Genomic DNA, 112,743 nt, shown 5'->3' with positions numbered 1-112,743 from the left:
AGCTATGCGCTGTTCGGCATGATGTTCGGCGCCCTGGCGTTCGGCAGCCTGGCCGACCGCATCGGGCGCAAGAAGGGCATCGCCATCTGTTTTGCCTTGTTCTCCGGGGCAACCATCCTCAACGGGTTTGCCAGCAGCCCGAGCGAGTTCGGCATCTACCGCTTCATTGCCGGCCTGGGCTGTGGCGGCCTGATGCCCAACGCCGTGGCACTGATGAACGAGTACGCGCCCAAGCGCCTGCGCAGCACGCTGGTAGCGATCATGTTCAGCGGCTACTCGCTGGGCGGCATGCTCTCGGCGGGTGTCGGCATCTTCATGCTGCCGCGTTTCGGCTGGGAGTCGATGTTCTTCGCCGCAGCGGTGCCACTACTGTTGTTGCCGGTAATCCTGTACTACCTTCCTGAATCGATCGGTTTCCTGGTACGCCAGGGCCGTACCGACGAGGCCCGCAAGCTGCTCAAGCGGCTGGACCCGGATTGCGACGTGCAGGCGGACGATGTGCTGCAGGCGGCCGACCGCAAAGGCAGCGGGGCTTCGGTGCTGGAACTGTTTCGCAACGGCCTGGCCATTCGCACCCTGGCGCTGTGGCTGGCGTTCTTCTGCTGCCTGCTGATGGTCTACGCGCTCAGCTCCTGGCTGCCGAAGCTGATGGCCAACGCCGGCTACAGCCTGGGCTCGAGCCTGTCGTTCCTGCTGGCGCTGAACTTCGGTGGCATGGCCGGGGCGATTCTCGGTGGCTGGCTGGGCGACCGTTACAGCCTGGTCAAAGTCAAAGTGGCGTTCTTCATCGCCGCCGCGCTGTCGATCAGCCTGCTGGGCGTCAACAGCTCGATGCCGGTGCTGTACCTGCTGATCTTCATTGCCGGCGCCACCACCATCGGCACGCAGATCCTGCTGTATGCCGGCGCCGCCCAGCTGTACGGGCTATCGGTGCGTTCCACCGGGCTGGGCTGGGCCTCGGGCATCGGCCGCAACGGCGCCATCGTCGGCCCGCTGCTGGGTGGTGCGCTGATGGGCATCAACCTGCCCCTGCAGCTCAATTTCATTGCTTTCGCCATCCCTGGCGCAATTGCCGCGCTGGCCATGGCCGTGCACCTGGCCAGCGGCCGTCGGCACGCCCAGGCGGTTGCGGCACAGGCGTAACTTCAGAAAAACAACATGAGGTAAACCACCATGACCGTGAAAATTTCCCACACTGCCGAGGTACAGCAGTTCTTCGAAGAGGCCGCAGGCTTTGGCAACGATGCCGGCAGCCCGCGCCTTAAGCGCATCGTGCAACGCGTGCTGCAAGACACCGCGCGGCTGATCGAAGACCTGGAAATCAGCGAAGACGAGTTCTGGCATGCCGTCGACTACCTCAACCGCCTGGGTGGCCGCGGCGAGGCCGGGTTGCTGGTGGCTGGGTTGGGCATCGAGCACTTCCTCGACCTGCTGCAGGATGCCAAGGACCAGCAGGCAGGCCTTGTCGGCGGCACTCCACGCACCATCGAAGGCCCGCTGTACGTGGCCGGCGCGCCGATCGCCGAAGGTGAAGTACGCATGGATGACGGTAGCGAGGAGGGCGCGGCCACGCCGATGTACCTCGAGGGCCAGGTGCTCGACCCACAAGGACGGCCGTTGCCTGGGGCCACGGTTGACCTGTGGCATGCCAATACCCGTGGCACCTATTCGTTCTTCGACCAGAGCCAGTCCGAGTACAACCTGCGTCGGCGCATCATCACCGATGGCGAAGGCCGTTACCGCGCGCGCTCCATCGTGCCGTCCGGGTATGGCTGCGATCCACAGGGGCCGACCCAGGAGTGCCTGGACCTGCTCGGCCGTCACGGCCAGCGTCCGGCGCATGTGCACTTCTTCATCTCGGCACCGGGGTACCGACACCTGACCACGCAGATCAACCTGGCCGGAGACAAATACCTGTGGGATGACTTTGCCTATGCCACGCGGGATGGGCTGGTGGGCGAGGTGGTGTTCGTCGAGGGCGAGGCGGGGCGACATGCCGAGTTGAAATTCGACTTCCAGTTGCAGCAGGCCCGGGGCGGTGCCGATGAGCAGCGCAGTGGGCGGCCGCGGGCTTTGCAAGAGGCCTGATCCACCCAGTTGGCTTCTTCGCGGGTGAACCCGCTCCCACAGGTACGGCGCAAATGCTGGAACCTGTGTAGTCCCTGTGGGAGCGGGTTTACCCGCGAAGAAGGCAACACAAGAACAAGAGCCGGTCACCTAGCCCGGCCAGATGCCTTGCGAGAGGTGCCATGAAAACCCTGATCAAGGACAGTTCGCTGTCCGCCATCGTCGCCGGCTGCATCGCCACGATGATCTCCTACGCAGGCCCCTTGGTGATCATCTTCCACGCCGCAGAAGCCGCCGGCCTGTCCCATCGGCAACTGTCCTCCTGGGTCTGGGCAGTGTCCATGGGCAGTGCCGTACTCGGCGCGCTGCTCAGCCTGCGCTACCGGGTGCCGGTGGTGATCGCCTGGTCGATCCCTGGCTCGGCGCTGCTGGTCACCGCCTTGCCGCAACTGGGCCTGGAACAGGCCGTTGGCGCCTACCTGGTAGCCAACCTGGTCCTGCTGCTGATCGGCATCAGCGGGGCCTTCGACCGCATCATCGCGCGGCTGCCGGGCTCCATCGCCGCCGGCATGCAGGCCGGCATCCTGTTCAGCTTCGGCATCGAGGTGTTCCGCGCCTTGCCGGTGCAACCGCTGCTGGTACTGGCGATGTTCGTCACCTACGTGCTGATGCGCCGGGTGCAGCCGCGCTACGCCGTGGCGGCGGTGCTGTGCGTGGGCACGCTGGTGACCGTGGCCAGCGGGGCGTTTCGCAGCGAGGCATTGGTGCTGGAACTGGCGTCGCCGCAGTGGGTCACCCCGCAGTTCAGCCTGGCAGCGGTATTCAGCTTGGCACTGCCGCTGGTGCTGGTGGCCCTTACCGGGCAGTTCATGCCGGGCATGGCAGTACTGCGCAACGCCGGCTACCCCACGCCGGCCAGCCCGATCATCAGCGCTAGCGCCCTGGCCGGTGCCGCGCTGGCGCCGTTCGGTTGCCACGGGCTGAACCTGGCGGCGGTCACCGCCAGCCTGTGCACCGGTCATGAGGCCCATGAAAACCCACGGCGGCGCTATGTCGCGGCGGTTGCTGGCAGTGCGCTGTACCTGCTGCTGGGGATCGCCGGGGCCACGCTGATGTCGCTGTTTGCAGCATTCCCCGCCGCCCTGATCGCCGCCCTGGCCGGGCTGGCCCTGTATGGCGCCATCAGCGAAGCCCTGGCCCGCAGCCTGGCGGAACCAAACGAGCGCGATGCCGGGCTGTTCACTTTTCTGGTCACCGCTTCGGGGGTGGCCTTCCTGGGCCTGTCGGCAGCGTTCTGGGGCCTGCTGTTCGGCCTGCTGAGCCATGGGTTGCTGAGGCTGCGCCAGCCACGTGCCCGCGAGGTGCTGCGCCGTACCCCATGAACCGCCGTGCTTCCAACGCTTTACCCATAAAAACAAGATCAAGAGAGCTTCGGAATGAACCACACCCCTTGCGTCGCCCTGGGCCTGACTTTGCTCAGCCAACCGTTGCTGGCCGCCGAAGGCGGCTTCTTCGAAGATTCGAAGGCCACCCTGAGTGCCCGTAACTACTACTTCAGCCGCGACTTCTCCGACATCGTCGGGGCAAACCGGCAATCCAAGGCCGAGGAGTGGGCCCAGGGCTTCATCCTCGACTTCAAGTCGGGCTACACCCCGGGCACGGTCGGCTTTGGCATTGATGCCCTGGGCCTGCTGGGCATCAAGCTCGACAGCAGCCCAGACCGCACCAACACCGGGTTGCTGCCGGTGCACGGCGATGGCCGCGCCGCCGACGAATACAGCCGCCTGGCGCCCACCTTCAAGGCCCGGCTGTCCAAAACCGAATTGCGCGTCGGCGAACTGCAACCCAACCTGCCGGTGCTGACCTTCAGCGACATCCGCCTGTTGCCACCGACCTACCAGGGCGCCAGCCTGAGCTCGGCGGAAATCGACGGCCTGACCGTGCAGGCCGGGCACCTGAAAAGCACCCACCTGCGCAACGAAGGCGGCGACGGCAAGATGAACGCCATGCTCGGCCATGTGCCGATCCGCCAGGTAGAAAGCGACGCCTTCAACTACCTGGGCGGGGACTATGTGTTCAATGCCAACCAGAGCAGCGTCAGCCTGTGGTATGGGCAGCTTGAGGACATTTACGAACAGGGCTTTGTCGGCCTCAAGCACAGCAAGCCCCTGGGCAACTGGGTGCTCAGTGCCAACCTGGGGTATTTCACCGCGCGCGAGGACGGCGATGCGTTGCTCGGCAATATCGACAACCAGGCGTTCTTTTCGATGTTCACTGCCCGGCATGGCGGGCACAGCTTCCATGCCGGCTACCAGGGCATTTATGGCGACAGCCCTTTCCCACGGGTGTTCGCCAACATCTCGCCGCTGGGTAACGAAGTACCGACCTATGAGTTCGCCTACACCGACGAACGCTCGTACCAGGTGCGCTACGACTACAACTTCGCGGCCATGGGCGTGCCGGGGCTGACCGCGACCGTGCGCTACATAACCGGTAACAATGTCGATACCGGGCTGGGTTACGAAGGGCGCGACCGCGAGCGCGACCTGGACATCGGTTATGCGGTGCAGGGCGGTGTGCTGAAGGGGCTGGGGATCCGGGTGCGCAATGCCATGGCCCGGTCCAACTACCGCAGCGACATCGACGAGAACCGTCTGACGCTGGTGTACACCTGGCAGTTGTTCTGACGCATCCACAGGTTGCCAGCGGGACCTTTGTGGGAGCGGCTTTAGCCGCGAACACCGGCGCAGCCGGTGCCATGCACCGCGTTGGATTCTTCGCGGCTAAAGCCGCTCCCATAGGGTATGCGGAGTGCTTGCAATGTCAGTTATCTACGCGACAGCGCAGCCCAAAGGGCTGGGCCATCTCCCATAATGAAAGCCCATAACCAAGGGAATTGCGCATCAGGGCGGGATGAAGGTAGCTTCTGGAAACCACCTTTTCAGGAATGCCACCCTTGGACTCCATCACCCAGGCCGTACTCGGCGCGGCCTTGCAAGGTACCGTGCTCGGCCGCATCCAGGGCCGCCGCTCGCTGTTGTATGGTGCGGCGCTGGGCACGCTTCCCGACCTGGACGTGATCATCCGCTACGCCGACCCGGTGTCGCAGATGACCTACCACCGCGGCTTTTCTCATTCCTTGTTCGTGCTCACCGGCCTGGCCTTGCTGCTGGCCTGGCTGGTCAACAAATGCTGGCCAGGCAAAGGCTATACCTTGCCCAGGCTGTTCCTGGCGTTCTGGCTGGTGCTGGTCACCCACCCGTTGCTCGACGCCTTCACGGTCTACGGCACGCAGTTGTTCTGGCCCTTGCAGGCCACCCCGGAAAGCTGGGCGGCGGTGTTCATCATCGACCCGGTCTACACCGTGCCACTGCTGGCCGCGGTGATCTACGCAAGCATAAAGGGGCTGACAAGCAAGGCGGTGCAGCTAATGACCTTGGCCTTGCTCTTCAGCGCAGCCTACCTGGGGTTCGGCCTGGCCGGACGCATGGCGGCCGAGCAGCGGTTCCAGGCTGCCCTCGACCGCCAAGGCATCGCCGTCAGCCAGGTGCGTGCCGTGCCGATAGCGTTCAACAGCCTGGTCTGGCGGGTGCTGGCCAAGACCCCGGATGGCGATTACTACGAAGGCATCAGCAGCGGGTTCGACCAGCACCCGCCAGAAATGCAACGTTTGCCGCGTAATCTTCAACTGGCGCAAGCGCTGGCCGGGCACCCGTTGCACCAGCGCTTGCGCTGGTTCACCGATGACTGGCTGCGCTACGACCAGGTCGGCGATGCGCTGGTGGTCAGCGACCTGCGCATGGGCATCCCGGGTAACTACACGTTCCGCTTCAACATGGCCCACCGAGACAGCCAGGGGCACTGGATTACCGATGTGCCGTCGCTGTGGGAGGGTGCCGGGCCAAGGGCGGCGTTCAATGGCGACGACCTGGTGCTGATCTGGCGACGGATCGTCGAGCAGCAGCCACCTTTGCCGCTGGCCGCCTGGACCGATCGCTACCTGGGGCCTGCCACAGGCGAGCGCGGGCGCTGAGGCGTGCGTTCAGCCGGGCTGGACCTGGTCAAGTGGACGGCGATGCTGACCATGGTCGCCGACCACCTGCGTTTTCTGTGGCCTGATGCCGATGGCTTGTTCGTGGTTGGCCGGTTGGCGTTTCCACTGTTTTGCCTGGCGATTGCGGTGAATGTGGCGCGCACCAGGTGCGGGACGCTCTATACCCGCGGCAACCTGCGTTATCTGGGGCTGATGCTGGTGTTCGCGGTGCTGTCGGAACCTGCGTACCGTTGGCTGGACAGTGGTTCTTCAACATTCAGCGTGATGCCGACCCTGGTGTTGGGGTTGCTGGTTGCCTGGGGTGTGCATCATCCGTTGATTTCGGCGCGCGTGCTTGGCTTTGCCGGTCTGCTTGCAGGGTGGCTGTTCAGCGAACAGCTGATGTACGGGCTGCCGGGGGTGATGCTGCCGGGCGCCTGGTTGATGGCCCGGCGCAAGGAAGGGGCGGCCTGGTTGTTGCCCTGCCTGTTGGCCATGGGGGGGAACCTGACCAACAGCTGGTTGCAGGAGCATCTGTTGGCGCCGTTTACCGTGCTGACGCTGATGGCCGCGGCCTTGGCGATTCCGCTCGGGTGGTCGTTGCTGCGTCAGGAGGGTTGGCGGGTGCCTGCGGTGGGGCGTTGGGGTTACCTGTTCTATCCGGTGCATTTACTGGTGATCAAGGTCTTCGCTTGATCGCTCTCGACAGCCCTGCTTGCATTTCACAAATCCATACCTATCTAAACCAGCCGCACCAGACTCAGGAACCACCCATGGAACCCAACCGCTTCGGCGACATCGCCGCCTTCGTCAGCGCCGCGAGGGCCGGTAGTTTTACCGCCGCCGCCGCCACCTTGGGCCTGACGCGCTCGGCGGTGGGCAAGAGCATCGCTCGCCTGGAGGCGCGCATGGCCGTGCGCTTGCTCAACCGCACCACGCGCAAGCTGAGCCTGACCGACGAGGGCCTGGTGGCCTACGAGCGCTGGCGGCAGATTCTGGATGACCTGGACGAGGTGGAAAGCACCATGGCCCAGCGCCGTGGCAAGCCCACCGGCACCCTGCGCCTGACAGCACCCCTGTCGTTCGGCCAGCGCCATGTGCTGCCGATTCTCGACCGTTACCTGAAGCAGTGGCCCGAGCTGCGCGCGGATATACGCTTCACCGACCGTTTCGTCGACCTGGTCGAGGAGGGTATCGACGTTGCGGTGCGTATCGGTGTACCGAAGGAAGACTCGCAACTCTTGACCCGTACGGTGGCCTGGCAGCAGTTCGTCACCTGCGCCTCGCCCGCATACCTGGACGAACGCGGCGTACCACAGGTGCCCGGCGACCTCTACGGCCATGACAAGATCGCCTTCCTGGCCGGCGAAAAGGTCATGCCGTGGCGCTTTCATACCGAAGCGGGACTGCACCTGTGCGAAGACCCCGGGCGGCTGAACATCGACAGCTCCGAGGCGATGCTCGCCGGCGCCCGGGCGGGTTTCGGGCTGGTTCACCTGCCCACCTACATCACCGGCGACGACCTGCGCGACGGCACCCTGGTGGAGGTGCTGCAAGCCTATCGGCCACCGGCGGACCCGATTCGCATCGTCTACCCAAGCAAGCGCCACCTGTCGCCACGGGTACGCGGCTTCATTGACCTGCTGGTAGCCAGCTGGGAACCGGGCGTGCCCTGGGAAGACTGATTGGGGAATGGCAGGCCCCTATGCCGGGCCTGAAGCCGGGTTTATCACTGGCTGCGCAGCAGGGAAACTGGCAGTCACTGATAATCCCTGTGGAGACCCCATGACTGCACTGTCCGTACTGGACCTGGTCATGATCGGCGAAGGCAAGACCTTCGCCGACGCGATCGAAGAGTCCCGCCAACTGGCGCGCCATGTCGAGCAACAGCACTACAGCCGCTACTGGATCGCCGAGCACCACGACATGCCGGGCATCGGCTCGGCCGCCACGTCACTGGTCATCAACGAAATCGCCAACGCCACCCGGCATATCCGCGTTGGCGCCGGTGGCATCATGCTGCCCAACCACGCGCCGCTTGTTGTGGCCGAGCAGTTCGGTACGCTCGACACCCTGCACCCTGGCCGCATCGACCTGGGCCTCGGCCGTGCGCCGGGCAGCTCCGGGCCTACCGTGCGCGCCTTGCGTGGTGCTGCGCCAGAGCGCGACTTCAGCCAGGACATCGCCGAACTGCGCGACTACCTGGCTGACAATGGCAAACGGCGGGTACGCGGCGTGCCTGGCAAGCATGACATACCGGTGTGGATTCTCGGCTCCAGCCTGTTCGGTGCCGACCTGGCAGCGAAACTGGGCCTGCCCTATGCCTTCGCCTCGCACTTTGCCCCGCGCTACCTGCTGCAGGCCATTGCCCATTACCGGGCCAACTTCCAGCCTTCGGCACAACTGGCCAAGCCGTATGTGATGGTGGGCATGAACCTGTTCGCCGCCGACAGCGATGCCGAGGCGGATTATCTGGCCAGCTCCCATCGCAAGTGGATGCTGGACTTGCATGTCGGGCGCTTCGGCCTGTTGCCCAAGCCGCAGGAGGGGTATGTCGAGAGCCTGCCGGGCCATGAGCGCGAGGTACTCGAGCAGGTGATGGCCTGCACCGTGGCCGGCGGGCCGGAGCGGGTAAGGGAAGGGTTGCGCACCCTGATCGAGCAGACCGGTGCGGATGAACTGATGATCGACTGCCGCATCCACGACCCGCTGGCACGGCAGCGTTCGCATGCCTATGCCGCGCAGGCCCTGGCTGAACTGAGCTAAGCCTACAGGCCTCTTCGCGGGCACCGGCAACAAAAAGGGAGCCCATGAGCTCCCTTTTTCAGCATCAAGGCTGCTTGAGGAACGGATAATCCGTATACCCCTCAGCCCCATTGGCATAATCGAACTGCGCCCGGTGCGCATTCAACGGCGCCTGCACCCGCAGCCGCTCTACAAGGTCCGGGTTGGCAATGAAGCAGGGCCCGAACGCTACGGCATCGATCAAGCCACGCCCGATCAGGTCTTCACCTTTCTCGGCGGTGTAGGCACCGGCAGCAATGATCACCCCCGGGTAGACCGCACGAATCGCTTGGCGGAATTCGTCACGCAGCGGCTTGCCACCGGCCCAGTCCGGTTCGGACAGGTGCAGGTAGGCAAGGTTGCGCTTGGCCAGTTCGCGGATAGAAAACCAATGGTGCGCACGATACCGGGGTGACTGGGGAAAGGGGGACCGGGAGCCCGGCATTGGGCTCCCCATGGTGATAGAGACTGGCAGCCAATCTTCAGTCAGTTCTTCCTTGTAAGAAGTACTGCAGCTGTTATACCTCCGACAATACCGATAACTGCAAGAATGGATATCGCTGGATACCTTCTGGCGATGCTGTAGGGAAGATAGATCGCGATCTGGAGATTTTGCATGATAGTGCCTGGTCGATTCCACGCCTGACTGAGGTTAAAACTCTCCCTCTCATTGAGGTTTGCAGGACTTTCCCCTCCTGAACCTATTCGTCTCAATTCAGTTTCTTGCGGACGCGCTCCTGCAGCTTGGTGGCCTCTGTGGGCTGACTGATGGCTGGACTGGTTGGAGATGTTCAACGACGAACTTGGTGGCGGATTACTGCCACCTCGCGCAGAGTTTCGGTTTGGAGAAATTCTTGAAACCAGTCTTGAAAAAAGTGTTGAAGGACGTCCTGAAGGAAGTCTTGGCGGAGAAGAAACATAAAACCTGCGCAACCCTGTCGGATCGGCGAAATTCACAGGGTCACCTTCGCAGTAGGTATAGCAATTGGTTCCCCCTTCCCCGAACGGGCTCAATGGGTCGGGACTGTTGAATCTTGCCCTGGCGAGATAAAACCGTTTGGCTTGCCCAAGCGGATAGCCGAGCGTCACGACATCCAGATACTCGCCATTGAAGCCTGCGAGTACCTTCCCCGAATCATCAGGAGAAAAACCGTAAGGCGTGTAAGCACGAATACGCTGTTGCCCCCGCACATTCAGCACCGATCCGTTCGAATCGGTCTGCAGCAGCATTGAATGTTCATCCGTTCTGGCGTCCAGCTGCGCAAGCAGCTTCTCGGCGTATAGCAACCTTGCGTGTTTGTCGCGATACCTGGACACCAAACGGTCCTGTTGATAGAAAAAACGGTCAGTGACGGCGGTGGATGACATGGCTACGCCCCGTTCAAGTGAGTGACCTCACCCTATGCAGAGCAGCACTGGTGGACAACTGGCAGAAATACCAGGCCGCGCCTTGTGACTGCTGCTCGATGCCACGCGTGTGTTGACAAGTGTTAATGCACGGTAATTCTGCCGCTAACAAAATGCGCCACATCATTGAACCCCGGCGTCGACGCATGCCCTGGTGTGACCAGCGAATCAATGAACGCTTCATCCTCCGCCGTGATCTTCACTGCCAGCGCCCCGCCATAGGTATCCCACTGTTCTTCCGTCCGCGGCCCGACAATCGCCGAACTGACCAGCCGATTGTTCAGTACCCAGGCAATCGCGAACTCGACGATACCCACGCCCTTGGCTTCCACATAGGCCTGGATCTGCCGGGCAATGGCCAGCGACTCCTGGCGCCATTCCACCTCCATGATGCGCTTGTCCTGGCGCCCGGCACGGCTACCGGCATCCGGCACCGCCCCCGGCGCATATTTGCCGCTGAGCACGCCCCGCGCGAGCGGGCTGAATGGCACCACGCCCAGGCCATGGGCGGCCGCAGCGGTAAGCTGCTCCGGTTCGGCCTGGCGATTGACGATGTTGTACAGCGGCTGGCTCACCACCGGCCTGGGCACGCCCAGGCGCTCGGCAATGTGGCACGCCTCGGCGATGCGCCAGCCGCGGAAGTTGGACACGCCCCAGTAGCGGATCTTGCCTTGGCGCAGCAGGTCGCCGATGGCCTGCACGGTTTCTTCCAGCGGCACCTTGTGGTCTTCGCGGTGCAGGTAGTAGATATCCAGGTAGTCCATGTCCATGCGCGTCAGCGTGGCATCGAGGGCATTGAAGATGTGCTTGCGCGACAGGCCGCTGCGGTTGGGAAGGCCATCAGCCGGGCCAAAGCCGACCTTGCTGGCCACGATCCAGTCATGGCGATGGCGGGCCACCGCTTCGCCGACGATTTCCTCCGCGCGTCCGGCGTTGTACACGTCTGCAGTGTCGATGAAGTTGATGCCCTGGTCCCAGGCCTTGTCGATGATGCGCAGGGCGTCCTCGGTGCTGGTCTGCTCGCCGAACATCATGCTGCCCAGGGTAAGGGCGGAAACCTGCAGGCCACTGTGGCCGAGGGGGCGGTAGATCATGCGCTTGGGTCCTTGTGCGGTCGGCTGATCTACCCGTTTTACACACAACCGGGGCGCAATGAAAGGCAGCCTCAACCGATCAGCGCCAAGGCCTCCTGCAAGGTCAACGGGCGCTTCAGGCGTTGCGACAGCGTCGCCATGGCATCGGAATAGCCCTTGGCGACAACTGCCTCGACCCGCTCATCCACGCATTGCAAGGCAATGAAGTCGCCTTTTTCCGGCTCGCCGACGAACTCGATACGGTTCCAGTCCCGCGCGTGGCCCAGTACGTCGTAGGTGCGGCCGTGCTGATAGGTCCAGAAGAACGGTACGTCGGCGTAGCGGCGCTGCTCGCCGAGCATGTTGGCGGCGGCGATCACTCCATGTTGCTGGGCCAGCCGCCAGTGCTCGATACGCACCGGGCGCCCGCTGAGGGGGAAGGTGGCGATATCCCCCGCGGCCCACAGGCCATCTGCGGCGCGCATTTCGGCGTCCACTTGCACTGACTTGTCCTCGGTCAGCAGCACGCCCTGAATGAACGCGGTCGCAGGTCTTACCCCGGTGCCCAGCAGCACCAATGGCGTCTGTAGCCGCTCACCGTTGGCCAGCAGCACGGCCTCGACCTTGTCCTGGCCCTCGATCCGTTCGACCTCGGTAGGGCCGTGGAAGGTGACCCCCTTGCGTTCGTGCAACTCGCGGATGCTACGGCCAATGCGCTCGCCCAGTTGCCGGGCCAGGGGGACCTCATGGCGGGTGATCAGGTGCACCTGCACGCCGTACTTGCGCAAGGCCGACGCGGCTTCCAGGCCGATGAAGCCATCGCCGACGATCACTGCCGGCTGGCCGGGCTCGGCAGCATCCAGCAGGTGCGCGGCATCCTCCCGTGAACGCAGGGTAAATACCCCAGGCAGGTCGACGCCCGGGATATCGGGCCGCAGCGCCTTGCCGCCGGTGGCCAGCAGGCAGGCGTCATAGTCGATCTGCTGGCCGTCGGCCAGGGTGATCTGGCGCTTCTGCGTGTTCAGGGTGCGCACCTTGCCATGCTTGCGCTCCAGCTGGCCCTTGCGCAGAGCATCGGGCTCGAGCAGGGCCGGTACTTCATCGGGCGGCATCTGCCCGGCGATCACGAATTTGCTCAGGGAAGTACGATCGTAGGCTGGTTGGCGCTCCTGATCGATCCAGACCAGGCGGCCGGCAAAGCCATGGGCCAGCAGGGTGGAAACTGCGGCACTGCCCGCGGCACCAGCGCCGACCACCACGAAACAGCGGGCGTCGCTGTGGCGGGGCGGCTCGGTTCTGGGCAGGGGTTGGTCGTCGACCCAGACCTCGTCGCCCTTGACCCAGGTTTTGTAGCGGCGCAGGTCGGCCAGGGCCGGCGGCTCGCAGACCGCGCCCTCGTCCACGGCGAACGCGGCCTTGTGCCAGGGGCACACCAGCAGGCCGCCGCACACCACGCCTTCATTGAGTGGCGCGCCTTCGTGGGGGCAGTTGCCCTGGTAGGCGTGCACCTGGTCGCCCTGGCGGATGAGGATGATCTCCTCGCTGCCGGCCTGGACGCGCAGGGGGCGGTGTTCGTCGAGTTGAGCCAGTCGGGCCACGGCGTGCTGGGTCATGGGGGTTCTCCAAAGGGACCTTTGGAACCATTTGACGCCTGGGCTGGAGAGGGGATGCGTTGAGCTGACGATCGGTGGAGGGTGTGGATTGTGTGTGGCCTGGGCGGGCCTCTTCGCGGGTGAACCCGCTCCCACATGGATCCCACAATCTTCAAGTTGGTGGTGATCCTGTGGGAGCGGGTTTACCCGCGAATGCCTCAACTGGCCCTTGCAGTACTCAGCGCACCAGCCCGGGTAACCCGCAAGGCCACCAGGCTACCCAGCACGATCAACGCCGCCAGCGAATACAGCGCAGCATCGGTCGAGCCGGTCTGGTCCTTGATGAAACCGACCAGGTACGGGCTGAGGAAACCGGCCATCTGGCCCACCGAGTTGATGATCGCAAGGCCCGCGACAGCCGCGCCGGCGCTGAGCAGCGCGGTGGGCATCGGCCAGAACATCGGCAGGCCGGTGAGCGCGCCCATGGTGGCGATCGACAGGCCGAGGATGGCAATGGTCGGGTTGCCGGCGAAGTTCACCGCGATCAGCAGGCCGATGGCGCCCATCAGCATCGGCACCACAAGATGCCAGCGGCGCTCATTGCGCAGGTCGGCAGAACGCCCGCAGAGGATCATGAACACGCCGGCCAGCAGGTACGGGATGGCGCTGAGCCAGCCGATCAGCAGCGGGTTGTCGAAGCCCATGTTCTTGATGATCGACGGCAGCCAGAAGTTGATCGCATACACACCGCTCTGGATGCAGAAGTAGACAAAGCCGAAGGTCCAGATCAGCGGGTTGGTCAGCACGGCGAGCACGCCGTCGCCGGTGGTACTCGGCTTGCTGGCGGCATCGGCGTCCAGGTCGGCGGCGATCAGCTGACGTTCGGACGGGCTCAGCCAGGCGGCTTTCTGGTAGCCGTCACTGAGCAGGAACACCGCCAGTACACCCAAGGCAACGGTCGGCAGGCCCTGGATCAGAAACATCCATTGCCAGCCGGCCAGGCCGTGCTGGCCGGCGGCGAAGTGTTGGAGGATCCAGCCGGAGAACGGCCCGCCGAGCAGGCCCGATACCGGGATCGCCGACATGAACAGCGCCATGATACGGCCGCGGCGGGCCGCCGGGAACCAGCGCGAAAGGTACAGCACCACGCCCGGGAAGAAGCCGGCTTCGGCGGCGCCGGTCAACAGGCGCAAGGCATAGAACTCGGTGGGCGTGGTGACGAACAGCAGGCAGGTGGAGAGGCTGCCCCAGGCGATCATCATCAGCGCGATCCAGCGCCGCGGGCCGAAGCGGTTGAGCGCCAGGTTGCTCGGCAGGCCGCATAGCACATAGCCGATGAAGAAGATGCCGGCGCCAAGGCCGTACACCGTTTCGCTGAACTTCAGGGCGTCGAGCATCTGCAGCTTGGCAAAGCCGACGTTGACGCGGTCCAGGTAGTTGAACAGGTAGCAGATGAAAATGAACGGAATCAGCCGCAGGGTGATGCGCCGGTACAGCGCGTTGCGGGTGGTGTCCGTGCCTTGGTCAGGGGCGGGGCTGTATGCCATGATCGGGTTCTCTGTTGTTATGGTTGTCGCCGCGTCGCCTGTTCCGGCGCTCGCCCTGACGAGTCTCGGGGACTGCGGCGTGCCTGTCTTTGTGCTTTTGCACAGCACTTGCACCGGGCTGCTGTGCCCGAGCCCAAATCCCTGACACCCAAAGGACCGCTCAATGTTCGAACTCGACCATGACCTGGCGCAGGATATCGTTGACCGCGCGATGGCCATTCTGCCATGCAACGTCAATGTCATGGACAGCCAAGGGTTGATCCTCGGCAGTGGCGAACCTGAGCGTATCAACACCCGCCACGAGGGTGCGCAACTGGTGCTGGCCAACGGCCGCATCGTCGAACTGGATACGGACGCTGCCAAGTGCCTCAAGGGCGTGCAGCCCGGGGTGAACCTGCCGCTGATGCTGGATGGCCGATTGATGGGCGTACTCGGCCTGACCGGTGACCCGCAGCAAGTGCGCACCTATGGCGAGCTGGTGCGCATGACCGCCGAAATGCTGCTGGCCCAGCGCCATTTGCAGGCCGACCAGCAATGGCGACGCCAGCGCTGTGACGATTTGCTGGCCCTGTTGCTGGGCGGCAGCGGCGATTCTCCCCGGTTGCTCGACGAGGCCCGGCAACTGGGCCTCAAGCCCCAGCTGCCGCGGGTACCGTGCCTGTTCGAGCTGGCCTCGGGGCCAGCCGCCGAAACCCTGGCGGCATGGTTGATGAGCCGCTACCCGGACAGTTGGTGCGTAAGCCCGGCCCGTCAGTCGTTGTTGTGGTGTCGCCCGGCAGGTGTGGCGTTGGACGAAACTCGCCTGCTGGAACGCCTGCAGCGCCATGGCTGGGACGTGGAGCGGCTGGCCCTGGGCAGTGTCGCGCAAAGCCTGGAGCAACTGCGCCGGGGTTATCGCCGGGTGCGCGACCTGTTGGCCTATGGGCGCGAGGTACTGCCCGGCGAGCGCTTGCTCAGCCTGCAGCGCTACCGGTTGCCGGCATTGCTGTGGCGGCACCGCAACGACGATGCGCTGGATGAATTGCTGGAGCCGTTGCAACGTATTCGCAGCAAGGACAGCAGCGGGCAATTGCTCACCACCCTGCGCGCCTGGTGTGCCCATGACGGCCAGAGCCAGGCCTGTGCCGATGCCCTGGGCATCCACCGCAACAGCTTGCGCTACCGCCTGGATCGGATTGCCGAGCTGGGCGAGGTCGACCCGCTGCGCATGGAAGGGATGCTTAGCCTGTACCTGGGGTTGCAGCTGCTGCCTGCCGACTGAAGGGCAGCCTGCACCGGCCCTATCGCCGGCAAGCCAGCTCCCACAGGATGCATGCTGCTCTCAGGCCTGTGTCGAACCTGTGGGAGCTGGCTTGCCGGCGATAGGGCCAGTGCAGGTGAAAGGCATCTGCCCAAACAACCCGCCCGGCGTTTTGTGCATTTGACCGAGGCCACCTTGGCAGCCACCTGTCAGCATGCCGCTCATCAGGACAGGAGAAACCCCATGAAGATCGTCATTGCCCCCGACTCGTTCAAGGACAGCCTCGACGCCGCCGGTGTCGCCCGCGCCATCGCGGCGGGCCTGGCCGAGGCCTGGCCGGAGGCCGAGTTGGTCGAGTGCCCGATGGCCGACGGTGGCGAAGGCACCATGGATGCGATTCTTGCCGCCAGCCACGGCGAGCTGCGTCGTCAGACGGTACGCGGGCCGTTGGGGCAAAGCGTGGAGGCGGGCTGGGGCTGGCTGCCGCAAAGCCGCACGGCGATCATCGAAATGGCCCAGGCCAGTGGCCTGCAACTGGTGCCCACTGGCCAGCGCGATGCCTGCCGCAGCAGCACCTGGGGTACCGGCGAGCTGATTGCCGCCGCCCTGGCCGCCGGCGCGCAAAGGGTAGTGCTGGCCATTGGCGGCAGCGCCACCAACGACGCGGGCAGCGGCATGTTGCGGGCGCTGGGCCTGCGCCTGCTGGACGCCCACGGGCAAGCGCTGGAAGAGGGCGGCCTGGCCTTGGCCAAGCTGGCCCGCATCGATGCCAGCGACCTTGACCCGCGCCTGGCCGAGGTGCAGTTCGAAGTCGCGGCAGACGTCGACAACCCGCTGTGTGGCGCCAACGGCGCATCGGCGATCTTCGGCCCGCAGAAGGGCGCCAACCCACAGCAGGTGCAGGCGCTGGACCAGGCCCTGGGGCATTTTGCCGACCATTGTGCGCAACTGCTGGGTGAGGATGTGCGGGACTACCCAGGCTGTGGCGCTGCTGGCGGCATGGGGTTCGCAGCCCGGGCCTTCATGGGCGCGCAATTCCGCCCTGGGGTGGAAGTGGTGGCCGAACTGGCCGGCCTGGATGCCTTGGTGCAAGGTGCAGACCTGGTAGTGACCGGCGAAGGGCGCTTCGACGCCCAGACCTTGCGTGGCAAGACGCCGATGGGGGTGGCTCGGGTTGCCAAGCGCCATGGGGTGCCGGTGGTGGTGCTGGCCGGGACCTTGGGTGAAGGCTACCAGCAGCTGTATGCCCATGGCGTCGACGCTGCCTTTGCCTTGGCCAGCGGGCCGATGAGCCTGGAGCAGGCTTGTGCCAATGCTGCTGAGCTGCTGCGGGCGCGGGCTTGTGATATCGGGCGGCTGTGGCGCTGCGCAACGCGAACTTGATCGACCGCTGCAGTCTGCCGCACCCCGCGCTTGGTCATTGATTTTTTTGTTGTTATCGTAGAAAGGAGAATCGAAGGTAGCCAGCAAATGCCCGTCACAGAGCCTTTCCACGATAACGTTGCGGTGTTTACCGATGCCGCACAGGGCCTGGGACTGGCCTGTTCCATGACGCTGGCGGAGGTGGGCGAGTTGCGCAACCGCCTCAAGGCCTGCCGCTACGTGCCAGTCAACGTCGCCAGCACCCGCGCCGACCTGGGCGAAAGCCTGGTCTGGGATGAAGGCAGCGGCGCGTTGTACTTCGTCGATATCTCTGGCGGGCGGATCAACCGCCTGATGCCTGATGGCCAGGCCGAGTGCCTGTACGAATCCGCGGCACGCATTGGTGCGCTGGCGCTGACCGACCAGGGCAACCTGATTTTCACCGAAGACGCCAGCGTGGCCATCTTCGACGTATCGCTGCGCAAGGTGCGCCGGCATTCGGTGTCGGTTCACCCGCGGTCGACCTACCGTTTCAACGACGGCGCCTGCGACCCGCAGGGCCGATTCGTGACCGGGCTGATGGACGATGCCCTGAGCGGCAACACCGGGGCACTGTTCCGCTTTGACGGGCAGTTGAATGATCAGGTGATCCACGACGACATGGCGTTGCCCACCGGCCTGGCCTGGTCGCAGGACGGCCATACGGTGTACTTCGTGGACTCGGCGGCGCGCTCGATCTACCGCGCCAGTTACCTGGCCGAAGGCCGGCTTGGCGCGGTCACTCTGTTTGCCGAAACCCCTGCCGAACTGGGGCGGCCGGACGGCCTTGCGCTGGACCGTGACGGCGGCCTGTGGGTGTGTCAGTACCATGGCAGTTGCCTGTTACGCTATGACCGCCATGGCCACCTCACCGACCAGGTACTGATGCCAGTGCCGTGCCCCACCAGTTGCTGCTTCGGTGGGGAGGGGATGAATACCTTGTTCATCAGCACCGCGCGCTTGGGCATGAGTGCCGAAGACTTGCAGCATTACCCCGACGCTGGCGACCTGTATGCCATCAACCCGGAAATTGGCGGCATCGCCCGTCACACCTTCAAGGAATAAGCTTTTGCGCCTGGCTGGCCGGTAGCACGGCCAGTTCGCCAAAGCGCTGCGCCGCGTCGATGTAGCGCAACGCCGACTTCGCGTCTTTCCAGCCCACATAGCTCATCAGCGCCTTCAGCTCCCAACCGTTGGCCGTGGCCCAGGTGGCAAAACCTCGGCGCAGCGAGTGCCCGGTATACAGCGCCGCCGGTACCCCGGCGCGCTCCAGCATGCGCCGCAGCAGGCCGACCAGGCTGTTGCTGTTGAGCGCGGTGTCGCCGAGGTTGCCCCAGCGGTCGAGCTTGCGGAACACCGGCCCATGGGCGATGCCGGCGACTTCCAGCCATTGCAGGTAGGCCGTGACCGGGCACAAGGCCTTGAGGGCCGGGGTGCGATGCTGTACGCCCAGGGCTTCGCGGTCGCCCTTGCTGCGCGGCAGGAACAGGGTGATGCCGACGCCGGCCTCGGCCTGGATGTGCTCCACGCGCAGGCGTGCCAGTTCATCACCCCGAAAACCGCGCCAGAAGCCCAGCAACAGCAGCGCAGCGTCGCGACGCGCCCGGCGCAGGGTGGCCAGGTCATGCTGTTCGCGGGCCTGGCGGGCTTCTTCTTCGAAGCATTGCACTGCGCTTTGCAGGTGCTGCAGCAACAGCGGCGCCGCCTGCCTGGGCGGTGTCGGGTGCAAGGTGCGGATGCCGCGCAGCACCTGGCGCACCAGCGGCGCCTTGGTCGGGTCGGGGAAACCTTGGGCGACGTGCCATTGGCTGAGCGCCGCCAGGCGCTGGCGCAGGGTACTGACGGCATGCTGGTCGGCGTGGTCGGCCAGGTAGCGGGCGATGCTCTCGGCCGTGGCCGGGAGAAAACCGCCCCAGTGGGTTTCGAAATGCTCGATGGCGGCCTGGTAGCTGCGCCGGGTGTTGTCACGGGTGGCGGCGCGGAGGTAGCGCTCGATGTCGGTCATGGTGCGGGGGCGAGTGGATGATGGGCACACGATAAACCGAAATGGATTGCCTGTCCTGGCTGCAAAGCAGCCCCAATCTGGCTTGCGTTACACGCAGGCCTTGTCCTCGACACCGTTGAAGAGCGGGTAGTCACGCAGCTGCGCCGGCGACAGCGGCCGGCTGAAGTGGTAGCCCTGGGCGATATCGCAGCCGGCAAGCTTCAGGCACACCACTTGTTCGCGGGTTTCCACGCCTTCGGCCACCACTTCCAGGCCCAGGCGTTTGGCAAGGATGATGGTGGACGATACGATCGGGCTGTCGTCGTGGCTGTTGGACAGCGGCGCAATCAGTGAGCGGTCGATCTTCAGCTTGCTCAGCGGCAGCGAATGCAGGTGGGCAAAACCGGCGTAGCCGCGGCCGAAATCGTCCAGGCTGATGCCCAGCCCGGCGTCGCGAAGAGTGTGCAGGTGCGCCACCGCCGTGCCTTCGGGGTCGAGGATGGTGGTTTCGGTGATTTCCAGCTCCAGCCGCTGCGGGGCGATGGCGTACTGCTGCAGTTCGCTCAGTAGCCGTGCAGCGAAGTCTGCCTGGCGTAGCTGCAGCGCAGATACATTGACCGCCAGCCGCGTCTTCCGGCCTTGGGCGTCCCAACCCGACAGGGCCTCGCAGGCCAGGCGCAACACCTCCCAGCCCAGCTCGACAATGAAGCCGCTGCGTTCGGCCAGGTCAATGAACCGGTCAGGGTACAGCAGGCCGAACTCCGGGTGGTCCCAACGCACCAGCGCTTCGTAGCCCAGCACCTGCTGGGTGTCGAGGCGGATCTGTGGCTGGTAGTGCAGCACGAACTGGCGCTCGGCCAGGGCGCTGCCGAAGGCCTGTTCGAGGGTGAAGGCGTGGATGTCGGCCAGGTTCAGCGATGGGTCGAAGAAACGGTACTGCGCACGCCCGGCCTGCTTGGCCGAGTACATCGCGGCATCGGCACTGCGGATCAGGCTGTCGATGTCCTGGCCGTCGCGCGGGCAGATACTCACGCCCACGCTGGGGCTGGTGTTGACCTCCTGGCCGTCCAGCGCATAGGTGGCCGACAGCTTCTGCACCAGTACGCGGACCCAGGCATTGATCTGCTCCTCGCTGCGCTCGCCGGCCAGCAGCACCACGAACTCGTCGCCACCAAAGCGCGAAGCCTCGTCGCCGGGCTCCAGCAGGCGCTGGATACGCCCGGCAACGGCCTGCAGCAGCAGGTCGCCGATCTTGTGCCCGAGCGAGTCGTTGATCGACTTGAAGCGGTCCATGTCGATGAACAGGATCGCCATCAGCCGGCGCTTGCCGCGTTGCCGGGTCAGCACCTGGCCGGCCACCTCGACGAACTGGCGGCGGTTGTGCAGGCCGCTGAGGTGGTCGGTGGCCGCGGCATGGCTGCTGCGCCGGTGTTCGTCCTCGAGGCGGTCGATCAACTGCTGGTTGACCTGCTGCGCCTGTTCCAGCGCGCTGAAGGCCTCCTGGCGCTTGCGCAACAGGCGCAAGGTCCACAGCAGGCTGGCGAGGATCATCAGGGTCATGCTCAGGTTCAACCAGAACTGCCGGGAATAGGCCAGCGTCGAGGGCGCGAGGATTTCGTCCTGGCGCTGGCTGACCACCACGCTGAAACCCCGCTCGGGCAGGCGTCGGTACAGGCTCTGGTAGGGGGCGCCGGCCGCGTACTGGGTCAGCATGCCTGCTTCACTGCCGCTGTCCGGCAGCCCGGGCAGCAGTGCGTCACCGGCCACCACGCCGCTGCTATCGATGCGCACCCGCTCCAGGCCGTCATCCTGCAGCAGGCGCACCAGCCCGCTGCCGCCCAGGTCGATGTGCTGCAGCAGCACCGCCAGGTAGCCGATGTCCAGCTGCACCACCAGGATATTGTCGATTTCGCGACCCGGCGGGTTGGTCAGCGGCAGCAGGAAGGGCAGGTGCCAGTTGGGCACGGTGGTCGCTTGCCCGGGGGGCTGCACGCTGGGCAGGAACGGTTTGAAACCGTAGCGGGCAACGTGCCGCTGCAGCTGGCGCAGCCAGTCTTCGGGCAGCTCGGCGGCCTCGTCGGCATGGCTGGCCGACAACAGCCGGCCTTGCCGGTCGTACAGGCTCATGCGCTTGAATACCGGGTCTTCGGCAAGCATGCGCGCCAGGCTGACGCTGCCCTGGCTCAGCATCTTCATGTCGTCCTGGGCGACCCGGCCCACGGCCTGGGCGCGATCCACCAACTGGCGCAGGCTTTCGCCAACGATACTGGCCAGGTTCAGGTGCTCGGCGGCCTTGGCCGACAGCGTGTCCTGGCGGGCGGCAACCTTCTGCGAAACATGCAGCCCCCAGACAAAGGCCAGGGTGGCTGCACAGAGCATCAGGATCAGCAGCCGCAGAAGGCTGGCGGATGAAAGCGAACGGCGAATCACTGCTGATAGTTCCCAACCCTGGGTGATGGTCGAAAAATACGACAGTAAGATGACAGCCTAATGACTGGTGGCCAATTGCCTTTAAGGATTTCCCTTATCGGCCAGCGGCGTCTGCAGGCGCGCAGTTTCTTCCTCCATGTAACTCATCAGCGCGCTGACTTCGGTATCGCCCAGGCGCATGTTGGGCATGGCCACGCGGTTGTATTGTTCGTACAGCAGCATGGCCAGGGGGTCTTTCTGGGCCAGCATCTGGTCGGGCTCCTTCAGCCAGCGGGTCAGCCAGTTGGCATCACGCTGGCGGGTCACGCCGAGCAGGTCGGGGCCGATGCCGGGTTGTCCGGGCTCGGCATTGCCCAGGGTGTGGCAGGACGAGCAGCGGGTACGGAAGAGTTGCTCGCCACTGCTGGGTGCGCGCACCTCGGGAGCCTGGGCGTAGTCATTGGCCATGGCACTGGCCTGTTTCCAGTTGTGCAGGCTGTTGCCCAGGCGGTCGGCGAGAATGTACGGGTTTTCGAAGGGCGAGGCCTTCATCCAGCGGCCGGTGGCCTGGTTGCCGATGATCAGGCTCAGGTTGTGGTCCTTGGAGCGGCCGTTTTCCAGGCCATCGATGTACAGGCCCAGGCTGCGGCGCAATTGTTCGATATCGGCCGGCTCGCCGGTGAGCAGCGTCCAGCCGGGGCCGATACCAAACTTTTCGGCGTAGCGCTTGAGGGTGGCGGGGGTGTCGTTGTAGGGGTCGATGCTGATGGAGTAGAGGAAGATGTCCTTGCCGACCCGGTCACCGAGGATTTTCTGCACCTGACGCAGGCGCGCGGTTTCCACCGGGCAGGAGTCGGAGCAGCCGGTGAAGATGAAGTTGATGGCGACCACCCTGTCCTTGATCAGGTCGTCGAAGAAATGCACCTTTTCACCGTCCTGGGTGAGCAGCGAGATGTTGGGGAAATAGTTTGCGCCCCAGGGAGTTGCAGCTTCCTCGGCCACGGGTTGCTGTGGTTGCAACGGCCAGAACGGGATACTGGCGGCGAACAGCGAGAGCACCAGCAGGAAACGCCATGAGCCGGACATGATGCGGTCCTCGTCGATAACGGTAGCGGGGCTGCCATGCAGCCCATCGCCGGCAAGCCGGCTCCCACAGGGGGCGAGATGGAAGCCAGCATCCACAAGGACTGCACATGCTTGAAGCCGATGCGGTCGAGGTGGGAGCTGGCTTGCCAGCGATGGGCCGCACAGCGGCCCCCGCTTTTCGGTTACCTGATGCTGACCGGCGCCGTCACGCTCTGCCCCAGCGCCGATTTCACGGTCACGGTCGCCGGTGTGGCCGGGCCGCTGCCGGTGGTTGTGGTCGACAAGCGCCAACGGGCGCCGCTGGTAGTGGTACTCAGCGTGGCCGTACCCAGCAGCAGAGGGCCACTGGTGGTTGCCGCAGTCACGGTGATGCTGTTGCCGGTGGCCACCGTGGTGGTGCCCGAAATGTCCCAGGTAAAGCGGTTGCCGCTGCGCACCTGCACCGTGGCACTGGTGACCTGGATCTGGTCGACCGCCGCTGCCGGGCTCACCGCAATGCTGACCGTGGCCGGGGCCACCGATTCGGCGCCCTTGGCGTCACGAGCCGTGTAGTTGAAGCTGGCGGTGAACGCTGTGGTTACCGTGGCCGGTGGGACGTAGGTGACCGTGCTGCCGTCGGTACTGGTAGTGCCCTGGCCGGAGTCCGGCTGGCTGAGGCCGACTACGGTCAACGGCAGGTTGTTTTCCGGGTCGGTGTCGTTGGCCAGCACGTTCAAGGTGATCTGCTTGCCGGCCGTGGTAGCCGCGCTGTCGTTGGCCGCAACCGGCGGTTTGTTGGTCGGCTCGTCGTTATCATGGCCTTCGGTGCGGAAGGTCGGCAGCCCAACCGAAGCCACGTACTCCACGCCATCCCAACCCGGTAGTGGGGTCGGCATCACCTGGAACTGGCCTGGGTGTTCCAGGTCCCAGCGCAGCAGCATCGACGAGTCTTCATGCTGGGTGTTGTGGCAATGTTCCATGTAGGTACCGGCGAATTCGCGGAAGCGGATGGCCATTTCCACCTCTTTGGACGAGTCGGTATCCGGACCTATGCGATACACGTCCTTGCGTGCCCATTTTTCCCATTCTGGCGGGGCCTTGCCGTCGCGACTGAGGATCACCCCTTCCTCGAAGTGCACATGCACCGGGTGACTCCAGCCATTGCCACCATTGATGATCTTCCATACTTCCAGGGTACCGTCGCCGCTGAAACCGCCGTCGGTAGACTGCTGGGTCAACTGTGGCGCCGCGTTGATGCGACGTGGGTCCATGGAGTAGCCAAAGCTGCCATCTGTCTTGATGGTCCAGGGCTGGGTGTCGGTACCGTCCGAGCGGCCGAAGATGAACTCGCGATGGCGGGCATCCTTGAGCTTGGCCTGGTCGGTGGCCGAATTACGGTCTATCGGCAGCGGCAGCATTTTCAGGCCTTCGGCCTTGCCCGGCTTGGCCGGTTCATAGGCAACCGGGTCCATGCTCAGGTCCTGGCCGCTGTAGGGCTGAACCACGAACTGCATGAACTTGCCGATCGCCGGGTCGCCGTTGTCCCACTCAGGCCCGTTGCTGGTCTGCTTGATCACCGCCTTGTATTTTTCCGACAGCACATCGGCCAGGGCAATGGCACCCTCCGGGCCCTTGCCGCTCTGATGTTCCTCCAGGTTGACAAGGTACAGCTTGTCGCCGACCTTGATGCCGTGTTTGGCGAAGTTGATGATGATGTCGTAGCGTTCGGCGATACCCTGCAGCGGCAGGACGCCGTTGTTGTCCTGCAGGTTGCCGTCACCGTTGAGGTCCATGGTGCCGTCGAACGGCACGGTGTGTTCCATGATGTTGCCGTCGTTGGCGATCATGTGGAACGGTACCCGCGCGTATGAAAGGTTGGAGCCGGTAGGGCCTTTGAACTCGCCGCTGTTGCCGGCGATCTCCCGCACGACGGCAAGCTTCAGGTAGCGCGACACCGAGCCATTGAGGATACGGAAGCGGTAGCTGCGCGCGCGTACCTTGAGCGTTGGCCGGTACTGCCAGTTGACCAGGATCTGGTCGCCGAGGAAGCCATCGGTGTTGAACGGGTTGAACCACAGCTGGCCGTTGGCATCCCAGGCCTTGTCGGCGATCACCAGGTTGACGTCGTAGTCGCGGTTACCCCACGGCATGCCCGAGCCACTGGGGAAACGCAGGTTGACGCCATCCTGCAGGGCCTCGTTGCCGCGGTCCAGGGCGCTGTAGTAGTTCATCATCACGGCGTTGCCTTTGTAGACGTTCTGCGCCGTGAAATCCAGCATGTGGTCGTGGAACCAGTGGGTGCTCATGGTTTCGCGCCAGTCACCACGAATCTTGATGCTGCCGTTCTGGCAGGTTTTCAGGCCTGGCGAGGCGTCATTGACGAACAGGGTTTCACCCGGTGAGCAGGGGAACGCCGCACGCGGGTCCTGGGCGCGGGTGTTGATGGTGTCGTAGCCGGCCAGCTGCAACGGCCAACGGTAGTCGTAATACTGGCCGGGGAAGAAGTAGGCATTGGCATAGCCGTCGCTCTCGGCCGGCGAATGGCCGTTGTGCTCGTGGGTGGAGAGGGTGTGCAGACCAAAGCCGTTGTTAGCTGCAGGGTCGATCGGCAGGGCGTTGTAATGGCGCATCAGGATCGGCTGGCCATAGCGCACCATCAGCAGCTTGGGCGGGAAGGTGCCGTCGAAGGTCCATAGCGACTTGTGGTTTTGCAGCGGCATCTTCGGGTGGAAGCGGGTGTCGATGCCCTTGGTGGTGCCCAGTGTGTTCGGGATATCGGAAGTCTGGTAGTACAGGCCGCCCGGGGCGAACTCGCCAACTGCATAGTTGTGCAGTTGCTTGCGGTCACGCAGGCCGAGGTTGATGCGCGCACCGGCCTGGGCGGTCTTGAACCCCGCCTGCGGGTAGAACTCGTTCCAGCGCTGGTGCGACCAGCCTTTTCCTGGTGGCCGGCCTTCCGCAGGCGAACCGACCGGTTGGCGGTTGAGGAACATCTCGATCTGCGCCTTCCATGGGTTGCGGTCGAGCACGTTGGAATACTGGGTCGGGAAGGGGTACAGGCCCGGCTGTTTGAGGAAGGCTTCCAGGGCTGTACCGCTGGGGCCGCTGCGGGCCACCACGTTGGGGTCCTGCGCTGGTGCCGCGCCCAGGGTCGGCACCGGGAAGGTCAGAGTGGGCGGCGGCAGCGTGGGGTCGAGCCTTTCCGTGCCGAATTCCTCGAATAGCAGTAACTGCTGGGTAAACGGCAACGCGCCGAACAGCGGGCTTGGCTTGCCATTGGTGGGGTATTTTTCCCCGGTTTGCAGGGCCGGTGGCAACACGTTGTTTGCGCTTACCGTGTTGCGGTCACCGTACACGCCATCGGTCAGTTCGAGTGAGCCTTGATTCGCCTCTGGCATGCTATAGAGGTCCAGCAAGGGCTGGGTCGGGTCAGCCGGCTGATCAGTGTAGGCCGACGGGTCGGTCGGCGGGGGCATGCTGTTGTCGTCCATGGGCGCCGCTGTCGCCGTGACCAGCCCAAGGCCGAGCATCAGCGTAGCGACGGTGGACAGCTGGAATGCATGCCTTGCAGGGTGGATCATGGCAGGTGTTTTCATTGCCTTGCGCCTCGTTTGCGCCGTCATGGCTATTTGCCCGTTTCCGGGGCTGGAGCAACGGGTGTGCCAACCCAAATACGAGGAATATGTTTCTAAATAAATCCTTGTGGCGCCTGATGCGCGCTAAATGCCACGGCGTCAAAAATGGGTGAGGGCCCCCACTAGTGGGTCACCCATTGCCCACAGATTGGGTGGTGACAGCTTCGGCGCCCTGGGGTATACCTGAGCGCCACCAAGGGGAGCCCGGGAACGGGCTGAGAAACCGCTGGATGCTGCAGCGCGGTGACCCTTCGAACCTGATCCGGATCATGCCGGCGAAGGGATGGGACTTTGAAACCTGCCTTTTTGCCGGCCTCACTGCGAGGCCCGTCCATGCCAATCACCGCGGTCTCGCTGTCACCCCCCATCAAGGACAGCAACATGACCGAACGCTTCAGCCAGTCCCTGCGCCGCCGCAGCGAGCCGACCTGGTCGGCGGCCGTTGGCCACCGCTTCGTCACCCAATTGTGCGACGGCAGCCTGCCGGACCCGATCATGGTCGACTACCTGGTGCAGGACCACCGCTTCCTCGACAGCTTCCTGACCCTGCTGGGCGCGGCCATCGCCACCGCCGACACCTTCGAGGCGCGCCTGCGCTTCGGGCGCTTTGCCGGGATGATCTCCAGTGACGAGAACACCTACTTCCTGCGCGCCTTCGAGGCCTTGGGGGTAAGCCCCGCACAACGCAGCGAACCAGCCGACACCGTCCCAACCGCAGGCTTCAAGGCGATCATGCGCGAAGCGGCGGCCACCCGGTCCTATGCGGCCGCGCTGGCGGTGCTCAACGTCGCCGAAGGCCTGTACCTGGACTGGGCGTTGAAGGCGCCAAAGCCGATGCCGGACAACTTCGTCCACGCTGAATGGATCACCCTGCATGACAACCCGGCATTCCAGGACTTCGTTGCCTTCCTGCAAGCCGAACTCGACCGCGTCGGCCCGCAGGACGCCGTGCTGGCGGGTGACTTCTACCAGCGCACCGTGGCGCTGGAGCTGGCCTTCTTCGATGCCGTCTACCCGGAGGACAAATGAGCATGGATATCTTCGACCGCCTCAAGGCTGCCGCCACGCCGCAGTGGAACAGCTACGTCGACCACGAATTCGTGCGCCAGATGGGCGAGGGTACGTTGAGCGAAGCCGCCTTCCGCACCTACCTGGTACAGGATTACCTGTTCCTCATCCAGTTCGCCCGCGCCTGGGCACTGGCTGCCTACAAGAGCCGTCGACCGGCCGACATCCGCGCCGCGCAGGCCGGGCTGGCGGCGATTCTGGATGAAACCGAGCTGCACTTGCGCCTGTGCGCGCGCTGGGGCCTGACCCAGGCTGATATCGAGGCCGCGCCCGAACACCAGGCCACGGTTGCCTATACCCGCTATGTGCTGGACTGCGGTGCCGCGGGTGACCTGCTGGAGTTGCATGTGGCGCTGGCGCCTTGCGTGATCGGTTATGCCGAGATTGGCCGGGCGTTGTCCGAGCGCATTGGCGATCTGAGCAATCACCCGTACCGCGAGTGGATCGCCGAGTATGCCGGCGAGGGCTACCAGGGTGTCGCCACAGCGGCGCGCAAGCATCTGGACGAGCTGGCAGCGCGGAGCATGACCGAGCAACGGTTTGCCGAGCTGGTGGAGATCTTCGGCCAGGCGTCCAGCCTGGAGGCGGACTTCTGGCAGATGGGGTTGGCTAGCCAATAGCGCACTGCATGGCCCTGCGCGGACTCTTGTAGGAGCGGCCTTGTGTCGCGAAAGGGCTGCGAAGCAGCCCCAGCAATTTGTGCTTCTGCGCTGAAATCCTGGGGCTGCTTCGCAGCCCTTTCGCGACACAAGGCCGCTCCTACAAAGGTCCGCGCTAACCGGGCAGATGAGATTTAGGCCAATATGCTGGTAGGGCCACCCGCAAAGCCCAGGGAGAAGCATCATGAACATCATCAACGCACGCCTGCGTGGCAAGCCTGGCCTGTTCCGCATCGAGCTCAGCGGCGAACGCATCGCCGCCATCTTGCCCCAGGCCGAAAGGGGGGCGGCGCGCGCTGCCGATGACCTGGATGCCGGGCAGAACCTGGTGGTGGCGCCCTTTATCGAACCGCACATCCACCTGGATGCCACGCTGACCGCCGGCGAGCCGCAGTGGAACATGAGCGGGACCCTGTTCGAAGGCATCGAGCGCTGGGCCGAGCGCAAGGCAATCACCACCCACGACGACATCAAGAGCCGCGCTAAGAAGGCCATCGGCATGCTGGTGGATCATGGCATCCAGCATGTGCGTACCCATGTCGATGTCACCGACCCCACCCTGACTGCGCTAAAGGCCATGGTCGAAGTGCGTGACGAAGTGCGCCACCTGCTCGACCTGCAGATCGTCGCCTTCCCCCAGGAGGGTATCGAGTCGTACGCCAACGGCCGGGCGCTGATGACCGAAGCGGTGGCCATCGGTGCCGACGTGGTCGGCGGCATTCCACACTTCGAGAACACCCGCGACCAGGGCGTGTCGTCGGTCAAGTTCCTGATGGACCTGGCCGAACGTACCGGCTGCCTGGTGGATGTGCATTGCGACGAGACCGACGACCCGCAGTCGCGCTTTCTCGAAGTGCTGGCCGAAGAGGCGCGGGTGCGCGACATGGGCGCCCGGGTGACAGCCAGCCATACCGTAGCCATGGGCTCGTACGACAATGCCTACTGCTACAAGCTGTTCCGCCTGCTCAAGCAGTCGGGTATCAATTTCGTATCTTGCCCGACCGAGAGCATTCACCTGCAAGGGCGTTTCGACAACTACCCGAAACGCCGCGGCGTCACCCGCGTGGCCGAACTCGACCGGGCCGGGATGAACGTGTGCTTTGGCCAGGATTCCATCGTCGACCCTTGGTACCCGCTGGGCAATGGCAACATCCTGCGTATTCTGGAGGCCGGCCTGCACATCTGCCACATGCTTGGCTACGAAGACCTGCAGCGCTGCCTGGACCTGATCACCGACAACAGCGCCCGCACCCTGAACCTGGGCGAGCGTTACGGCATCGAAGTGGGGCGGCCGGCCAACCTGTTGCTGCTGTCTGCGCCGGACGATTACGAAATGGTGCGCAGTCAGGGGCATGCGCTGGTGTCGGTACGCAACGGCAAGGTGCTCATGCGTAGAACACCTGCCAGGGTTGAACACTACAGCTGACGCTCCCTGCTTCAGCATTCTGCAGCGCCCCGCCGGCTTGAAGCCGAGCGGGGCGCTTTGCTGTCTGGCGTACTGGTTTATCCCCGCGCACAGCTCCCAGGAACCATTCACATGCGATAAGCCGTGATTATTCCACCATAGGAAATGTTTGCTCGGGCAATGGCTTGCCTTCATAATCGGTATGTAATTACATGGTACATAACACGGTACAAAATCGTAGGAGCAAGCATGGCCCGGGGCGGTATAAACAAGGTTGTAGTGCAGCAGGCACGTCAGGCGCTGATTGCCCGGGGCGAGAACCCCAGCATCGATGCGATACGTATCGAGCTGGGCAACACCGGCTCCAAGACCACGATTCACCGCTACCTGAAAGAGTTGAACGGCCAGCAACCCGTGGCTTCCGAGGGTGGCATTGCGCTGAGTGACGTGCTGAGCCGAATGGTCGGGCAACTGGCAACCCAGTTGCAGGACGAGGCCGACCTGAAGATCGAGCAGGCGGAAAGCGCCTTCACACGACAGCGCGAACAGCTGGAGGCACAACTGGCCATTGCCCAGCAGGCACTGGCTGCGGCGCACCAACAGCATCAGATCGATGTGGCCGCACTGGCCGCCGAATCGGAAAAACTGCTTTCCACCCAAAGCACCCTGCAGGCCGAACAGCTGCGCAGTGCCAGCCTCAACCAGTCGCTGGGCGAGTTGCAGGTGCGCCTGGCCGACAAGGAGGAGCAGGTAAAATCACTGGAAGACAAGCACCGTCATGCCCGCGACGCGCTGGAGCACTACCGCAACGCCAGCCGCGAACAGCGTGAACAGGAGCAGCGCCGCCACGAAGCGCAGCTGCAACAGTTGCAGGTGGAGGTGCGTCAACTGCAGCAAGGCATGATCGTCAAGCAGGACGAGCTGACCCGCCTGCACCGCGACAACGAGCGCTTGCTGGGTGAGCATCGCCAGGCCGCCAGCGCCTGCAGGGCGCAGGACGAGTTGCTGGAGCAGCGTGATGCACAGATCCAGGGCTTGCGCACGATCCTGGCCCAGGCGCAGGGTGCAAGCGAGGAAATGCGTCGGCAGCTGGATGTGCAGGCACAGAGCCTCGAGGCCAGGCGCGACTTGTGCACGGAGCAGGCTCGTCAACTGCAGCAGCTCGAGGAGCAGCTGAAGCAACGTGATGAAGCGTTGGTTCAATGCCGAGCCCGGCTAGCTGTAGATTAATCAAACTTTTCCCGGCCGGTGGTTTCTTCCCTAGACACTCACCGGAGAAAGCCTCATGCCTGAACCACAACAGCCAGAAAAACATCCCCAAGGGCCCCATTCGTCCGAGAAGGCGAACAAACGCCAGGACTTGGGTTTCGACCCCGATTCGCCAGATGTGGAGGATCCGCAAGTCGACCCTCAAGGACCTGCCAAGCCACCGCGGGACGTCGAAAAATCCCCGTGAAGGTGGCATTTGTCGCTAAGGGCCGCTCAGCGGCCCCCGCGATCAACACGGTACTGCTTGGGGCACGCTGTCTCGAGGCCTTTGCCAGGCAAGCTACGCTCGCTTGACTCAGGACTCTGCCTGCCTGGCTGCCTCCACGCCCGCAGCCGAGAGTTTGATGGGGTAGTTCACACTGATCTGGTGGTCGCTGCTCACCGCAACGCTGCCATCCTGGATCAAACCGGCCTCCTGCAGCGTCTTGAGCATGCCGGCCACGGCTTTCTCGCCCCGGTAGTTGTCCAGCACTTCCTTGCCGAGCCCCTGGGGGTGAGCGTGCAACAGGCGAGTCAGCACTTCGGCTTTCAATGCATCGTTACTCATGGCGGGCCTCACTTGCCGTGTTTGGCCTGAAGCGCCTTGGCATGCTCCAGATGCTGTTCGAGCTTGGGCAGGGTTTCGCTGGCAAAGGCCTTCAATTCAGCCTTGTCGGAAGATGCGGCTTCCTTCTTGAACAACTCCACCGCCTTTTCGTGAGCGTCGACCTGGTTGTTGACGTAAGACTTGTCAAACGACTCCTCTCGCCATTCCAGGATCATTTTCTTGACCTTGTCGGTTATTGCCGCCTCATCGGGTACGGAGATGTCGAGCTTGCGAGCTATGTCGCCGAGTTTCTGATTGGCCTTGGTGTGGTCGCTGACCATCTGCTGGGCAAAGGTCTTGATTTCGGCATTCTGAGTTTTTTCCAGAGCCAGCTTGCCGGTGACCACTTCGGCAATACCGGCCTCGGTGGCCGCTTCGACGAAGTCATCGGAACTCGCCGCCATTGCCTGCACCGATGCCAAGCCCAACACCATGGAAAAACCGACACGCTTGATGAAGAGACTGCTCATGCTTCACTCCTTAAACCGTGGCGCGACCTCAGTGTCGCGTACGGTTGAGGGTGAATGGGGAGCAAAGGTTTAATCTTTTTCCTGGTCGGCTGCGCCCAGATGATGCTGAACTATAGTGAAACGCGGCGAACGCGGTAAGGCTAGGGATTTCAATGTGCGCAGCCAGGAAACAGGATGAGGACGGGCTCTTCGCGATAACCGGCGAGGGCCGGGCCGTGGCGCTGTTCCGCCTGGTACTCGCGTTCATGCTGGTGGTGATGCTCGCCTTCGTCGTGGTGGAAGGTTGGCGCATCTGGCGCGACTACCGGCACGCCTTCACCAATGCCGAGAACATGGTCTCCAATCTGGCCCGGGCCACGGCGCAGCATGCCGAAGATGCCATCCGCCAGGTCGACGCAATTACCGCGGCGCTGGCCGAGCGCCTGGAAGGCGACGGCTTCGAGCACATCGACCGGCCGCGCCTGCATACCTTGCTGGTCCAGCAGAAAAGCATCATGCCGCAGTTGCACGGGTTGTTCGTGTATGGCCCGGATGGCAGCTGGATCGTTACCGACCAGGCGGTAGTCCCGCCCAATGCCAACAATGCCGACCGCGACTACTTCATCTACCACCGCGAGCATACCGACCGCAGGGTTCACATCGGCTCGGTGGTGCGCAGCCGTTCTACTGGCGACCTGATCATCCCCATTTCGCGGCGCCTGCAATACGCCGATGGCAGCTTCGCCGGGGTGTTGCTGGGCACCATCAAGGTGGACTGGTTCGTACGCTACTACGGCGACTTCAAGATCGACGAACGCGGCGCGCTGGTACTGGCCAAGCGCGACGGCACTATCCTGGTACGGCGGCCGTTCGTCGAACAGGTGATTGGCCGCAGCCTTAGCAGCAGCGAGATCTTCCGCAAGCACCTGCCGCATGCAAGCGAAGGGGTGGCCGAGGCGGTCGCCGTGGTGGACGGTACGCCACGGCTGTATGGCTATCGCGCGCTGGCCAGCTACCCGTTGGTGGTGGAGGCCGGCTTGTCGCGGGAATCGATCGTCGCGCCCTGGCGGCACGATGCGATCAAGTCGGTGGCAGTGTTGCTGCTGTTGCTGGTGGGGCTGGCAGCGTTTGGTGGTGTGGTGTTGCGCCAGTTACGCGAGCGTATTGTCATCGAGCGGGCGCTGCACCAGGCACACCAGACCCTCAAGGCCCTGGCACTGACCGACAGCCTGACCGGCTTGGGTAACCGCAGGCGGCTGGACGCAGTGTTCGAGCCGGAGCTGCGTCGGGCACGACGCCAGGGCTACTCGCTGGCGCTGGTGATGCTCGACCTGGATTACTTCAAGGCCTACAACGACCGTTACGGGCACCCAGCGGGCGACCAGTGCCTGCGGCGCTTTGCCGAGGTGCTGCAGCAGGCACTGAAGCGGCCGGCCGACCTGGCTGTGCGCTATGGGGGCGAGGAGTTCACACTGCTGCTCCCCGATACCGATGCCCGCGGGGCGGAGCTGCTGGTGCAGGAAGTGCAACAGCTGTTGCGGCGTCAGATGCTGGAGCATGCAGGTAGCCCACTGGGGCGGGTGTCGTGCAGTGCGGGGATTGCCGTGGGTGACCTGGCGCGGGAGGGGGTGACGGCCGAGCGCCTGATGGCGGCAGCGGATGCGGCGCTGTACCAGGCCAAGCGCCGGGGGCGGGACGGGTATTGCCTGGCAGAACGTGCAGTGGTGGGCGTAGATGAATAAAGGCCCTTGGTTGCCTGTACCGGCCCCATCGCCGGCAAGCCAGCTCCCACAGGGGATAGCGCATGGCTCGAGGCCGATGCGGTCAAGGTGGGAGATTCTATGGTTTTAGGGAAGTTTTTTAAGCGGCTTTTGACCGATACTCATCTCCGCTTTTCAGTAGGGCAAATACTACTCGCGCCAATTTGCGTGCGAGCATGACAAGCGATGCTGTCGTGCTAAAACCACGTGCCAGGCGCTCTTCGTAGTACGATTTCCATACTGCCGTGCGGCATGCCGACATGGCTGCGTTGTGAAGGAGGCGTCGAGCTTCGGGGTCTCCTCGCTTCGTGAGCTTGGATTGCCCTTTTTTCTGCCCCGACTGCGCAATCCTCAGATCCATACCCAAAAAGGCGATAAACGCATCACCCCCGCTGAAGTTGCCACGCTGAAACGTCGCAGTCAGGCGTGCAGCCGTTAGAAAACCAATCCCCTCGACCTTCATGCAGCGCTTTACCTGAGGCATCAGTCCGGCCTTTTCCAGCAGACCCTTGATCATCTTCTCCACCAGCAGCTCAAGCCGCTGCATCGCACGCAGATGTGTCTTGAAGGCGGCTCTAAGTAGCGGTTCATTAGCCCATCCCTGAGACAGGCTGGTTCGTGCCTGGACCAGTCCCGCACGTCGCCGAAACAGGCTCAGAAGTTGTCGATAGATAGCCGGTGGCGGCGCCCAAGGCGTAAGGTCCTGTCCTTCGTTCTTCAGATAGCGGGCCAACAGCTGGGCATCAATTGCATCTGTCTTAGCGCGTACGTTGACGCCTTTGCGGTAATGGCTCAGGGCGTAACCATCTACCACGTAGATCGTATGCCCAAACTCAAAGGCCAGATCCGTAAACAGAACGTGATAGATGTTGGTCGCCTCGATGGCCACGGACATCGCACCCGAGAGGCCTTTGAGCCATTTCTTAATAGCTGCTTTGGTATTGGGGATTGCTATGAGCTCTGCTGATTCATCGTCCCAGATGACCAGTTCCGCTTTGGCCACATCCACGCCAATCAGCCGCTTTGAATCAGCAACCACCATTGCCATGAGCAACTCTCCTCGATAGTGTTGAAGCACTTGAAGGGTCACCCAGAGGCGCTGGCTTGTGTCTTTCGTCGGTCTGAGCCCGGAAGCATTCTTTATCGGCGCTTGGGTGAAAAGGGAGGAGGGGCGAGATCTCCCACGGTCTGTACTGCGCTAACAGTCAGAAGCTGGCTTTGTCCCTCCTCCTCCCTTCAAGTCTAACCATACAAGCTGGCTTGCCGGCGATGGGCTGCAAAGCGGCCCCGGGGTCTAAATATCTAAGCCAAGGCGCATCGCACAACGGCCCGCAAGCCCATGGGCACGCTCGTCCGCCAGAATCTGCTGCAAGCGTGCATCCAGCAGCCCCTCATCGATCACCTCGAACCCTAACCGCGCATAGAACGGCGCATTCCATGGCACATCGGTAAAGGTGGTCAAGGTCAGCTCCCGCGCCCCCGCATGGCGCGCCGCATCGACCACCTGCTGCAGCAGCTTGCGCCCGACACCTTGCCCCTGGGCCTCCCGGCGCACCGAAATTTCATGAAGATGCAGCGCCTGATCCACGAGCCGGGCACAGGCAAACCCCAGAATGCGCCCATCCGGCCCCTCGGCCACCCAGCTCCCGCCAGCTTCGACAAATGCCTGATGGGCGCCGCAGTCCATCACATCTCCTTGCGCCAGCCATGCCAGCGCCGGCCGGGCGGCAAAAGCCTGGGCCGCCGAGCGCTCGACGTCCGGGAGCCATTGAATGTCTTGCACGAGGGTAGGGCGAATGCGCATGAAGAAGTCCTTTCGTTCTAGTCTGCCGCCAGCACCTGCGGCTGCAATTGCCAGCGCACCGAGCTTACACCTTTCTCCAGGCTCACCCGGCTGACCAACCGTTCCAGTTGCGCTGGCGCCTGCGCGGTGCCGAGCAGTTCGGCGCGTACTTCCAGGCGTGCGGGGTTCGCCAGGTCTTCGCTGTGCAGTGACTGCAGGCGCAGCTGCGGGTCGCCCAGGCTGTGCAACATCAGGCTGCGGACCTGGATCTCGTCCTCGGCGCGGCAGACGATGCGCACCTCGAAGTGCTGCTCCACCTCGCTGGCCGGCACCACTTCCTGGCGGTCCAGGCGCTGGGCAATGTCGCGCAACAGGATGTTGGCACACAGCACCACCAGGCTACCCAGCGTCGCTTCCAGCAGCAGCCCGAGGCTGCACAGCACGCCGACTGCGGCCGTGCACCACAACGTGGCGGCAGTGTTCAGGCCACGTACGTTGAACCCGTCACGCATGATCACGCCGCCACCCAGAAAACCGATGCCCGATACCACGTACGCGGCGATACGCGACGCATCGGTGGGCGCCATGCCCGGCACCGCCTGGGTCATCAGCACGAACAGGCAGGCACCGGTGCTGACCAGTGCATTGGTGCGCAGCCCGGTCAGGCGCTGGCGCAGTTGACGTTCGGCACCGATCAGCGCCCCCAGCAGCAGGGCGATGCTGACACGCAGCAGAAATACTTTCCAATCCATAGCAAACCTCTTCCACGGGCACACGCCCGCAAGAACGCCATCAGCTGGCGCGGTTGAAAAACCAGAAAATGCGCAGGACCACGAAGGGGGAGGAAGAAGAGGGGGATTACAAGAAACCACCGTCTTGCCAGGCCGGCCAGACAGTGCAGGACACTGCCGGACTAGCGCGCCACGTGGGCCTGTCGCATGCGACTGGGGCTACTGTCCAATGCAGGTCTCCTGTTCAGGGATGCAAAATTGCGCCGCGGACGTTACGCCCCGTGGCAGGCCAGGTCAAGGGCAAAAACATGACAATGGCTTCATCCGCAAGGGCCCGCAACCGGTCACGGCTGCATGGAAAAAAACGCGGGCAATCGGTACCCTTGCGCCTTCCCTTGCCATCCCCCGGACCGTTCCATGCTGTTCAATCTCGCCGTACTGTTCGGCACCCTGGTGGCCATGGAGGGCGTTGGCACGCTGGCTCACAAGTACATCATGCATGGCTGGGGCTGGTGGTTGCACCGCTCGCACCATGAGCCGCAACTGGGCATGCTCGAAACCAATGACCTGTACCTGGTAGCCCTGGGGCTGATCGCCACGCTGCTGATGGCCCTGGGCAAGGGTGGTTTTGCGCCCTTGCAGTGGGTGGGTGGCGGCGTGGCGGGGTACGGCGTGCTGTATGTCGTGGCCCACGACGGGTTCTTTCATCGGCATTGGCCACGCAAGCCACGGCCGGTCAACCGCTACCTCAAGCGCCTGCACCGCGCACATCGGTTGCATCATGCGGTGAAGGGGAGAACGGGGAGTGTGTCGTTCGGGTTCTTCTATGCACCGCCTTTGAAGGTGTTGAAACAGCAGTTGCGGCACAAGCGCAGCCAGTTGTGACAGCGACTGGCAGAGCAGCCCACGATGATGCAACTGCACATGACTCATTGAGTCAGCAGGGACCCTGTGGGAGCGGCTTCAGCCGCGAACACCGGCGCAGCCGGTGCCATGCACCGAGTTGGATTCTTCGCGGGTAAACCCGCTTGTATGGTTAGACTTGAAGGGGTGGTGGGACTAAATGCCCGATTCTGACTGTTCACAGCAGTACAGACCGTGGGAGACATCGCCCCACCCCTTCCACCAAAGCGCCGATAAAGAATGCATCGTTTGCAAGCGACGATAGAAACAAGCCAGCGCCTCTTGGTGAAACCCCTTCAAGCCGAAAAACCATAACGTGAGGAGCGGCCCATGGCAATGCAGGTAGGTAAGTTGATCGTGGGTGCGGATGTCGCGAAAGCTGAGCTGGTTATCCACCACGATGATCGCGACGAGATCATCAGGCTCAAAAACTCCAAACTCGAGATCAGAAGGTGGCTCAAGCAACAACCCCTCAACACCGCTATCGCTGTTGAGGCGACCAACGTCTATCACTTGGACCTGGTTGAATTGGCCCACAGCCTAGGCTTCGAGGTCTATGTCATCGATGGTTTTCAATTGAGCAACTACCGGAAGAGTGTTGGGGGACGGGTTAAAACCGACCCCTCCGATGCTCGGTTGCTGTCCCGTTTTTTAAAAAATGAAGGCGAGGACCTTCGCCCTTGGAGCCCGCCTCCCGCTGTCTACGGCAAGCTTCAGAGCCTCTTGCGACGCAGAGCCGCCTTGGTGACTGCTCGTACTGCAATGACTCAGAGCTGGGCTAACGAAAGCCTTTTGAAAGCCGCCTTCGAAACTTTTGTGAAGTCGATAGATCGGCTGGATCAGTTGATTCAAAAGAAGATTAAAGAAGTACTGCGAGACGCTGGGCTGCAGGAACAAGTCGCTCGCTGCCAGGCAGTAGAGGGCATTGGTTTTCTCACCGCCGCAGCATTGGTGATGGCTTTTACAAGGGGCGAGTTCAAAAGCAGTGACTCGTACATTGCATTCCTAGGAATGGATTTACGAGTCAGTGATTCCGGACAGAAGAATGGGCGACGTCGCCTCACCAAGCGAGGTTGTTCAGAAATTCGTCGCTTATTGCACAACGCTGCGATGGCGGCCAGCAGATCGGCAGCCTGGAAAGGGCTTTACGAACAGCATCGGAGCAGTGGTAAAGCAACAACCCAAGCGTTGGTAATCCTGGCAAGAAAGCTCGCGCGGGTGGCATTCGCCCTGATGAAAAATCAGGACGAATACGTCACTAAAGGCGCGAAACTGGCTTGCTGAAAACCATAGAATCTCCCACAGGGTACGTGGAAAGGCCCTCAATTCACCGTTTCACCCTTGGGCTGCGCCACCACATGCCCGCGGCTCACCCACCAGCCAAACGCCGCCGCGGTGAAGAACATGATAAGGCTGTACAGCGCCGCCGGCACTGCCATGGTGGCGTTGTTCAGCAGCGAAGGGCTCAATGCCAGGGCAATCGCCAAGGTGCCGTTATGGATGCCGATCTCCATGCCGATCGCAATCGCCTGGCGCTTGGGAATGTTCAGCAGGCGCGGTACCCAGTAGCCCACGCTCAGGCTCAGCAGGTTGAACAGCAGCGCGGCCAGGCCCACCACCGGCGCGTAGGCAACCACGGTCTGCCAGTCCTTGGCCAGCGCCAGGACGATGGTGAACGCCAGGAACAACGCAGCCACCAGCTTCATCGGCTTCTCCATGCGCGCGGCGAAGGCGGGTGCAAAGCGGCGAACCAGCATGCCCAGCGCCACCGGCAGCAGGACGATGGCAAACACCTGCATCACCTTGGCAAACTGCAGCGGTATGGCCTGGTCCGATGCCATGAACCAGCTCAGCGACAGGTTCACCAACAGTGGCATGGTCAGGATCGCGATCAGCGAGTTGACTGCCGTCAGGGTGATATTCAATGCCACATCGCCATGGGCCAGGTGGCTGAACAGGTTGGCCGTGGTACCGCCCGGCGAGGCGGCCAGCAACATCAGCCCCACCGCCAGCGCCGACTCCAGGCCAAACCCGTTGGCGATCAGGAAGCACACCAGCGGCAGCAGCAGGATCTGGCAAACCAGGCCTACCACCACCGGCTTGGGGTACTTCACCACGCGGGCGAAGTCGGCCAGGGTCAGCGATAACCCGAGACCGAGCATGATGATGCCCAGGGCCAGCGGCAGAAAAGCGGTGAGCAAAGGGGAGGCGGTCATGGGCGGTCTCTCGGGCGAAGGATCCGGTGGAGTGTAGGTCGGCCCTGATTGATAGCTAATCGCAAAACGCCAGCCCTTGGTAACCGTTTGTTACCGAGCGCAGCGCCCAGCGAGGCTGTATGCCGCGTTGCAGCAGGCCCGCAGGCGCAGTAGCATTCCTGTTTTTACCGAGGATTAGCCTGTCATGCCGTTCCAGCAAGGTCTGCTTGCCACCCCGGTGCCGGCCCACGCCCGTCACCTGTTCTTCTCCCTGCAGTCGCCCGAGGCCCTGCCTGCCGCCCTGGATGCCTTGCTGCCGCAGGTCGATGGCGAACAGTTGATCCTGGGTGTCGGTGCCCCGCTGGCCAAGGCCCTGGGCCGTGACGTACCTGGCTTGCGCGCCTTCCCTCAGCTGGATGCTGCAGTGGAGAACCCCAGCACCCAACACGCCCTGTGGCTGTGGCTGCGTGGCGACGAGCGCGGTGACCTGCTGCTGCGGGCCCAGGCCCTTGAGCTGGCATTGGCTCCGGCCCTGCGCCTGGCCGACAGCGTCGATGGCTTCCTGCACCGTGGCGGCCATGACCTGACCGGCTATGAGGACGGCACCGAAAACCCGGTGGACGAAGAAGCCGTGCAGGCGGCAATTGGCGCCGATGGCTCCAGCTTTGCCGCGTTCCAGCTGTGGAAGCACGACCTGGAGTACTTCAAGTCGCTGCCCCAGGCTGACCAGGACAACATCATCGGCCGGCGCCTTAGCGACAACGAAGAGCTCGACGACGCCCCCGAGTCCGCCCACGTCAAGCGCACGGCCCAGGAAAGTTTCGAACCAGAAGCGTTCATGGTCCGTCGTTCGGTGGCCTGGGCAGACCAACGCGGCGCTGGCCTGGCCTTCGTGGCCCTGGGCCACAGCTTCGATGCGTTCGAGGTGCAGCTGCGGCGCATGAGCGGCCTGGAGGACGGCATCATCGACGGCCTGTACCGCTTCAGCCGGCCACTGACCGGTGGATACTACTGGTGTCCGCCGATGAGCGAGACGGGTGTCGACCTGAGCCTGTTGCTGCAAGCCTGATCGCTAAACATCCAGATACAGAAACACCGGACGCAGCCGGGGGCTGCGGCTAGCCTTGAAAGTTTCCGCTTCATGACGGGAGCTTTTCCATGTACGCACGTCGTGATGTCCTACGTGCGGGTGCCACTTTGGGCTTGCTGGCCGCCAGCCCCTGGTTGCACGCCGCTGCCCCGGCGGGTTTGCTGACCCGCCAAGTGCCGAGCACCGGTGAAGCGCTGCCGGCGATCGGCGCCGGTACCTCCGGCAGTTTCGAAGTGCAAGCCGGTTCTGCCCAGTACCAGCAGCTGAAAGTTGTACTGCAGGCGTTCTTCGAAGGCGGTGGCCGGGTTATCGACACCTCGCCCAACTACGGCGGCGCCGACAGCATTCTCGGCCAGCTGCTGGAAGAGGGCGGCTGGCACCGGCAATGCTTCATTGCCACCAAGATCGCCGCCGACAGCCGGGCAGACGCCGAAGCGCAATGGGCCGGCAGCCTCGCGAGCCTGCGCACCGACAAGGTCGACTTGCTGCAGATCCACAACCTGCGCGACTGGCAGACCCAGCTGCCTTATGCCCGCGAATTGAAGCAGCAGGGCAAGACCCGCTATGTCGGCATCACCCATTACCTGAACAGTGGCCAGGACGAGGTAGCCCGCATCGTGCGCAGCGAGCCGCTGGACTTCATCCAGATCAACTACTCGGTCAATGCCCCCGACGCCGCCCGCGAACTGCTGCCGCTGTGCCAGGACAAGGGCGTCGCCGTGCTGGTCAACCGGGCGTTCGACGATGGCCGCCTGTTCGCCCGGGTGAAGGACCAGGCCTTGCCCGGCTGGGCCGCAGAGGCGGGTGTCGGCAGCTGGGCGCAGCTGTTTCTCAAGTTCGCCATCAGTCACCCGGTGGTGACCACGGTCATCCCCGCGACCAGCCGGCCCGAGCGCCAACTTGACCAGCTCAAGGCCGGGCACGGGCCGTTGCTGACCCAGGCGCAGCAACAGGCGCTGATCAAGCAGTTTGCCTGACACCATGGCAGCCTGGCGGCGGCGCCTGGACCAGGGGCTGAACATCCAGCCCGGCGAAGGGCCGGCGGTGATCGCCGGTTTGCTGCTGTTCTACCTGTTGTTCACTGGCTATTTCATGCTGCGCCCGGTGCGCGAAACCATGGGCGTCGCCGGTGGCGTGGACAACCTGCAATGGCTGTTCACCGGCACTTTCGTCGCCACCCTGGCGTGCCTGCCGCTGTTTGGCTGGCTGGCCTCCAAGGTGCAGCGCCGGTACATCCTGCCCTGGACTTACGGCTTTTTTGCCAGCAACCTGCTGCTGTTCGCCATGCTGTTCGCCCGCAATCCGGAAGCTTCATGGGCGGCGCGGGCCTTCTACATCTGGTTGTCGGTGTTCAACCTGCTGAGCATCTCGCTGGCCTGGAGCGTGCTCGCCGACCTGTTTTCCACCGCACAAGGCAAGCGCCTGTTCGGCCTGCTGGCGGCCGGGGCCAGCCTGGGTGGGCTCAGCGGCCCCATCCTGGGCACGCTGCTGGTAGCGCCGCTGGGCCATGCCGGCTTGCTGGTGCTGGCCGCAGCGCTTCTTTTGGGCAGCATTGGCGCTACGTTGTACTTGCAACGCTGGCGAAAGCTCAACCCTCTACCGGCGCAAGCCGAGCGGGCGGATTCCCGGCCACTGGGCGGCAACCCGTTTGCCGGTGCCACTGCCGTACTGCGCTCGCCCTACCTGTTGGGCATTGCCCTGTTCGTGGTGTTGCTCGCCAGTGTCAGCACCTTCCTGTATTTCGAGCAGGCACGCATCGTCAGCGAAACCTTCACCGACCGTACCCGGCAAACCCAGGTGTTCGGCCTGATCGACAGCGTGGTACAGGCCCTGGCCATCCTCACCCAGGTGTTCCTCACCGGTCGCCTGGCCCGCCGGCTGGGGGTGGGCGTGCTGCTGGTGGCGGTGCCGCTGGTGATGGCTGCGGGCTTCCTGTGGCTGGCACTGGCCCCGATGTTCGCCGGGTTCGTGGTGGTGATGGTGGTGCGTCGGGCGGGTGAGTACGCGCTGGTGCGGCCGGGGCGGGAGATGCTGTTCACCGTGCTGCCCGTCGAGGACAAGTACAAGGCCAAGAACTTCATCGACACCGTGGTTTACCGCGGCGGTGATGCGTTGAGTGGTTGGCTCAAACGCGCGCTGGACGTGATGGGCGAGTATCCGCAACTGGCGATGTTGATCGGTACGTTGATTGCCTTGGGTTGGGCGCTGACCGGCGGGGTGCTGGGAAGGCGACAGGCACGCCTGGAAAGCACATCGCGCGACTGACAGGCGCGCCAAATATGCTGATGCCGCTTATTTAATGCCGCTGGTCCGAACGCTTCGCATTAAACCGAATCCGCCGAAATGACCGAACTCCCAACAGGTGTACGGCGGGTAATGCCGTGCATTCCGAAGTCATACGAGGTTTAAGACCATGGCCAACAAAGAGAACAGCCGCACCGGCAACCAGCAAGGCAGCCAGGGTGGCAACAAGAACCCGGGCAACTTTGCCAATGACCGCGAAAAAGCCTCCGAAGCTGGGCGCAAGGGCGGCCAGCAATCCGGTGGTGGCCGTACCAGCGAATCGGGCCGCAAGGGCGGCCGTTCGTAAGTGAGCCTACGCAGTGCCCGGGTGATCGGGCACTGCGATTCTGCACATGAGGAGAACCCCATGCGATTGATCCCCCTGATAGCGCTGGTGGGCACGCTTGGCTTGCTGGGTGGCTGTTTCGACCGGGACAACGACCACCCGGCAAAGGATGCCGACCAAAGCAAACCTTCGCTGCAGATGCAGCAACCCGGCGACAAACCCGCTACCCAACCGGCGCCGGCCCCTGAACCGATGCCCGGGCAGAAACCCAGCCAATAAAACGCGGACAAGGACTACGGCATGACGGTAATGACCCGCAAGACCGGCGCGGTGATACCGGCTTCGGCAACTGGGCCAAGCCTGAAGGAGCGTTACCACAAGCTGCTCGTGAGCCACGACACCACGAGCAAAGCCTGGCTGAGCGAACAATTGGCACGCGCGCAGCGTTTGCCGGATGACCTGCCTGCCGATCCTGCTCAGCTGGAAGCCTGGAGCGCTGGCCATGCAAGCCAGGTGGCCGAAGCCTATGCCGGTTACCTCGAACAACGCCGCCAAGGCGCACCTCGGCGCTACTTTGCCAACCGCGCCCAGGCGTTGTGGTTCCTGCAACAAGTGGCACCCACCAAGGCAGTGGACGGGGCATGGCTGCACAGCACCTTGCGCCACTGGGGCGATCCGCGCTATCACGGCCTGATTCGCACCTACCTGGAAGAACTGGGTGGCGGTGATCCGCGCTGCAACCATGTGCTGATCTACCAACGGCTGTTGAGCCGGCTGGGTTGCCTGGGCCTGACTGAACTGGACGACCAGCGTTACCTGCAAGGTGCCTTGCAGTTGGCATTGGGGCGCCATGGCGATGATTTTCTTCCCGAGCTGATCGGCTACAACCTGGGCTATGAACAACCACCGTTGCATTTGCTGATTACCACTTACGAACTGGCGGAAGTGGGCATCGATGGCCATTATTTCCAGCTTCATGTGACCATCGACAACGCGGCCAGCGGGCATGCGCATCTGTCCATCCAGGCGCTACGCCAACTCTGCCCGGTCGACGACGCTGGCCAGTTCTACCAGCGGGTGCGCAGCGGGTACCGCTTGAATGACCTGGGGCTTGATACACCCAGCCTGATCAGCAGCTTCGATCTTGAATCCGAGCTGCTGTCGGCATTGGAGCGCAAGCGCAATTTTGGCCAATTCATGCATTCCGACCATTGCCGCTTGCAAAAACGCACCGTCAACCAATGGCTGGCCGAGCCCGGTGCCATGCCCGCGTTTCTGCAAGCCTTGCAGGCACAGGGCTGGATCCGCCGTGGTGAAGCACCCGCCAACAGCCGCTGGTGGGGACTCATCGATGGCCCCTCGGCACCGATGTATGGCGTGTTCACGGCGTATGAAAAACAGCTATGGCACGACTGGATCGCTGCAGGCTTGCAAGCCCGCGGGCGTCGCGTGCTGCCCGGCAGCTGGGAGGTGAAGGTGGAATCGGATGATACGCTCGCGACTCCTGCCCCGGACGCCGATATCCAGACGTTGATCGACACGATGTCCGGTAACCGTCATGCGACACCGGAAGGGTTGCTGGCCACCCGGCGCTACTTGCGTGCTACCGGCCTGAATCAGGAGGTAACCCGCTGATGCTGCTCGATCCACAACAAATCCAGGCTGACCTGGCAATGCTGCAATTGGGCAGGCGCCTGCGCGCCGACGGCTACCGCTTCACCTGTGTCACCCCGGCAACCCATGCTCGCGTGAATGCGCGCCCGGAAGCCGGGCAAGCCAGGACAGTGCGCGATGTGTTCGGCTGGAGCCGCCCGTTCCGTTCGTCATTGGTTTCTGCCGATGAGCTGGACCAGATGCGGCGGGCCCAGGTGCTCAAGCAGCACGGAGAACTGCTGATCAGCACCGTGCGCTGGTCCACGATCGACGACCTGCTGCTGCTGCACTCTGCTTACCCCACCGAGGAAACCGACGCAGTGTTTCTCGGCCCCGACAGTTACCGTTTCGCCCAAGTGATTCACGATCACCTGCAACGCACCCCCAAGCGTGTCGAGCATGCCGTGGATATCGGGTGCGGCACGGGTGTCGGCGCCTTGCTGATCGCCCGCGCGGCGCCCCATGCCCAGGTCAGCGCCGTGGATATCAACCCGCTCGCGCTGCGTTATACCGCGATCAACGCGGCATTGGCGGGCTTGAGCAATGTTTCCGTGGAACCCAGTGACGTGCTCGACGGCATTACCGGGCTGTTCGACCTTATCGTTGCCAACCCGCCGTACATGCTGGATGCCTGCCAACGTACCTATCGGCATGGCGGTGGTTCGCTCGGCGCGCAGCTTTCGCTGCGTATCGTCGAGCAAGCTTGCGAGCGGCTCGGCTCGGGGGGCTCGCTATTGTTGTATACCGGCGTGGCGATAAGCGAAGGCCGTGATGCCTTGCTCGAAGCCATTCGCCTGCGCCTGGCAGGCCCGGAATGGTCCTGGGTGTATCGGGAAATCGACCCGGACGTGTTTGGCGAGCAACTGAACGAACCCGGTTACGAGCAGGTCGAGCGCATCGCCGCGGTGGTGCTCACAGTCACCCGCAACAGCTGAGGCAGCATGGCCCGACCCTGCACGTTCGGCATCGAGGAAGAATACCTGCTGGTGAACCTGAACACGGGGCAGGTGCCAGCCACACCTTCGCCAGCCGTGCTCGGGCGTTGTCGCAAGGCGCTGGGCCAGCCTTTTGCCCAGGAAATGTTCCGCAGCCAGATCGAGGTGGCCTCGCCGGTGTTCGCCAACCTGTTCGAGGCACGCGAGTTCTTCCAGCACAGCCGCCAGCGGCTGAACACAGCGCTGGCCGAAGAGGGCATGGGCCTGTACGGCGCGGCAAGCCACCCCAATGCCGCCTGGCTGCGTCAGAAACCTGCAACCCCTGCGCATTACCAGCAACTGTTCGCTGACTACCGGCATGTGGCGCGGCGCAGCCTGCTCAACGGCCTGCATGTTCACGTGGGCGTACCGCCAGGTTGCGACCGCATCCAATTGATCAACCGTGTTCTGGGCTGGCTGCCTCTGTTGCTGGTGCTGAGCACGTCATCCCCGCTGTGGGCAGGCCAGTGCACCGGCTACATGAGCTACCGGCGGGTAATTTGCGGGGAGTGGCCGCACATGGGTTTGCCCGAGCCGTTGCCGGACTGGGCTGCCTACGAGCGCTACCGTGCATTGCTGCAACGCACAGGGTCGCTGGCCGCGGATGGCGACTTCTGGTGGGCGATCCGGCCTTCACGGCGCTTCCCGACGGTCGAACTGCGCATCTGCGATGGCTGCCCGCGGCTGGAGGACGCGCTGTGCATCGCCGCGCTATTTCGCCACCTGGTCGAGCACAGCATCGTGTACCGGCACGACTCGTCCGCCTGCAACCGCGAGCAGCGCTGGATCACCCAGGAAAACTACTGGCGCGCCATGCGCCATGGGCGCCAGGGCGAGTTCATTGGCCTGCATGAGCAGCAGCCGGTCACGGCCGTAGGTTGGTTGGCCCAGTTGCAGGAACAGTTGCCGATCGACACTGTAGACGCCGAACGCGCCTTCCTGCATGCACAGCGCCTGCTGCGCGATGGCACCCATGCCGACCAGCAGCTGCAATGCCTGGCCCAGGCCAGCGCTGCAGGCTTGGGCAGGGCGCAGGCATTACGAGCCGTGGTGGCCGCCGGGGCTTGCAATTAGCCGGGGTTGACCGAAAATGGCCGCGCCTTTCGCAGCCACCCGGAACCACCTGCGCCATGATGCTGATCAAGCAATTCCCCGACATTTCCCTGGACGACACGTTGTTTGTCTTCGCCCTCGAAGCCGAGGCCGGCGATGTATTCGCTGACGTCAACACCGTGTTCACCGGCATCGGCAAGGTCAATGCCGCCATCGCCCTGACCAAGGCCATTGCTGCGCGCCGGCCCAGGCTGATCGTCAACCTCGGCTCGGCCGGCAGCCAGGGCCATGGCAAGGGCGAGGTGGTGTGCTGCACCCGCTTCGTGCAGCGCGACATGGACGTGACCCCACTGGGCTTCGCCCGTTACCAGACACCTTTGTCGGACATCCCGGTGGTGCTGGAGCATGGGGCGCAGATCCCCGGCCTGCCCCTGGAGACCTGCGGCAGTGGTGACAGCTTCGAGATCAACCATGGCGATGCACCCTATGACGTGGTCGACATGGAAGCCTACGTGTTGGCGCTGATCGCACGCAGCGAAGGCATCCCGTTCGTGTGCCTGAAGTACATTTCCGATGATGCCGGCAGTGACGCGGCGCAGGACTGGGCGGTACAGGTGCACTTGGCTGCCGAGGCCTTCAGGCGGGTGCTGTTTAGCCCGGTGTGACCGCTGGTCGGTGTTTGGGCCAGTCGAAAAAAACCATCGATGAGGGCTCTCCTCGAAAACGGTAAGACGGCCTTCGCGGGCAAGCCCGCGAATGGGCCAACACCGGTACACCAGAGGAGAGGCCCCCATGCCTAACAAACCCCACGACCAGTTCAGCATGCAGAACCCGCTGACCCAGTACCCGCATCCACCATTCCCGGCCCAAGGCCAACCAGCACCGGGGCTGGATGCCAACATGCAGCCCGAGCCAGACCACGGCGAAACCACCTACAAGGGTTTTGGCCGCCTGGCAGGGCGCAAGGCGCTTATCACCGGTGCGGATTCGGGCATCGGCCGTGCAGTGGCCATCGCCTTTGCCCGTGAGGGTGCCGACATTGCCCTCAACTACATGCCCATCGAGCAACCCGATGCCCGCGAAGTCATCAAGCTGATTGAAGCCGAAGGCCGCAAGGTGGTGGCAATTGCCGGTGACCTGAAGGATGAGCAGTTCTGCAAGGAGCTGGTCGACCAGGCCCATGAGCAACTTGGCGGGCTGGACATCCTGGTCAACGTCGCCGGCAAGCAGGAGGCGCGCAAGGACATCAGCCAGATCAGCCACGAACAGTTCGATCACACCCTGAAAACCAACGTCTACGCGCTGTTCTGGCTGTGCCAGGCAGCTGTTCCGCTGATGCCGGCGGGGGCGACCATCATCAATACCGCCTCGATCCAGTCCTACCAGCCTTCGGCCACCTTGCTCGACTATGCCACCACCAAGGCCGCGATCGTCGCCTTTACCAAGGCCTTGGCCAAGCAGGTTATCGAGCGCGGCATCAGGGTCAATGCCGTGGCCCCGGGGCCTATCTGGACCGTGCTGCAGCCCAGTGGCGGCCAGCCGCCGGAGAAAATCCCCGAGTTCGGCGCACAAACGCCGATGAAGCGACCGGGGCAACCCGCCGAGTGTGCGCCGGTGTATGTGTTGCTGGCCAGCCAGGAGTCCAGCTACATCACCGGCGAGGTGTTCGGCGTGACCGGCGGCAACCCGCTGCCGTAGGGCGGGGCGTTTAAACCTTCGCCGCCCGTTGCAGTCGATTCAGGTATTGGCAGGCAACCCTGGGAGCACCTTCAATGGCTAGGGCAATCTGGAAAGGCGCCATCAGTTTCGGCCTCGTGCATATCCCCGTGGCCCTCAATACCGCGGTGCGCACCGAGCGGGTCGATTTCGACTGGCTCGACAAGCGCAGCATGGAGCCGGTCGGCTACAAGCGGGTGAACAAGGTCACTGGCAAGGAAATCGACAAGGAAAACATCGTCAAGGGCGTCGAGTTCGAGAAGGGCCGCTACGTGGTGATCAGCGAGGAGGAAATCCGCAAGGCCCGGCCCGAGGCGACCCAGACGATCGATATCTTTTCCTTCGTGGAGGCTGGCGAGATCCCGCTGCAGCACTTCGACACGCCGTATTACCTTACCCCCGACCGCCGTGGCGGCAAGGTATACGCCTTGCTGCGCGAAACCCTGGCGAAGACCGGCAAGGTGGCGCTGGCCACGGTAGTGCTGCACACCCGCCAGCACCTGGCGTTGTTGCGGCCGCTGGATGATGCACTGGTGATGATCACCTTGCGCTGGCCTGAAGAAGTGCGTGGGCTGGAAACGCTGGAGCTGGACAGCAGCGTCACCGAGGCCAAGGTGGACAAGCGCGAACTGGGCATGGCCAAGCGGTTGGTCGAAGACATGAGCGGGCAGTGGAAGCCTGCGGATTACCACGATGCCTTTCGCCAGACCATCATGGACCTGGTGGAAGAAAAGGCCAGCAAGGGCAAGATCGAGACCGTGGAGAAGGGCGAGGCGACGGAAGCAGGGAAAGGCGCGGACATCCTCGACCTCACCGAACTGCTCAAGCGCAGCCTCGGTGGCAAGAAGCCGGCGAAGAAGACACGCAAGGCGTCGTGAAAGAGATCGTCCCCGCAAGCCAGCTCGCATGGAACTGTACATAACGCGGGGCTCCTGTGGGAGCGGCTTTAGCCGCGAACACCGGCGCAGCCGGTGCCATGCACCGCATTGAATTCTTCGCGGCTAAAGCCGCTCCCACAGGTACAGCGTTGCTCTCGAGGTTGTCGCTGTACCTGTGGGAGCGGCCTTGTGTCGCAAAAGGGCCGCAACGCGGCCCCAGGATTGATGCGCAACAGTTGAAATTGCTGGGGCTGCTTTGCAGCCCTTTCGCGACACAAGGCCGCTCCCACAGGGATCGCGCCAACTTTTAGAATTTGAGCAAGACAGTTGCTACCACAGGGTACGCGCCGCCTGCAAACCAGCATCAGATCTGAGTCTGCAACCCCGCCAGATAATCACCAAACCCTTCGCGGGCGCGGCTGTCGCGCCGGCTGCTGGTGGCCACGCTGTGCCTGGCGGTCCATACGATCTGCGCACCACTGGCCTGCAGGTCGCTGACCAGTTGCACATCCTCATGCGCCGCCAGTGGCTGGAAGCCGCCCACGCGATCATAGGCGTCGGCACACACTCCCAGATTGGCCCCATGCACATGCCGATGCCCTTCATGTGCCTGGTAACGGCTGTGGTACAGCTTGCGCAAGGCCGCTGTCTGCCAGGGTTGCCAGTACTCGACGTGCACCGTGCCGCACACTACCTCGGCCCTGCAGGCCAGTTGCGACAGCAGCCAGTGCGCCGGCACCCTGCTGTCGGCATCGGTGCACGCCAGCCACTGCGCGCCGCGCTCGAGCATGTATGCCGCGCCAACCCGGCGGGCCATACCGACGTTGCCGGCATCCACGGTCAGCACCTGTACACCGAACCGCCTTGCCACGGCGGCGCTGCCATCGCTGCAGCGGTCCAGCACCACCAGCACCTCCACCTGGTGCCCCGCCTGCTGCGCCTGCAGGGCGGCAGCCTGTACTGCCCGCAGGCAGCGCCCAAGGCGCCGGGCCTCATTGTGGGCCGGGATCACCACGGCAATCATGGGCAGGTCTCATCGAGGTCGACCACGCTGGGCTGAGAGGACCAGTACTCCAGCAAGAAGTCCGCCTCGTCATGCTGGAACTGCAGATACAGCGGAAGGTGCCGGGCCAGCATGCGGTGCACTTCACGCCCGTCCTGCGGGCAGCCGGCGATGGGATGCTTCCAGTGGCAGGCCAGCAGCCCGCCGTCGTAGGTCAGGCTGGCCACCGACTGTTCGATCACCTGCAACCAGTCGGTCGGGTCGAGGTAGTAACCCACCTCGCTCAGCACGATCAGGTCGAAACGCCCACCTGGCCAGTCCGCCGGCAGCCGCGCCAGTTCCACCGAGACATTGCGCAGCCCAGCCAAGCGTTCACCGGCCAGCGCTACCGCAGTAGGGTCCAGGTCCTGGCACACCAGGTTGGCACAACGCTCGGCCAGCAAGGCGCTGAGCTCGCCATTGGCGCAAGCGGGCTCGAACACGCGCTGGTAGCACTGGCGCGGCAGGCAGGCCATGACCAGCTCGCGCTTGCGCTTTTCGTACCAGCGGGTGCGAAAGGCCCAAGGGTCTTCACTGGTGGCGTACAGGTCGGCGAAATACTGTGGGTCGAGGCTCATGACAACTCCATTTACAGGAACACCAGTTCGAAAGGTTGCAGCAGACAATCCAGCAAGTTCGGCGGCAGTACGGGCGGGCGCTGGCCGTCCGGTTCGAGTTGGCTGACATGGGCGGCCAGGGCCTTGCGCTTGCGGGCCAGGCGGGCCTCGTCCAGCTGAATGCGGTGGGCACGCGGCCACGGCAGACGCGGGTCGTCCGGTCGTGCCCAGTGCCACGCCCACACGGGTACTTCCAGGCATTGCGCCTTGCGCATCCGGGCCGCCTGCGCGGCAGCCCGGCCTACGGCTTCGTGGTCACAGTGGCCATCGCCGCTCCAGGTAGCCATCAGCAGGTCGTCAGGCCTGAGCAACTGGCTCAGGTGGTTGAGCAGAAATGCCTCGTCACGTGGCAACGCGCCGTCCTTGAGGTGGAGCCGTCGCCAGTCCAGGCGGCCGAGGTCTAGGTCAAGCTGTTGCAGGGCATGGTGGCTCTCCAGTGGCCTTTGCCGGCGCAGGCGGCGTTCGCTCCAGTGGGTAGAGCCAGGGTGGCTGGCTTCACCATCGGTGGCGGAGATCAACACCAGGTCGTCTTCCCGGCCGTGGAAGCCCGCCAGCAGCCCGCCGGCCATGAGAATCTCGTCATCGGGGTGCGGTGCCAGCAGCACCAGGCGGCGGCCCGGCGGGCACAATTGCTGAGGGGTGATCCAGGTGGCCCTGGCCAGGTGCGCGGCCTGCTGCCAGTCCGCCCACGGTGTACCGCTGTTCGCCTGGATCAGGTTCTCGCTCATAGTTGCCAGACTCCCGCCGGCTGTTTTGCCAATTGCTCCCCGAGCGCCGCCAGGTCGCGCTCGGCATGGCTCTGGCGCAGGAACACCGGCAAGTCGGCACTCAGCCGGGCAAAGTGGTTGTCACGGCAGAAAGGAGTGGCGCCCAGCGCCCGGCCAACGTGGTGGATCACCTGTTCAACGGCCTGTTCTACCTGGGCGCGGGTGCGGCGCACTTCGAAGCTGGCGTCTGAGCCTGGCTGGCGGTCGATCCATGCCGCGCATTCGCGCAGTGCCGCCCTGGCGCCGTACAAGGCGGAGTCGACTGCGCCCAGGTGAGCGTCGGCATGTGGGTCGGGGCGGGGGTTGCGGCAGTGTTCGCGCAGGTAATCGGCCAACGCCTCGGCGGCGCCGTACCAGCAGGCTGCAATGCCAGCACCGCCATGCCAGAAGCCGGGGCGTGACAGGTATTGCCCGGGGCGGCCGATGGCGATGCCAGGGGTGTGGTTGAACTCGACTTCGACACTGGCGGTGGTGGCCATGCCAATGGCCTGCCAGCGGTCTATGGCAAGGCCCTGGCTGGGATGGGACAGTTCGATGGCCACCAGCTGGGGTTGGTCATGCTGGTCCCAGGCCGTGACCAGCGCCCGATCGATCTGCAGTGCGCCCGAACACCAGGCCTTGCGACCCTCCAGGCGGACCTGGTCGCCATCACGGGCGACAATGCAGGCGCGGGCATCCGGCGGTTCGGCGGCCCACACGCCCCATATACCCTCGGCAGCGTGGTGTGCAGCCGCGCATTCGGCAAGGATCGCCAACGCGTCGGTGTGGCCCTCGTACAGCTTGGCCAAGACCAGGTCACAGCCTGCCACCCGGGCGAGGGTTTGCCAGCGCCGTAGCGTATTGCCCTGGCCGGGCAGGGGCAGCAGGTCGAGGTGGTCGGCTTGCAGTGCCTGAATCAGCTGCGGCAACTGGGTATCGAGGTTGAGCGGTTGCTGCCGCTCGCCGAAGGCTCGCAACAGGCGATCGAGGTTGGTCAGGTCAAAATCCTGGACAATGCTCATGGGCTCGGCTCCTTGGTCAGGCATTGCGGGGGTAGCGCTGAAGGCAAGCCGTCATCAGGCCAGCCCCAGCTGCTTGCGCATGCCCACGGTGATCGATTGCCTGGTCTTGCCATAATCGGCCCAGGGGTCGTCGACATCACCCAGGCGTTCAAGCACGTTGCCGATGTTCCACTGGTTGGCGCCCTTGAGTTGCGGCAGTTCCTCGCGCCAGATCGGCACGGATACCGGCAGGCCTTCGCGTGCGCGCAGGGTATACGCGCAGGCGGTGGTAGCCCCCTTGCCGTTGCGCAGGTAGTCGATGAAGATGCGCCCGATGCGATTTTTGGGCCCGGACACGGCACTGAGCCTGTCGGGGAACAACCTGGCCAGGTAATCGACGATGCCGTGGCTGAATGCCTTGACTTCATCCCAGCTGGCACGCCGGGTCAGGGGCACTACCAGGTGCATGCCTTTGCCGCCACTGGTCTTGAGAAAAACCTTCAGGCCCAGCTCATCCAGCAAGGTGAGGGCCAGTTGGGTGGCTTCCAGCATGGCCTTCCACGGCAGTGCCGGGTCCGGGTCAAGGTCGAGGACGAAGCGGTCGGGCTTGTCGAAGTCCTTGTCGGTGGCGTTCCAGGTGTGCAGTTCGAGCATGTTCATCTGCACTGCGCCGATCAAGGTGTCGGCGCGATTGATGACCATCGCCGCCTGGCCGGCCTCGGCCTTGTCATAGCTGAGCACGTTGGGCAGATGCAACTGGCCGGCGTTCTTCTGGAAGAACAGCTCCCCGGCCAGCCCGTCCGGAGCACGTACCAGCGCCACCGGGCGATTCTTGAGCTGGGGCAGTATCCATTGGCTGACTGCGGCGTAGTACTCGGCGACCTCGCGCTTGGTAACGCCGCTGGTGGCGTCGACCACCCGCTTGGGGTGGGTCAGGCGCAGCTCGCCCAAAGCCTCGGGGGCCTTGGCCTGCTTGCGCTTGGGCAGGGTCTTGGCGGGCATGCTGCGCTCCAGGTCGATGGCGGTAGCCGGTTTGTCATCGCGCAGGCCGTGGAACACCGAGTGGCGCACGATGCCGTCACGGGTCATCTGGGCATAGGCGACTTCGGCCAGCAGTTGCGGTTTCAGCCAGTGCACGCCCCGGGCTTCGGCCCCGGTGGGCGGGTTGGGCAGGGCCGGCTTGGCGGTTTCCAATGGTTTGAGCCGGGCATGGATGCTGGCCAGCGTGGTTGCACTGAAGCCGGTGCCGACCTTGCCGGCATAGCGCAACTCGCCGCTGTCGTTGTCGTGCAAGGCCAGCAGCAGGGCACCAAAGCCGCTGCGGCTGCCTTTGGGGTCGGTGTAGCCGACGATCACGAACTCCTGGCGCTGCTTGCACTTGAGCTTGATCCAGTCGGGGCTTCGGCGGCCGCTGTAGGGGCTGTCGACGCGCTTGCCGATCAGGCCTTCGAGTTGCAGCCGGCAGGCGCTGTCGAGCAGGGATTCGACCGGCTGGTCAAAATCGTCGGAGTACTTGAGCACGTCCGATTCGTTGTGCTCCAGCAGGCGCTGCAGGGTGTCTCGCCGGTCCTGCAGCGGTAACTGGCGCAGGTCCTGGCTGCCCAGGAAGGGCAGGTCGAACAGGTAATAGGTGATGTGCTCGTCATGCTCGGTGTCGAAAGCGTTCTGCAGCGCCTGGAAGTCCGCCGCGCCGTTTTCGCCAGCCACCACCACCTCGCCATCGAGCCAGGCCGAATCGAGGCCCAGCGCGCGCAAAGCGGCAACCTGCCTGGGCATCTTGCCGCTCCAGTCATGGCCATTGCGGGTGAACAGGCGCACGTCATCACCGTCGATGCGGGCAAGGATGCGGTAACCGTCGAACTTGACCTCGTAGCGCCAGTCGCCACTGGGCGGGGAGTCGACCAAGGTCGCCAGTTGTGGCTGCAGCTGCGCCGGCAACGGCACCTTCCGGCCTTTGCTGGCGGCTTTGCGACGTGGCGCGGCGGCCTTTTTTGCTGTCGGCTTGCGCGGCACCAGCGTGCGGTCGCTGAGCACGCTGTCGGGCTGGGCGTCGACGATGCTGTAGTCGGCTTCGCTGCGCGCCTGGCTGTCGTGCGACTTGACCAGCATCCACTGCTCCTTCTTGCCGGCCAGGTGGGTGCGGAACAGGTTCCATACACCGCCGAGCTTTTCGCCTTGCAGGCGGAAACGCAGTTTGCCCTTGGCATAGGCCTCATGCGCATCACCTTCGGGCTCCCAGATGCCCCGGTCCCAGACGATCACGTCGCCCGCGCCGTAATGCCCTTCGGGGATATGGCCTTCGAAGTCGGCGTAGTCCAGCGGGTGGTCCTCCACGTGCACGGCCAGGCGGCGCACCTTGGGGTCCAGCGACGGCCCTTTGGGGATGGCCCAGCTTTTCAGCGTGCCATCGAGTTCCAGGCGGAAGTCGTAGTGCAGGTGGCTGGCATCGTGCTTCTGGATGCAGAACTGCAGCGCGTGGGCCCGCTTGCCACGGCTGCGCTTGCCGCTGGGCTCGGGCGTGGCATTGAAGTCGCGCTTGCGCGCATATTCCTGCAGGGGCTTGGCCATGGCGGGCTCCGGGCGATTCGCAGTCTCTAATCTGGGAGGCAACGGCCCGGGCGGTAGTTCAAAAAAACTCTGAATCTTCAAACAGCAAGTGCAGTCGACCGAATGAAGCCACCTGACGGAGAACGCACATGGCCCGAACAGAAAAACCGAAGCCCTATACCCCCACTGAAATCGACGACACCGAAGACCGCATGGGCAGCGTGCATGAACTGGACTTCGACGAGCGCCTGGACGAGCGCGAGGGGCGTGCGGGTGACGAGCGACCGGCCGCGGACGTGGCCCGCGAGTTCCCGCCCCGGCGCGTGGCCGAAAGCGGCATGACTGGCGGCGAGGCGTTGAGCGACAGCCTGCACGAGGACAACGTCACCTACGACGACCTGAGCCCGGACACCTTGCTGGACGAGACCGGTGCCCGTGACCCGCACGAACCCGGTGGCAGCGGTGGCCCTGCAGACAAGACCCTTAGGCGGGTAGAGGCCAATGAGATTGGCGGCGGCATAGGCCTGGACGAAGCCGAACTGGCCCGCTCCGCACCGCTTGATGGCGAACCGTGGACCGATGATGTGATCGATGACGAGGAGAGCAAGCCATGAACGAGTTGCGTTGTGCCTGTGCAGATTGTTCCTGCACCGTGGATGCCAATGCCTTGCGGCTCGAAGGCAAGGTGTATTGCTGCGAGGCCTGTGCCAACGGGCATCGCAATGGCGAGCCGTGCCGGATGCCGGATTGCCACTGCGGGGAAAAAACCAAGGAAAGTGCCGTGGACAATGCGCTGGACGAGACTTTCCCGGCGAGTGACCCGATCTCGCCCTGAAACATCGCCGTCCCATAGGTTCTGCATAGGTCTATAGGGCTGTGATGATCCTGTGGGAGCGGCCTTGTGTCGCGAAAGGGCCGCAAAGCGGCCCCGGCAATTTTCCGTGCGAAGCTGAAATCCTGGGGCCGCGCTGCGGCCCTTTCGCGACGCAAGGCCGCTCCCACAAAAAGCAGCGCGCGAGCCTGCAGAATCAGTGAGTCTGCCAGATGCCGTTGCTACGCTCGCAATCGGTGCGGGCCTGGCCCAGGCTGGGAGTGTCGTAGTAGTAGGTGATTACCCGCGCATCCTTGGGCAACGACGGCTTGTCACCGCCAGTTGCCTTGGGGTTGGCCAATGCCTCCTGGGTCAATGGCGCGATGCAACTGCCAACGCTGCCATCGGCACAGCGCGCGACCTTGTGCTTTTCGCTGTTGAGCATGTCCTTGCTCTCATTGCTGCACGACCAGTTGATCGCTTCGGCGGGCAGGTTGCTGTAGCTGTAGCAGCTGTGTCGCTCCACCGGCGTTACCGCCTCGCTGGAGGAGCGAGTGAGCACGTTGCAGGCTTCGGCCAGGGCCTGGCCGCTGAGCAGGCTGGCCATCATCAATATCAACATCGGCTTCAAGACAGCGCCACGCATTTGCCACCTCCCGGGCCAATGGCCCTTGTCAGGTCTAGGCAGGCTTGTCGCGCCGGCGCATGGCCTTGGCGCGTTTCTCGAGGATCAGGTAGACAAGCACCGCCAGCAACAGCGGCACCAGGTAGTACAGCGTGCGGTAGCCCAGCAGGGCCGCCACCAGCGTGCCCTGGGCAAGCTGCCCATGCAGCAGGGCCAGGAACACCGTTTCCAGCACACCCAGCCCGGCCGGGATATGCGCAACCACACCAGCAACGCAGCTGATCAGCAGGATGCCGAGAATCGACGGGTAAAAGGCTTCGCCAGGCAGCAACCAGAAGATCAGCAGCGCCATCAGCGCCCAGTTGCTGGCACCCAGTACCACCTGGCACAGCGCCAGGCGCAGCGACGGCAGCGTTACCTCATGGTCGCGCCAGCGCCAGGTGCGCTTTTTGGCGAAGCCACAGGCCAGCAGGTAGCCAGCGGCAATCGCCAGCAACACCACGCCGATCAGTTGCAGGCCGCTGGCACCGACCGCCCAGTTGGCGGGCAGCTCGACCAGGCGCAAGGCGAACACGGTGCCAGCCAGCAGCATGTAGCCCATCCAGTTGGTCAGCAGGCCCAGGGTGAGGATGCGGGTGATGGTAGCCGTGTCCAGGCCCAGGCGGCTGTACAGCCGGTAGCGCAAGGCAACGCCACCCACCCAGGTGGTGAAGTTGAGGTTGAAGGCATAGCACACGAAAGCCACTGGCAAAACCTGACGTGCCGGCAGGTGGTGGCCGGTGTAGGCTCGGGCCAGCAGGTCGTAGCTGGCGAACGTCAGGTAACTGCACCCGGCCAGCGCCAGGCCTATGGCCAGAGTGCCGGGCTTGTAGGCCAGCAACGACTGGCGCACCTCGTTCCAGTCCAGGTTGCGCGCCAGCAGGTACAATAGCGCAGGGATCAGGATCAGGAATGCCAGGGTGAACAGCCGCTTGCCCCAGGTTTGCCAGTTCTTACGCGCCATCAGGTTTGGCCCTCGTGGTAGTCACCCTGTGCCTCGGCCTCCGGCTGCACCGAGCGCAGGTGCTGGCGGTGCGCCGGGAACCAGCCGGCAATCCGCGGGAAATGGCGGATCACGTGGAAGCACACGAATATCAACGGCGCCCGCCACCAGTATCCGCGAACCATGCGTTCCAGGGTGACCGGCTTGCATTGTTCGTGGGCCAGCTGCTGCAGGTGCTGGTTGAGCTGCTGGTTGAAGGCACGGTCACGGATGAACAGGTTCGCTTCCAGGTTGAACGACAGGCTGAGCGGATCCAGGTTGCTGGAGCCGACCGTGGCCCACTCATCGTCCACCAGCGCCACCTTGCCGTGCAGCGGCCGCTGGCAATACTCGTGAATGGCCACACCATCGCGCAGCAGGTAGTTGTACAACAGCCGCGACAGCGCCCGCACCCAGCGCATGTCTGGCTGGCCCTGCAGGATCAGCCGCACCTCCACGCCACGCCGGGACGCATTGCGCAGTTCACGCATCAACCGGTAGCCCGGGAAGAAATACGCGTTGGCCACCACGATGCGCTGCCGGGCGCTGCGAAACGCCTGCAGGTAGTGGGCTTCGATATCGGTGCTGCGCACCCCGTTGTCGCGCTCGACCAGCACGGCGCTGCAGGTACCGGCAGGCTCGGTCAGCGGCCGTACCGCGCTGGGCGGCTGCAGCACCGGCGACATCAAGCGCTTGCTGGCGGCATGCACCTGCGCCACCACCGGGCCGGCGACTTCCACGGCATAGTCCTGCTTGGCCATGGCACCAAAGTCGCCCAGGTGGTCGGCGCTGTAGTTGATGCCGCCAATGAAGGCCCGCTCGCCATCGACGACCACGATCTTGCGGTGCAGGCGCCGGAACAGGTTGGTGCGCATGCCCACCAGCCTTGGCTGAGGGTCGAAGGCATGGAAACTGACCCCGGCATCGGTCATGGCCGCAATGAAGGAGTCGGGCAGGTCGGCCGTGCCATAGCCATCCACGGCCACTTCGACACGTACGCCGCGTTGGGCGGCATCGATCAGCACCTGCTGCAATTGCTGGCCAACCTTGTCATCGAAAATGATGAAGGTCTCCAGCAGGATTTCCTCCCGCGCCTGGGCCATGGCCTCGAACACGCGGGGGTAGTATTGCTCGCCATTGATCAGCAACTGCACGCTGTTGCCGTCTACCCAGGGTCGGTTCACAGTTTGATCTCCGCAGCCAGAGGGGCGTGGTCGGAAAGGTGCGACCACGGGTACTTCGACAGCACCTGGGCCGTGCCGGGCATGGCATTGCGCAGGTAGATGCGGTCCAGGCGCAACAGCGGCAGACGCGCCGGAAAACTGCGCGCCGGGGTGCCGAAATGTTCGCCGAAGGCCTCTACCAGGTGTTCGCATAGCACGGCATCGGCCTTCAGCCGCCAATCGTTGAAATCGCCGGCGATGATTACCGGCGCCTTGGGCGGCAGGCTGTCGAGCAGGTCCAGCAGCAGCTTTACCTGGCGTTGCCGATGGGCCTCGCGCAGGCCGAGGTGCACGCACACCGCATGCACCTGGTCATGGCCCGGCACCTCCAGCTGGCAATGCAGCAGCCCGCGCTGCTCGTTGCCCTGCACCGAGACATCCAGGTTGTCGAAGCGGCTGATGGGGAATTTCGACAGCAGCGCATTGCCGTGGTCCCCATGGGGGTACACCGCATTGCGGCCGTAGGCGAACTGCGGCCACATGCTGTCGGCCAGGAACTCGTACTGTGGCGTATCCGGCCAGGCCGGGTGGCGCAGGGCATGTTGCTGGTGGCTGCCGTGCACCTCCTGCAGGAACACCAGGTCGGCGCCGGTGGCGCGCACGGCTTCGCGCAACTCGGGCAGGATGAAGCGCCGATTGAAGAAGGTGAAGCCCTTGTGCACGTTCAACGTCAGCACATTCAGCCGACGCACGGCGGTGATCTTGTCGATGATGCCGTGCGGGGCAGGCAGGGTCCTGTTCACAGGGTCACCTCCGGCACCACGCCAGGCTCGGTCATCAGTTCATGGTCCAGCGACAGCTTCTGCAACAGGCGCCGGGCGTCATAAGGTGCATGGACTTTCTGGTCGTTGTCGAAATAGCAGTAGACGTCCCGGGCAGCGCGCCGTGGTGGCGGCCCAGGCACCACCAGCTGGGCATCGTCGGCCTGGCGGCCCTGGCTCCAGTGCTGGATGCGCTGCTTCCAGCGCCGCAGCGCCTGGGCGGTATAGCCACTACTGTACAGCTCGACATCGCCATGCAGGCGCATGTACACGAAGTCGGCGGTAAGGTCTTCGACATACGGCCATTTCCCGGCGCTGTCGGCCACGACCAGCGCTACCCGGTGCTTGCGCAGCAGCTTGATGAAGGCTTCGCACAAAAAGCTTTCGTTGCGAATCTCCACAGCGTGGCGCAGCCGAGCGTTGCCCTTGATATCGGTGCTGCCGTTGTCCCGCAGTTGTTGCGCACACCCCTGCGCGCATTCGCGGGCAGCCTTGCGACTGTGCGGCAACAGTTCGAGAAAACGGGCGAAGCGGGCCTCGTCGAACCTCATGTTGGGTGGAAACTGCCACAGGAATGGCCCGAGCTTCTTGCCGAGCAGCAGCGGCCCGGAAGCGAAAAAATTGGCCACTGCTTCTTCGATGTCCTTGAGCCGGCGTACATGGGTGATGTAGCGCGGGGCTTTTACCGCGAACACGAAGCCGGGCGGCGTCTGGTCATGCCAGCCCTGGTAGCGTTCGGGTGTTTGCAGGCTGTAGAACGAGCCGTTGATTTCAATGCTGTTGACCGCCCGCGAAGCGAACGCCAGTTCGTCGTCCTGGGGTAGGCCCTTCGGGTAAAAATCCTTGCGCCACGGGCCGTAGCGCCAACCGGAGATGCCGATGCGGATATCGCTCACGCTGCCTTCCTCATTGCCAGTCCTTGTTCGGTCACTCTGAAGGTGCGACTGGTGAACAGCGGCCAGGGTTCAGCACGGTTGACCAACGGAAAAGGCTGATGCGGCGTGGAACTTTGCGGCCCGCGGCGTTTCCACCGCATACCTGCTACGAGGAAGGGCACCAGGATGAAATTCGACCGTTTCGCCCAATGGCTGGCCAATTGGGCCGGCCGCCCGCTGACCTTCGGCATCGCCTGCCTGCTGATCCTGATCTGGGCAGTGACCGGGCCGCTGTTCGGCTTCAACGACACCTGGCAACTGGTGATCAACACCTCGACCACCATCATCACCTTCCTCATGGTGTTCCTGATCCAGAACACCCAGAACCGCGACAACGACGAACTGCACATCAAGATCGATGAGCTGTTGCGCACCACCCAAAAGGCGCACAAGGCGCTGCTGGACCTTGAAGACATGGATCCGGCCGAGCTGCATGCCCTGCGCAAGCAATACCGGCAGATGGCCGGGCAGGGTGACGATGCGCATTCAACCAAGGAATGACCTGCCAACCCTGGAGGCAAGCATGGCCAGACATATCGTCCACTTCACCGGGCCTATCAATTCATCCACCTGCGGCAACCTGATCAACACCTGTTCGCGGGCGTTGCAGCAGGGCGCCGACGTCCTGCAACTGAACATCGCCACCATGGGCGGCGAGTGCAGCTACGGGTTTACCTTGTACAACTTTCTGCGGGCGTTACCGGTCGAGGTGCATACCCACAACCTGGGCACGGTGGAATCCATGGGCAACATCATCTTCCTGGCCGGGGAACGGCGCACGGCATGCAGTTACAGCAAGTTCCTGTTTCATCCTTTCCACTGGACCTTGCATGGCTCGGTCGACCACTCACGCATGGCTGAATATGCGATGAGCCTGGATTATGACCTGCGGCTGTACGCGCAAATCGTCGCCGAGCGGACCGAAGGGGCGGACGAGGTGCTGGATGTACCACGGTATCTGATGGCCTACCCGCGGATACTCGGGCCCCGGGAGGCATTGGCGAACGGGATGATCCATGCCATAGACGAGATGCCGATCGAGGCGGAGGCTTGTCAGTGGAGTGTGCATGCCTAGCTGATTCCTGTGCCGGCCCTTTCGCGGGTGAACCCGCTCCCACAGGCATTCCACCGAACCTGTGGGAGCGGGTTCACCCGCGAAAGGGCCGGCACAGGTCAAGAAGATCTATCTGACCGACGCTGCCATTGCCCGGTCACACGCCAGCAACGAGCGGATCAGCAGCTTGATTTCGTCCTTGAGCATGGGCACCTGGTCCGGGTGAGCGAACCGGCAATCGGCAATTTCATGCAGCGCCTTGGGATGCGGGGCGTCGGCGAACTCCGCCTCGAACACATAATGCATGCGCTCTGCCGCTTCATGGCGCATCAACAGGGTCAGCGATTCTGCTTGCAACCCGGTTTCCTCAAGCAATTCACGCTCCGCTGCCTGCACCGGCGTCTCGCCGGGCTCTATCTTGCCGCCGGGCAGAGTCCAGGCGGCGTTGGGCTTTCTCACCCACAGCCATTTATGGGTTTGTTTGCCATGCCGGCAGATGATCGTTGCGCGATGCTTGACTGGTTTCATTCAGGCTCCCGGGCGAATCCCTCATTCCATGTAGATTCGGCCCCCGGCGGCAATGAACGTTGCGTTTAAAGCGACCAACGGTCAGTAGGGCACCGAGCCGCTCAGCGCCTCGATGGCCTCCACCAGCTCGTCATAGCCCACCGGCTTGCTCAGGTGCCGGTCGAAGCCCGACTGGCGGGACTTGTACTGGTCGGCGCTGGCGCCATAGCCGGTCAGGGCGATGGCCGGGGTATGGCGCAGGTGCACGTAGCCACGCAGGGCCTTGATCAGCGCATGGCCGTCCATCACCGGCATGCCGATATCGGACAGGATGATGTCGTATTCCTCACCCGCAGCGGCGTCCAGGGCCTCACGTGGCTTGCTGAAGGCATTGACAGTGGCGCTCTCCATTTCCAGCAGCTCCTGCATTACCGCCAGCACTTCTACGGAATCGTCCACCAGCAACACGCGAATTCCATTAAGGCGGCCCTCGCTCAGTGGCTCCGAGCCTTGCTCACGCTGCGGGAGTTGCGTATCGCAAAGTGGCAGGGTGACCTCAAAGGTGCAGCCCAGGCCAAGCCCCGGTGACTTGGCGCGTACGGTACCGCCATGGGCCTCGACCAGTTGCCGTACCAGCGACAGACCGATGCCCAGGCCCTCGCGGCTGTGGCTACCCTGTTGCGGCGTAGCCTGGCTGAACAGGTCGAAGATGTGCTCGAGGCTGTCGTGGCTCAGGCCTACGCCATGGTCGATCACCTGCAGCCGCGCGTGGTCTTCGTCGTGGCTCAGCACCAGGCGTATCTCATTGCCCGCCGGGCTGAACTTCAGCGCGTTGTTGAGCAGGTTCCAGATGATCTGCTCCAGGCGGGTAACGTCACCTTCGATCATCACCGGCAGGGTGTCGGCGGGCAGCTCCAGGCGAACCGGGCAGGGGTGTTGCTCGCTCACCACCACATCATGGATGCCCTGCAGGAGGGCGAGCAGATCCACAGGTGCGGTCTTGAGCTTAAGCTTGCCGGTCCGAATGCGCGCCACATCCAGCAGGTCGTCGATGATCCGCGCCTGGCTGGTTACCGCGTCGCAAATGGTACCCACGGCCTTGCTCGCTGCACTGATGTTGCGCAGCGACGGCAGGCGGCGCAGGATTTCGGCATTGAGCTGGATCAGGTTGAGCGGGTGCTTGAGCTCATGGGACATGACGGCGAAGAACTCGTCCTTCATGTGGTTGTTGCTCTGCGTCTCGGCCAACTGCTTGCTCAGGCGCTCTTCGCCCAGGCGCACGCGCTCCTCGGCGGCATGGCTGCTGCTGATGTCGATGAAGGTCAGCACCGTGCCGTCGATTTTCTGCTCGCTGGAGCGGTAGGGCAGCAGGCGCGCCAGGTACCAGTGATCGCCCTGGCCGCCGATTTCACGCTCGATGATGGCCTCGCCCTGGGCCACGGCGCGGGCATCGTCGGCCAGCGCCGGGTAATCCAGGCGGTGGGTGATGTCGAGCAGGGAACGGCCGGTATCGACCGGCAGCATATTGAACAGGTCGGTGGCGCGCGGGGTGAACCAGCGGATATGCAGGTTGCGGTCGACGAACACCGTGGCGATCTCGGTGCAGGCGATCAGGTTGCTGAGGTAGTCGTTGACCTTGTCGGTTTCCTCGACCTTGTTCTTCAGCTCGTAGTTGACCGTGAGCAGTTCCTCGTTGATCGACTGCAGCTCTTCCTTGCTGGTTTCCAGTTCTTCGCTGGCCGACCGCAACTCCTCGTTGATGGCCTGCATCTCTTCGTTGGAAGCCGTCAGCTCCTCGCTGGAGACCTCTGACTGCTCGATGGTTTCCTGCAGTTGCAGGCGAGTGCGCTGCAGTTCGCGTTCGAGGTTGTGCAGCACCATGCTGTCGGTCTGGCGGATGACGCCGGGCAACGGCAGGGATGGGTCGGGCGCGCGTTCCTCGAACACCACCAGCAGGCAATCGCTGGCGCTGAGGTCGTCCTTGTACGGCTGCACGGTGATCTCCACCTGCAGTTTGCCCATGGTTTCCGCCAGGTCGACAGGGCGCGAGGTCACCGCCTCGGTCCCCTGACGCGCCTGGAACAAGGTGCTGCGCAGGGCCAGGCGCAGGGGCGGCAGCACCAGGCTGAGCAGGCTGCGGCTCGGTTCGCCACCGGCCAGTTGCAGGAAACGCCCTGCGCCTTCGCTCATGTGCAGGATATTGCCGTCGATATCGACGATCAGGCTGGGCGGCATGCGGCGCGCCAGAGCGCGGTAGTGCAGGTCGGCGAAGGATGGCTTGCGCCCCGGCTTGGCCTTGGCCAGCGTTTCCAGTGGCATGCTGGCGGCAGATGTGCCGGCCAGCTGACGGCCGGAACGGCGGCCGGTATTGCTGGCATCGAGTGCGCGGAAAATGCGGTTGCGTTTGTCCACCGGGGCGAACAGTTCACTGGCCATGTCGGCCGACTCGGACGACCCGAGGAACAGGTAGCCACCCGGGCGCAGAGCGAAGTGGAACATCTGCAGGATGTCACGCTGCACCTCGCGGTCCAGGTAGATCAGCAGGTTGCGGCAGACAATCAGGTCGATCTGCGAGAACGGTGGGTCCGACAGCAGGTTGTGCCGTGCGAACAGCACCTTTTCGCGAACCTCTTTGCGCACCCGGTAATGCTGGTCTTCCTTGAGGAAGAACTGGCGCAGCCGGCTGGGCGGCACGTCGGTGACGATCGCCTCGGGGTATGAGCCACTGCGGGCGATGCCGATGGCGCGTTCGTCCAGGTCGGTGGCGAACACCTGTACCTTGTGCGAGCGCTGCTCCAGTGCCAGCTGCTCGCAAACCAGCATGGCCAGGCTGTACGCCTCTTCGCCGGTGGAGCAGCCGGCCGACCACACGCGTATCTCGTCTGCGCCCTCGGCCGGGTCGCGTTCGCAGACCAGCTGCGGCAGCACATGGCGCTCCAGGGCTTCGAAGGCTTCGCGGTCGCGGAAGAAATTGGTCACGCCAATCAGCATGTCGGCCAGCAACGCCCGGGATTCCGCTGGGTGCTGTTCCAGGTAATGCAGGTAGGCCGCCAGGTCTGCCTGGCCGGTCACATGCAGGCGGCGCTCGATGCGTCGCAGTACCGTGGCGCGCTTGTAGTGCTGGAAGTCGTGGCCGGTATTGCTGCGCAACTGCAGCAGGATCTCTTCGAGCATCGGCTCGCTGGCCTGGGCATCGCCGACACGGGTGCCCAAGGCCGGAGGCAGGGTGTCGTCCTCGATTTCCGGGAGCCGGACCTGGCGGGCATTGCGCCACAGCTCCAGCAGCTTCTGCGGCATTTCTGCCGCCGGCAGCACCAGGTCGACCATGCCGGTCTCGATGGCGGCACGGGGCATGCTGTCGTACTGGGCGTCGTCCGGTGTCTGCGCCAGGGTCACACCGCCTTGCTCCTTGATCCGCGACAGGCCCACGGCGCCATCGGCACCGGTACCGGACAACACCACGCAGAAGGCGTGGTCCTTGTGCACGTCAGCCAGGTCACGGAAGAACAGGTCGATGGCCACGTGGTCGCCACGGCGCCGGTTGGCCGGGGTCACCCGCAGGTAGCCGTCGTTGGTGGACAGGCGATTGGCCGGTGAAATCACGTAGATATGGTTACGCTCGATCGGCACCGGCTCGGTCACCTGGCGCACCGGCATTTGCGTGGTCTCCTGGATGATGCGGTCGGCGACGCTCTGGTGGTCGGGGGACAGGTGCAGGACCACGACGAAGGCCATGCCGCAATCGCTGGGCATTTGCCGGAACAGCGTACAGATCGCTTCCAGACCGCCTGCCGATGCACCGATGCCCACCACCGGGAAATCCAGGTGGCTGGGGCTGAGTGCCGGGTTCTGGGGCGAGGCAGGTTGCTTGGGGGACGACTTCATGGACGGAGCCTTGTGCAGACCGGAACGTTCAGCCCTCAGCAGCATCATCGGGCGTGTGTGTGGCGGGATTATAGGCCGTCGCCATCCTATTGAGACCTCTGCTTGCGAAGGAAAGTGCGACCCGCCTGCATCCGCCGCCCAAACCTTTTGCCGACACACGTTTGGTGCCGTTGGTCAGTTGCTGGCAAAACCATTGAGCAAAGTCTGTGATCGGCGGCTCGGAACCAAGGCATGGCAAACATCCATGCGAGCAGCCAATCCATCGCAAGGAGATACCACATGGCGCAGGATCAAGAGCGAACCAGCCAGCGCGGCGGCACCAAGGAAACCAACCCTGGCAATTTTGCCAATGACCGGGAACGGGCCTCCCGCGCGGGGCATAAGGGTGGGCAGGCTTCTGGCGGCAACTTCGCCAACGACCGCCAACGGGCATCGGAGGCCGGTCGCAAGGGCGGCCAGAACAGCCACGGCGGGGGCCGCCAACAGTGAGTTGAATGCTTCTGGGCACCCGGTACCCGCAGTGCCGGGTGCCGGCCACCTCCTGTGTACCGAGGCTGCAATGGCCTTTGGTACCTGTTGCTCGACATTTTTTTGAATCTTCTGGCCGTACCCCGATCAATCAGGGTGTCATCCATGGAGAAGAGGAGGCCCCTGCGATGCCTGGCCCACAGCTGTACATCATCGATTACCAACTGCATGGCAAGCCGCGCAGTTTCATCATCCGTCTGGAGACGCTGGACAACGCCGAGGCCTGGCATTGGGCAAGTTGTGATGCGGGCATCGGCATCATTCCGAAGTTCGGGCGCGAAAAAATCAGGAAAGTCAGCAGGCCGATGGCCGAGCGCTACGGGATTACCGCGGTGAGCTGGCGGGTATCCGGCGGCAAGCCGAACCAGTCTGCGGCGACAATGTGATTCCCCGACTGCACAATCCGTGCGGGAACAAATGTCCTGCTCAAATTCTAAAAGTTGGCACGATCCTCTGTGGGAGCGGCTTTAGCCGCGAACACCGGCGCAGCCGGTGCCATGCACCGCGTTGGATTCTTCGCGGCTAAAGCCGCTCCCACAGGGTACGAGGATCGCTTGCGAATTCAGTTATCTGTGCGAAAGCGCGACCCAAAGGGCTGGGCAATCTCCCACAGGGGATCGCGCAGACCGTCTGCATGACGGTCAGGCACCGGACTCGGGGTCGCTGGCCGGTACGCCCGGGCGGTTTTCTTCGTCATCTGTCACATTGGGGTCGGCATCCGGATCATCTGCCCGGTCATTGCGCCGGTCCGGCTCGAGCTCTGGCCAGTCATCCTGTGCGCTGCCGCCACCCATCGCAGTAAACTCTTTCATCTCGCAACCCTCGCTCTCGATGAAAAAAAGGCCCGCGATCAGGCGGGCCCAATACAGGAGTGAGAGGCGAAGCCATTGACCACCCCTCATTGAATGAGAGCGGCAACAGCCAGGGGCGGTCGGTTGGATGTCCACCACCCCTGACCAACGGTACTGTCAGGGCTGTTTCAGCACGAGGGTGAGAATGTCGTAGCTGGCGACCAGCTCGCCCAGCTGGTTGGTCACCTCCACATCCCACGCCACCACGCCCTGGGGCTGGCCCAACGGGCTGGTCTTGCCCTGGTCGATCTTGCGCTTGCAGGTCAGGCGCGCCTGGATGGTGTCGCCGATGCCCACCGGGTTGATGAAGCGCAGGGTATCCAGGCCGTAGTTGGCCAGTACCGGGCCTGCACCCGGGGAGACGAACAGCCCGGCCGCTGCCGACAACACGAAATAGCCGTGGGCGATGCGCTTGCCGAACTGCGATTCCTTGGCGGCGATCTCGTCGAAGTGCATGTAGAAATGGTCACCCGACAGGCAACCGAAGTTGACCAGGTCGGCTTCGGTCACGGTGCGCCGGTGGGTGAGCAGCGACTCGCCGATGCGCAACTGCTCGAAATAGCGGCGGAACGGGTGTACTTCGGTTTCGATCACTTCGCCACCGCGCACGTATTCGCCGGTTACCGCCGTCAGCATGCTCGGCGAACCCTGTACAGCGGCACGCTGCAGGTAATGCTTGACGGCACGCAGGCCACCCAGCTCTTCACCACCACCAGCGCGGCCCGGGCCGCCGTGCTTGAGTTGCGGCAATGGCGAGCCATGCCCGGTGGATTCCTTGGCCGCTTCGCTGTCGAGTACCAGCAGGCGGCCGTGCCAGGCGGCAGCCACTGGAATGGCCTTGGCTGCCACGCTGCGGTCGGCGGTGACCAGGGTCGCCACCAGGCTGCCTTTGCCCCGCGCGGCCAGCGCCAGGGCTTCATCGAGGTCGTCATAGGCCATCAGCGTGCTGACCGGGCCGAACGCTTCGATATCGTGGGCACCGCCTTCGGCATGCGGGTCACGGGCCTGCAGCAAGGTCGGAGCAAAGAACGCGCCCTCGGCCACGCCCTCGCCACGCGGCGCAAAGCCATCGCTGGCACCGAACAGCTGGTCGCAGCTCTGCATCAGGCTGCGCACTCGCTCGGCCACATCGTGCTGCTGGTCGTGGGAGGCCAGGGCGCCCATGCGCACGCCTTCCAGCGACGGGTCACCGACAACCACCTTGGCCAGCCGCTCGCGCAGGCGCGTGGCAACCGCGTCGATGTGTTTGGCCGGTACGATGGCGCGGCGGATGGCGGTGCACTTCTGCCCGGCCTTGGTGGTCATTTCGCGGACCACCTCTTTGATATACAGGTCGAACTCTTCGCTGTCCGGGGTCACGTCCGGGCCGAGGATGGCGCAGTTGAGCGAATCGGCTTCGGCGGTGAACGGCACCGAGTTGCGCACCAGGTTCGGCGTGACGCGCAACTTGGCGGCGGTGTCGGCGGAACCGGTGAAGGTCACCACGTCCTGGCCTTGCAGGCGGTCGAGCAGGTCGCCGGTACTACCGATCACCAGTTGCAGGCTGCCTTCGGGCAACAGCCCGGATGCATTCATCAGCCGCACAACGGCCTCGGTCAGGTAGCTGGTCGAGGTCGCAGGCTTGACGATGCACGGCATGCCGGCCAGGAAGGTCGGCGCGAACTTCTCCAGCATGCCCCAGATGGGGAAGTTGAAGGCGTTGATGTGCACCGCCACGCCGGCGCGCGGCACCAGGATGTGGCTGCCGGCGAAATGGCCTTGCTTGCCCAGCGGGATGGCCGGGCCTTCGTGCACCAGATTGCCCGACGGCAGCTCACGGCTGCCGATGCCCGCATAGGAGAACAGCGTGGCGTTGCCGCCTTCGATGTCGATCCAGCTGTCGGCACGGGTGGCGCCGCTGTGGTGGGACAGGGCGTAGAGCTGCTCCTTGCGCTCGGCCAGATACAGGGCCAGTGCCTTCAGGCGGGCAGCGCGTTGCTGGAAGTCCATGGCCATCAGCGTGGCCAGGCCACGGGTGCGGGCAAAGTCCACGGCTTCGGCGAAGTCCGGGCGCTCTTCGTGGCTGTAGGCCAGGACGTGGCCATCCAGGGCGCTACGCAGGGCCTGGGCGCCGTGCTGGCCAAGCCAGCGGCCGGCGATGAAGCTTTGCAGGGTAGGGGCGGCAGACATGCTGTTCTCCAATGTAGAGGGGGGCGCTGTTACCACAGCGCCACGGTGTAGCCGATGATCAGGCGGTTTTCGTCCACGGCGTTGGTCAGGCCATTGCCGGAACGGAAGGTGACGTTGCGCCAGCGCAGGCTGACGTCCTTGAACGGGCCGCTCTGAATGACATAGGTGATGTCGGTGTCGCGCTCACGCTCACGGCCGTTGCTGACAGTGGCGGTTTCGGCGTGGCGGCCATCGGTGTAGCGGGTCATGAAGCTCAGGCCGGGGATACCCATGGCGACGAAGTCGTAGTCGTAGCGCACCTGCCACGAGTCCAGCCCGGCGCGGGTGAAGGTGTTGTAGGTGACCAGGTTGACGGTGAACGGGTCGCCGCCGTTCACGAACGGGAAGGCACTGTCGCCGGACATCTGCTGCCAGGCGGCGGTGAACTTGTGGGCCCGTACGCCAAGGGTGAACATGGCGTTGAAGTTGCGGTTGTCGATGTTGCCGGCACGCTCGGCGCCGTCGTTGCGGCTGTCGAAGTAGCGCAGGTCGGTGCGCAGGCTCAGGCCTTCGCCCAGCGGGCGGGTATCGATCAGGCCGATGAACTGCTGGCGGTAGATGTCTTCGAGCTTGGCGTAGTAGTAGCTGACGCTGGTTTGCGGGGTGATGGCGTAGCTGCCGCCGCCGAAGTCCAGGTGGTCGCTGCTGGCGGCGCCGTAGCCGATGTCGTCGCGGCCCGAGGAATCACGCAGGTTGGCCTTGGTCAGGCGGCCGGCGTTGAAGGTCAGGCCGGCCAGGTCCTGGCTGGTGAGCAGGCCACCCTGGAAGGTGGAGGCCAGCAGGCGGGTGTCGTTGTACACCACCACCGGCAGGATCGGTTGCAAGGTCCCCAGGCGCAGGGTGCTCTTGGCCACCCGCACCTTGCCGGTCAGGCCCAGTTCGCTGTAGTCGTCGACCGGTTCATGGCTGTTCGGGCCGAAAGGCAGCAGGCCGGTATTGCGCCGGTCGCGGCTGGAGTCGAGCTTGATGCCCAGTTGGCCCATGGCGTCGACACCAAAGCCGACCGGGCCTTCGGTGAAGCCCGACTCCAGCTTGGCGGTAAAGCCTTGGCCCCATTCCTCGGCCTTGGCCTGCGGTGCATTGCTTTGGCGGAAGTCGCGGTTGAGGTAATGGTTGCGCAGCTCCAACCGGGCGTGGCTGTCGCCGATGAAGTCTGCCATCGCCGGCATCGGCAGGGCGAGGGTCGCCAGCCAGGCGGCCGAAATGAAGTGCGTGCGGTTCATTGTTGTTGTTTTACCCGACATGGTTGTTCTTCCCTGAGAGTCAGTGCTTGCTGGCGCCGGCGGCGCCGATTCCGGTCATGGAACGGATGAACTGGGCCAGGTAGCGGCCACGTTCCTGGTTGGCGCGTTCGGAGCTGTCAGTAACCGAGAACACCCAGGCGCCGAGGAAGGCCAGGCTCATGGAGAACAGTGCCGGGTTGCTGTAGGGGAACAGCGCCGTTTCGTGATGCAGCACGTTGACCCACACCGCCGGGCCCAGTACCACCAGCAGCACCGCCGAAACCAGGCCGGCCATGCTGCCGCACACTGCGCCGCGGGTGGTCAGGCCTTTCCAGAACATCGAAAGCAGCAGCACCGGGAAGTTGACCGAGGCGGCCACGGCCAGCACCAGCCCCGAGAGGAAGGCGATGTTCTGCGACTCGAACATCAGGCCGAGGATGACCGCCAGCAGGCCGATCAGCAGCGTGGCGATACGCGACACGCGCATTTCCTCCTGCTCGCTAGCCTTGCCCTGGCGCACCACGCAGGCATACAGGTCGTGGGAAACCGCCGATGCACCGGACAGCGCCAGGCCCGCGACCACTGCCAGGATGGTGGCGAAGGCCACGGCGGAGATGAAGCCGAGGAACAGATTGCCACCTACGGCCTGGGCAAGGTGCACGGCGACCATGTTGCCGCCGCCGATAATGGCGCCGGTGGCATCACGGTAGGACGGTTCGGTGCCGACCATGACGATTGCACCAAAGCCGATGACGATCAGCAGCAGGTAGAAGTAACCGATGAACCCGGTGGCATAGAACACGCTCTTGCGCGCTTCCTTGGCATCGCTGACGGTGAAGAAGCGCATCAGGATATGCGGCAGGCCGGCAGTACCGAACATCATGCCCAGGCCCAGGGAAATGGCATCCACCGGGTTGGACAGCAGGCCGCCCGGGGCCATGATCGCCTGGCCCTTGGCATGCACGGCCACGGCGCTGGCGAACATCGCTTCGGTGCTGAAGCCGAAATGCTTGAGCACCATGAAGGCCATGAAGCTGGTACCCGACAGCAGCATCACCGCCTTGATGATCTGCACCCAGGTGGTGGCGAGCATGCCGCCGAAGGTGACGTAGGCGACCATCAGCACACCGACCAGCATCACCGCGTACAGGTAGCTGATGCCGAACAGCAGTTCGATCAGCTTGCCGGCACCGACCATCTGTGCCACCAGGTACATCAGCGCCACCACCAGGGTGCCGAAGGCCGAGGTCAGGCGCACCGGGGTTTGCGCCAGGCGGTAGCTGACCACGTCGGCGAAGGTGTACTTGCCCAGGTTGCGCAGGCGCTCGGCGATCAGGAACAGGATGATCGGCCAGCCGGCCAGTACGCCCAGGGCATACAGCAGGCCGTCATAGCCGTTCATGAACATCATTGCCGAAATGCCCAGGAACGAGGCGGCGCTGATCATGTCGCCGGCGATCGCCAAGCCGTTCTGCATGCCGGTCAGGCCCCCGCCGGCGGTGTAGAAATCGCTGGCCGAGCGGGTGCGCATGGCAGCCCAGCGGGTGACCAGCAGGGTGAAGCAGACGAACACCATGAACATCGAGATGGCAGTCCAGTTCATTGTGCGCACTCCTGCTTGACCTTGTCGTTGAGCGGGTCGAGCACGTTGTTGGCGCGGTGCACGTAGATGCCGGTCAAGGCGAAGGACAGCAGTACCATCAGCACCCCCACCAGCATGCCAACGGTGGTCACGCCACCGCTGAGGGACTGGCCGAGGGTGCTGGGGGAAAACGCCACCAGCAGGACGAAGCCGTAGTAAATCACCAGCATGGCCAGGGTCAGGCTGCCGTTGAGGCGGCGTTTGCGCTGCACCAGGTGCTGGAAGTCGGGGTGGTTGGCGATGCTTTCTATGCGTTCGGGTGTCATGGGTTGCGATCTCTGGGTGTTGTAATTGTTTTGTTGAGGTCACGCGGGTGTTGCGGTGTTGCTTAGGGCCTCTTCGCGGGTGAACCCGCTCCCACAGGTAGGGCGCTGCTCTCAGGTCTTGTGCAGTCCCTGTGGGAGCGGGTTCACCCGCGAAGCAGGCGACGCGGTCTCAGAGCTGGTCGAAATCGAGCACCACCTTGTCGCTCACCGGGTAGGTCTGGCACGACAGCACATACCCGGCCGCCACTTCGTAATCCTCCAGGGCATGGTTGCTGTCCATCTCCACTTCGCCCTCGATTACCCGGCACTTGCAGGTCGAGCACACGCCGGCCTTGCAGGAGTACGGCAGTTCGGCGCCGATTGCATTGCCGGCGTCCAGCACGTTCTGGGTATTGCGTGGCAGGTCGAAGGTAAGCGCGCGGCCGTCGCTGATCACGGTGATGTGACTGAGCGCCGAATCCACCTGGCGCGCCGCCTCGCGGGCCTCCCGGCGGGCTTCGCTGCCGGCTGCGGCGAACAGCTCGAAATGGATACGGTCCTTGGCCAGGCCATTGGCCTGCAGGCTGTCGCGCACCGTCTCGGTCATCGCCTGTGGGCCGCAGATGAATGCAGTGTCCAGGTTGGCAACGTCCATCCAGCGCGAGAACAACTGGCCGCACTTGTCGGCATCGATGCGGCCGTTGTACAGGTCGACATCCTGCTGCTCGCGGCTGAACACGAAAATCAGGTTCAGGCGGTCGAGGTAACGGTTCTTCAGGTCTTCCAGCTTGTCGCGGAACAGTGCGCCAGAGCTGGAGCGGTTGCCGTACAGCAGGGTGAAGCGGCTGTGCGGCTCGCTGGCCAAGGTAGTGGCGATGATCGACAGGATCGGCGTGATGCCGCTGCCGGCAGCCACGCCCAGGTAGTTGCCCTGGCGGGCCGGTTCCAGTGGCACGAAGAAGCTGCCCGACGGCGGCATCACTTCCAGTTGCTGGCCTGCCTTGAGCACGTCGTTGGCAAATGACGAGAAGCGCCCGCCTGGCACGCGTTTTACCGCCACACGCAGTTCGCCATCCTGCACGGCGCTGCAGATGGAATAGGAACGGCGGACTTCTTCGTTATCCAGGTGGGTGCGCATGACCAGATACTGGCCCTGGGTGAAACGGAACTGCGCCTGCAGGTGCTCGGGCACGTCGAAGGCAATCGACACCGCATCGCGGGTCTCGTTGCGCACTTGCTTGATGGTCAGGCTGTGAAACTGGCTCATGGCGTTCTCCACGGCTCAAATGCATTTGAAATAGTCGAACGGCTCCAGGCACTCGCGGCAGCGGTAAAGCGCCTTGCAAGCCGTGGAGCCGAACTGGCTGAGCAATTCGGTATGGGCGCTGCCGCACTGCGGGCAGCAAACCTGCGGCGCCTCGCCGAGCAGGCTGCGTTTGCTGGTGCTGCCCTGTGGCGGGGCGATGCCGTAGGCGCGCAGGCGCTCGCGGCCCAGTTCGCTGATCCAGTCGGTGCTCCAGGCCGGGGTCAGCCGGCGCTCGAGCAGCGGCGCGGGGAAGCCGGCCTGCTCCAGCGCCTGGCGGATATCCCCTTCGATCACCTCGGTGGCAGGGCAGCCGGAGTAGGTCGGTGTGACGACCAGGTGCAGGTGCCCGGCGCGCCAGTCGAGGTCGCGCACGATGCCCAGGTCGACCACGCTGACCACGGGCACTTCCGGGTCCATGACCTGGGCCAGTACCGCCCAGGCCCGGGCCAGGTCATCGCCGCGTGGCGCGCGGGCGCCACGGTCGCCGGCAATCAGCTCACCAGGTTGCATCGGGGTACGCCCTTGGCAGGAACTGCATCTCGGCCAGCAGCAGGCCCAGGTGCTCGGTGTGCAGGCCTTTGCGGCCGTCCAGGTAGAAGTGGCTGGCGGCCTTGGGCAACGGCAATTCGACCGAAGCGAAGGTCTCGCCAACCTGCTTGAGCCAGGCCGCGCCGACGGCAGCGGGGTCGGCGGCGATACCCGCTTGCGCCAGGTGCACTTCATGGTCGCTACCGGCGGCCAGTTCGACGGTGAAGCCCCACAGTGCCGGGATGGCCGCGAGCATGCGTTGGCGGCTTTCTTCGGTGCCACCGCCCAGGCGTTGCACCCACTCGCTGGAGCGGCGCAGGTGGTAGGTGACTTCCTTCAGGGCCTTGGCGGCGATACCGGCGATACGCTCGTCGTTCGAGCCGACCAGCCCCTGAAGCACGGCGAAATGCCAGGCGTCATAGAAGAACTGCTTGGTCATGGTCACGGCGAAATCGCCGTTGGGCTGCTCGACCAGCAACAGGTTGCGATAGGCGCGCTCGTCACGGCGGAAGGCCAGGGCGTCGGCGTCACGGCCATCATCGAGCAGCTCGGCGGCGTACTCCAGCCAGTTGCGCGCCTGGCCTACCAGGTCGAGGCCGACGTTCATCAGGGCCAGCTCTTCTTCGATGGCCGGGGCGCGGCCACACCATTCGCAGAGGCGCTGGCCCTGCACCAGGGCACTGTCGCCGAGCAGCAGCAGGTAAGGGACAAGGGTTTCGTTGTGCATGGCCAACCTCACATGTGTCCGACTTCGTCGGGCAGTTCGTAGAAGCTGGCATGGCGGTAGACCTTGTCGTCCGCAGGGGCGAACAGCGGGTCTTTCTCGTCCGGGGAAGAGGCGGTGATCAGTGCCGAGGGCACCACCCACAGGCTGACGCCTTCGCTGCGGCGGGTGTACAGCTCGCGGGCGTTTTCGATGGCCATGGCGGCATCGGCGGCGTGCACGCTGCCGACATGCTTGTGGTTAAGGCCGTGCTTGCTGCGCACGAACACTTCGTAGAGGGTCCAGACAGACATTTTCGATCTCCGCATCAATCGCCGCTCAGGCGGCGTTCTTGTTCTGTTGCTTGCGCGCGTAGGCCACGGCGGCCTCGCGTACCCAGGCGCCGTCCTCGATGGCCTTGCGCCGGGTGGCGACACGTTCCTGGTTGCACGGGCCATTGCCCTTGATCACTTCGTAGAACTCGTCCCACTGGATGTCGCCGAAGTCGTAGTGACCGCGCTCGGCGTTCCACTTCAGTTCGGGGTCGGGGGCGGTGCAGCCGAGTAGCTCGAGTTGCGGCACGGTCTGGTCGATGAAGCGCTGGCGCAGTTCATCGTTGGTCTGGCGCTTGATCTTCCAGGCCATGGACTGGGCGCTGTTGGGGGAATGCTCGTCGCTGGGGCCGAACATCATCAGTGCCGGCCACCACAGGCGGTTGATCGCATCCTGGACCATGTCCCGCTGGGCCTGGGTGCCGTGGCGCATCATGGTCAGGAGGATTTCGTAGCCCTGGCGCTGGTGGAAGCTCTCTTCCTTGCAGATGCGGATCATCGCGCGTGAATACGGGCCGTAGGAGGTGCGCTGCAGCACCACCTGGTTGACGATGGCGGCGCCGTCCACCAGCCAGCCCACTGCGCCCATGTCGGCCCAGCTGAGGGTGGGGTAGTTGAAGATGCTCGAGTACTTTGCCTTGCCGCTGTGCAGCTTGGCGATTTCCTCATCACGGTCGGCGCCCAGGGTTTCCATGGCGCTGTACAGGTACAGGCCGTGGCCGGCTTCGTCCTGGATCTTGGCCATCAGCTGCAGCTTGCGCTTGAGGCTGGGGGCACGGGTGACCCAGTTGCCTTCGGGCAGCATGCCGACGATTTCCGAGTGGGCGTGCTGGGAGATCTGCCGGATCAGGGTCTGGCGGTAGGCCTCGGGCATCCAGTTCTTGGCTTCGATCTTGATTTCCGCGTCGATCTTTTCCTGGAAGTTGCGCTCCTCGGGCGACATCTCTTCCAGCGACTTGACGCGCTTGACTCCGGTTTCCACTAGCTGTGCGTACATGTGTTCCGACTCCTGCTAAGGCATGAGTCATTTGTAAGCGATACAAAACATAACGTCAAATAGTTTTATGTGTATCGCATGAGATTTGTGTATCACATTGGCGGCCCTTTCGCGGGTAAACCCGCTCCCACAGGTCATGTGCAGCCCCCAGGCATCATGCAATTCCTGTGGGAGCGGGTTTACCCGCGAAGAGGCCAGCCAAAAAAAAGCCCCGGACGATGCCGGGGCCGAAAAGGCAGCCGAATGAATCAGCTGGCCAACCGTTTGTCGTACACGTGGCAGGCCTTGCCCTCGGAACGCTTGAGCGTGCCGCAGGGCTGCAGGCGCACCTGGGTGCTGATGCCGATATAGGTCTTGATCTGCTTGGTCAGCTCCCCGGTCAACAGCTTGCGCTGGCCTTCATCGAGGTGCTGACACTCCGCACGCAGTTCCACATGCACCTCGACGCTATCCAGGTTGCCATTGCGATACAGATGAATCTCATAAAGCTCGGAAAGCTGTTTTATTTTTAGCACCTGCTCCTCGATCTGGGTCGGGAACACGTTGACCCCGCGAATGATCAGCATGTCATCGCTGCGGCCGGTGATCTTGCCGATCCGCCGCATTGGCCTGGCGGTACCGGGCAGCAGGCGAGTGAGGTCGCGGGTGCGGTAGCGCACCATGGGCAACGCTTCCTTGCTCAGTGAGGTGAACACCAGTTCGCCCAGTTGGCCGTCCGGCAGCACCGCACCGGTGACCGGGTCGATGATCTCGGGGTAGAAATGGTCCTCCCAGATGGTCGGGCCATCCTTGGTTTCGAGGCACTCCATCGCCACACCAGGCCCCATGATTTCCGACAGGCCATAAATGTCGAGGGCATCGATGCCCAGCCGTTGCTCGATAGAGCGGCGCAGCTCGTCAGTCCACGGCTCGGCGCCGAATATGCCCAGGCGCAGCTTGAGGTCTTGCGGGTCGATGCCCTGGCGCTCGATCTCGTCGGCCAGGTTGAGCATGTAGGAGGGGGTGACCATGATGATGTCGGGCTGGAAGTCGCGAATCAGCTGCACCTGCTTCTCGGTCTGGCCACCGGACATGGGGATCACCGTGCAGCCCAGGCGCTCGGCACCGTAATGCGCGCCAAGCCCGCCGGTGAACAGGCCGTAGCCGTAGGAGACATGCACCTTGTCCCCCTTGCGCCCACCCGCGGCGCGGATCGAGCGGGCGACCACATTGGCCCAGGTATCGATGTCATTCTGGGTGTAGCCCACCACCGTCGGCTTGCCGGTGGTGCCACTGGAAGCGTGCAGGCGCACCACCTCTTGCTGGGGCACGGCGAACATGCCGTAGGGGTAGTTGTCGCGCAGGTCGTTCTTGCCAGTGAAGGGGAACTTCGCCAGGTCTTCCAGGCACTTGAGGTCGTCGGGGTGGGCACCGCACTCGGCAAAGCGCTGGCGGTACAGCGGTACGTTGTCGTAGGCGTGCTTCAGGCTCCAGCGCAGGCGCTCCAGCTGGTGCTGGCGCAGGGCGTCGACACTGGCGGTTTCCATCGGGTCCAGCAGGGCACGATCGGCATCATGGTACATGTTCATGGCTTCACTCGAATTGTTCTTGTACGCCGCGCGGTACCGGTTGCAGGCCGCGTGGTGAGTGTCATGGAAGCAGCATATACGGCTGCGTTCGGTTCGGTAACAAGCCGATGGTCTGAGCTGCTCAGAGGCGTTCGATGACCATCGCGATGCCTTGGCCAACGCCGATGCACATGGTGCACAGGGCGTAGCGTCCGGCGGTTTCTTCCAGCTCGTGCAACGCGGTGGTGACCAGGCGTGCACCGCTCATGCCCAATGGGTGGCCAAGGGCGATGGCACCGCCGTTGCGGTTGACCCGCGCGTCGTCGTCGGCCAGGCCGAGCTCGCGCAGTACCGCAAGGCCCTGGGCGGCAAAAGCCTCGTTGAGTTCGATGACGTCCATGTCGGCCAGCGACAGCCCGACAAGCTCCAGCACCTTGCGGGTAGCTGGTACCGGGCCGATGCCCATCAGCCGTGGTTCGACCCCGGCCACCGCCATGCCGACGATGCGGCCGCGAGCCTTCAGGCCATGACGGCGGGCGGCGGCGCTGCTGGCGAGCAGCAGGGCGCAGGCACCATCGTTGACCCCGGAGGCATTGCCGGCGGTGACGCTGCCGCCGTCGCGGAACGGGGTACCCAGCCTGGCCAGTTGCTCCAGGGTGGTGTCGCCGCGGGGATGTTCGTCGTGCTCGACCACTTTGGCCGGCCCTTTGCGCTGCGGGATCTCGACCGGCACGATTTCCCGTGCCAGGCGCCCGCGTGCCTGGGCGGCAGCGGCCTTGTGCTGGCTACGCAGGGCAAAGGCGTCCTGGTCGGCGCGGGAAATACCAAACTGCTGCGCAACGTTCTCGGCCGTTTCCGGCATCGAGTCGGTGCCGAAGGCCGCCTTCATCAGCGGGTTGACGAAACGCCAGCCGATGGTGGTGTCGAACAGTTCGGCCGCACGGCCGAACGCCTGCTCCGACTTGCCCATGACGAACGGCGCGCGTGACATCGACTCCACGCCGCCGGCCAGCATCAGCCCGGCTTCGCCGCAGCGCAGGGCGCGGGCTGCATTGCCGATGGCATCCAGGCCGGAGCCACACAGGCGGTTGATGGTGGTGCCCGGCACTTCGATCGGCAACCCGGCCAGCAAGCTGGCCATGTGCGCGACGTTGCGGTTGTCCTCGCCAGCCTGGTTGGCGCAGCCGAGGATGACGTCGTCGATGGCTTTCCAGTCCAGTTCGGGGTGGCGCTGGATCAGGGCCTTGAGCGGGATAGCGGCCAGGTCATCGGCGCGCACGCCGCTCAAGGCGCCGGCATAACGGCCGATGGGGGTGCGCACGGCGTCGATGATCAAGGCATCGGCTTGAGTGTGTTCAGTCATCTTGCGTCTCCTGCGCCAGCACGGTGCCGCGCACTTTGTAGGATTTGCCATGGAACATCGCCACCAGCTCACCGCGCTGGTTCTCGATGCGGACGTGGTACAGGCCGGTGCGGCCCTTGCGGCTGACCTCGCTGGCGCGAGCGGTAAGCACGTCATCGCGCAGCGCCGGGGCCAGATAGTCGATGCTGCAGCCCAGGGCGACGGTGGCCTGGTCGTGACTGTTGCAGGCGAAGGCAAATGCCGAGTCGGCCAGGGCGAACAGGAAGCCGCCATGGCAGGTGCCATGCCCCTGAATCATGTCGGCGCGTACCGGCATGCGCAGGCACGCCTGGCCCGGGCCGGCTTCCAGCAGGCGGATGCCCAGGCCCTGGGTGGCCTGGTCGCGTGCGTACATGGCCTCGGCACAGGCTTGTGCCAGTTCGACTTCAGTCATGCAGGGTGCCTCCTTTGGCTTCGCAGCGGCGTAACAGCAGGGAAGGGCGGTAGCGGCTCTCGCCGTAGCTGCGCTGCAGGTTGTCGAGCACGCGCAGGGTGTGGGGGATGCCGAGGTTCGCGGCCCAGGCCAGCGGGCCGCAGGGGTAGTTGACGCCGGCGCGCATGGCCAGGTCGATGTCGGCGGCGCTGCCGACACCTTGCAGCACGGCATCGGCGGCCTCGTTGGCGAGCATCGCCACGGTACGCAGCACCACCAGGCCGGGCAGGTCGGCGACCGCCGTTACCTTCAGGCCGGCACGCCGCAGCAAGGCCACCGCCTGGTCGCGAGCGTTGTCGCTGGTGTCGGCCGACCAACTGATGGCGAGGCGGGTGGCGGTGCCGTAGTCCAGGGCCAGGTCGAGCAGCACCAGATTGCGCAGGCCGTCTTCCCGGGCGCGCTGGCTGGCCAGGCGGCCATCGGACAACGCCAGGGTGGCATCGCCCACCTGGATCAGGCCGCTGCCGGCGCGTTGGGTCACGGCGACGCCGCTTTGGCGCAGGCGTTCGGCCAGAGGCTGCATCACCCCCAGGTCGCCTTCGACGACGCAAGCATCGACGCTGGCGGGGCTATGCAGTTCGGCTGGCTGCGGGCGTTCGGCGCCTTCGGCATAGCTATAGAAGCCTTGGCCGGTCTTGCGCCCGAGGCGGCCCGCGTCCACCAGTTCTTTTTGCACCAGCGAAGGCTGGAAGCGGAAGTCGCCATAGAACGCATCGAAGACCGAACAGGTAACGGCGTAATTGACATCGTGGCCGATCAGGTCGGTGAGTTCGAATGCGCCCATGCGGAAACCACCGGCATCACGCAGCAGCGCATCGAGGCTGGCGCAATCGGCTGCGCCTTCCTGCAGCAGGCGCAGGCTTTCGGCGTAGAACGGCCGCGCCACGCGGTTGACGATGAAGCCCGGCGTGGAGCGCGTGTGCACCGGCTGCTTGCCCCAGGCCTGGGCGGTGGCATGAATGCACGCGGCAACAGCCGGGGCGGTGGCCAGGCCCGAGACCACTTCGACCAGGGCCATCAGCGGCGCCGGGTTGAAGAAGTGCATGCCAACCACCTGGTGCGGGCGTTTCAGCCCGGCTGCGAGGCTGGTGATGGACAGCGACGAAGTGTTGCTGGCGAGGATGCAGTCGGTGGCGCACAAGGCTTCCAGCTGGCTGAACAGCGCCTGCTTGACCTGCAGGTTCTCGACGATGGCCTCGATCACCAGATGAGCATCGGCCAGGGCTTCGAGGGCGTCTACCGGGCACAGCCGGGCGCTTATGGCTTCCCGTTCGGTAGCCTGCATCTTGCCTTTTTCCACCAGGCGGGCAAGTTGCCGGTCTATGCCGGCCACCGTCTGGGCGGCAGCGCCCGGGCGGTTGTCGTAGAGCTTTACCGGGTGGCCGGCCTGGGCCGCAACCTGGGCGATGCCTGCGCCCATGGCGCCTGCACCGATCACCGCCACCTGGGCATTGCTTGCGAGTGCGCTCATGATCAACGCCCCTTGAATGCCGGCGTGCGCTTGTTCATGAAGGCACTCACGCCTTCGCGATAGTCCTCGCTGCGCCCGGCCAGGCGCTGCAGGTCGCGCTCCAGCTCCAGCTGCTCATCGAAACCGTTGTCGAAGCTGGCGTTCAGGCTGCGCTTGATCAGGGCCAGGCCGTAAGTGGGCTGGGTGGCGAGCTGGCGGGCGAGGGTGAGGGCTTCGTCACGCAGCGCGGCATCGTCCACCACGCGGTGGATCAGCCCCCATTGCTGAGCCTGTTCGGCGCCCAGGCGCTCGCCCAGCATGGCCAGAGCCTTGGCCCGTGCCATGCCGACCAGGCGCGGCAGCAGCCAGGTGCCGCCGGAGTCGGGTACCAGGCCGATCTTGCAGAAGGCCTGGATGAAGCTGGCCGAGCGGGCCGCCAGCACCAGGTCGCAGGCCAGCGGGATGTTGGCACCGGCGCCGGCTGCCACGCCGTTCACTGCACAGACCACCGGCAGCGGCAGGTCGCGCAGGGTGCGCACCAGCGGGTTGTAGAACTTGTCGATCGATTCGCCCAGGTCCGGCATCTCGGCGCCCGGGGCGACGTTGCGGTCGGACAGGTCCTGGCCGGCGCAGAAACCCCGGCCTTCGGCAGTCAGCAACAACACCCGGGCTTCGCTGCTCTGGCGTACTTGCTTGAGCGCCTCGCGCACTTCCAGGTGCATGGCGGTATTGAAGCTGTTCAGCTGCTCGGGGCGATTCAACGAGAGGAGGGCGACGCCGTCCTCGATGGAAAACAGGATGTGCTGGAAAGTCATGACAGACTCGCTCCGTCAGTCGAGGGAAAGATGATCAGCGGCCCTGGAAGCGGGCCTGGCGTTTTTCCTGGAAGGCACGGATACCTTCGTCGCGGTCGGCGGTGCCGGCCAGCAAGGTGAAGGCATGGCGTTCGAAACGCAGGCCGCTGGCCAGGTCGGTATCGCCGGCCTTGAGCAACGCTTCCTTGGCCAGGCGCACTGCCAGCGGGGCCTTGGCGGCGATGCTGCGGGCGATGTGCAGGGCGCGTTCTACGGTGAGTTCCGGCTGGGTGATTTCGCTGACCAGCCCGGCCTGCAATGCATGAGGGGCGGTGATGGCTTCACCGGTCAGCACCATTTGCATGGCCAGCGGCTTGCCTACTGCCCGCAGCAGGCGTTGGGTGCCACCGGCACCGGGGATAATGCCGAGGTTGATTTCCGGCTGGCCGAAACGGGCGTCGCTGCCGGCGATGACGATGTCGGCACACATCACCAGTTCGCAGCCGCCACCCAGGGCGTAGCCGTTGACGGCGGCGATCAGTGGCTTGGCGAAGGCGGCGATGCTTTGCCAGTGGGCCACCCGGGGGTCGTTGAGGATGCCGACCAGGTCGCGCTCGGCCATCTCGCGGATATCGGCGCCTGCGGCGAATGCCTTGCGGCTGCCGGTGATGACCACCGCGCGGGTCTGTTCGTCTTGCCCAGCCGCTTCCAGCGCTGCGGCCAGCTCTGCCAGTAACTCGGTGCACAGGGCGTTGAGCGCCTCGGGCCGTTGCAGGGTAATGAGCTGGACGCCCTGTTCAGGCGCCTGCACATCGAGATATCGCGGCATGTCGGGTTCCTCTGGCTGCACGCACGGCACATCGTGGGGCCGGCATTTCTTGGAATTGTTTGCAGGGGCGTGATGCGGGGGTCACGTCCAGGTGGAACCAGTATATGCATTACGCGATACAAAAAAGCAACATTCAAAATTGTTTCATGTATCTCTTTTTGCAGGGGTGACACCTGCCTCAGCAAAGGGTTTTATGATGTTGAATCGCTTCATCACATTGTAATCAACGAATTAAGCTGATTTTAATGGAGCGCTATGACCCCAGCAAAAGCGATACACGACCATGGCGATTGACGCATCACAAGATTGTGATACAAGATCAAGGCGCATTTGAAATCATTTCAGGAGCTTTGCCATGCCTTGCTATCGACTGGACGGCCTGACGCCCGTAGTTCATCCGACAGCCTACGTGCACCCCAGCGCCGTGCTGATTGGAGATGTCATCGTCGGCCCTCGTTGCTACGTCGGCCCACTGGCATCACTAAGGGGGGATTTCGGCCGTATCGTGCTGGAGGAGGGGGCCAACCTGCAGGACACCTGCGTGATGCATGGTTTCCCGGGTGGCGATACGGTGGTCGAACGCGACGGGCATGTTGGGCATGGCGCCGTGCTGCACGGCTGCCGCGTCGGTGAAGACGCCTTGATCGGCATGAACGCGGTGGTGATGGATGGCGCCCATGTGGCACCGCGCTGCATCGTCGCGGCCACGGCATTCGTCAAGGCGGGTTTCGAATGTGCGGCACAAAGCCTGGTGATGGGCTCGCCAGCTCAGGTCAAGCGCCCACTGACCGAACAGGAACTGGCCTGGAAGCAACGTGGCACGTCGGAGTATCAGCACCTGGCGCAACGCTGCATGAACAGCATGGTCGAATGCCCGCCACTGACCGAGGTCGAGCCCGAGCGCCCACGCATGGAAGACACCGGCGTCAGGCCCAAAGGCCAGGCATCGGCATGAGCCTGGCAGCGTCACGCAATGGTCAGGCGGCCTGCCGCGCAGGTATAGTCGGTGCTTTAACCGCGCACAGTTCGCCCATGAGCAATCTCGCCCCACTGAACAACCTGATCACCCGCTTCCAGGAACAGACGCCGATCCGCGCCAGTTCCCTGATCATCACTTTGTACGGCGACGCCATCGAGCCCCACGGCGGAACCGTCTGGCTGGGTAGCCTGATCAACCTGCTGGAGCCGATCGGCATCAACGAGCGCCTGATCCGCACATCGATCTTCCGCCTTACCAAGGAAGGCTGGCTCACTGCCGAAAAGGTTGGCCGCCGCAGCTACTACAGCCTGACAGGTACCGGCCGCCGGCGTTTCGAGAAGGCCTTCAAGCGGGTCTACAGCCCCAGCCAGCCAGCCTGGGACGGTGCCTGGACACTGGTGTTGCTCTCGCAACTGGAGGCCGGCAAGCGCAAGGCTTTGCGTGAAGAGTTGGAGTGGCAGGGCTTCGGGACCATGGCGCCGAACCTACTGGGCTGCCCACGGGCAGACCGCGCCGACCTGGCCGCCACCTTGCGTGACCTGGAGGCGAGCGACGACAGCATCGTCTTCGAAACCCACACCCAGGAAGTGCTGGCATCCAAGGCCATGCGTGCCCAGGTGAGGGAAAGCTGGCGCATCGACGAACTGGGGCAGCAGTACAGCGAGTTCATCCAGCTGTTCAGGCCGCTCTGGCAAGGTTTGAAAGAGCAGCAACAACTTGATGCGCAGGATTGCTTCTTGGCGCGTACGCTGCTGATTCACGAATACCGTCGGCTGCTGCTGCGTGACCCGCAACTGCCGGACGAGCTGCTGCCTGGGGATTGGGAGGGAAGGGCCGCGCGACAGTTGTGCCGTAACCTCTATCGGCTGGTGTTTGCCAAGGCGGAAGAATGGCTGAATGTAGCGCTGGAGACGGCTGATGGGCCGTTGCCGGATGTGAATGAAGGCTTTTACAGGCGTTTTGGCGGGCTGATTTGAAAAATAATGTCAACCATAGTGAGCCTTACCCTTTATAAGGTAAACCCATATAGACATTAGGTTTGGGAAAGCCCTGCGTAATGTGTGATATGGTTAACTTTAAATTGATTAATGTTAACCATGGTAAGCCTTATGCCGGACTACTTTCCCGTCGCATGTGCCGACACACTCAGTAAAATCGGGTTGTTGGTCAAGGCCCGGCGCCTGGCGCTAGGCCTGCGCCAGGCTGACCTCAAGGCAGCTATCGATGTTTCAGCGCATACCCTGCGCAAGATCGAGAGCGGCTCCGAGCTAGTGGACCTACGGTCGTTCATGCTGGTGCTGTGGCGACTTGGTATCAGTGATACGGTGTTCTCGTCGCTGGAGGGCCTGGAAAAAAGCTCACAGATCACACGCTTCACCCGAGGCCACGACGCGCATCAGGGCATCGCGGCCAAGCGTGTACGGCTGGCGAAGCCCAAGCCCGAGGAGTTCTGATGTCTCGCGCGTACATCTATATGGAGCACCCGGAAACGGGCGAAGTCATGACTCTTGGGCGGCTAACGCTGAAAGGTAAGGTGGGCGAGTTCCTGTATGCCCCAGACCAGGTGGCGCGTGGCGGCTGGATACCTGACCCGATCAATTACCCTCTGCGCGCCGAAGCCTACTCCGGCATTACCAAGAACCGCGGCATACCTGGCTTCATCAATGATGCCATGCCTGACGGCTGGGGGGAGCGACTGCTGCACCGGGCTTACGGGCAAGACCTGGGCACAATCGACTTTCTGCTCAAATCACCAAACAACGATCGCGTCGGCAACCTGATGGCAGGCAGCGCCACAACTCCTGCCGAAGGCATTGGCGGGGGTGCGGTACCGAACCTGATGGGTCTGGCAAGATTCGTTGCCGCTTGTGAAACGGTATATGACGGGCAGCTCGACAGTGAATCCGCCGCTACGCTGAATGTGCGGCAGCAACGCTCTGCGTTGGGTGGCGCACGACCGAAACGCACCCTTCAGGACAAAGGGATGCTCATTCTGGCTAAACCACGCGATCGGTTTGACCACTACGACCTACCGACGATTGAGTACGCCTGTATGACATTTGCGGCGGGGAAGGGTATTAACGTGGCCCGGACCGCGCTGCATGCTGAAAACCCATCTACATTGCTGGTCGAGCGCTTTGACCGCACGCCCATTGCCGAGGGCGCTAGGCGCATACCGATGCTCAGTGCTCTGACTTTGCTCGACTCGGAGTGGGATGGCCCGCACCACAGGGATTGGCGCTATGCCGCCGTGGCAGACGAGATGCGTCGGCGGGGAGTGCCGGATGGCGACCTGCAGGAGCTGTTCAAACGCATGTGCTACAACGCCCTGGCAGGCAACTCCGACGACCATCCGCGCAACCATGCAGTGGTCTGGGTTGGCGGGAAGTGGCGGCTTTCACCGATGTACGACGTATTGCCGATGCTTGATGAGGGGCCCGCGAAGGCCTTGGCCATGGCGATTGGCCGGGAGGGCAGCCAGGTCAGCCGGAGCAATCTGCTCAGCCACCATACGCACTTTGCACTGACACGGGATCAAGCCGAGCATTTGCTTGAAGAAGTGGCGAGCTGGGAGCAGGAGTTAAAGGATCATTACGCGCAAATCCTCTCAGGAGAAGACCTGGATATGGCCTGTGATGCGACCAGTTCGGTGCGGATGCTCAGGTAGGTGGGTGCTTTAATATAACTACTCTAAATGAATATTTAGCATAGTTATAATTTATTTGCATATTAGGCGCAAACGTAGTGTTCCGCAGGGTGCTGTCCCGGTATCGTCAGTAGTCGCATGCCAGTCAGTCCTCGGCTGAAGCCGCTCCCATAGTTATCGTGTGAACCTGAAGCTTGTGTTGTACTTTTGGGAGGGTTCACCGTGAAGAAGCCGGCGCGGCGCCGCTCCCACAGGTACCGCGTTAACCTCAAGCTTGCGTTCTACATGCGGGTGCAGGGCTTTCCCGCGAAGAAGCCAGCAGACGGTCGCTACTTCATGATCAAGGTAAACTTTGGCCTGCAGCAGGCCGGCGTTATCTGATGAACAACGTGAACGGTTGGTGCGCGACTGGATTCAGGGAGCTGAACGATAAGGCCGATCATGTGAACTGATCGCCGTAGCCTGCAATCCATACACGAGGCATGGAATGAGGATGCGCACGCGTTGCGTTCCAAATGGCAGCGGATGGAAATGGGATGGGCAAGGCTGAACAGTAAGTGCGGTGATGCCGAAAGCTCCTGGCCTGCGCGCAAATCTGAAAACACATGGCTGGCCTGACGCTTGAGGTGCGAAGGTCTGATTTCGTTTTTGCATCGCAGGCACCACGGACAGAGGTACCGGATTGACGACCGCGCTGGTGGGCCAGCGATCGATCAGAGCGGGAAGATCAAATCGACCAGGGAGCTTTCCCTGGTCCCAAAGTGCCTCACTCGTGGTCTGGTGACCAAATATAGGCTAGCGCATAATGAGTATTATGTTAAATGACGTATTTGGAAGTGCCCGTTCATGGAGCCCGTCAGCCTTCACTAGCGCCACGGAGCACATTTGTACTCAATCCTCTTGCTGTCGCTGCAACCACCAACTTCCCCGACCCTGCGTGCTTTCCTGAGCACCTTTGACACACATGGGATTATCGAAGGCTGGTCACTGAGAGGCTCAGGTAGCGTATGACTGAACATAGCCGGCACGACATACCATCAGGCGCGTTAACGGCCCGGGACGTCAGCCAGGTGCGGCTGCCGCTCCAACCAGCCTCAGTCGGCTAAGCTGAATTGTATCGACGATGAAAGATGGAAAATTGCTCGCCAGGCTCCAGCCGGCCTCTTCTAAAAGGACAGATATCATTTCGAGGGTGCAAAGGATATGCGCAAGAAAGGTCAATCATGGTTTCTGCCGCTGCTAGTTCTCTTCGTGGTGATCTGGGCCATTGGCAAGAAGGATTCGCCTAAAACTGAGCCACCAGCTATCCAGGCGTCGGTTAACACTTTGGCTTCAAATTCATCACCAGCACCACAACCTACACAAGCCTCGGCACCTGAGCATTTCGTCAAAGCGGACAAGCTGAATCTGCGCGCTGAACCGGGAGGGAAAGTGATCTCTAGCCTCAAGCGCGGTGAGAAGGTTCAGCCTATGAGCAAAAAGCGGAATGGGCGCGCATCAGCCTCGACGGCCAACCACAACGGTGGATCTCCTACAAAAATCTCTGCAGCGGCCCGAACTGCTTTGTCGCCCCGCGGCCCAAACGGGAGCGCCCTACTCCGCAGCCAGTTCGAAGCTCAACACCCGAATATGGATCATCGTGCCCCTGCTCCTCTGGTCGTGTATGCATAGGCCCAAGAGGCGGCCGCTACTGCATCACGTCTGGGGGAAACAAACGCTATGGCGTATAGCATCGCTAAAGCCTTTAGCTACACGACGACATCTGGATGCTCAGCGCCGAACGCCAAAAAGTTTTGGTAGAGGAGCCATTGAAGGGCTAGAACTGTTGCCGCTGACCGAAAACTGACCCAGTTTCGCCCGTTGTGCTGACTGAAAACTGACCCAGGTGTTCCACTGCACCTGCTCAATTTTTGAGCAGGAGAACACAGGGTGATCAGCATGGAAATGATGGGCAAAATTCGGCGGATGTATTTCCGCGACAAGCTGTCGTTGCATGAGATAGCCAAGCGCACCGGACTGTCGCGCAACACCATCCGAAAATGGGTCAGAGCGCCGGAGTCCAAACAGCCGGTTTATCAGCGTCGAGCCGTGTTCAACAAGCTCAGTCCCTTTCACGAGATGTTGGAGCAAGCGCTGCGGGCTGATGCCTTAAGGGCCAAGCAACATCGTCGCAGTGCCAAGGCGCTGCTGGCCATGATCCGCGCTGAAGGCTATGACGGCGGCTACAGCCAGCTCACTGCCTTCGTTCGTCATTGGCGCGGAGAGCAAGGCAAGGCGGTACGGGCATTTGTGCCGTTGGCATTCGCCTTGGGCGAGGCCTTCCAGTTCGATTGGAGCGAGGAAGGCCTGCTGGTTGGCGGTGTTTTCAGGCGCGTCCAGGTCGCGCACATGAAGCTATGTGCCAGCCGAGCTTTCTGGCTAGTGGCCTATCCCAGCCAAGGGCATGAAATGCTGTTCGATGCCCATACCCGCTCATTCGCCGCCTTAGGTGGCGTGCCGCGTCGCGGCATCTACGACAACATGAAAACTGCGGTCGACAAGGTCTCCAAGGGTAAAGGCCGCACGGTCAATGCTCGCTTCATGGTGATGTGCTCGCACTACCTGTTCGACCCGGACTTCTGCAACGTAGCGTCCGGCTGGGAAAAAGGTATCGTCGAAAAGAATGTCCAAGACAGTCGGCGCCGCATCTGGCTGTCCGCCCGCGACAATACTTTCCATAGCTTCGAAGAGTTGAATGCCTGGCTTGCCCAGCGCTGCCGGGCTCTCTGGCATGAGCTGATTCATCCGCAGTACAACGGCCTTACCGTCGCAGAAGTCTTGGAATTGGAGCGCGTCGAAATGATGCCGATGCCGACGCCTTTCGACGGATATGTAGAACGCACGGTTCGCGTTTCCAGCACCTGTCTGATCAACGTGGCTCGCAACCGCTATTCAGTACCCTGTGAGCGTGTTGGCCAGTGGGTCAGCAGTCGGCTCTATCCCTCGCGAATCGTCGTGATTGCCGATGAGGGTGTGATTGCTAGCCATGAGCGCCTGTTTGATCGCGATCAGGTCAGCTACGACTGGCAACACTACATCCCCCTCATTGAACGCAAACCGGGGGCCCTACGCAATGGTGCCCCGTTTGCCGATCTGCCTAAGCCACTACGCCTGCTCAGGCGCGGGCTGCTGCGGAATCTACAGGGTGACCGGGTTATGACCCAGGTCTTGGCCGCCGTGCCCATCGCTGGCCTGGATGCTGTTCTCGTAGCGGTTGAGCTGGTTTTGGAGTCTGGCAGCCTGAGCGCTGACCACATCCTCAACATCGTGGCCCGTCTGACCGCTCGTGAAGCACCACCCTCGGTCGAAACCAACCTGCAACTGAACGTTACCCCTGTTGCCAATACCGCACGCTATGACCGGTTGCGCAGCACGGATGAGGAGGTGCGCAATGCGTGATCTCACAGAGGAACTCAAAGACTTACGCCTGCACGGCATGGCCGATGCCTGGGCAGAGCTGGCCGCACAAGGCGAATCTTCCACTGCGTCATCGAAATGGCTGATCGAGCATCTCCTTGATCAAGAGCACGCCGACCGAGCAGTACGCTCGGTGCATCATCAGATGAGCATGGCGAAACTGCCCATGCACCGTGACCTGGCTGGCTTCGACTTCGGTGTATCCAGCGCCGATGTCCGATTGATCAGGGAACTGTCCACTCTGGCCTTCACCGACACAGCGCAAAATGTGGTGTTCATCGGTGGCCCTGGCACCGGTAAAACGCACCTCGCTACTGCCTTGGCAGTGGCCGGCATCACCCAACATAACAAGCGTGTGCGTTTTCACTCCACAGTCGATCTGGTCAACCTGCTGGAGCGTGAAAAACATGAGGGCAAGACAGGGCGTATCGCCCGAGGACTACTGCGTGCAGATCTGGTAATCCTTGATGAGCTTGGCTACCTACCTTTCAGTCAGAGCGGCGGAGCCCTGCTGTTCCACCTGCTTTCGAAGCTTTACGAGCACACCAGCGTGATCATCACCACCAACCTCAGCTTCGCCGAGTGGTCGAGCGTATTTGGCGACGCCAAGATGACCACGGCCTTGCTCGACCGATTGACACACCACTGCCACATCGTCGAGACGGGGAATGAATCATACCGCCTGCAAAACAGCACCTTGGTGGCCAAGACCAAGATCCAGGCGAGGGAGCGCAGACGGCAGGATGTCGAGGAATCGGAGGACGACCCGTTTTGACCTCTTTGGGCTGGCCTTGCTGAGTGCAGGGTCAGCACTTTCACGACGCTGTCGACTGCTAGGCTTATCCACAATTGCCGGGGTCTAAATCGGCAAGCAGCCCTGGGTCATTTTTCAATCGGCAGGGTGGGTCAGTTTTCAATCAGCGCCGACACGGTTTGTTTGTTGAGTGGTTGTGAAGCTGCCATCGCTTTCTCCTGGCGTAAACCGGATCAGGTAGACCCGCGTTTGCGTGCGAATACTAGCAACAGGATGAACAAACGAAGGGCGCATTAATGCGCCTTTGAGAGCGCAAAAGTGCGCCACCGCTTCGTTCTGCGATTGGCTATCTTGTTCTCGGACTCAAGCAACGGGCATCACTGAGGACGTCATCCAGTACCTCAGCACAGCCTGCAGAAAACAGGCGCCGTGACTTGTGCGATGACCATCATCCAGGTGACAGGGAACACAAATGAACAATCCGAAAACTGAAGTACTGACCCCATTCAACAGCCAGCTGATCTTCATCGATCAGCAGCCACAGATGGCCTTCGGCGTTCAGAGCATCGACCGCCAGACGCTGAAGAACAACACCGTGGGCCTGGCCAAGGCAGCCAGGATCTTCAATGTGCCCACCACCATCACGACGGTCGAGACTGAAAGCTTCTCTGGGCACACCTACCCCGAACTGCTCGCCGTCTTCCCCGACGCTCCGCTGCTGGAGCGAACCTCCATGAACTCCTGGGATGACCAGAAGGTGCGTGACGCGCTGAAGAAAAACGGGCGCAACAAGATCATCGTTTCCGGCCTGTGGACGGAGGTGTGCAACACCACCTTCGCGCTGTCGGCGATGAACGATGCCGGCTATGAAATCTACATGGTTGCCGACGCCTCCGGTGGCACCACCAAGGAAGCCCACGATTACGCCATGCAGCGCATGATTCAGGCAGGCGTGGTTCCGGTGACCTGGCAACAAGTGCTGCTGGAGTGGCAACGCGACTGGAAAAACCGCGACACCTACGATGCCGTCATGGCACTGGTGAAAGAACACTCCGGCGCCTACGGCATGGGTGTCGACTATGCCTACACCATGGTGCACAAAGCACCAGAGCGCGTTCAGCACGGCCCAACCCTGGCCCCGGTTGCTGCCGCTGTCTGACCATTGCCAGCCCCTGCATCCAGGGGCTGTTCATTGACCCGCTGATGGGTACGCCGGCTGGCTGAGCCAGGCCATCGAATCGAGCGTTATCGTCTGTAGCCCGCCCGAGGCTGCAGTGGCCTGCCCTGCCCACTCTAAACGTGCCCATTTCACTGATTGATGGATCTGTATGAACAGTGATCACTGCACTGTGCTGGCGACTGTCGCACTGAAAACGACCGGGCTCCTCAAGCCCTGGCAGGTCACGACTGCCAAGAGGTTAATGCTGGAGAACCTGGACACTGGCATAACCGTTACGGAAGTCGCCCAAGCCTGCTCGTTGTCGCGTAGCCATTTCACACGAATGTTCAGGGATACCATGCACGTGCCCCCGCAACAGTGGATGCGTGAACAACGGTTGCGCAAAAGCAAGGAGCTACTGGGGGGCTCGGGAATGATGCTCGCTGAGATCGCACTGGAGTGCGGTTTCTGCGATCAGTCCCACTTTTGCCGCACATTCGTGAAGGCCGAGGGAATATCGCCGCAGGCCTGGCAGCGACAAGCGTCCACTCAAACTGAGCCTTTGCTCAATCAAGGAGCACATCTGTACTCTTCCGACGCAACGGCAGCAATCTACCTCTGAATAAATGCTGAGTATCACGAGCGGTTCAGGGTACCGCGCTAGCTTTGTCAGGCATCGACAGCCTGCTGCAACCCTCCTCCCAGCGGCAATTCATATGATTTCTTCACCGTACGCACCACCAGCGTCGAGGAATAAGTGCGAATCGGAATATCCCGGTAAGTGTCGAGAAACCGGTAGATATAGTCGGTGTACTCGGTGGCATCGCGAAACTTGGCAACCATCACGAAATCGAACTCGCCCGTCATCAGGTAACAGTCCTGAATCTCCGGGTGGCTGGCCAGGATGTGCTGCATCTTGCGGTCAATGTCGTTGCTGTCGCGGTCCAGCTTCACCAGAAAGAAGGCAGTCACCTGAATGCCAAGCTTGCGCTCGTCCAGTATCGCGACCTTGGCCTTGATGATGCCTGCGCTCTCCAGGCGCCTGATACGCCGGTAGCAACTGGTGGAAGACAGCCCAACGCTGTCGCTGAGCAACTCCAGATTCTGGCTGCAATCCTTTTGCAGCTTTCCCAGAATCTTCAGATCCATGGCGTCTGTCATTTTTCACGTGTCTTCCCTGAAAAACTGCAATGAATCCGCCGCAAGGACGCGCCAATTTGCACGATTCCCTGCGCGCCAGCTCTTTACCATCAACTGAGCTTAGCAGCCCGGCCGAATATGGCCTGCGGGGCGCATGAGAGGGACCTTATGATCATCGCGAAACCGACATGGACCGCGGACATCCACGGCCTTTTTACCGCTCCCTACTGGATTCCTGCTGCGCAGCGCGCGGCCGTGGCAGCCTCCTGGACCGGGTGCATGAACGCCTATTTCGTCTACCTGGACGACCCGGGCTCGGTCAAAACCTGGTCAGAAACCATCTACCAGCACCTGGCCTCGCGAAACATGCCGCTGACCCTCGACCAGCAACAGTTCTGGCCGATCGATGCGCTGGAAACCTTCAGGTTGTGGGTCAACCAGGGCTGGCGCCTGAACGCCGATTCTCCCTTCGATCTGGCCGAGCGCATCCCACCACCCGACCTGCCCCAATCGGTCAGGCGGGTGAGAAAGGACATCCGCGCCCTGACCCTTGAGGAACTGAACCTGTACCGCGCCCGCCTGGACGATGTAATGCAGGTGGGCGACCCCGACAGTGGTTCGCCCTGGCAACGTTACGCCTACATCCACACCAACTGGTGCCTGCATTATCAGGAGGCGTTTGCCCTCTGGCACCGGGCCTACCTGTTGTATCTGGAACAACTGATCGACTGTGCCATTCCCTATTGGGACTGGATGGCCGAAGACGCCAGCGTCGACGGCAGCCCCCAGGCCGGCCTGCCCCAGGCTTTTCTCGATGAAACCTATGTGCACCCCCACACCGGCGAAACCCGGCCCAACCCCCTGCGCTACGCGGCCGCCAAGGATGGTTGTTCGAAAGTGTGCGCCAGCGGTGCGGTCAAAGGGGTGGACTGCCGGTATGTGCAGCGCGACCGGTTGTTCTACACCCACGGTGACGACTCGCGTTCGGAGCGCACCCGTTTGTTCGGCATGAGCCGGATTTTCCAGCAACAGGTGGTGGATGCCCTGAAGTTCACCACCTTCAGCCAACCACAGGGCGTGCCCGGTTATCCGTGGGCCAACATCCCGGTGTTCGACCCGCCCCAGAAGGACAGCCTGTACCCCAACCGTGCCCTCAACTTCGACGGCCTGTACGAGCAACCCCACGACAACTATCACGGCTGGATCGGCGGTGACATGGCCGACAACGCCTACACCGCCTTCGACCCGGTGTTCTGCTCCTACCACGCCAACATCGATCGCATGCTCGAGGTATGGATCAGGGCCAACCCCGGGGCGCAATTCACCACGCAGTGCCTGCTCCAGCCGTTCTCCGGTCACGATGCCACGCAGCTCACATTCACCAGCGCCGACGCCTGGCGCTACACCACCATCGGCGACATGGCCCAGGACAGCCGGCACATCGGCTACGACTACGGAGTGCCGGTGGCCCCACAGTTCGGTGCGCCCAAGGCGGCCACCGGCGCCTGCTGCAAGCACAGCGCAACAGCCGGGCCTGCCGCGGGCAACGCCGCAGGGCCCGGGCCGTGGGTGGTGTTCGATCATGTGCGCTGCACCCATGACACCTATCTGATCGATGTCTTTCTCGACCAGCCCGACGCTGCCACGCAGCACATCAGCGCCGACAACCCCCATTACGTGGGGCGCTTCAGCCGTATCGGCATGGGGCTGGTGGACGACAAGGGCCGATGCATCACCCACGGCGTGTCCCGCGCACTGAATGCGGCCCGCAACGCCGCTGCGCTGGGCCTTGCCCGCGGCGACGCGGTGCAGTTGTCGCTGGTGGTGACCCACCTCGACAGCGGCCGCGTGCTGACGCCTGACGAATACATGACCTTGCCCGGTTTCATCGCCCAACTGGTGTGGGACGACCCGCGCCAGACCCTCGCCGGCCCGCCCCCGGTCGCCGGCTGCTGCTCTGCTTCCACCTCACGCACATCAGGAGAACCGACATGAGCACGCCCTTCAAGCAGTTCACCTCTCCCGCCGGCCAAGCCCCCAAGGACTACAACAAGCTGGGCCTGGAAGACCAGTTGCCGCAGTTTGAAACCGACTGGAACAACAACCTCACCGGCTGGACCGAATCGTCGATCATCGGCAACCCCTGGTCGGGCCTGAACGACGCCCCCCGCTCGGGTTACTACAACCCGCTGGTGGAAGGTTTCGGCGACGTGACCGCCCCGGCGATCACCTGGGCGCCCTTCCCCAACCGGCTCTGGACGTTCTTCTACAACAACGGTGCGGCGGTCATTCCCCAGCTGGGTGGCAAGGCCATGACCCTGGACCAGGTGATGGAATTGACCGACCACGGCCAGATCACCCTCGACAACACCCTCTACATGCTCTACGACCCCAACAAGCAAGGTACCGTGCTGCAACTGCCGGCCAAGCGCTGCCCGAGCATCGACTGGAACGGCAAATACACGGCGTTCTCGCCTTCCGGCCCGCGGGGCTGGCTCGACGAGTACTGCGAGTGGTCGATCGTACGCGATGCCAACGGCAACATGCGCAAGATCACCTTCACCTGCGAAAACCCCGCGTACTTCCTGACCATGTGGCGCATCGACCCGAACGCAGTACTGGGGCTGTACCGCGACTACATCGACCCGAACGTGCAACTCGAAGACCTGTACCTGCGCTACACCGTCGACTGCCCGACCGGCAAGGCCGGCGACCCGGTCATCGACCCCACCACCGGCAAGCCGGCCTATGACACCGTCAACAAATGGAACGCCGGAACGGCCTGTGTACCCGGCCAGTACGGCGGTGCGATGCACCTGACCTCCGGCCCCAATACCCTCAGCGCCGAGGTGTACCTGGCCGCCGCCGCCACCATTCTGCGCCCGGTGAGCAGCAGCCAGAACGCCCAGTCGTTGATCTGCTGCGCGCAGTACGGGCAAAACTATCGCAACTCTGATCCGCACATCGGTTTCATGGCCAATACCACGGCAGTGAACAACCGACTGTCGCTGACCAACCCCATTGGCCTGTACTTGCAGCAGCCCACCGATTTCAGCGCCTGGAAGGGCCCGCAAGGCCAGGACGTGAGCCAGTATTGGCGCATCACGCGCGGTACGGCCAAGTCGGCTGCCAATGGTTCCGACCAGATCCTGCAGGCGGTGTTCGAGGTGCCGGAAAGCGCCGGCTTCTCGATCAATGACATCACCATCAACAACCAGAAGGTCAACTATGTGTGGGTCATCGCCCAACAACTGCTGGTCGGCCTGAGTGTCACCGTCAAGCCGCTCAGCGCCACGCTTCAAGCATTCCCATGCGTGCAGGACCGGGTGGCCGGCCTGCAACCCTGGCCAGTGCAACTGCTGCCGCTGGACCTGTTCTACGGGCAATCCCCAACCGACCTGCCCGCCTGGCTTGCACCGGGTAGCAGCAACCAGTTCGTGCTGGTGGTGCAAGGGGCCGACCCGACTACCACGGCGCAGAATGCAAGGGTGCAATTCTCCAACCCCGGGGTGACGGCGCAGGTCACCCAGTACCTGCCCGACGCGTCGGCCATTCCCGGCCAGACCAACTCGGGCGGCACCCAGGCCTACATTCTGACCATCACGGTCAGCCCCTCCGCAGCACCCGGCCTGGTGACAGTGCGTGCCCTCAACCCGGGTGAAGATGTGAACGTGAGCGCGACAGACCACCCTTGGGAATCTGGCCTGGCGCTGGTGCCGGGGGCCTGAGCCACGCCAGTCACCCCACTTACGCCCCTCTACCGCCGCACCTTCGGGTGCGGCTTCACGCTTGCAAGGAGCGCAATGATGTCCAGGTCACGCTTGAGTCCTCTGTCGCTGCTGTGCGGCATTCTACTGTGCCTGTCGACCCTGCAACCCGCCACGGCGGCCACGCTGTCGGACGCCGATACCTGTGTACAGCAGCAATTGGTGTTCAACCCGGCCAGCGGGGGATTCCTGCCGGTCAACAACTTCAATGCCACCAGCCAGGCGTTCATGAACTGCTTTGGCTGGCAATTGTTCATTGCCTTGAACTGGCCGGTGAACCCCGGTTGGCCGGCCACCGCCAGCCTGGCGGGTGAACCCGACATGCAAAGCACGCTGGCGCAGTTCGGGGTCCCCTCCGCACCGGGTCAGCCCATGAGCGTGGCCCCGGTATGGGCCAGCTACAAGGACGCCAACGACATCTTCCTGCCCGGCGCACCCACGCCCACCGGCTGGGGTGTGCAAACCCTGGTGCCGTCCGGCTGCAGCACCCAGGGTAGCCTCAAGGCGCTCAAGGTGGGCGCACGCAAGTTCATGAACGCCACCTCCGAAGGCGCGATCAATGCCTTGCACGGTTTCCACCTGTCGACCGGGACACTTGCGTCCATTCCCGACCCGGTCATGGAGGCGTCCGGCGGCTGGCTGACGGACCAGGCGGGCAAACTGGTATTTTTTGAGCGCAAGGTGGGCAAGGCCGAGTTCGACTACATCGTCGACAAGGGGCTCTACGACGCCGCCAACCAGTTGAAGGTCGCGCAAAACCTCGACGGCCAGACACCGGAGGGCCTGTCGTTGCCCATCGGCGAACCGATGCGCTCACTGCCAACCTCCCCAGTGCCACAGGAACAACTGGGCGCGATCGAGCTCAAGGCCGCCTGGCGGGTGCTGACCGGCAAACCCGAGCTGTTCGGCCGCTACCTGACTACCGTCGCCTGGCTCAAACGCCCCGACACGCTGGAGTGCACCCAGGAGGTGGTGGGGCTGGTGGGCCTGCATATCATCAACAAGACCCAGGCTTCGCCCAACTTCATCTGGACCACCTTCGAGCAGGTGGACAACGTGCCCGAACCGGCCCAGGTCCCGCCGCAACAAACCCCGCCGAACGGGTTCGCCTTCAACAACCCTGACTGTGGCGACGGCCCCGAGTGCACACCGAACCAAGCCCGTATCCAGTGCAAGCAAACGCATCCCGACAAGGACTGCACCGATCTCTTCCCACGCGACCAGCCGGTACAGACCACCCGCGAACACCCCGTGCCCGGCGACCTGCAAGCCCTCAACAGCGCGGTACAAGCCAACTTCGCGCAGCACAGCCAAGGCAAGTCGGTGTTCCAGTACTACAAGCTGATCAACGTACTCTGGACCCTCGCTCCCAATCCGCCCAGCCCGGAACCGGGCGCCAACGCGCAAGTGCCGCTGTCGTACGGGCCCTTCATCAGCCAGGGCAACGTGCCGGTGGCCAACACCACCATGGAGACCTACGTGCAGGGTGATGACTGCAATCAGTGCCATCAGTACGCGACGATTGCCGGCAGCCCGTCATTGGCCTCGGATTTCTCTTTCCTGTTCAACAGTGCCGGTTCCGCCAGCAACAAAAGCCTGATCAAAAGCGTCAAAGCCTTCGAAACCCTCAAGGACCGTCCCTGAACCGCAAAGGGGCGATCACCGATCGCCCCGAACAGGGTTTCGCAGATGGCGCTGCCCTTCAGGCACCATCCTACCCACACACCAAAATCTCGTACCCCTGAAATTCATGCGTTTAGTCAGCTAGCCAGATATTCCTTGCATACCGCGCGAACGGGCCTCGGTCATAACAGTACACACAGACCTTCCTGTGTCTGACCCGAGGTAAGCGATCATGGCAAACAATCAAGACAAAGGTGGCAACCAGGGCAATCCTGACACTGGCATGGGCAACAATACTGCCGGAGCTGGCCAGCAAGGCGGCCAAGGTTCGGGGGGGCGGATGCCCGGTCAGCAGCAAGGTGGCAGCCAATCCGGCCAAAAACCTGAGGACAAGATGAACAAGGACTGGGAACGTTCCCGTGATACGGGCAGCCAGGGCGGCCAAGGTACGACCGACAAGCAGAACCAGAACAAGGACCGCATGGGTGGTCAGCAAAACCAGGCAGATGATCAGCAGCAGTGGGATAAAGATCGCTGATAATCAGCAGCGGGCATCAGGGTGATTGCTGCCCTGATGCCACCTCCATGGTACGGGAGGAGCATGATGAACAACGCCAGAGAACGACACTCGACTGTCATTTGCCTGCAAGCAGGACGCATCCTTTTCGTGCGCAAGCAAGGCGCTGAATGGGCGTTGCCAGGCGGGAAGATTGACCCAGGCGAGCATCACCTGGATACAGCGCAGCGCGAGCTGATGGAGGAAACCTGCCTACCCTTCAACGGTGCTCGATTCCTCAACCATTACCTGCTCGCAGGTGAGGAGCACTACCTCTATCAGCTGCCTGTTGAAGCGGGAGCAAAGCCTGCTGCAGATCACGAGATAGTCGAGTGCCGCTGGTTCACTGCCCCAGAGCTTCACGAAGTTCGGGTCAAGCCATCCAACATCGAGTTGCTTGAACGAGAACACCTGCTTCCTGTGTAATGGATCAGAGCCAGAAAGCGCACATCCACCGGGCTGCGTGCGTTGTCATTCAACCAATACGACCCGCCGGGCATCTCTTCGCACGGCTTGAGGCGGGACACCAAAACCACGAATGAACACCTCCCGCATGTGCCGACGGTCCCTGAACCCGGTTTCCTTCGCCACCACATCCAGGCTGTGGCGACTCTGCTCGATCATCAGGCGGGCAGCCTCGAGACGCAGGCTTTCCACAGCCTTGGCAGGTGACTGACCTGTCTCGGCAGTGAATACGCGGGTAAATTGTCGGGGGCTCAAATGCACGGACTCGGCGAGCTCTTCGACACTCAATGGACGGCTCAAATGCTTGCGCGCGTAATCCAGGGCGTTTTGTATCCGATCAGACTTCGGCGAAAGCGCCAGCAACTCGGAATGCTGCGATTGCCCTCCGGAGCGGCGCTGATGCATCACCAGCTTGCGTGCCACTGACCTGGCCATCTCGGTTCCCAGGTCTTTTTCCACCATACCCAGTGCCATGTCCAGGGCGGCGGTCATCCCGGCGGACGTCCAGATCTGCCCGTCCACAATGAAGATTCGGTCTTCTTCCACTTCGATCTTCGGGTGCAGTTCACGCAACTTTTTCGCATAGGCCCAATGTGTCGTGGCCCGCCGGTTGTCCAGCACGCCTGCCTGGGCCAACACGAAACAGCCGGTGCACAGACCGGCAGTGCGTCGAGCGCCATCGACAAAGCCTCTGACGCTGACCAGCACTTCCTCGCCTGGCGGAGTCAGCGGCGTCAGGGTTCCCGTGATCATCCAGGTATCAGCCAGACCAGGAGCGCCCAACGGCAGCGTGTCCATGTACATGCCCAGGGAAGAACGCACCGTGCCGCCGCCGATGGAAAAATTCTGGATCTTGTAAACCGTTTCGCCCGCGACAATGTTCGCGAACTCGAACACGGCCTGCGTCGCCAGCGACATGATCTGGAAACCTTCGGTGATGAGATAGCCGACCCGGTGCATGGTTGGAGCTCCACATTAGATGTCCTGAAAACGTACCATATGTGTCGTTTAAGACAAAGACGACCTTCTGCATCATGGGCTCCACATCCAACAACGGAGCATGACCATGAAGCAGCAATTCAAAGGCACTGCCCTCATCACTGGCGCCTCTACCGGCATCGGCTCGATCTACGCAGAACGCTTGGCGCGTCGGGGTTACGACCTGGTGCTGGTGGCCCGCAACCGGGAGCGCCTCAATACGCTGGCCAGCCGGCTGACTACGGAAACCCGGCAGAACGTGGAGGTGTTTCCGGCAGACCTGGCAAACACAGATGACCTGGCCAAGGTAGAGCGGAAATTGCGCGAGGACGCCAGTATCAGCCTGCTGGTGAACAACGCAGGCATAGGCACCCACACCAGCCTGCTGGAAAGTGATGTCGAGCGCATGGCTGAAATGATCACCCTCAACGTCACCGCCCTCACCCGCCTCACCTACGCGGCCATCCCCGGATTTGTCGCCCGTGCGCAAGGCGCCGTGATCAACATCTCGTCCGTTGTCAGCCTGGCGCCGGAGCTGCTCAATGGTGTGTACGGTGGCAGCAAGGCGTATGTCACCGCCTTTACCCAGTCCCTGCACAAGGAGCTTGCGGACAAAGGCATAAGGATCCAGGCAGTGCTGCCAGGAGCCACCGCCACCGACTTCTGGCAGATCGGCGGCTTGCCGGTCGAAAACCTTGATCCGGGCATCGTGATGTCGGCCCAGGACCTGGTGGACGGTGCCCTGCAGGACTTTGACGACGAGGTACTGATCTCTATCCCCTCGATGCATGACCTGAAGTCCTTCGAACGCTACGAGGCCAGCCGGCAAGCCCTGTTCGGCCAGTTGTCCAGCAATCAGCTTGCCCCTCGCTACAACGCCAACTGAACAATGCAAGGAGACGGATCATGAAACTTAGCGCAAACACCATTTTCATTACCGGCGGTACCTCAGGCATCGGCCGCGCCCTGGCCGAGGCATTCCACCAACGTGGCAATAAAGTGATCGTTGCGGGGCGCCGTCAGGCACTGTTGGATGAAATCGCCCAGGCCAACCCGGGGATCGATACAGTGCGCCTGGGCATCAATGATCCGCAGCAGATCAAGGAGGTGGCCCAGGATGTGATCCGCCGCCATCCTGCATTGAACGTGATCATCAACAATGCCGGCGTCATGCCGTTCGACAATCCGGCTTCCGGGGACCTCGACGACGAACAAGCAGTGAGCCTGCTGCAGACCAACCTGCTCGGCCCGGTGCGCGTCAGCGCGGCCTTCGTCGAGCACCTCAAGCGCCAACCGGATGCTTGCATCATCAATAACAGTTCGGTTCTGGCCTACCTGCCGCTAGCGGCCACCGCGTTGTATTCGGCGACCAAGGCCGCCATCCACTCCTACTCACTGTCGCAACGGTTCAGCCTGCGTGACACCAGCGTCAAGGTACTGGAAATTGCGCCCCCTTGGGTGGACACCGATCTGATTCACAAGAGCGGTGATGAGCGCGCCATGCCGCTGGATGATTTTATCCAGGAAACCTTGGTCAAGCTCGAATCCGCAACCACGGAAGTCCTGGTGGATCGTGTCGTCCCGCTGCGAGCCAACCAGGGCCTGAACGAACACGAACTGATTCACCAGTTCAACCTGGCGCTGGTTGAGAACCCGATCCCTGTTGCCTGACCCAATTCCCGAATCCCGACAACGTTGCGCAGTCTGTTGGCAACGTTCCACCACAAGGCTGCCGATTGCTGCCGCCCGGTCCAAGGGAGCCCTTTCAACCCGGGCGGCAGCTAGCCGATTTTCAGCGAAACGCGGAAAGTGTTCCGGCAATAGCCCGGTTTTTCAGGGGGGCCGACACGATTAGCCTGTTACCACTGTTTACCTGAAAGGTCACATCCCAATGAAAGCAATCGTCTACGACACCCCCGGCCTCCCGATCCAGGATTCCCGATCGTTGTACGAGCACGAACTGCCCAAACCCACGCCCGGCGCCAGGGACCTGTTGGTGGAAGTCAAAGCTATCGCAGTAAACCCGGTCGATACCAAGGTCAGAGCCAGCCGCAGCGGCGCCCATCCCCAGGTGTTGGGATGGGATGCCGTGGGCGTCGTTCGCGAGGTCGGCGCCGAGGTGTCGTTGTTCCAGCCTGGCGATGAAGTGTTCTACGCCGGCGCGATCGACCGCCCGGGCACTTACAGCGAATTTCACCTGGTCGACGAACGCATCGTCGGGCACAAGCCTCGTACTCTGGACAATGCCAGTGCCGCAGCCTTGCCGCTGACGTCCATCACCGCCTGGGAGCTGCTGTTCGACCGCCTGGGTGTTGAGGAAAATGGCGGCGCTGGCAAGAGCCTGCTGATCATCGGTGCCGGCGGCGGGGTTGGTTCGATCCTGGTACAGCTTGCACGCAAGCGTACCCAGCTCAAGGTGATCGGTACCGCGTCACGGCCTGAAACCCAGGCCTGGGTCAGCGAACTCGGAGCACATCACGTCATCGACCATTCGGCATCCTTTGCCCTGCAACTGGAGCAACTCCAGCTCAACCCAGTGGATTACGTGATCAGCCTGACTCACACCGATGCGTACCTCGCGCAGATCGTCGAAGTCCTGCGCCCACAGGGCAAGCTCGCGCTGATCGATGACCCTGAGCATCTTGATGTCGTGCCGTTCAAGCGCAAATCGCTGTCGGTGCACTGGGAGCTGATGTTCACCCGCTCGCTGTACCAGACCGAGGACATGATCAAGCAGCACCATCTGCTGGAGAAAGTCTCGGCGCTGGTCGACGAAGGGGTCATCAAGACCACCGTTGGCGAGCACTTCGGCAGCATCAATGCCAGCAACCTCAAACGCGCCCATGCCCTGATCGAAAGCGGCAAGGCAAAAGGCAAGATTGTCCTGGAAGGCTTCTGAGCATTCATCCAGTCAAGGTAACCAAGGCGGGGCCATGAGCCCCGTCAGCTTATCCATCAGCAGCGATGAGCTGCTCGAATCGCTCCGCCAGAAACGCTCTGAGCACCTGCACAGCAGGTGTGAGCGAGGTTCGATGAGCGCACACCAGTTGCAACGGCGCAGGTTGGCCGTAATCCCAAGGAAACAACTCGACCAGCCGCCCAGCGCGTATGTCCGCCAGAACGTCCAGCCTGGATTTGTAAACGATCCCCAATCCTTCAACACCCCAGCGCCGAACGACATCGGCGTCATCGCTCAAGCGGTCGCCTGTAACCTGGACGGTCTTGATTCCATCGGGCAAATGGAAGCTCCATCGCTCGTAAGTCTGCTCGCCCATCACATAGCGCAGGCAATTATGCCTGCCCAGGTCTTCCAGAGCGTCTGGCGCCCCATGTCGTGCCAAGTAACGAGGTGAGGCGCAGACCGTTCTGCGATTCCCTGGGGCGAGCATCAGTGAAACTAGGCTGGAGTCTGCCAGTTGCCCATACCTGATACTCGCATCCAGTTGCTGGCCGACAAGGTCGGCCACCTGATCGCTGACCCGCAGTTGCAGCGTCACCTTGGGGTTCAACCGCTGGAAATCGTCGAGCCAGGGCAGCAGCAGATTCCTGCCAATATCCGAAGGGATGGACAGGCGAAGTGTACCCGCGATCTCATCTCTCCCTTCGGTCAGCGCCACCTCACCGGCGTCCAGTGCGTCCAAGGCCTGACGGGCATGGGGCAGATATCGCTCGCCATCATCCGAGAGCCGCAAACGCCTCGTGGAGCGCACGAACAACCTGGCACCCAGGCTGCTTTCCAGTCGCTGGACAGCCCCGCTGGCCAAGGCCGGTGAAATATCCAACAACCTGGCCGCTGCCGAGAAGCTGCCGGCAAAGGCTGTTGTGACGAAGACCTGAAGATCATCAAACCGAACTGTTTTCTTCACTGTGGCGAATTCTTGACCTGGCGCGTGGGCCAAAGCGTAGCGACATTGCGCAGCCATTCCCAGCCTGGGCCTACAACATTCGTGATGAGCCGCCAGCCCTCTGCGCAGGCAGAGGGGCCGGCGACGCACATCCAGCGGGATCAGGAATTGAAGCCCAACCCTGAGGAAAGGTCGGAGTCTCCAGGCTTGCGCTCCGCCTGTGTCGACGCTTTACCACCCGCCTGATCGAGCGACTCTTCGACCGACGCCTTCACCTCGCGGCCCTTGGCCTTGAGCGTGTCGGTCAAGCGATCGCTGCTGGCGCCCATCAGCTGGTCTTCCTTGCGGGTACTGGGTAGCGCCGCCCCCAATGCCGCACCCAGCGCTATCCCCAAAGCGGCCAATACCAGCGGTTGCTCCTGAAGCAGATGATCGAACTGGCCCTTCAGAGCCGTGGCCTGATCTGCGGCTTTATGTGCCGAATGGCGCAGGGTATCCGCAGAAGCCCCCACGGAGTCGCGAGCGCCGCTGCCAACTTCGCTGGCCCGATCGCGCATGTCATGGGCTTTCATGCGCACCTTCTGGCTAGCGTCGTGCACTGCCTCCCCCGCCTGCGCGAAAGCGCCCTTCACCGTGTCCACCGCGTCGCCGAGCTTTTCGCCCAACCCAGGCCCATGGTGCGCAGGCCCGGGGTTGAAGGGGCGGTTCTGGTTCAGGCCCAGCCAGGCCAGGCCCAATACCGTCAGGGTTGCGGGTACGGGGTTGTTCTTGAGGGTGGTGCCAAGGTTCTCGAAGAACTCGCCGCCATTGCCCTTGGCATAGGCCAGGACCCGGTCGACCATCTGGCCCGGGCTCAGGCGCTGTTCGAGGGCGTCCACCAGATCGCTGATGTGCTCGCGCTTGGCGTTGATTTCCTGCTCGAGCAAGTCAGGGTCTTTGTGCGCTTCATGTTCGAAGGAAGTGGTCATGGCAGTTTCCTCTTCAGCGTGTCCTTGTCCTGCTGCATGGCATGCAAGGTACGGTCAGGGGCCAGGTGCGTGGGTTCGAACCGTTTCTTGCCCGACTGCAACATGATGAACCCGATTACCAAGGTGACCGCGCCCACGATCAGGGCTGCCAGCCAGGGTTCGAGCACCGTCGCCAAGGCGTAGACTGCCGCCAGCAACAGGATGACGAAGCCCGCCAGCATCACGATCGCACCCGCTGCCACCGCAGCCGTGCCGGCCTTGAGGGTGGCGAGGTTCTGCTGCAGCTCTGCCTTGGCCAGCGCCAGCTCCTTGGTGAACAGGTCCGGTACTTCCCGCATCAGCTGGCGCAACAAACCGCCAACACCGACGGCGTCGTCTTCCGCCGTGTGCAAGCTCGGGGTGGTATGCAAGGGTTCTTTGTTCATCATTCACCTCCTTTGAGAGGATCGCGTTCGAACGGGCTGCCACTGACCGGCGTGCCTGCACCAGGGCCGACTGGGTCGACTGGGGTGAAAGGTTCACGGGTGGATACGTCGCTACCACGATCAGGCACTGGCTGCGCGGGGTGGGACTGTTGCCAATCACCGGACGACGCAGGGGTGGTGGACTCATGGCTGGTGCTGGCTCGCATGAAACGCGATACGGCAAACCCGATGGCGACGCTACCGGCCAGGAATAGCGCCGGGTTGCTCCTGGCCAACTGAGCACCACGCTGCAGCAGGCTTTCGGCACTTTCATGGCGTACCTGTTCGGCGAACTCACCCACGCACTCTGCTGCCTGGTTCAGGTACTGCGACAGCCCGAGACTGTCCTTGCCTTGCAGTGCAGCTGCCGCCGAACGCGCACCTTCCTCGAGCGAATCAAGCTGATCGGCTGCGTTATCGCGGTAATGTTCGAACTGCTCGCTGCCTTTGTGCCTGGCCTCGCCAAGCAGCGCACCGGCGTCGTCGATAAAGGCATGCTCCTGGGTGCTACCGGGTGGAGATGTCGAACTTTGATTGGTCTTGTCCATCGTTTCGCCCTCGAAGCTGATTGTTGGGTGAGTGCCGCTTTTATTGGGGCATTCATTCGAGGGACGCAGGTGAGGTGGCAGGAGTTCAGCGTTTGTGATCTATGACATTTGTCCAGAGGACCAAAGAAAATAGCGCAATCAATCTTGGTTGCTGGTACCGGAGCAGAGGCTTTGCATGTGGCGGTAATCAGCGTCGACAACGATCGCAGCACCGCCTTGTAAGGGGGTGCAGCTGTGCTGCTCACGCCAGCTGGATGAAGACCGCGTAGATACCGAGAACCATCCAGAAGACCAGGAATATCCAAGGCGTACGCAGCGAAAACAACAACGACTTACGGTGCCCGGCCTCTGAAATTTCAGCCTCACTGAACAATGGCGATTCGTCATACGCCAGCCCCATCAATGGCTCGCTGCGCAGCAGGTGGCTCTGTTTCACTTGCCAATGCTCGATGATCTTGTAGGCCGCGCGAATACCCGGCCAGGCATTGAGTGAACTCAATACGCCCAGCAATGCGAGAAACGGGGGAACCACCAGCGTGAACATCTCGCCCCAGCTCTGGTTGAGGTTACTCATTGACGACACGAAGGCGATCACCAGAAACGACTGGGCAGCTAGATAGGCGTCAGTGCGGTTGGCAAGGATGCTGGTCTCGTACTGGATTTCACGGCGGTAGAAATCCAGGCGTTCCTTTGGCGAGCCGAACATGCGGGCGTTCCGCTCGCTGATCTCGTGTTCAGGGGTGCCTGGAGTGATGATTTGCGGCACGTACTGGCTCCTGAAAGTGAGAGTGGTGATGCCTCGAAACTTGGGAAGCGAACCCATGAGCGCAAGCCTGCCTGAAGATTTCAGGCAGGCTTGCGCACAACAAGCTTCAGGTATTGCCGGTACCGCTATTGGAGAACTTCTTTACATCAATGGTCGGTGCGACGAATTCCGGCCCGTCGCCCGATACCCGCCAGCGCACATTGTTGATGCCGTAGCGCTCAGCCATCGGCCGGCTGACCTTCTTGATCTTGTGCTGGCCGAACCGTGGAATGATACCCACGCCGGCATCGCAACTTGCCCAGTGCCAGGCTTCGGCGTTGTCCATACGCTCGAGCCGGATGATGAAGGTGCGAAATTCCCCATGAAGCTCGTACTCGATCACATACAACTGCTGTCCAGCCATTGCACTCTCCTTCACCAATTCAGACTAATGGAGCGAGCAACGTGTAAAAAGATTCATTAATTTTGACTGGTTGGTCATCGCTCTTTTCCATCGCCATGCTTCCATCACTTCCTCAGCGCAAATGCCGCTCCAGAGCCAGTGCATTGGCTATCGCAGCACCGGAGGCGGTGTTGTCGAAAATGCACCAGGTGGGCACTCCGGCGGCAAGGCTGTACCGCAAGTGTTCAGCCAGACGCTGCAGATATTCGTCGGGATACTCGCTGTGGTAGATCCTCGGTTCGCCATGCAGGCGCCAGTAGACCAGCCCCGGCCAACCTCCCGGTTGCGCATCGGTAACGAAGCGCGACGGGCTCGCGGCAACCTGGGCGATGCGCAAATCGACCAGCATCGGCTGAGCCGATTGCCAGCTGGCGTGCCTGGGCTCCAGCGCTACCGGCCCGTCATACCGTTGCCGCAGGCTTTCGAAGAAACGTCGCGCATGCTGGGGGGCATGGCCAAGCGATGGCGGCAGTTGTACCAGCAGGCAACCCAGGCGGTCGCCCAACTGCCCGCATTGAGCAAGAAACCTGTCCAGCGCGTCCTCGCACCCGCAGAGCCGCTGCTAATGGCTGATGACCTTGGGCACCTTCACCGCAAAGCGGAAATGCTCTGGTACGGACGCAGCCCAACGGGCATAGGTTTCCGGGCGATGGGGCCGGTAGAAGGAACTGTTGATTTCCACCGCATTGAAGCGGGTGGCGTAGCGTTGCAGGTGGCTGCCGGGCTGCGCAAATGCCTCGGCGTAACGGCTCGACAGGCTCCAGCCAGCGCAACCCAGATAAATCATCAGCTACCGGCTGGTTCGCCACGCAACGCCTCGCCCTCACCCGCGACGCGCCGGGCATACCCCACACCCCACAGCAACGCACGCCTCATGGTTTCCCCCGCGCGTTGGTCATAGATCCGTTCGCACAGCACCGAACCGTCAGTGCGATAGACGCCAATGAACAACTGCGTGGCGCCTGTGCGTGACAAGCGCGTCTGCACTTCCAGGCAAGTGCCGGTGCCGAGCGTTTCCTCATGGGTTTGATGGTGCAGGATCGGGTCGCACCACTTTCTATAGGTTTCACCTCTTCTTTTCATCTGCCAGCCCTCACCTCTTCACGGTTGCTGATAATGCCCCGGCGACGTGCCTGGCTCATGGTCGTGCTCCAGACGTTGCACCTGCACGTCAGTGAAAGATGACGCTTCGTTGCGGTGCAGGCCTTGGAGGTAATCGCGCGCTGCTTCGCGGCTAAGGTCTTCCTGGTCGCTGCGCAATTCGCAGGTGCCGGGTTGGTTGTCGAGGATGTAGCTGATCAGGTACAGGTACTGGGCCATCGCTGTAACTCCTGCTGGCTGAATGAAATCGGGCGACTCAGCTCGATTGATCCTGGCTTGAGTGCAGCCGTTCAGCAGGGGCGACGACCGGCTCAGGCACTCAGCGCCAGGCCGCCATCAGGGCACCACGCGTGCCGTTGACCGGGTCTTGTGCGGGGCCGGGCACGGAGGCGATTCGCGCCAGCGTCTGCTGGTGCGCTGCGCTTTCTGGGCGCTGGATATCGTAGTTTTCCTGCCCCTTGGGATAGGCGCCGACCACCAGAAAATCATCGCTGCTCTCGACGCAGCGATGGCCAGTTCCTGCCGGCAGTACCAGTACGTCGCCGCACTTCACGCTTATGGTCTGCCCCGCTTCGCCGCCCAGCGTCACCCGCGCCCGGCCGCATGCGATGCCCAGAACTTCATGAGCATTGGGGTGAAAGTGATGGTAATCGAAGATCCCACCGCGCCACAGCGGCACCCACTGGTGTGCGGTGAACAGCGCCTCGAAGGCACTGGCGCAGTCTTGCGACGGGTTGAGTTGCAAGCGGTACAGCAATACCGGGAAACGGCTGTTCGGCGTTGCACCGTCGTCCTTGAAATACAAGGTCTGCACGGTGGCACCCGCAGTGTCTGTCGCATTCATGTCGAGCATCCTGATCCTGTTGTCCGTTCACTTGCGAACCCGATGGCTCATGCAAGGTTCCAGTCGGTAGACCAGTGCGCACACGCTTGAAACTTTCCCGATCCGCGCCAAGTCCAGACCCCTATCGGTCACAGGACGGGAGAAGGCAATGACCAGCACGGTAGGCGACTTTCTGGTGGAGCGCATGTATCAATGGGGGGTGCGGCGCATCTTCGGTTACCCCGGCGACGGCATCAATGGGGTATTTGGGGCGTTGAGCCGGGCCGAGGGCAAGATCCAGTTCATCCAGGCACGCCACGAGGAAATGGCAGCCTTCATGGCCAGCGCCCATGCCAAGTTCACCGGCGAATTGGGCGTGTGCATTGCCACCTCCGGCCCCGGCGCTTCACATCTGCTTACCGGCCTGTATGACGCGCGCATGGATCACCAGCCGGTGCTGGCCATCGTCGGTCAGCAGGCGCGAGCAGCGCTTGGCGGGCATTACCAGCAGGAGCTGGACCTGCTGTCGATGTTCAAGGACGTCGCAGGTGCCTTCGTCCAGCAGGCTTCGACCCCGGAACAGGTGCGCCACTTGCTCGATCGCGCCGTACGTACCGCCGTCGGCGAACGCCGGGTCACCGCCATCATCCTGCCCAACGACCTGCAGGACCTGCCCTACCACGAACCACCGAAAGCCCATGGCACGGTGCATTCCGGCATCGGCTACAGCAGGCCCAGGGTGGTGCCTTTCGAGCAGGACCTGCAACGTGCCGCCGAGGTACTCAACGCTGGACGAAAAGTGGCGATCCTGGTCGGAGCCGGTGCACTGCAAGCCACCGAACAGGTGATCGCGGTAGCTGAAACGCTTGGTGCAGGCGTGGCCAAGGCGCTGCTGGGCAAGGCCGTAGTGGCAGACAACCTGCCCTGGGTCACCGGCGCCATCGGGCTGCTAGGTACCGAACCGAGTTATCGGTTGATGAGCGAATGCGACACCTTGCTGATGATAGGTTCCGGCTTCCCCTACGCCGAGTTCCTGCCTGAGGAAGGCCAGGCCCGTGGCGTGCAGATCGATTTGCAGCCAGACATGCTCAGCCTGCGCTACCCCATGGAGGTCAACCTGGTCGGTGACGCCAGCGAAACGCTGCGGGCACTGCTGCCATTGCTCGAACACAAGACCGAGCGCCGTTGGCGCGACAAGGTTGAAGGCTGGCGCGCAGACTGGGACAAGACCCTGCAGAAACGCGCCTTGGTAAAGGCCGACCCGATCAACCCCCAGCGCGTGGTGCACGAACTCTCCCCTCGCCTGCCCGACCACGCCATCGTCACCAGCGACTCCGGGTCCTGCGCCAACTGGTTTGCCCGCGACCTGCAGATACGCCAGGGCATGCAGTGTTCGTTGTCCGGTGGCCTGGCCAGCATGGGCGCGGCGGTACCCTATGCCATCGCCGCCAAGTTCGCCCATCCGCAGCGCAGCGTGGTGGCATTGGTGGGTGACGGGGCGATGCAGATGAACAACCTGGCCGAGCTGATCACCGTCGCCAAGTACTGGCGCCTGTGGGAAAACCCCCAGTGGATCTGCGCGGTGTTCAACAACGAAGACCTCAACCAGGTGACCTGGGAACAACGGGTAATGGAGGGCGACCCCAAGTTCGAGGCCTCACAGGCGATTCCTGATGTGCCCTACCACCTGTTCGCCATCTCCATCGGTTTGCAAGGCATCTATGTGGAACGCGAAGAAGACATTGCCGGCGCCTGGGAGCGAGCCCTGGCGGCTGACCGGCCGGTGTTGATCGAGTTCAAGACCGATCCGGACGTACCTCCCTTGCCGCCGCACATCAAGCTTGAACAGGCGAAGAAGTTCGCCAGCAGCCTGCTCAAGGGCGACCCGGACCAGGCTGGGGTCATCGTGCAGACGGCCAGGCAAGTTCTCGGTTCGGTATTGCCGGGCAAGAAATGAGATGTGCGCGGCACTGGCAGCAACCAGCCCCGCCGGCACCCGGCCAACTACACTCAGTCGACACACGTCTGCGCAGAGACAGCAATCATGCCTACGCAAACCGCAATCGTGTTCGCTGGCGGCGGCAGTCTGGGTGCGGTCCAGGTGGGGATGCTGCGGGCCCTGGTCGAAGCCGAAGTCCAGTTCGACATGGTGGTTGGCGCCTCGGTAGGCGCCATCAACGGTGCCTACTTTGCAGCAAGGCCCAACGCTCAGGGTGTCGAGACACTCGCCGAATTCTGGCGGGGCCTGAGCAGAACCGACATCTTTCCGTTGTCCTGGCTCGATACCTGCCGAGGCCTGCTCAAACGGCGTGGTTTCCTGCTGCAACCAGCGGCCTTGCACCGATTGCTTGGCAAGGCGCTGCCGATCCATCGCATCGAGGATGCGAAACTGCCCCTGCATATCGTCACCACCGACCTGCTAAGTGGTGCCGAGACAGTGCTACGCAATGGCGAGCTCGAGCAGGCGCTACTGGCCAGCGCCGCGATACCGCTGGTGTTCCCTTGCGTGCAGATCGGCGGCCAGTTCCTGGTGGATGGCGGTGTGGCAAGCAACACGCCTATTTCGACTGCCGTAGCGCTGGGCGCCAGCAATGTCGTGGTAATCCCCACCGGGCTCAGCTGCGCCTTGACTCAACCGCCCCGCGGCCTTGTCGCCCTGGCCTTGCACACTGTCAACCTGATGAGCATGCGCCAGCTTGTGAGTGACATCGAACACTTCCGCACGCTCACCAGTCTGCATATCGTTCCGCCCTTGTGCCCGGTCGATGTCTCGGTATTCAACTTCGACCAGACCGAGTCGTTGCTGGAGCGGGCCTATGAGCAGACGCTTCGGTGGCTGGACCACGGCGGGCTCGAACGGACCAAGGTGCCGGGTGCCCTGACCGTTCACTCGCATGCCCATGAGCATTGAATGATGTGGACAGTTCGGGGCCTTACGCATCTGCCCGGCGAAACACCAATACCCTTGAAACCGTGGTTTGGCATACGGCATCGTCCTGATTGAGCGTGATGCTCTCAAGGACAGCGAAGCCCCGGTCAGGCTTGGACTTCGACGCGGCAAGCTCCCTTATGGTTGTGGTCACTCGCAACAGGTCACCTGGTCGCACGGCCCTTGGCCAGCTGATTTCGCTGCCGGCACCGATGAGCCCTCCAGCCACTGGAACACTCTCTACCAACAACCGCATCGTGACTGCGGATGTATGCCAGCCGCTAGCAGCCAGCCCAGCAAAAAAGGTTTCTTGGGCAGCATCGGGGTCCGTATGGAATGGCTGGGGGTCGAACTCCGAGGCGAAACTCAGGATCCGCTCCTGGGTCATTTCATACGAGCCGCTCATGAAGGACTCACCTACTTGCAAGTCCTCGAAAAAGAGCCTTTCAGGTGCAGAAGCCATGAGTTACCTCCGGGGTATGCAGGCAGCAACGGCAAAGCGAACGTCTGGAACTGGCGCCAGTTTAGCCCTTCCCTACCTGCCTCCAAAAGCCACGCTCAC

General features: G+C 63.0%; 108 protein-coding genes, 4 pseudogenes and 1 riboswitch (1 of these 113 running past the window's edge). Of the genes and pseudogenes, 56 read left to right on the top strand and 56 right to left on the bottom strand.

Going from position 1 to position 112,743, the window contains the following annotated elements; translation table 11 throughout:
- The 8 genes from NY023_RS14450 to NY023_RS14415 form a co-directional block, all read left to right on the top strand.
- A protein-coding gene (locus tag NY023_RS14450; RefSeq protein ID WP_013972675.1) for an MFS transporter crosses the window boundary here: on the top strand, positions 1-1,143 show its 3' portion. The gene continues 186 nt to the left of window position 1, outside the view; 1,143 of the gene's 1,329 nt are visible here — the last part of the coding sequence; the start codon falls outside the window, past its left edge; the stop codon is at positions 1,141-1,143.
- 30 nt (positions 1,144-1,173) lie between these two features.
- Positions 1,174-2,088, top strand: coding sequence for a catechol 1,2-dioxygenase (catA, locus tag NY023_RS14445; protein ID WP_013972674.1), 915 nt, complete (start codon positions 1,174-1,176; stop codon positions 2,086-2,088).
- Between the two features lie 161 nt (positions 2,089-2,249).
- Positions 2,250-3,449, top strand: a complete 1,200-nt coding sequence (locus tag NY023_RS14440; RefSeq protein ID WP_013972673.1) for a benzoate/H(+) symporter BenE family transporter — start codon at positions 2,250-2,252, stop codon at positions 3,447-3,449.
- Positions 3,450-3,503: 54 nt separating this feature from the next.
- Positions 3,504-4,754: an OprD family porin gene (locus tag NY023_RS14435; RefSeq protein ID WP_013972672.1), complete on the top strand. Its 1,251-nt coding sequence runs from the start codon at positions 3,504-3,506 to the stop codon at positions 4,752-4,754.
- 269 nt (positions 4,755-5,023) lie between these two features.
- Positions 5,024-6,100: a metal-dependent hydrolase gene (locus NY023_RS14430; RefSeq protein WP_041505920.1), complete on the top strand. Its 1,077-nt coding sequence runs from the start codon at positions 5,024-5,026 to the stop codon at positions 6,098-6,100.
- A 3-nt stretch (positions 6,101-6,103) separates the two neighbouring features.
- Positions 6,104-6,796, top strand: coding sequence for a TraX family protein (locus tag NY023_RS14425; protein WP_013972670.1), 693 nt, complete (start codon positions 6,104-6,106; stop codon positions 6,794-6,796).
- A gap of 77 nt (positions 6,797-6,873) precedes the next feature.
- On the top strand, positions 6,874-7,785 hold the full coding sequence (locus tag NY023_RS14420) for a LysR family transcriptional regulator (RefSeq protein ID WP_013972669.1): 912 nt from the start codon (positions 6,874-6,876) through the stop codon (positions 7,783-7,785).
- 100 nt (positions 7,786-7,885) lie between these two features.
- The gene (locus tag NY023_RS14415) at positions 7,886-8,866 is read left to right on the top strand and encodes an LLM class flavin-dependent oxidoreductase (RefSeq protein ID WP_013972668.1); all 981 of its coding nucleotides are present in this window, start codon (positions 7,886-7,888) and stop codon (positions 8,864-8,866) included.
- Positions 8,867-8,930: 64 nt separating this feature from the next.
- Here NY023_RS14415 and NY023_RS14410 read toward each other — a convergent pair.
- From NY023_RS14410 to NY023_RS14390, 5 genes and pseudogenes are all read right to left on the bottom strand, one after another.
- Positions 8,931-9,272: pseudogene (locus tag NY023_RS14410) on the bottom strand (alkene reductase); the annotation flags it as partial.
- A 98-nt stretch (positions 9,273-9,370) separates the two neighbouring features.
- Positions 9,371-10,252: an RHS repeat-associated core domain-containing protein gene (locus NY023_RS14405; RefSeq protein ID WP_080563782.1), complete on the bottom strand. Its 882-nt coding sequence runs from the start codon at positions 10,250-10,252 to the stop codon at positions 9,371-9,373.
- A gap of 122 nt (positions 10,253-10,374) precedes the next feature.
- Positions 10,375-11,385: an aldo/keto reductase gene (locus tag NY023_RS14400; RefSeq protein ID WP_013972666.1), complete on the bottom strand. Its 1,011-nt coding sequence runs from the start codon at positions 11,383-11,385 to the stop codon at positions 10,375-10,377.
- A gap of 71 nt (positions 11,386-11,456) precedes the next feature.
- Positions 11,457-12,977 carry an FAD-dependent oxidoreductase gene (locus NY023_RS14395; RefSeq protein WP_013972665.1) on the bottom strand — a complete coding sequence of 507 codons (1,521 nt, stop codon included), beginning with the start codon at positions 12,975-12,977 and terminating at the stop codon, positions 11,457-11,459.
- A gap of 197 nt (positions 12,978-13,174) precedes the next feature.
- Positions 13,175-14,503 (bottom strand): MFS transporter, encoded by a 1,329-nt coding sequence (locus NY023_RS14390; protein WP_013972664.1) that lies wholly within the window; start codon positions 14,501-14,503, stop codon positions 13,175-13,177.
- Positions 14,504-14,666: 163 nt separating this feature from the next.
- Between NY023_RS14390 and NY023_RS14385 the strand changes: the two genes are divergently transcribed.
- The 3 genes from NY023_RS14385 to NY023_RS14375 all read left to right on the top strand — a co-directional run bounded on the left by NY023_RS14385 (position 14,667) and on the right by NY023_RS14375 (position 18,209).
- Positions 14,667-15,764, top strand: coding sequence for a sugar diacid recognition domain-containing protein (locus tag NY023_RS14385; RefSeq protein WP_013972663.1), 1,098 nt, complete (start codon positions 14,667-14,669; stop codon positions 15,762-15,764).
- A gap of 222 nt (positions 15,765-15,986) precedes the next feature.
- Positions 15,987-17,126 (top strand): glycerate kinase, encoded by a 1,140-nt coding sequence (locus NY023_RS14380; RefSeq protein ID WP_013972662.1) that lies wholly within the window; start codon positions 15,987-15,989, stop codon positions 17,124-17,126.
- Positions 17,127-17,291: 165 nt separating this feature from the next.
- A complete protein-coding gene (locus tag NY023_RS14375) occupies positions 17,292-18,209 on the top strand; it encodes an SMP-30/gluconolactonase/LRE family protein (protein ID WP_230397105.1) in 918 nt (305 codons plus the stop codon).
- On the opposite strand, the gene NY023_RS14370 is transcribed toward NY023_RS14375, so the two are convergent.
- From NY023_RS14370 to NY023_RS14355, 4 genes are all read right to left on the bottom strand, one after another.
- Positions 18,199-19,149: a site-specific integrase gene (locus NY023_RS14370; protein WP_013972660.1), complete on the bottom strand. Its 951-nt coding sequence runs from the start codon at positions 19,147-19,149 to the stop codon at positions 18,199-18,201. The genes NY023_RS14375 and NY023_RS14370 overlap by 11 nt on opposite strands.
- Before the next feature lie 87 nt (positions 19,150-19,236).
- Positions 19,237-21,558: a putative bifunctional diguanylate cyclase/phosphodiesterase gene (locus NY023_RS14365; protein WP_013972659.1), complete on the bottom strand. Its 2,322-nt coding sequence runs from the start codon at positions 21,556-21,558 to the stop codon at positions 19,237-19,239.
- A gap of 81 nt (positions 21,559-21,639) precedes the next feature.
- Positions 21,640-22,623, bottom strand: coding sequence for an SCO family protein (locus NY023_RS14360; protein WP_038409654.1), 984 nt, complete (start codon positions 22,621-22,623; stop codon positions 21,640-21,642).
- 182 nt (positions 22,624-22,805) lie between these two features.
- Positions 22,806-26,198 carry an Ig-like domain-containing protein gene (locus NY023_RS14355; RefSeq protein ID WP_044047050.1) on the bottom strand — a complete coding sequence of 1,131 codons (3,393 nt, stop codon included), beginning with the start codon at positions 26,196-26,198 and terminating at the stop codon, positions 22,806-22,808.
- A 225-nt stretch (positions 26,199-26,423) separates the two neighbouring features.
- Positions 26,424-26,538: riboswitch (TPP riboswitch) on the top strand.
- A gap of 80 nt (positions 26,539-26,618) precedes the next feature.
- Between NY023_RS14355 and NY023_RS14350 the strand changes: the two genes are divergently transcribed.
- The 5 genes from NY023_RS14350 (at position 26,619) to NY023_RS14330 (ending at position 30,825) form a co-directional block, all read left to right on the top strand.
- Positions 26,619-27,266 (top strand): TenA family protein, encoded by a 648-nt coding sequence (locus NY023_RS14350; protein WP_024087147.1) that lies wholly within the window; start codon positions 26,619-26,621, stop codon positions 27,264-27,266.
- Positions 27,263-27,925 (top strand): thiaminase II, encoded by a 663-nt coding sequence (gene tenA, locus NY023_RS14345; RefSeq protein WP_013972655.1) that lies wholly within the window; start codon positions 27,263-27,265, stop codon positions 27,923-27,925. Before NY023_RS14350 ends, tenA begins: the two co-directional genes overlap by 4 nt.
- A 223-nt stretch (positions 27,926-28,148) precedes the next feature.
- A complete protein-coding gene (gene codA / locus NY023_RS14340) occupies positions 28,149-29,390 on the top strand; it encodes a cytosine deaminase (RefSeq protein WP_013972654.1) in 1,242 nt (413 codons plus the stop codon).
- A 228-nt stretch (positions 29,391-29,618) separates the two neighbouring features.
- The gene (locus tag NY023_RS14335) at positions 29,619-30,599 is read left to right on the top strand and encodes a DNA-binding protein (RefSeq protein ID WP_023661657.1); all 981 of its coding nucleotides are present in this window, start codon (positions 29,619-29,621) and stop codon (positions 30,597-30,599) included.
- Positions 30,600-30,654: 55 nt separating this feature from the next.
- Entirely contained in the window at positions 30,655-30,825 is a 171-nt protein-coding gene (locus NY023_RS14330; RefSeq protein WP_230397094.1) for a DUF6021 family protein, read from the top strand.
- A 108-nt stretch (positions 30,826-30,933) separates the two neighbouring features.
- Here NY023_RS14330 and NY023_RS14325 read toward each other — a convergent pair whose 3' ends face one another.
- Together NY023_RS14325 and NY023_RS14320 are read right to left on the bottom strand one after the other, a co-directional pair.
- Complete coding sequence (locus NY023_RS14325; protein WP_013972652.1) at positions 30,934-31,185, bottom strand: hypothetical protein; 252 nt, start codon at positions 31,183-31,185, stop codon at positions 30,934-30,936.
- A gap of 8 nt (positions 31,186-31,193) precedes the next feature.
- Positions 31,194-31,694, bottom strand: a complete 501-nt coding sequence (locus NY023_RS14320) for a DUF4142 domain-containing protein (protein ID WP_013972651.1) — start codon at positions 31,692-31,694, stop codon at positions 31,194-31,196.
- Between the two features lie 152 nt (positions 31,695-31,846).
- On the opposite strand from NY023_RS14320, the gene NY023_RS14315 reads away from it, so the two are divergent.
- On the top strand, positions 31,847-33,415 hold the full coding sequence (locus tag NY023_RS14315; RefSeq protein ID WP_038409652.1) for a sensor domain-containing diguanylate cyclase: 1,569 nt from the start codon (positions 31,847-31,849) through the stop codon (positions 33,413-33,415).
- Between the two features lie 118 nt (positions 33,416-33,533).
- On the opposite strand, the gene NY023_RS14310 is transcribed toward NY023_RS14315, so the two are convergent.
- The 3 genes from NY023_RS14310 to NY023_RS14300 form a co-directional block, all read right to left on the bottom strand.
- Positions 33,534-34,481: an IS110 family transposase gene (locus tag NY023_RS14310; protein ID WP_038408539.1), complete on the bottom strand. Its 948-nt coding sequence runs from the start codon at positions 34,479-34,481 to the stop codon at positions 33,534-33,536.
- Between the two features lie 246 nt (positions 34,482-34,727).
- A complete protein-coding gene (locus tag NY023_RS14305; RefSeq protein WP_024087144.1) occupies positions 34,728-35,237 on the bottom strand; it encodes a GNAT family N-acetyltransferase in 510 nt (169 codons plus the stop codon).
- Between the two features lie 17 nt (positions 35,238-35,254).
- Entirely contained in the window at positions 35,255-35,968 is a 714-nt protein-coding gene (locus tag NY023_RS14300) for an MgtC/SapB family protein (RefSeq protein ID WP_013972648.1), read from the bottom strand.
- A gap of 396 nt (positions 35,969-36,364) precedes the next feature.
- Here NY023_RS14300 and NY023_RS14295 point away from each other — a divergent pair, with 396 nt between their 5' ends.
- Together NY023_RS14295 and NY023_RS14290 are read left to right on the top strand one after the other, a co-directional pair.
- Positions 36,365-36,832: a sterol desaturase family protein gene (locus NY023_RS14295; RefSeq protein WP_013972647.1), complete on the top strand. Its 468-nt coding sequence runs from the start codon at positions 36,365-36,367 to the stop codon at positions 36,830-36,832.
- 348 nt (positions 36,833-37,180) lie between these two features.
- Complete coding sequence (locus NY023_RS14290) at positions 37,181-38,134, top strand: IS110 family transposase (protein ID WP_013970314.1); 954 nt, start codon at positions 37,181-37,183, stop codon at positions 38,132-38,134.
- 38 nt (positions 38,135-38,172) lie between these two features.
- On the opposite strand, the gene NY023_RS14285 is transcribed toward NY023_RS14290, so the two are convergent.
- Positions 38,173-39,066 (bottom strand): bile acid:sodium symporter family protein, encoded by an 894-nt coding sequence (locus NY023_RS14285; RefSeq protein WP_023661652.1) that lies wholly within the window; start codon positions 39,064-39,066, stop codon positions 38,173-38,175.
- Between the two features lie 184 nt (positions 39,067-39,250).
- Here NY023_RS14285 and NY023_RS14280 point away from each other — a divergent pair, with 184 nt between their 5' ends.
- The 11 genes and pseudogenes from NY023_RS14280 to NY023_RS14230 all read left to right on the top strand — a co-directional run bounded on the left by NY023_RS14280 (position 39,251) and on the right by NY023_RS14230 (position 48,978).
- Complete coding sequence (locus tag NY023_RS14280; protein ID WP_013972645.1) at positions 39,251-40,114, top strand: Dyp-type peroxidase; 864 nt, start codon at positions 39,251-39,253, stop codon at positions 40,112-40,114.
- A gap of 89 nt (positions 40,115-40,203) precedes the next feature.
- The gene (locus NY023_RS14275) at positions 40,204-41,112 is read left to right on the top strand and encodes an aldo/keto reductase (RefSeq protein WP_044047049.1); all 909 of its coding nucleotides are present in this window, start codon (positions 40,204-40,206) and stop codon (positions 41,110-41,112) included.
- 4 nt (positions 41,113-41,116) lie between these two features.
- Complete coding sequence (locus NY023_RS14270; RefSeq protein WP_013972643.1) at positions 41,117-42,400, top strand: NTP/NDP exchange transporter; 1,284 nt, start codon at positions 41,117-41,119, stop codon at positions 42,398-42,400.
- A gap of 205 nt (positions 42,401-42,605) precedes the next feature.
- A pseudogene (locus NY023_RS14265) lies at positions 42,606-42,725 on the top strand (general stress protein); the annotation flags it as partial.
- A gap of 60 nt (positions 42,726-42,785) precedes the next feature.
- Positions 42,786-42,983, top strand: coding sequence for a hypothetical protein (locus tag NY023_RS14260; protein WP_023661558.1), 198 nt, complete (start codon positions 42,786-42,788; stop codon positions 42,981-42,983).
- Positions 42,984-43,004: 21 nt separating this feature from the next.
- The gene (locus tag NY023_RS14255; RefSeq protein WP_044047048.1) at positions 43,005-44,339 is read left to right on the top strand and encodes an iron-containing redox enzyme family protein; all 1,335 of its coding nucleotides are present in this window, start codon (positions 43,005-43,007) and stop codon (positions 44,337-44,339) included.
- Positions 44,339-45,292, top strand: a complete 954-nt coding sequence (locus NY023_RS14250) for a N5-glutamine methyltransferase family protein (protein ID WP_013972641.1) — start codon at positions 44,339-44,341, stop codon at positions 45,290-45,292. Before NY023_RS14255 ends, NY023_RS14250 begins: the two co-directional genes overlap by 1 nt.
- 6 nt (positions 45,293-45,298) lie before the next feature.
- The gene (locus NY023_RS14245; protein ID WP_013972640.1) at positions 45,299-46,405 is read left to right on the top strand and encodes a carboxylate-amine ligase; all 1,107 of its coding nucleotides are present in this window, start codon (positions 45,299-45,301) and stop codon (positions 46,403-46,405) included.
- Between the two features lie 56 nt (positions 46,406-46,461).
- Positions 46,462-47,049, top strand: coding sequence for a nucleosidase (locus tag NY023_RS14240; RefSeq protein ID WP_013972639.1), 588 nt, complete (start codon positions 46,462-46,464; stop codon positions 47,047-47,049).
- Positions 47,050-47,176: 127 nt separating this feature from the next.
- Entirely contained in the window at positions 47,177-48,082 is a 906-nt protein-coding gene (locus NY023_RS14235; protein ID WP_013972638.1) for an SDR family oxidoreductase, read from the top strand.
- 74 nt (positions 48,083-48,156) lie between these two features.
- Positions 48,157-48,978, top strand: a complete 822-nt coding sequence (locus NY023_RS14230) for a Ku protein (protein ID WP_013972637.1) — start codon at positions 48,157-48,159, stop codon at positions 48,976-48,978.
- 364 nt (positions 48,979-49,342) lie between these two features.
- Here NY023_RS14230 and NY023_RS14225 read toward each other — a convergent pair whose 3' ends face one another.
- The 5 genes from NY023_RS14225 to ligD are packed head-to-tail and all read right to left on the bottom strand — an operon-like array spanning position 49,343 to position 54,952.
- Entirely contained in the window at positions 49,343-50,002 is a 660-nt protein-coding gene (locus NY023_RS14225) for a glycosyltransferase (protein WP_013972636.1), read from the bottom strand.
- Positions 49,999-50,598: a class I SAM-dependent methyltransferase gene (locus tag NY023_RS14220; protein WP_013972635.1), complete on the bottom strand. Its 600-nt coding sequence runs from the start codon at positions 50,596-50,598 to the stop codon at positions 49,999-50,001. The genes NY023_RS14225 and NY023_RS14220 overlap by 4 nt, the downstream gene beginning before the upstream one ends.
- Positions 50,599-50,609: 11 nt before the next feature.
- Positions 50,610-51,365: a PIG-L deacetylase family protein gene (locus NY023_RS14215; protein ID WP_013972634.1), complete on the bottom strand. Its 756-nt coding sequence runs from the start codon at positions 51,363-51,365 to the stop codon at positions 50,610-50,612.
- Positions 51,362-52,405 carry an acyl-CoA dehydrogenase family protein gene (locus tag NY023_RS14210; RefSeq protein ID WP_013972633.1) on the bottom strand — a complete coding sequence of 348 codons (1,044 nt, stop codon included), beginning with the start codon at positions 52,403-52,405 and terminating at the stop codon, positions 51,362-51,364. The genes NY023_RS14215 and NY023_RS14210 overlap by 4 nt, the downstream gene beginning before the upstream one ends.
- Positions 52,406-52,459: 54 nt before the next feature.
- On the bottom strand, positions 52,460-54,952 hold the full coding sequence (gene ligD, locus NY023_RS14205; RefSeq protein WP_013972632.1) for a DNA ligase D: 2,493 nt from the start codon (positions 54,950-54,952) through the stop codon (positions 52,460-52,462).
- Positions 54,953-55,080: 128 nt separating this feature from the next.
- Between ligD and NY023_RS14200 the strand changes: the two genes are divergently transcribed.
- Positions 55,081-55,545 carry a hypothetical protein gene (locus NY023_RS14200; RefSeq protein ID WP_013972631.1) on the top strand — a complete coding sequence of 155 codons (465 nt, stop codon included), beginning with the start codon at positions 55,081-55,083 and terminating at the stop codon, positions 55,543-55,545.
- The gene (locus NY023_RS14195) at positions 55,542-55,766 is read left to right on the top strand and encodes a metallothionein (RefSeq protein WP_023661123.1); all 225 of its coding nucleotides are present in this window, start codon (positions 55,542-55,544) and stop codon (positions 55,764-55,766) included. Before NY023_RS14200 ends, NY023_RS14195 begins: the two co-directional genes overlap by 4 nt.
- Positions 55,767-55,959: 193 nt before the next feature.
- On the opposite strand, the gene NY023_RS14190 is transcribed toward NY023_RS14195, so the two are convergent.
- Genes NY023_RS14190 through NY023_RS14170 form a run of 5 tightly spaced genes read right to left on the bottom strand, consistent with a single transcriptional unit; the run spans position 55,960 to position 60,268 of the window.
- Positions 55,960-56,388 (bottom strand): hypothetical protein, encoded by a 429-nt coding sequence (locus tag NY023_RS14190; RefSeq protein ID WP_023661124.1) that lies wholly within the window; start codon positions 56,386-56,388, stop codon positions 55,960-55,962.
- A gap of 34 nt (positions 56,389-56,422) precedes the next feature.
- Positions 56,423-57,370 (bottom strand): lysylphosphatidylglycerol synthase domain-containing protein, encoded by a 948-nt coding sequence (locus tag NY023_RS14185; RefSeq protein ID WP_013972628.1) that lies wholly within the window; start codon positions 57,368-57,370, stop codon positions 56,423-56,425.
- On the bottom strand, positions 57,370-58,572 hold the full coding sequence (gene clsB, locus NY023_RS14180) for a cardiolipin synthase ClsB (protein WP_013972627.1): 1,203 nt from the start codon (positions 58,570-58,572) through the stop codon (positions 57,370-57,372). Before clsB ends, NY023_RS14185 begins: the two co-directional genes overlap by 1 nt.
- Positions 58,569-59,354 (bottom strand): endonuclease/exonuclease/phosphatase family protein, encoded by a 786-nt coding sequence (locus NY023_RS14175; protein WP_013972626.1) that lies wholly within the window; start codon positions 59,352-59,354, stop codon positions 58,569-58,571. Before NY023_RS14175 ends, clsB begins: the two co-directional genes overlap by 4 nt.
- Positions 59,351-60,268: a DUF72 domain-containing protein gene (locus NY023_RS14170; RefSeq protein WP_013972625.1), complete on the bottom strand. Its 918-nt coding sequence runs from the start codon at positions 60,266-60,268 to the stop codon at positions 59,351-59,353. Before NY023_RS14170 ends, NY023_RS14175 begins: the two co-directional genes overlap by 4 nt.
- A 165-nt stretch (positions 60,269-60,433) precedes the next feature.
- On the opposite strand from NY023_RS14170, the gene NY023_RS14165 reads away from it, so the two are divergent.
- Both NY023_RS14165 and NY023_RS14160 read left to right on the top strand, forming a co-directional pair.
- Entirely contained in the window at positions 60,434-60,808 is a 375-nt protein-coding gene (locus NY023_RS14165; protein WP_003259456.1) for a low affinity iron permease family protein, read from the top strand.
- A gap of 22 nt (positions 60,809-60,830) precedes the next feature.
- Entirely contained in the window at positions 60,831-61,382 is a 552-nt protein-coding gene (locus NY023_RS14160) for an ATP-dependent Clp protease proteolytic subunit (protein ID WP_003259457.1), read from the top strand.
- 108 nt (positions 61,383-61,490) lie between these two features.
- On the opposite strand, the gene NY023_RS14155 is transcribed toward NY023_RS14160, so the two are convergent.
- Positions 61,491-61,889 (bottom strand): NUDIX hydrolase, encoded by a 399-nt coding sequence (locus tag NY023_RS14155; RefSeq protein WP_024087133.1) that lies wholly within the window; start codon positions 61,887-61,889, stop codon positions 61,491-61,493.
- Between the two features lie 81 nt (positions 61,890-61,970).
- Entirely contained in the window at positions 61,971-65,753 is a 3,783-nt protein-coding gene (locus tag NY023_RS14150) for a CheR family methyltransferase (protein ID WP_013972622.1), read from the bottom strand.
- A 279-nt stretch (positions 65,754-66,032) separates the two neighbouring features.
- On the opposite strand from NY023_RS14150, the gene NY023_RS14145 reads away from it, so the two are divergent.
- Positions 66,033-66,242 carry a general stress protein gene (locus NY023_RS14145; RefSeq protein WP_003259459.1) on the top strand — a complete coding sequence of 70 codons (210 nt, stop codon included), beginning with the start codon at positions 66,033-66,035 and terminating at the stop codon, positions 66,240-66,242.
- A 167-nt stretch (positions 66,243-66,409) separates the two neighbouring features.
- Positions 66,410-66,667 (top strand): DUF6555 family protein, encoded by a 258-nt coding sequence (locus tag NY023_RS14140; protein WP_013972621.1) that lies wholly within the window; start codon positions 66,410-66,412, stop codon positions 66,665-66,667.
- A gap of 255 nt (positions 66,668-66,922) precedes the next feature.
- On the opposite strand, the gene NY023_RS14135 is transcribed toward NY023_RS14140, so the two are convergent.
- The 16 genes and pseudogenes from NY023_RS14135 to paaF all read right to left on the bottom strand — a co-directional run bounded on the left by NY023_RS14135 (position 66,923) and on the right by paaF (position 82,771).
- On the bottom strand, positions 66,923-67,093 hold the full coding sequence (locus NY023_RS14135) for a hypothetical protein (protein ID WP_155252250.1): 171 nt from the start codon (positions 67,091-67,093) through the stop codon (positions 66,923-66,925).
- Between the two features lie 156 nt (positions 67,094-67,249).
- Positions 67,250-69,301, bottom strand: a complete 2,052-nt coding sequence (gene paaZ, locus NY023_RS14130) for a phenylacetic acid degradation bifunctional protein PaaZ (RefSeq protein ID WP_044047047.1) — start codon at positions 69,299-69,301, stop codon at positions 67,250-67,252.
- A gap of 29 nt (positions 69,302-69,330) precedes the next feature.
- On the bottom strand, positions 69,331-70,563 hold the full coding sequence (locus NY023_RS14125) for an OprD family porin (RefSeq protein WP_044047046.1): 1,233 nt from the start codon (positions 70,561-70,563) through the stop codon (positions 69,331-69,333).
- A 40-nt stretch (positions 70,564-70,603) separates the two neighbouring features.
- Positions 70,604-72,172, bottom strand: a pseudogene (locus NY023_RS14120) (cation acetate symporter); the annotation flags it as partial.
- Positions 72,163-72,471, bottom strand: a complete 309-nt coding sequence (locus tag NY023_RS14115; RefSeq protein ID WP_004376242.1) for a DUF485 domain-containing protein — start codon at positions 72,469-72,471, stop codon at positions 72,163-72,165. The gene NY023_RS14115 and the pseudogene NY023_RS14120, both read right to left, overlap by 10 nt.
- Before the next feature lie 169 nt (positions 72,472-72,640).
- Positions 72,641-73,717 carry a 1,2-phenylacetyl-CoA epoxidase subunit PaaE gene (gene paaE, locus NY023_RS14110; RefSeq protein WP_044047045.1) on the bottom strand — a complete coding sequence of 359 codons (1,077 nt, stop codon included), beginning with the start codon at positions 73,715-73,717 and terminating at the stop codon, positions 72,641-72,643.
- A 15-nt stretch (positions 73,718-73,732) separates the two neighbouring features.
- The gene (paaD, locus tag NY023_RS14105; protein ID WP_013972616.1) at positions 73,733-74,266 is read right to left on the bottom strand and encodes a 1,2-phenylacetyl-CoA epoxidase subunit PaaD; all 534 of its coding nucleotides are present in this window, start codon (positions 74,264-74,266) and stop codon (positions 73,733-73,735) included.
- Positions 74,253-75,011 carry a 1,2-phenylacetyl-CoA epoxidase subunit PaaC gene (gene paaC / locus NY023_RS14100; RefSeq protein WP_044047044.1) on the bottom strand — a complete coding sequence of 253 codons (759 nt, stop codon included), beginning with the start codon at positions 75,009-75,011 and terminating at the stop codon, positions 74,253-74,255. The genes paaD and paaC overlap by 14 nt, the downstream gene beginning before the upstream one ends.
- 8 nt (positions 75,012-75,019) lie before the next feature.
- Entirely contained in the window at positions 75,020-75,301 is a 282-nt protein-coding gene (paaB, locus tag NY023_RS14095; RefSeq protein WP_013972614.1) for a 1,2-phenylacetyl-CoA epoxidase subunit PaaB, read from the bottom strand.
- 25 nt (positions 75,302-75,326) lie between these two features.
- Entirely contained in the window at positions 75,327-76,316 is a 990-nt protein-coding gene (paaA, locus tag NY023_RS14090; protein WP_044047043.1) for a 1,2-phenylacetyl-CoA epoxidase subunit PaaA, read from the bottom strand.
- 248 nt (positions 76,317-76,564) lie between these two features.
- Positions 76,565-77,884, bottom strand: coding sequence for a phenylacetate--CoA ligase PaaK (paaK, locus tag NY023_RS14085; RefSeq protein WP_013972612.1), 1,320 nt, complete (start codon positions 77,882-77,884; stop codon positions 76,565-76,567).
- Positions 77,885-78,005: 121 nt separating this feature from the next.
- The gene (gene pcaF / locus NY023_RS14080; RefSeq protein WP_013972611.1) at positions 78,006-79,226 is read right to left on the bottom strand and encodes a 3-oxoadipyl-CoA thiolase; all 1,221 of its coding nucleotides are present in this window, start codon (positions 79,224-79,226) and stop codon (positions 78,006-78,008) included.
- Positions 79,219-79,659 (bottom strand): hydroxyphenylacetyl-CoA thioesterase PaaI, encoded by a 441-nt coding sequence (gene paaI / locus NY023_RS14075; RefSeq protein WP_013972610.1) that lies wholly within the window; start codon positions 79,657-79,659, stop codon positions 79,219-79,221. The genes pcaF and paaI overlap by 8 nt, the downstream gene beginning before the upstream one ends.
- Positions 79,652-81,169, bottom strand: coding sequence for a 3-hydroxyacyl-CoA dehydrogenase PaaH (gene paaH / locus NY023_RS14070; RefSeq protein ID WP_044047042.1), 1,518 nt, complete (start codon positions 81,167-81,169; stop codon positions 79,652-79,654). Before paaH ends, paaI begins: the two co-directional genes overlap by 8 nt.
- A 2-nt stretch (positions 81,170-81,171) precedes the next feature.
- Positions 81,172-81,963 (bottom strand): 2-(1,2-epoxy-1,2-dihydrophenyl)acetyl-CoA isomerase PaaG, encoded by a 792-nt coding sequence (gene paaG / locus NY023_RS14065; RefSeq protein ID WP_013972608.1) that lies wholly within the window; start codon positions 81,961-81,963, stop codon positions 81,172-81,174.
- 34 nt (positions 81,964-81,997) lie between these two features.
- Positions 81,998-82,771 carry a 2,3-dehydroadipyl-CoA hydratase PaaF gene (gene paaF, locus NY023_RS14060; RefSeq protein WP_038409636.1) on the bottom strand — a complete coding sequence of 258 codons (774 nt, stop codon included), beginning with the start codon at positions 82,769-82,771 and terminating at the stop codon, positions 81,998-82,000.
- A gap of 355 nt (positions 82,772-83,126) precedes the next feature.
- On the opposite strand from paaF, the gene paaY reads away from it, so the two are divergent.
- The 10 genes from paaY to NY023_RS14010 all read left to right on the top strand — a co-directional run bounded on the left by paaY (position 83,127) and on the right by NY023_RS14010 (position 92,388).
- Positions 83,127-83,726: a phenylacetic acid degradation protein PaaY gene (gene paaY / locus NY023_RS14055; RefSeq protein WP_024087124.1), complete on the top strand. Its 600-nt coding sequence runs from the start codon at positions 83,127-83,129 to the stop codon at positions 83,724-83,726.
- 77 nt (positions 83,727-83,803) lie between these two features.
- The gene (gene paaX, locus NY023_RS14050) at positions 83,804-84,727 is read left to right on the top strand and encodes a phenylacetic acid degradation operon negative regulatory protein PaaX (RefSeq protein ID WP_024087123.1); all 924 of its coding nucleotides are present in this window, start codon (positions 83,804-83,806) and stop codon (positions 84,725-84,727) included.
- Between the two features lie 132 nt (positions 84,728-84,859).
- Positions 84,860-85,204, top strand: a complete 345-nt coding sequence (locus NY023_RS14045; RefSeq protein WP_013972604.1) for a helix-turn-helix domain-containing protein — start codon at positions 84,860-84,862, stop codon at positions 85,202-85,204.
- A complete protein-coding gene (locus NY023_RS14040; RefSeq protein ID WP_023663235.1) occupies positions 85,204-86,418 on the top strand; it encodes a type II toxin-antitoxin system HipA family toxin in 1,215 nt (404 codons plus the stop codon). Before NY023_RS14045 ends, NY023_RS14040 begins: the two co-directional genes overlap by 1 nt.
- 201 nt (positions 86,419-86,619) lie before the next feature.
- Positions 86,620-86,778 (top strand): hypothetical protein, encoded by a 159-nt coding sequence (locus NY023_RS14035; protein ID WP_155418799.1) that lies wholly within the window; start codon positions 86,620-86,622, stop codon positions 86,776-86,778.
- Positions 86,779-87,600: 822 nt separating this feature from the next.
- Positions 87,601-88,068, top strand: coding sequence for a hypothetical protein (locus NY023_RS14030; RefSeq protein WP_235208041.1), 468 nt, complete (start codon positions 87,601-87,603; stop codon positions 88,066-88,068).
- 267 nt (positions 88,069-88,335) lie between these two features.
- Positions 88,336-89,835 (top strand): IS21 family transposase, encoded by a 1,500-nt coding sequence (istA, locus tag NY023_RS14025; RefSeq protein ID WP_169725187.1) that lies wholly within the window; start codon positions 88,336-88,338, stop codon positions 89,833-89,835.
- On the top strand, positions 89,828-90,628 hold the full coding sequence (gene istB / locus NY023_RS14020; protein WP_013970780.1) for an IS21-like element helper ATPase IstB: 801 nt from the start codon (positions 89,828-89,830) through the stop codon (positions 90,626-90,628). The genes istA and istB overlap by 8 nt, the downstream gene beginning before the upstream one ends.
- A gap of 451 nt (positions 90,629-91,079) precedes the next feature.
- Positions 91,080-91,766: a hydrolase gene (locus tag NY023_RS14015; RefSeq protein ID WP_013972601.1), complete on the top strand. Its 687-nt coding sequence runs from the start codon at positions 91,080-91,082 to the stop codon at positions 91,764-91,766.
- Between the two features lie 169 nt (positions 91,767-91,935).
- A complete protein-coding gene (locus tag NY023_RS14010) occupies positions 91,936-92,388 on the top strand; it encodes a helix-turn-helix domain-containing protein (protein WP_013972600.1) in 453 nt (150 codons plus the stop codon).
- 47 nt (positions 92,389-92,435) lie between these two features.
- Here NY023_RS14010 and NY023_RS14005 read toward each other — a convergent pair whose 3' ends face one another.
- Positions 92,436-92,915 carry an Lrp/AsnC family transcriptional regulator gene (locus NY023_RS14005; protein ID WP_003258733.1) on the bottom strand — a complete coding sequence of 160 codons (480 nt, stop codon included), beginning with the start codon at positions 92,913-92,915 and terminating at the stop codon, positions 92,436-92,438.
- A gap of 159 nt (positions 92,916-93,074) precedes the next feature.
- Here NY023_RS14005 and NY023_RS14000 point away from each other — a divergent pair, with 159 nt between their 5' ends.
- The 5 genes from NY023_RS14000 (at position 93,075) to NY023_RS13980 (ending at position 99,278) form a co-directional block, all read left to right on the top strand.
- Positions 93,075-94,901, top strand: coding sequence for a tyrosinase family protein (locus NY023_RS14000; protein WP_193384135.1), 1,827 nt, complete (start codon positions 93,075-93,077; stop codon positions 94,899-94,901).
- Positions 94,898-96,634, top strand: a complete 1,737-nt coding sequence (locus NY023_RS13995) for a hypothetical protein (RefSeq protein WP_013972598.1) — start codon at positions 94,898-94,900, stop codon at positions 96,632-96,634. The genes NY023_RS14000 and NY023_RS13995 overlap by 4 nt, the downstream gene beginning before the upstream one ends.
- Before the next feature lie 78 nt (positions 96,635-96,712).
- Positions 96,713-98,317 carry a hypothetical protein gene (locus NY023_RS13990; protein WP_044047041.1) on the top strand — a complete coding sequence of 535 codons (1,605 nt, stop codon included), beginning with the start codon at positions 96,713-96,715 and terminating at the stop codon, positions 98,315-98,317.
- 211 nt (positions 98,318-98,528) lie between these two features.
- On the top strand, positions 98,529-98,834 hold the full coding sequence (locus NY023_RS13985; protein WP_013972596.1) for a hypothetical protein: 306 nt from the start codon (positions 98,529-98,531) through the stop codon (positions 98,832-98,834).
- Positions 98,835-98,900: 66 nt separating this feature from the next.
- Positions 98,901-99,278 (top strand): NUDIX domain-containing protein, encoded by a 378-nt coding sequence (locus NY023_RS13980; RefSeq protein WP_044047040.1) that lies wholly within the window; start codon positions 98,901-98,903, stop codon positions 99,276-99,278.
- 45 nt (positions 99,279-99,323) lie between these two features.
- Here the strand turns inward: NY023_RS13980 and NY023_RS13975 are convergent, their stop codons facing one another.
- Entirely contained in the window at positions 99,324-100,277 is a 954-nt protein-coding gene (locus NY023_RS13975; protein ID WP_013972594.1) for a GlxA family transcriptional regulator, read from the bottom strand.
- Positions 100,278-100,383: 106 nt separating this feature from the next.
- On the opposite strand from NY023_RS13975, the gene NY023_RS13970 reads away from it, so the two are divergent.
- The 3 genes from NY023_RS13970 to NY023_RS13960 all read left to right on the top strand — a co-directional run bounded on the left by NY023_RS13970 (position 100,384) and on the right by NY023_RS13960 (position 103,194).
- On the top strand, positions 100,384-101,181 hold the full coding sequence (locus tag NY023_RS13970) for an SDR family NAD(P)-dependent oxidoreductase (protein ID WP_015270283.1): 798 nt from the start codon (positions 100,384-100,386) through the stop codon (positions 101,179-101,181).
- 20 nt (positions 101,182-101,201) lie between these two features.
- The gene (locus NY023_RS13965) at positions 101,202-101,966 is read left to right on the top strand and encodes an SDR family oxidoreductase (protein WP_013972592.1); all 765 of its coding nucleotides are present in this window, start codon (positions 101,202-101,204) and stop codon (positions 101,964-101,966) included.
- Positions 101,967-102,186: 220 nt separating this feature from the next.
- On the top strand, positions 102,187-103,194 hold the full coding sequence (locus NY023_RS13960) for a zinc-binding alcohol dehydrogenase family protein (RefSeq protein ID WP_013972591.1): 1,008 nt from the start codon (positions 102,187-102,189) through the stop codon (positions 103,192-103,194).
- A gap of 49 nt (positions 103,195-103,243) precedes the next feature.
- Here the strand turns inward: NY023_RS13960 and NY023_RS13955 are convergent, their stop codons facing one another.
- The 10 genes and pseudogenes from NY023_RS13955 to NY023_RS13910 all read right to left on the bottom strand — a co-directional run bounded on the left by NY023_RS13955 (position 103,244) and on the right by NY023_RS13910 (position 109,282).
- Positions 103,244-104,218, bottom strand: a complete 975-nt coding sequence (locus NY023_RS13955) for a LysR family transcriptional regulator (RefSeq protein ID WP_013972590.1) — start codon at positions 104,216-104,218, stop codon at positions 103,244-103,246.
- 83 nt (positions 104,219-104,301) lie between these two features.
- On the bottom strand, positions 104,302-105,108 hold the full coding sequence (locus tag NY023_RS13950) for a DUF3618 domain-containing protein (protein ID WP_013972589.1): 807 nt from the start codon (positions 105,106-105,108) through the stop codon (positions 104,302-104,304).
- Complete coding sequence (locus NY023_RS13945; protein ID WP_024087114.1) at positions 105,105-105,533, bottom strand: phage holin family protein; 429 nt, start codon at positions 105,531-105,533, stop codon at positions 105,105-105,107. The genes NY023_RS13950 and NY023_RS13945 overlap by 4 nt, the downstream gene beginning before the upstream one ends.
- A complete protein-coding gene (locus tag NY023_RS13940; protein ID WP_013972587.1) occupies positions 105,533-106,120 on the bottom strand; it encodes a hypothetical protein in 588 nt (195 codons plus the stop codon). Before NY023_RS13940 ends, NY023_RS13945 begins: the two co-directional genes overlap by 1 nt.
- Positions 106,121-106,361: 241 nt before the next feature.
- A complete protein-coding gene (locus tag NY023_RS13935; protein WP_013972586.1) occupies positions 106,362-106,886 on the bottom strand; it encodes a hypothetical protein in 525 nt (174 codons plus the stop codon).
- Positions 106,887-106,992: 106 nt separating this feature from the next.
- Positions 106,993-107,289 carry a DUF6555 family protein gene (locus tag NY023_RS13930; RefSeq protein WP_024087113.1) on the bottom strand — a complete coding sequence of 99 codons (297 nt, stop codon included), beginning with the start codon at positions 107,287-107,289 and terminating at the stop codon, positions 106,993-106,995.
- A 112-nt stretch (positions 107,290-107,401) separates the two neighbouring features.
- Positions 107,402-108,115 (bottom strand): annotated as a pseudogene (locus tag NY023_RS13925) (DUF72 domain-containing protein).
- Positions 108,115-108,411: a hypothetical protein gene (locus NY023_RS13920; protein WP_013972584.1), complete on the bottom strand. Its 297-nt coding sequence runs from the start codon at positions 108,409-108,411 to the stop codon at positions 108,115-108,117. The pseudogene NY023_RS13925 and the gene NY023_RS13920 overlap by 1 nt, the downstream one beginning before the upstream one ends.
- Before the next feature lie 18 nt (positions 108,412-108,429).
- Positions 108,430-108,648 (bottom strand): hypothetical protein, encoded by a 219-nt coding sequence (locus tag NY023_RS13915; protein ID WP_013972583.1) that lies wholly within the window; start codon positions 108,646-108,648, stop codon positions 108,430-108,432.
- A 100-nt stretch (positions 108,649-108,748) separates the two neighbouring features.
- Positions 108,749-109,282, bottom strand: coding sequence for a cupin domain-containing protein (locus NY023_RS13910; protein WP_013972582.1), 534 nt, complete (start codon positions 109,280-109,282; stop codon positions 108,749-108,751).
- 139 nt (positions 109,283-109,421) lie between these two features.
- Here NY023_RS13910 and NY023_RS13905 point away from each other — a divergent pair, with 139 nt between their 5' ends.
- Complete coding sequence (locus tag NY023_RS13905) at positions 109,422-111,209, top strand: thiamine pyrophosphate-requiring protein (RefSeq protein WP_013972581.1); 1,788 nt, start codon at positions 109,422-109,424, stop codon at positions 111,207-111,209.
- 87 nt (positions 111,210-111,296) lie between these two features.
- The gene (locus tag NY023_RS13900) at positions 111,297-112,163 is read left to right on the top strand and encodes a patatin-like phospholipase family protein (RefSeq protein ID WP_013972580.1); all 867 of its coding nucleotides are present in this window, start codon (positions 111,297-111,299) and stop codon (positions 112,161-112,163) included.
- Positions 112,164-112,185: 22 nt separating this feature from the next.
- On the opposite strand, the gene NY023_RS13895 is transcribed toward NY023_RS13900, so the two are convergent.
- Positions 112,186-112,644, bottom strand: a complete 459-nt coding sequence (locus NY023_RS13895; RefSeq protein WP_013972579.1) for a MaoC family dehydratase — start codon at positions 112,642-112,644, stop codon at positions 112,186-112,188.
- Positions 112,645-112,743: the final 99 nt, after the last annotated feature.

Origin of the sequence: Pseudomonas sp. NBB (assembly GCF_032701105.1) — a bacterium.
Classification (GTDB): domain Bacteria; phylum Pseudomonadota; class Gammaproteobacteria; order Pseudomonadales; family Pseudomonadaceae; genus Aquipseudomonas; species Aquipseudomonas asiatica.
This window is presented reverse-complemented; position numbering and strand designations above follow the sequence as displayed.

Excerpts from the sequence above, each read along its gene's own strand:
- catA (WP_013972674.1), top strand. The coding sequence starts at position 1,174 with ATGACCGTGAAAATTTCCCACACTGCCGAGGTACAGCAGTTCTTCGAA.
- NY023_RS14440 (WP_013972673.1), top strand. The coding sequence starts at position 2,250 with ATGAAAACCCTGATCAAGGACAGTTCGCTGTCCGCCATCGTCGCCGGC.
- NY023_RS14435 (WP_013972672.1), top strand. The coding sequence starts at position 3,504 with ATGAACCACACCCCTTGCGTCGCCCTGGGCCTGACTTTGCTCAGCCAA.
- NY023_RS14420 (WP_013972669.1), top strand. The coding sequence starts at position 6,874 with ATGGAACCCAACCGCTTCGGCGACATCGCCGCCTTCGTCAGCGCCGCG.
- NY023_RS14415 (WP_013972668.1), top strand. The coding sequence starts at position 7,886 with ATGACTGCACTGTCCGTACTGGACCTGGTCATGATCGGCGAAGGCAAG.
- NY023_RS14405 (WP_080563782.1), bottom strand. The coding sequence starts at position 10,252 with ATGTCATCCACCGCCGTCACTGACCGTTTTTTCTATCAACAGGACCGT.
- NY023_RS14400 (WP_013972666.1), bottom strand. The coding sequence starts at position 11,385 with ATGATCTACCGCCCCCTCGGCCACAGTGGCCTGCAGGTTTCCGCCCTT.
- NY023_RS14395 (WP_013972665.1), bottom strand. The coding sequence starts at position 12,977 with ATGACCCAGCACGCCGTGGCCCGACTGGCTCAACTCGACGAACACCGC.
- NY023_RS14390 (WP_013972664.1), bottom strand. The coding sequence starts at position 14,503 with ATGGCATACAGCCCCGCCCCTGACCAAGGCACGGACACCACCCGCAAC.
- NY023_RS14385 (WP_013972663.1), top strand. The coding sequence starts at position 14,667 with ATGTTCGAACTCGACCATGACCTGGCGCAGGATATCGTTGACCGCGCG.
- NY023_RS14380 (WP_013972662.1), top strand. The coding sequence starts at position 15,987 with ATGAAGATCGTCATTGCCCCCGACTCGTTCAAGGACAGCCTCGACGCC.
- NY023_RS14375 (WP_230397105.1), top strand. The coding sequence starts at position 17,292 with ATGACGCTGGCGGAGGTGGGCGAGTTGCGCAACCGCCTCAAGGCCTGC.
- NY023_RS14370 (WP_013972660.1), bottom strand. The coding sequence starts at position 19,149 with ATGACCGACATCGAGCGCTACCTCCGCGCCGCCACCCGTGACAACACC.
- NY023_RS14360 (WP_038409654.1), bottom strand. The coding sequence starts at position 22,623 with ATGTCCGGCTCATGGCGTTTCCTGCTGGTGCTCTCGCTGTTCGCCGCC.
- NY023_RS14355 (WP_044047050.1), bottom strand. The coding sequence starts at position 26,198 with ATGAAAACACCTGCCATGATCCACCCTGCAAGGCATGCATTCCAGCTG.
- NY023_RS14350 (WP_024087147.1), top strand. The coding sequence starts at position 26,619 with ATGACCGAACGCTTCAGCCAGTCCCTGCGCCGCCGCAGCGAGCCGACC.
- tenA (WP_013972655.1), top strand. The coding sequence starts at position 27,263 with ATGAGCATGGATATCTTCGACCGCCTCAAGGCTGCCGCCACGCCGCAG.
- codA (WP_013972654.1), top strand. The coding sequence starts at position 28,149 with ATGAACATCATCAACGCACGCCTGCGTGGCAAGCCTGGCCTGTTCCGC.
- NY023_RS14335 (WP_023661657.1), top strand. The coding sequence starts at position 29,619 with ATGGCCCGGGGCGGTATAAACAAGGTTGTAGTGCAGCAGGCACGTCAG.
- NY023_RS14330 (WP_230397094.1), top strand. The coding sequence starts at position 30,655 with ATGCCTGAACCACAACAGCCAGAAAAACATCCCCAAGGGCCCCATTCG.
- NY023_RS14325 (WP_013972652.1), bottom strand. The coding sequence starts at position 31,185 with ATGAGTAACGATGCATTGAAAGCCGAAGTGCTGACTCGCCTGTTGCAC.
- NY023_RS14320 (WP_013972651.1), bottom strand. The coding sequence starts at position 31,694 with ATGAGCAGTCTCTTCATCAAGCGTGTCGGTTTTTCCATGGTGTTGGGC.
- NY023_RS14315 (WP_038409652.1), top strand. The coding sequence starts at position 31,847 with ATGTGCGCAGCCAGGAAACAGGATGAGGACGGGCTCTTCGCGATAACC.
- NY023_RS14310 (WP_038408539.1), bottom strand. The coding sequence starts at position 34,481 with ATGGCAATGGTGGTTGCTGATTCAAAGCGGCTGATTGGCGTGGATGTG.
- NY023_RS14305 (WP_024087144.1), bottom strand. The coding sequence starts at position 35,237 with ATGCGCATTCGCCCTACCCTCGTGCAAGACATTCAATGGCTCCCGGAC.
- NY023_RS14300 (WP_013972648.1), bottom strand. The coding sequence starts at position 35,968 with ATGGATTGGAAAGTATTTCTGCTGCGTGTCAGCATCGCCCTGCTGCTG.
- NY023_RS14295 (WP_013972647.1), top strand. The coding sequence starts at position 36,365 with ATGCTGTTCAATCTCGCCGTACTGTTCGGCACCCTGGTGGCCATGGAG.
- NY023_RS14290 (WP_013970314.1), top strand. The coding sequence starts at position 37,181 with ATGGCAATGCAGGTAGGTAAGTTGATCGTGGGTGCGGATGTCGCGAAA.
- NY023_RS14285 (WP_023661652.1), bottom strand. The coding sequence starts at position 39,066 with ATGACCGCCTCCCCTTTGCTCACCGCTTTTCTGCCGCTGGCCCTGGGC.
- NY023_RS14280 (WP_013972645.1), top strand. The coding sequence starts at position 39,251 with ATGCCGTTCCAGCAAGGTCTGCTTGCCACCCCGGTGCCGGCCCACGCC.
- NY023_RS14275 (WP_044047049.1), top strand. The coding sequence starts at position 40,204 with ATGTACGCACGTCGTGATGTCCTACGTGCGGGTGCCACTTTGGGCTTG.
- NY023_RS14270 (WP_013972643.1), top strand. The coding sequence starts at position 41,117 with ATGGCAGCCTGGCGGCGGCGCCTGGACCAGGGGCTGAACATCCAGCCC.
- NY023_RS14260 (WP_023661558.1), top strand. The coding sequence starts at position 42,786 with ATGCGATTGATCCCCCTGATAGCGCTGGTGGGCACGCTTGGCTTGCTG.
- NY023_RS14255 (WP_044047048.1), top strand. The coding sequence starts at position 43,005 with ATGACGGTAATGACCCGCAAGACCGGCGCGGTGATACCGGCTTCGGCA.
- NY023_RS14250 (WP_013972641.1), top strand. The coding sequence starts at position 44,339 with ATGCTGCTCGATCCACAACAAATCCAGGCTGACCTGGCAATGCTGCAA.
- NY023_RS14245 (WP_013972640.1), top strand. The coding sequence starts at position 45,299 with ATGGCCCGACCCTGCACGTTCGGCATCGAGGAAGAATACCTGCTGGTG.
- NY023_RS14240 (WP_013972639.1), top strand. The coding sequence starts at position 46,462 with ATGATGCTGATCAAGCAATTCCCCGACATTTCCCTGGACGACACGTTG.
- NY023_RS14235 (WP_013972638.1), top strand. The coding sequence starts at position 47,177 with ATGCCTAACAAACCCCACGACCAGTTCAGCATGCAGAACCCGCTGACC.
- NY023_RS14230 (WP_013972637.1), top strand. The coding sequence starts at position 48,157 with ATGGCTAGGGCAATCTGGAAAGGCGCCATCAGTTTCGGCCTCGTGCAT.
- NY023_RS14225 (WP_013972636.1), bottom strand. The coding sequence starts at position 50,002 with ATGATTGCCGTGGTGATCCCGGCCCACAATGAGGCCCGGCGCCTTGGG.
- NY023_RS14220 (WP_013972635.1), bottom strand. The coding sequence starts at position 50,598 with ATGAGCCTCGACCCACAGTATTTCGCCGACCTGTACGCCACCAGTGAA.
- NY023_RS14215 (WP_013972634.1), bottom strand. The coding sequence starts at position 51,365 with ATGAGCGAGAACCTGATCCAGGCGAACAGCGGTACACCGTGGGCGGAC.
- NY023_RS14210 (WP_013972633.1), bottom strand. The coding sequence starts at position 52,405 with ATGAGCATTGTCCAGGATTTTGACCTGACCAACCTCGATCGCCTGTTG.
- ligD (WP_013972632.1), bottom strand. The coding sequence starts at position 54,952 with ATGGCCAAGCCCCTGCAGGAATATGCGCGCAAGCGCGACTTCAATGCC.
- NY023_RS14200 (WP_013972631.1), top strand. The coding sequence starts at position 55,081 with ATGGCCCGAACAGAAAAACCGAAGCCCTATACCCCCACTGAAATCGAC.
- NY023_RS14195 (WP_023661123.1), top strand. The coding sequence starts at position 55,542 with ATGAACGAGTTGCGTTGTGCCTGTGCAGATTGTTCCTGCACCGTGGAT.
- NY023_RS14190 (WP_023661124.1), bottom strand. The coding sequence starts at position 56,388 with ATGCGTGGCGCTGTCTTGAAGCCGATGTTGATATTGATGATGGCCAGC.
- NY023_RS14185 (WP_013972628.1), bottom strand. The coding sequence starts at position 57,370 with ATGGCGCGTAAGAACTGGCAAACCTGGGGCAAGCGGCTGTTCACCCTG.
- NY023_RS14165 (WP_003259456.1), top strand. The coding sequence starts at position 60,434 with ATGAAATTCGACCGTTTCGCCCAATGGCTGGCCAATTGGGCCGGCCGC.
- NY023_RS14160 (WP_003259457.1), top strand. The coding sequence starts at position 60,831 with ATGGCCAGACATATCGTCCACTTCACCGGGCCTATCAATTCATCCACC.
- NY023_RS14155 (WP_024087133.1), bottom strand. The coding sequence starts at position 61,889 with ATGAAACCAGTCAAGCATCGCGCAACGATCATCTGCCGGCATGGCAAA.
- NY023_RS14150 (WP_013972622.1), bottom strand. The coding sequence starts at position 65,753 with ATGAAGTCGTCCCCCAAGCAACCTGCCTCGCCCCAGAACCCGGCACTC.
- NY023_RS14145 (WP_003259459.1), top strand. The coding sequence starts at position 66,033 with ATGGCGCAGGATCAAGAGCGAACCAGCCAGCGCGGCGGCACCAAGGAA.
- NY023_RS14140 (WP_013972621.1), top strand. The coding sequence starts at position 66,410 with ATGCCTGGCCCACAGCTGTACATCATCGATTACCAACTGCATGGCAAG.
- NY023_RS14135 (WP_155252250.1), bottom strand. The coding sequence starts at position 67,093 with ATGAAAGAGTTTACTGCGATGGGTGGCGGCAGCGCACAGGATGACTGG.
- paaZ (WP_044047047.1), bottom strand. The coding sequence starts at position 69,301 with ATGTCTGCCGCCCCTACCCTGCAAAGCTTCATCGCCGGCCGCTGGCTT.
- NY023_RS14125 (WP_044047046.1), bottom strand. The coding sequence starts at position 70,563 with ATGAACCGCACGCACTTCATTTCGGCCGCCTGGCTGGCGACCCTCGCC.
- NY023_RS14115 (WP_004376242.1), bottom strand. The coding sequence starts at position 72,471 with ATGACACCCGAACGCATAGAAAGCATCGCCAACCACCCCGACTTCCAG.
- paaE (WP_044047045.1), bottom strand. The coding sequence starts at position 73,717 with ATGAGCCAGTTTCACAGCCTGACCATCAAGCAAGTGCGCAACGAGACC.
- paaD (WP_013972616.1), bottom strand. The coding sequence starts at position 74,266 with ATGCAACCTGGTGAGCTGATTGCCGGCGACCGTGGCGCCCGCGCGCCA.
- paaC (WP_044047044.1), bottom strand. The coding sequence starts at position 75,011 with ATGCACAACGAAACCCTTGTCCCTTACCTGCTGCTGCTCGGCGACAGT.
- paaB (WP_013972614.1), bottom strand. The coding sequence starts at position 75,301 with ATGTCTGTCTGGACCCTCTACGAAGTGTTCGTGCGCAGCAAGCACGGC.
- paaA (WP_044047043.1), bottom strand. The coding sequence starts at position 76,316 with ATGTACGCACAGCTAGTGGAAACCGGAGTCAAGCGCGTCAAGTCGCTG.
- paaK (WP_013972612.1), bottom strand. The coding sequence starts at position 77,884 with ATGAACATGTACCATGATGCCGATCGTGCCCTGCTGGACCCGATGGAA.
- pcaF (WP_013972611.1), bottom strand. The coding sequence starts at position 79,226 with ATGACTGAACACACTCAAGCCGATGCCTTGATCATCGACGCCGTGCGC.
- paaI (WP_013972610.1), bottom strand. The coding sequence starts at position 79,659 with ATGACTGAAGTCGAACTGGCACAAGCCTGTGCCGAGGCCATGTACGCA.
- paaH (WP_044047042.1), bottom strand. The coding sequence starts at position 81,169 with ATGAGCGCACTCGCAAGCAATGCCCAGGTGGCGGTGATCGGTGCAGGC.
- paaG (WP_013972608.1), bottom strand. The coding sequence starts at position 81,963 with ATGACTTTCCAGCACATCCTGTTTTCCATCGAGGACGGCGTCGCCCTC.
- paaF (WP_038409636.1), bottom strand. The coding sequence starts at position 82,771 with ATGCCGCGATATCTCGATGTGCAGGCGCCTGAACAGGGCGTCCAGCTC.
- paaY (WP_024087124.1), top strand. The coding sequence starts at position 83,127 with ATGCCTTGCTATCGACTGGACGGCCTGACGCCCGTAGTTCATCCGACA.
- paaX (WP_024087123.1), top strand. The coding sequence starts at position 83,804 with ATGAGCAATCTCGCCCCACTGAACAACCTGATCACCCGCTTCCAGGAA.
- NY023_RS14045 (WP_013972604.1), top strand. The coding sequence starts at position 84,860 with ATGCCGGACTACTTTCCCGTCGCATGTGCCGACACACTCAGTAAAATC.
- NY023_RS14040 (WP_023663235.1), top strand. The coding sequence starts at position 85,204 with ATGTCTCGCGCGTACATCTATATGGAGCACCCGGAAACGGGCGAAGTC.
- NY023_RS14030 (WP_235208041.1), top strand. The coding sequence starts at position 87,601 with ATGCGCAAGAAAGGTCAATCATGGTTTCTGCCGCTGCTAGTTCTCTTC.
- istA (WP_169725187.1), top strand. The coding sequence starts at position 88,336 with ATGGAAATGATGGGCAAAATTCGGCGGATGTATTTCCGCGACAAGCTG.
- istB (WP_013970780.1), top strand. The coding sequence starts at position 89,828 with ATGCGTGATCTCACAGAGGAACTCAAAGACTTACGCCTGCACGGCATG.
- NY023_RS14015 (WP_013972601.1), top strand. The coding sequence starts at position 91,080 with ATGAACAATCCGAAAACTGAAGTACTGACCCCATTCAACAGCCAGCTG.
- NY023_RS14010 (WP_013972600.1), top strand. The coding sequence starts at position 91,936 with ATGAACAGTGATCACTGCACTGTGCTGGCGACTGTCGCACTGAAAACG.
- NY023_RS14005 (WP_003258733.1), bottom strand. The coding sequence starts at position 92,915 with ATGGATCTGAAGATTCTGGGAAAGCTGCAAAAGGATTGCAGCCAGAAT.
- NY023_RS14000 (WP_193384135.1), top strand. The coding sequence starts at position 93,075 with ATGATCATCGCGAAACCGACATGGACCGCGGACATCCACGGCCTTTTT.
- NY023_RS13995 (WP_013972598.1), top strand. The coding sequence starts at position 94,898 with ATGAGCACGCCCTTCAAGCAGTTCACCTCTCCCGCCGGCCAAGCCCCC.
- NY023_RS13990 (WP_044047041.1), top strand. The coding sequence starts at position 96,713 with ATGTCCAGGTCACGCTTGAGTCCTCTGTCGCTGCTGTGCGGCATTCTA.
- NY023_RS13985 (WP_013972596.1), top strand. The coding sequence starts at position 98,529 with ATGGCAAACAATCAAGACAAAGGTGGCAACCAGGGCAATCCTGACACT.
- NY023_RS13980 (WP_044047040.1), top strand. The coding sequence starts at position 98,901 with ATGAACAACGCCAGAGAACGACACTCGACTGTCATTTGCCTGCAAGCA.
- NY023_RS13975 (WP_013972594.1), bottom strand. The coding sequence starts at position 100,277 with ATGCACCGGGTCGGCTATCTCATCACCGAAGGTTTCCAGATCATGTCG.
- NY023_RS13970 (WP_015270283.1), top strand. The coding sequence starts at position 100,384 with ATGAAGCAGCAATTCAAAGGCACTGCCCTCATCACTGGCGCCTCTACC.
- NY023_RS13965 (WP_013972592.1), top strand. The coding sequence starts at position 101,202 with ATGAAACTTAGCGCAAACACCATTTTCATTACCGGCGGTACCTCAGGC.
- NY023_RS13960 (WP_013972591.1), top strand. The coding sequence starts at position 102,187 with ATGAAAGCAATCGTCTACGACACCCCCGGCCTCCCGATCCAGGATTCC.
- NY023_RS13955 (WP_013972590.1), bottom strand. The coding sequence starts at position 104,218 with ATGGCTGCGCAATGTCGCTACGCTTTGGCCCACGCGCCAGGTCAAGAA.
- NY023_RS13950 (WP_013972589.1), bottom strand. The coding sequence starts at position 105,108 with ATGACCACTTCCTTCGAACATGAAGCGCACAAAGACCCTGACTTGCTC.
- NY023_RS13945 (WP_024087114.1), bottom strand. The coding sequence starts at position 105,533 with ATGAACAAAGAACCCTTGCATACCACCCCGAGCTTGCACACGGCGGAA.
- NY023_RS13940 (WP_013972587.1), bottom strand. The coding sequence starts at position 106,120 with ATGGACAAGACCAATCAAAGTTCGACATCTCCACCCGGTAGCACCCAG.
- NY023_RS13930 (WP_024087113.1), bottom strand. The coding sequence starts at position 107,289 with ATGGCTGGACAGCAGTTGTATGTGATCGAGTACGAGCTTCATGGGGAA.
- NY023_RS13920 (WP_013972584.1), bottom strand. The coding sequence starts at position 108,411 with ATGAAAAGAAGAGGTGAAACCTATAGAAAGTGGTGCGACCCGATCCTG.
- NY023_RS13915 (WP_013972583.1), bottom strand. The coding sequence starts at position 108,648 with ATGGCCCAGTACCTGTACCTGATCAGCTACATCCTCGACAACCAACCC.
- NY023_RS13910 (WP_013972582.1), bottom strand. The coding sequence starts at position 109,282 with ATGCTCGACATGAATGCGACAGACACTGCGGGTGCCACCGTGCAGACC.
- NY023_RS13905 (WP_013972581.1), top strand. The coding sequence starts at position 109,422 with ATGACCAGCACGGTAGGCGACTTTCTGGTGGAGCGCATGTATCAATGG.
- NY023_RS13900 (WP_013972580.1), top strand. The coding sequence starts at position 111,297 with ATGCCTACGCAAACCGCAATCGTGTTCGCTGGCGGCGGCAGTCTGGGT.
- NY023_RS13895 (WP_013972579.1), bottom strand. The coding sequence starts at position 112,644 with ATGGCTTCTGCACCTGAAAGGCTCTTTTTCGAGGACTTGCAAGTAGGT.